We start from the raw sequence: 110,553 nt of genomic DNA on the forward strand, positions 1-110,553 counted from the left end.
GATCGCGCCGATCGCGATGGAGGAGAAGCTCCGCTTCGCCATCCGCGAAGGCGGCCGCACCGTCGGCGCCGGCGTCGTAAGCAAGATCATCCAGTAAACGAGAACGGCCTCGACGTGGGGCGCGGGACCGCCGCGCTCCACCTCTCGAACCGCCAAGCCGCGAAAGGCAAGACAAGATGGCACTCCAAAGCCAGAACATCAGGATCCGGCTGAAGGCCTTCGATTACCGCGTGCTGGACGCCAGCACGCAGGAGATCGTCAACACGGCCAAGCGGACCGGTGCGCAGGTACGCGGGCCGATCCCGCTTCCGAACAAGATCGAGAAGTTCACGGTCCTTCGCGGCCCGCACGTCGACAAGAAGTCCCGCGACCAGTTCGAGATCCGCACGCACAAGCGGCTCCTCGACATCGTGGATCCGACGCCGCAGACGGTGGACGCGCTGATGAAGCTCGACCTCGCCGCCGGCGTCGACGTCGAGATCAAGGTCTGAGGGAGGGCAGGACGATGCTGCGTTCCGGAGTGATCGCAAAGAAGGTCGGGATGACGCGCCTCTTCCTCGAGGACGGGCGTCAGGTTCCGGTGACCGTGCTGCAGCTCGATGGGCTGCAGGTGGTGGCTCAGCGCACCGCAGAGCGCGACGGCTATTCGGCCGTCCAGCTCGGCGCGGGCGTCGCGAAGCCGAAGCGCGTCTCCAAGGCGATGCGCGGCCATTTTTCGGCCGCCAACGTCGCTCCCAAGCGCAAGATCGCGGAGTTCCGCGTGGCGCCGGAGAACCTGATCGGGGTCGGCGAGGAGATCACCGCCGACCACTACTTCGAGGGTCAATTCGTCGACGTCTCGGGCACCTCGATCGGCAAGGGCTTTGCCGGTGCGATGAAGCGGCACAACTTCGGCGGCCTGCGCGCGTCGCACGGCGTCTCGATCAGCCACCGCTCGCACGGCTCGACCGGCCAGTGCCAAGACCCCGGAAAGGTGTTCAAGGGCAAGAAGATGGCCGGCCACATGGGCGCCGCCCGCGTGACCACGCAGAACCTGCAGGTAGTGCGCACCGACGCCGACCGCGGCCTGATCATGGTCAAAGGCGCGGTGCCGGGCTCGAAGGGCGGCTGGGTCACGATCAAGGACGCGGTGAAGAAGCCGACGCCCGAGAACCTGATCTATCCCGCCGCGCTGAAGTCCGCGGCCGAAGAAGCCAAGCGTCTTGCCGAGGAGGCTGCCGCGCAGGCAGCCGCCGAGGAAGAGGCGGCCGCGAAGGCGGCGGCCGAGCAGGCTGCTGCCGAGCAGGAGGCCGCGCTGAAGGAAGCCGAAGAGGACATCGAGGCGCAGAAGGCCGCCGAGACGCCCGACAACCCGCAACAAGAAGGTGGCGACGATGAAAAGTGACGTCATCAGCCTCGACGCCAGCAAGGCGGGCGACATCGAGCTCTCGGACGAGATCTTCGGCCTCGAGCCGCGCGCCGACATCCTGCACCGCGTCGTGCGCTGGCAGCGTGCGCGCGCCCAGCAGGGCACGCACAAGGTCAAGACGCGGTCCGAGACGAGCTACTCGACGAAGAAGATCTACCGCCAGAAGGGCACCGGCGGCGCGCGCCACGGTGACCGCAACGCGCCGATCTTCCGCAAAGGCGGCATCTACAAGGGCCCGACCCCGCGCAGCCACGCGCACGACCTGCCGAAGAAGTTCCGCAAACTCGGCCTCAAGCACGCGCTGAGTTCCAAGGCGCGGGACGGAAATCTCGTCGTGCTTGAGAGTTGCGCCATGGACGAGGCGAAGACCAAGGTGCTGGCCAATGCGGCGAAGGAGCTGGGTTGGAAGCGGGTCCTCGTGATCGATGGCGCCGAGGTTGACCAGAACTTCGCCCGTGCAGCGGCGAATCTGGCCGGTGTGGACGTGCTCCCGTCGATGGGCGCAAACGTCTACGACATCCTGAAGCGCGACACGCTCGTCATCACGCGGGCCGGTGTCGAAGCCTTGGAGGCCCGACTGAAATGACCGCGAAACCCCAGCATTACGACGTGATCCGCAAGCCGGTGATCACCGAGAAGGCGACGATGGCCTCCGAGGCCAACGCGGTGGTTTTCGAGGTGTCGATGGATGCGGTTAAGCCGCAGATCAAGGCGGCGGTCGAGGAGCTCTTCGGCGTCAAGGTCAAGGCGGTCAACACCACCGTGACCAAAGGCAAGCAGAAGCGCTTCCGTGGCATCAAGGGCCGCCGCGCCGACGTGAAGAAGGCCTACGTGACCCTCGAAGAGGGCAACACGATAGACGTCACCACGGGCCTCTGATACGAGGCGTCGAATCTTCGGCCCCTTCGCGGGGCCGAAGTCTTTCAAGGCCGGGCCGGTGGTCCGGAAGAAGAAACGGACCTTTAGGTCCAAGGCAGACGGAAGACAGGAAGCATGGCACTCAAGTCGTACAATCCGACGACGCCTGGCCAGCGCGGGCTGGTTCTGATCGACCGTTCGGAGCTTTGGAAAGGCCGCCCGGTCAAGTCGCTCACCGAGGGACTGTCGAAGAACGGCGGACGGAACAACACCGGACGGATCACGATGCGGCGGCGCGGCGGCGGGGCGAAGCGCCTCTATCGCGTCGTCGACTTCAAGCGCACCAAATTCGACGTCCCCGCTACGGTCGAGCGGATCGAATACGATCCGAACCGGACCGCGTTCATTGCGCTCATCCGTTATCAGGACGGCGAGCAGGCCTACATTCTGGCGCCGCAGCGCCTCGGCGTGGGCGACACGGTCGTGGCCGGCGAGAAGGTCGACGTGAAGCCGGGTAACGCGATGCGTTTCCAGGGCATGCCGATCGGAACGATCGTCCACAACATCGAGCTGAAGCCCGGCAAGGGTGGACAGCTGGCGCGCGCCGCCGGCACCTATGCGCAGTTCGTCGGCCGTGACGGCGGCTATGCGCAGATCCGCCTGAGTTCGGGCGAACTGCGTCTGGTCCGGCAGGAGTGCATGGCCTCGGTCGGCGCGGTGTCGAACGCCGACAACTCGAACCAGAACTTGGGCAAGGCGGGGCGGAACCGGCACCTCGGCAAGCGCCCGAGCGTCCGCGGCGTCGTGATGAACCCGGTCGATCACCCGCACGGCGGCGGCGAGGGCCGCACCTCGGGCGGCCGTCACCCGGTCACGCCGTGGGGCAAGCCGACGAAGGGCGCCCGCACCCGCAACAAGAAGAAGGCGTCGTCGCAGCTGATCCTGCGTTCGCGCCACGCCCGGAAGAAGGGTCGCTGATCATGACACGTTCCGTTTGGAAAGGCCCCTTCGTCGACAGCCACGTGCTGAAGAAGGCGGAGAAGACGCGCGAGAGCGGCCGCAACGAGGTCATCAAGATCTGGTCGCGCCGCTCCACCATCCTGCCGCAGTTCGTCGGCCTCACGTTCGGCGTCTACAACGGCCGCAAGCACATTCCGGTGAACGTCACCGAGGACATGATCGGCCAGAAGTTCGGCGAGTACGCGCCGACGCGCACCTACTACGGCCACGCCGCCGACAAGAAAGCGAAGCGGAGGTAAGGGCGATGGGCAAGCAGAAGAACCCCAGCCGTACGGCCGAGAACGAGGCGATGGCGAAGGCGCGCATGTTGCGCGCCAGCCCGCAGAAGCTGAACCTCGTCGCCGCGCTGATCCGCGGAAAGAAGGTCGAGCGCGCGCTGAGCGACCTCACCTTCTCGAAGCGGAGGATCGCGCAGGACGTCAGGAAGTGCCTGCAGTCCGCCATTGCGAACGCCGAGAACAACCACAACCTCGACGTCGACGAGCTGGTCGTCGCCGAGGCCTATGTCGGCAAGAACCTGACCATGAAGCGCGGGCGCCCGCGGGCGCGCGGCCGGTTCGGGCGGATCATCAAGCCGTTTTCCGAGCTTACCATCAAGGTCCGCCAGATCGAGGAGCAAGCGTAATGGGTAATAAAGTCAACCCGGTCGGCATGCGGCTCCAGGTCAACCGGACCTGGGACAGCCGCTGGTTCGCCGACACCAAGGAATATGGCGACCTGCTGCTCGAGGACATCAAGATCCGCGAGTTCATCAAGCGCGAGTGCAAGCAGGCGGGCGTCAGCAAGGTCATCATAGAGCGTCCGCACCGGAAGTGCCGGGTGACGATCCATACGGCACGGCCGGGGGTCATCATCGGCAAAAAGGGCGCGGACATCGAGACGCTGCGCAAGAAGCTGGCGTCCATGACGGACAGCGAGCTGCACCTCAACATCGTCGAGGTGCGCAAGCCGGAACTGGACGCGCAGCTGGTTGCGGAGTCCATCGCCCAGCAGCTCGAGCGACGGGTCTCGTTCCGGCGCGCGATGAAGCGGTCGGTCCAGAACGCGATGCGGATGGGTGCGCTCGGCATCCGGGTTAACGTTGGCGGCCGTCTCGGCGGCGCCGAGATTGCCCGGACCGAGTGGTATCGCGAAGGCCGGGTGCCGCTGCACACGCTGCGGGCGGACATCGACTATGCGCTGGCCGAGGCAAAGACGCCTTACGGGATCATCGGGATCAAGGTCTGGATCTTCAAGGGCGAGATCCTCGAGCATGATCCCTCGGCCCGCGACCGTCGCCAGCAGGAACTGCAGGAAGGTCCCGCCTCGCGCGGCGGCCGGAGGTAACGAGAGATGCTGCAACCAAAGCGCACTAAGTTCCGCAAGCTCCACAAGGGCCGGATCCACGGCGAGGCCAAGGGCGGCTTCGACCTGGCGTTCGGCACCTACGGACTGAAGGCGACGCAGCCGGAGCGGATCACCGCGCGGCAGATCGAGGCGGCGCGCCGCGCCATGACCCGCCACATGAAGCGCCAAGGCCGCGTCTGGATCCGTGTGTTCCCGGACACGCCGGTCACGTCGAAGCCGACCGAGGTGCGGATGGGCAAGGGCAAGGGCTCGGTCGATTTCTGGGCCGCCAAGGTAAAGCCGGGCCGGATCATGTTCGAGATTGACGGCGTCACTGATTCTGTGGCACGGGAGGCGCTCCGCCTCGCCGCCATGAAGCTGCCGATCAAGACGCGCACCGTGGTCCGCGAGGACTGGTAAGAATTTTCCCGAAGCCCCGCGGCATGACGCGGGGCTTCGGACGTTGTTGGAAAAGCGGAGGGCGTGCCCTCTGACTTCTGATCGAGAGGACGCGGCGATGAACGCCCAGGAACTGAGAGACAAGACGCCGGATCAGCTGCGCGACCAGCTGACGACGCTGAAAAAGGAGGCGTTCAACCTGCGCTTCCGCCAGGCCACGGGGCAGCTCGAGAACACGGCGCGGATGCGGCAGGTCCGCCGCGAAACCGCCCGCGTGCTGACGATCCTGAACGAAAAGGCCGTTGCCGCGGCCGCCGAAAAGACGGAGGCCTGAGATGCCGAAGCGTATCCTGCAGGGCACCGTGACGAGCGACAAGAACGACCAGACGGTTACCGTCCTGGTCGAGCGGCGCTACGCACACCCGCTTCTGCACAAGACCGTTCGCGCTTCGAAGAAGTACCGCGCGCACGATCCGAAGAACGAATTCAAGGTTGGCGACAGCGTCCGCATTCAGGAATGCGCGCCGGTCAGCAAGACGAAACGCTGGGAGGTCGTGGCGCAAGCCTGACATCCCGGTGCGATCGAAACCCTGGGGGCGCGCCCCCAAAGGTCGGGAGACACCTAAATGATCCAGATGCAGACCAATCTGGATGTCGCTGACAATTCCGGCGCGCGCCGGGTTCAGTGCATCAAGGTCCTCGGCGGGTCGAAGCGGAAGTACGCCAGCGTGGGCGACATCATCGTCGTCAGCGTGAAGGAGGCGATCCCGCGCGGCCGCGTCAAGAAGGGCGACGTCCGCAAGGCAGTCGTCGTTCGCACCGCCAAGGAAGTTCGGCGCGAGGACGGCACTGCGATCCGCTTCGACCGGAACGCCGCCGTCATCCTCAACAACAACAACGAGCCCGTGGGCACCCGGATCTTCGGCCCGGTCGTGCGCGAGCTCCGCGCGAAGAATTTCATGAAGATCATCTCGCTTGCTCCGGAGGTGCTCTGATGGCTGCCAAGCTGAAAAAGGGCGACAAGGTCGTCGTGCTCGCCGGCAAGGACAAGGGCAAGCAGGGTGAGGTCACCCGCGTCATGCCAAAGGAGAACAAGGCGGTCGTCGACGGGATCAACGTCGCGATCCGGCACCGCCGGCAGAGCCAGGCCGAGCAGGGGGGCCGCGTGCCGACCCCGATGCCGGTGGACCTCTCGAACCTTGCCCTCATGGATGCGAGCGGCAAGCCGACGCGCGTCGGTTTTCGTTTCGAGGACGGCAAGAAGGTCCGCTTCGCCAAGACCACGGGGGACGTGATCTGATGCTCGACACGACGAACTATACGCCGCGCCTCAAGGCGCTCTTCCAAGATAGCGTTCGCCAGGCACTGACCGAGGAGTTCGGCTACAAGAACGGCATGATGGTGCCGCGGCTTGAGAAGATCGTGCTCAACATTGGCTGTGGTGCTGAGGCGGTGCGCGACTCGAAGAAGGCCCGTTCCGCGCAGGAGGACCTGACGCAGATCGCCGGTCAAAAGGCCGTCATCACCAAGGCGAAGAAGTCGATCGCGGGTTTCCGTGTCCGCGAGGACATGCCGCTTGGTGCCAAGGTGACGCTGCGCGGGGACCGGATGTACGAGTTCCTTGACCGCCTTATCACCATCGCCATGCCGCGGATCCGCGACTTCCGCGGTGTCTCCGGCAAGAGCTTCGATGGCCGCGGCAACTACGCCACCGGCCTGAAGGAGCACATCGTCTTCCCTGAGATCAACTTCGACAAGGTCGACGAGGTTTGGGGGATGGACATCGTCATCTGCACGACCGCGAAGACCGACGCGGAAGCCAAGGCGCTGTTGAAGCACTTCAACATGCCGTTCAACAGCTGAGCCTGGGGGATTTCATGGCCAAGAAAGCAATGATCGAACGCGAAAAGAAGCGCCAGCGCCTGGTCGCGCAGCATGCCGCCAAGCGCGCGGCGCTGAAGGATGTCGCGAACGACGAGTCGAAGCCGATGGAGGAGCGCTTCAAGGCGCGCCTCAAGCTGGCGAAGCTGCCGCGGAATTCGTCGCCCAGCCGCCTGCACAACCGCTGCCAGCTGACCGGCCGGCCGCGCGGCTATTACCGCAAACTCAAGATGAACCGGATCGCGCTGCGTGACCTCGGTTCGAACGGCCAGATCCCCGGTCTGGTCAAGTCGAGCTGGTAAGGAGGGCGATGCGATGAACGATCCCTTGGGCGACATGCTCACCCGCATCCGCAACGCGCAGATGCGCCGCAAGTCCACGGTAGTGACACCCGCGTCCAAGCTGCGGGCCTGGGTCCTCGACGTGCTGGCGGACGAAGGTTACATCCGCGGCTACGACAAGACGACGGACGAGCGCGGCCACCCGGCGCTGGAGATCAGTCTCAAGTACTATGAGGGCACTCCGGTGATCCGCGAGGTCAAGCGCGTCTCGAAACCCGGTCGCCGTGTCTACATGGCCGCGCGCGACGTCCCGCAAATTCGCGGCGGTCTCGGCGTATCGATCGTGTCGACGTCGAAGGGCGTCATGTCGGACACGGCCGCACGTCAGGCGAACGTCGGCGGCGAAGTGCTCTGCACCGTATTCTGAGGAGGGACGCATGTCTCGTATCGGCAAGAAACCGGTCCCGCTTCCCTCGGGCGTCGAGGCGAAGGTCTCGGGGCAGCAGATCGAGGTGAAGGGGCCGAAGGGCACCCGCCAGTTCACCGCGACCGACGACGTGACGCTGGCGGTCGAGGACGGCGCGGTCAGCGTGACGCCGCGCGGCAACTCCAAGCGCGCACGTCAGCAGTGGGGCATGAGCCGCACGATGGTGGCGAACCTGGTGCAGGGCGTGACCGACGGCTTCAAGAAGGAGCTCGAGATCCAGGGCGTCGGCTACCGCGCCCAGATGCAGGGCAACGTCCTGAAGCTGAACCTGGGCCTCAGCCACGAAGTTAACTTCGAGGTGCCGCAGGGCGTGACCGTGACGGCGCCGAAGCAGACCCAGATCGTCGTCGAGGGCATCGACGAGCAGCAGGTCGGCCAGGTTGCCTCCAACATCCGCGACTGGCGCCGCCCCGAACCCTACAAGGGCAAGGGGATCCGGTATGCGGGCGAGTTCATCTTCCGCAAGGAAGGCAAGAAGAAGTAAGGACGCGACAGAAATGGCGAACACCAAGCGAGATTTGTTCCTAAAGCGCCGCCTGCGCACCAGGAACAAGCTGCGCACCCTGGCCGCCGGGCGTCCCCGCCTGTCGGTCCACCGCAGCAGCAAGAACATCAGCGTGCAGCTGATCGATGACGGCGAGGGACGGACCCTCGCCTCGGCCTCGACGCTCGAGAAGGACCTCGGCGTCGTCGGCAAGAACAACCTCGAGGCGGCGGCGACGATAGGTGCCGCGATCGCCGAGCGGGCGAAGAAGGCCGGTATCGAGGAGTGCTACTTCGATCGCGGCGGCTTCCTGTTCCACGGCAAGGTGAAGGCGCTTGCCGACGCCGCCCGTGAGAACGGCCTGAAGTTCTGAGGGAGACGAGAATGGCAAGAGAACCGCAAGGTCGGGGCGGCCGTCGCGACCGCGACGAGAACCCCGAATTCGCCGATCGTCTCGTGGCGATCAACCGCGTGTCCAAGACGGTGAAGGGCGGCAAGCGCTTCGGCTTTGCAGCACTGGTGGTCGTCGGCGACCAGAAGGGCCGCGTCGGCTTCGGCAAGGGCAAGGCGAAAGAAGTCCCGGAAGCGATCCGCAAGGCGACCGAGCAGGCCAAGCGTGGCATGATGCGCGTGCCGCTGCGCGAGGGCCGCACCCTGCATCACGACATCGAGGGGCGTCATGGCGCCGGTCGGGTCGTCATGCGCACAGCGCCCCACGGCACCGGCATCATCGCCGGCGGCCCGATGCGCGCCGTGTTCGAGATGCTGGGGATCCAGGACGTCGTGGCGAAGTCGCTCGGCAGCCAGAACCCCTACAACATGATCCGCGCCACGCTCGATGGCCTGCGCAAGGAGCAGTCGCCGCGCAACGTCGCCCAGCGGCGCGGCAAGAAGGTGGCCGACATCCTGCGCCGCGGCGATGAGCCTGCGGACGCCGAGCCGGCGGAAGCGTAAGGAGACACGCGATGGCCAAGACGATCGTCGTCAAGCAGGTGGGCTCGCCCATCCGCCGCCCCGCCGTGCAGCGCCAGACGCTGATCGGCTTGGGCTTGAACAAGATGCATCGCACGCGCGAGCTCGAGGACACGCCATCCGTTCGCGGCATGGTCAACTCGATCCCGCACCTGGTGCAGATCATCGAAGAGCGGGGCTGACCGGCCCCGCACTCCTACAAGTTCTTGCAAATCCGGTCTTGGAAACTTGCAGGAAGTTGAAAGTTCACGCCGAGGTCGGCCGCTTCCCGTCGCTTTGGGGGCCGCATCCGGCAAGAGGAGAAGCGACATGAAGCTGAACGAACTGAGCGATAATCCGGGCGCGACAAAGCGCAAGAAGCGCGTCGGTCGCGGTCCCGGCTCGGGCCTCGGCAAGACTGCCGGCCGCGGGATCAAGGGTCAGAAGTCCCGCTCGGGTGTCTCGATCAATGGTTATGAGGGCGGCCAGATGCCGCTCTACCAGCGGCTGCCGAAGCGCGGCTTCAACAAGCCGAACCGCAAGCGCTATGCTGTGGTCAATCTTGGGATGATCCAGAAGTTCATCGACGCTGGCAAGCTTGGCGAGGTCATCACCGAGAACGAGCTCGTCGACAGCGGCCTGGTCCGGCGCAAGCTCGACGGTGTGCGGGTGCTGGGCGCGGGCGAGCTGTCGGCCAAGGTCGAGATGACCGTGACCGGGGCGTCGCGGTCCGCGATCGAGGCGGTCGAGAAGGCCGGCGGCTCGCTCACCGTCACGTCGGCGGCCGAATAAGCGGTTGTGGGCGGCGCTGGCGCCGCTTACATCGATCGCTGTGTTTTCCAAGCGCCGCCGACCGGAAGACGGTTCGGCGGCGTTTTCGCGAGTGGGCCGCGACGCGCGAGCGAAACTCCGTATTGCGGAGCTTTGCATCGGCCGTGGAGCGGCCGAGGCTCGCTGAATTGAACGAATGCTGACTCGCCACGCCTCGGTGACGGGCGCCACGATGAAAAGGAACTCCTGATGGCATCGGCAGCAGAACAGATGGCTGCGAACCTCAGCTGGGGGACGCTGGGCAAGGCGACCGAGCTGAGGCAGCGGATCCTCTTCACGATCGGCCTGCTGATCGTCTACAGGATCGGGACGTACATCCCCGTGCCCGGCATTGACGGCGGTGCCCTGCGGGACTTCATGGACCAGGCCGCCACCGGCATCGGCGGGATCCTCAACATGTTCACCGGCGGCGCGATCAGTCGCATGGGCATCTTCGCGCTCGGGATCATGCCCTACATCAGCGCCTCGATCATCGTGCAGCTGATGACGGCGATGGTTCCGAAGCTCGAGCAGCTTAAGAAGGAGGGCGAGCAGGGGCGCAAGAAGATCAACCAGTACACGCGCTTCGGCACGGTATTTCTTGCGACCTTCCAGGCCTACGGGCTGGCGGTCAGCCTCGAGGCCGGCGACCTCGTGACGGATCCCGGCTGGTTCTTCCGCGTCGCCTGCGTCATCACGCTAGTCGGCGGCACGATGTTCCTGATGTGGATCGGCGAGCAGATCACCGCGCGCGGCATCGGCAACGGCATCTCACTCATCATCTTCGTCGGCATCATCGCCGAGGTCCCGGCCGCGCTTGCGCAGTTCCTGAGCCAGGGCCGGTCGGGCGCCATCAGCCCCATCGTCATCATCGGTGTGCTGCTGATGGTGATCGCTGTGATCGGCTTCGTGGTCTTCATGGAGCGGGCGCTCAGAAAGATCCACATCCAGTATCCGCGCCGGCAGGTCGGGATGAAGGTCTACGACGGCGGCTCTTCGCACCTGCCGGTCAAGGTGAATCCGGCCGGCGTCATCCCGGCGATCTTCGCCTCGTCGCTTCTTCTTCTGCCGACCACGCTCGCGACGTTCAGTGGCCAGCAGACCGGGCCGGTGATGTCGACGGTCCTGGCATACTTCGGACCGGGCCAGCCGCTCTATCTGCTGTTCTTCGCCGGCATGATCATCTTCTTCACCTACTTCTACACGTTCAACGTCTCCTTCAAGACGGACGACGTGGCGGACAACCTGAAGAACCAGAACGGCTTCATCCCTGGCATCCGGCCCGGCAAGCGAACCGAGGAATATCTCGACTACGTCGTGACGCGGGTGCTGGTACTGGGCTCCGCCTATCTGGCGGCGGTCTGCCTGCTGCCTGAAATTCTGCGTTCACAATTGGCGATCCCGTTCTATTTTGGCGGCACCTCGGTGCTGATCGTGGTGTCGGTGACGATGGACACGATCAACCAGGTTCAGAGCCACTTGCTGGCGCACCAGTACGAGGGCCTGATCGAGAAATCGCAGCTGCGCGGCAAACGACGCGGCAAGAAGGGGACAGCACGCAGATGAACATCGTACTCCTCGGGCCGCCGGGCGCGGGCAAGGGAACGCAGGCCCGACTTCTGGTGGACGAGAGGGGAATGACGCAGCTTTCCACCGGCGACATGCTTCGGGAGGCCCGCCAGAGCGGGACCGAGATGGGGCGCCGCGTGGCCGACGTGATGGACCGCGGCGACCTCGTCACCGACGAAATCGTCGTCGGACTGATCGAGGAGAAGCTCGAGGCCGATCCGGGGGGAGACTTCATCTTCGACGGCTTCCCGCGCACTCTCGCTCAGGCCGACGCGCTGGCCGATCTGCTCGACCGGCGCGGCCTCCGGCTCGATGCGGTGATCGAGATGCAGGTCGACGACGAGGCGCTGGTCCGCCGCATCTCCGGGCGCTTCACCTGCGCCAGTTGCGGCGCCGTCTATCACGACGAGACGAAGCAGCCTCGGAAGGCTGGCGTCTGCGACGTGTGCGGCGGCACGGAGTTCAAGCGGCGCGCCGACGACAACCCGGAGGCGCTGCGCACGCGGCTCATGGAATACTACAAGAAGACGTCGCCGCTGATCGGCTACTATCATGCCAAGGGCCGACTCGTGCGGATCGACGCCTTGGCGCCGATCCCGGAGGTGGCCGAGCGGGTGAGGGACATCGTCGAGGCACCGCGCGCCGCCCTTGACGAGCCGGCGCACTCTCTCTAGGACAGCCCATCTCGCAAGAGAATCGGTCGCTCGACCGGGCCATCGCATATCGCAAGCCCGTGGCATCAAGCCTCGGGCTTACGTTGTGAAAAAAGGTTCTGGCGCTACGGAACCGCAACGAAAGGAACAGACGACGTGGCACGAATTGCCGGCGTGAACATCCCGACTGCAAAGCGGGTTCCCATCGCCCTCACCTACATCACCGGAATCGGCGCGTCGACGGCGCGGGAGATCTGCGAGGCGGTCGGAATCGACCAGTCCCGGCGCGTGAACGAGCTGAGCGACTCCGAGGTGCTGCAGATCCGCGAGCACATCGACGCGAACGTCACCGTCGAGGGCGACCTGCGTCGCGAGACCCAAATGAACATCAAGCGTCTGATGGATCTTGGCTGCTATCGCGGCCTGCGCCATCGCCGCAATCTCCCCGTGCGCGGCCAGCGCACCCACACCAACGCGCGCACCCGCAAGGGCCCCGCGAAGCCGATCGCCGGCAAGAAGAAGTAAGGGGAGAGCTCGAATATGGCACGTGATCGTCGCACGACGACCCGCAAGAAGGTCTCGAAGAACATCGCCGCCGGCGTGGCGCATGTGAACTCGTCCTTCAACAACACCAAGATCCTGATTTCGGACGTCCAGGGCAATGCGATTGCCTGGTCCTCCGCCGGAACGATGGGTTTCAAGGGCAGCCGAAAGTCGACCCCGTACGCGGCGCAGATGGCCGCGGAGGATGCGGGCCGGAAGGCGCAGGAACATGGCGTCCGCACGATCGAGGTCGAGGTCCAGGGACCCGGTTCGGGTCGCGAGAGCGCCCTGCGTGCTCTGGCCGCCGTCGGCTTCAACATCACGTCGATCCGCGATGTGACGCCCATCGCGCACAACGGCGTCCGCCCGCCGAAGCGGCGCCGCGTCTGACACCATATCGCGCCGAGCGTCCCGCGCTCGATCGCTCAACGACATCGTCACCTCGGGAGCGGGCCGCTTACGGACATGGGCGGCTCGCAGGCATTGAGGAGAGCTACATGATCCACAAGAACTGGCAGGAACTGATCAAGCCGACGCAATTGGTCGTCCGCCCCGGCAACGACCCCGCCCGGCAGGCCACCGTCGTGGCAGAGCCGCTGGAGCGAGGCTTCGGCCTGACGCTCGGCAACGCGCTGCGGCGTGTCCTGATGAGCTCGCTGCAGGGCGGCGCCATCACCAGCGTCCAGATCGATAACGTCCTGCACGAGTTCAGCTCAATCGCCGGCGTCCGCGAGGATGTGACCGACGTCGTGCTGAACCTCAAGGGCGTCGCGATCCGGATGGAGGTCGAGGGGCCGAAGCGCCTTTCGATCTCGGCCAAGGGGCCGGCCGTCGTCACCGCCGGCGACATCTCCGAGAGCGCGGGCATCGAGATCCTGAACCGCAACCACGTGATCTGCCACCTCGACGAGGGCGCCGACCTGTTCATGGAGCTGACCGTGAACACCGGCAAGGGCTATGTCGCAGCCGACCGAAACCGGCCGGAGGATGCGCCGATTGGACTGATCCCGATCGACGCGATCTACTCGCCGGTCCGCAAGGTCAGCTACGAGGTCACGCCGACCCGCGAGGGCCAGGTGCTCGACTACGACAAGCTGACGTTGAAGCTCGAAACCGACGGCTCGGTCACGCCGGACGACGCGGTCGCCTATGCCGCGCGGATCCTGCAGGACCAGTTGGCGATCTTCGTCAACTTCGAGGAGCCGGAGAGTGCGCGCGAAGCCGGCATGGACGACGGGCTGGAGTTCAACCCGCTCCTGCTCAAGAAGGTCGACGAGCTGGAGCTGAGCGTCCGCTCCGCGAACTGCCTCAAGAACGACAACATCGTCTACATCGGCGACCTCATCCAGAAGACCGAAGCCGAGATGCTGCGCACGCCGAACTTCGGCCGCAAGTCGCTGAACGAGATCAAGGAAGTGCTCTCGGGCATGGGCCTGCACCTCGGCATGGACGTCGAGGAGTGGCCGCCGGAGAACATCGAGGACCTGGCCAAGAAGTTCGAGGACCAGTTCTGAGACCGACGCCAGCGGCCGCGCAAGCGCCGCTGGCGACCCGACCCCGGGCAACCCGCCCCAAGGTGAGCGGGCCGCACGCACGGCCCGCCGGACAAAGCACAAAGGAGATACATCATGCGTCACGCAAGCGGTTATCGCCGCCTCAATCGCACTCACGAGCACCGCAAGGCGCTCTTCGCCAACATGGCCGGGTCGCTGATCGAACACGAGCAGATCAAGACGACCCTGCCCAAGGCGAAGGAGCTGAAGCGGGTCGCGGACAAACTCATCACGCTTGGCAAGCGCGGCGATCTGCATGCCCGTCGGCAGGCCGCGGCCCAGCTCAAGCAGGACATGCACGTCGCGAAGCTTTTCGACGTCCTCGGCCCGCGCTATGCGGAGCGGCCGGGTGGGTACGTCCGGGTTCTGAAGGCTGGCTTCCGCTACGGCGACATGGCCCCGATGGCGATTGTGGAGCTTGTGGACCGTGATCCCGAGGCCAAGGGCGCGGCGGATCGCGCCAGGCTGGCCGAGGAGGATGCCGCCGAGGACTGACCTTCCGGCGGAGCCGGTACGTTATTTCGGCCGTTCGCCCCGCGCGTCGCGCCGAAGTCGGATCGAGGCGAAGATCGCTTCGAGGTTGTCCTCGAGGCGATCTTTTTTTGTGTTCGCCGTCAGCAGGTGCAGAAGATCGGCATGATCCTCGGGGCCGAGGGCAGCAAGTGTGTGGGTTAACTGTGCCTTAAACAAGCTCTTAAAATCCCTCGGAAATTGGTTAGCTTGACCCTTCCTGCATATAGTGGATCGTTAACCAAACAACTTGTCTAAAAGAGCATGTCGGTCAGATCGGATATCGAAGCGCAACTGGATCAGCTCGCGGGCATGGCGCCCAGCGGCTTCTTCTTCGCCCTGCACATCAGGTTCGCGCTGCCCTTGCTGCACCACCAGACCTACGATCCGGGCTGGACCGACCATTATACCGAGCAGGCATACGCCCTTCGCGACCCGATCATCGCGTGGGGCTTTTCAACGACGGGAACAGCGCGGTGGAGCGAGATCGAGATTCCGGACCCCTTCGGCATCCTGGAACAGGCGAAGGACTTCGGCATGGTCTATGGCTTCGCGGTATCCTGCGGACCGGTCAAGTCGCGGACGATTGCATCCGCGGCAAGATCCGACCGCGAGTTCACGTCGGAAGAAATCGACCGCTTCGCGCACATCATCTACGCGCTGCACGACCGAACCGAGCCGCCGACCAGCCTGACTAGAGCCCAGATCGACGCCCTGCGCCTGATTGCGGAGGGGGACCGTCATGCAGCTGCCGCGGCGAAGCTCAAGATCTCCGAAAGCGCCCTGAAAGCCCGCCTCAACTCGGCGCGCCAGCGTCTGCTCGCGCGGACGACGGCCGAGGCGATCCAGCGCGCGCGCGACTACCGGCTGATATGACATGCCCCTCCGGCGCCGGGCTGAACGTTTCCTGACCCCAACCCAACCTCAGCCGGAGTAGTAACGATGCAAACCACGACGCTTTCTTTCGAGAACATGCACAACTATGGCGATCTCTTCGCCAACCTTCTTCGCGCCCGCCGACAGTCGTTCATCGTCCAGAACGAGTGGGACCTGCCCGAAGCCATGGGAATGGAATACGACCAGTACGACACGCCCGCCAGCCGCTGGGTAGCCGTCCATGACTTCGGCAAGGTTCTGGGCGGAATGCGCCTCACGCCGACGACGGCCCGTTGCGGCATCTACAGCTACATGATCCGCGATGCGCAGAAGGGCCTCCTGCCCAGCATTCCCGAGGACCTGCTGGACTGCGAGGCGCCCGTTGCGCCGCACATCTGGGAGGTCACGCGCGGCTTTGTCGCCCACGACGTGCCCGCGAATATCCGGCGGAGCGTGCACGCTCAGATGGTGGTGCAACTCTCGACGGCCGCGCGCGAGTTCGGCGCCAGCCAGATGCTGGCGCTGCTGCCCGCGAACTGGACGCGGTGGGCCCGGCGCTGTGGCCTCGCGATGAGCGCCGGCGGCAGGGTCATGGTGATGGACGGCATTCGATACCAGGTGGTCTCGATGGATTTCTCCCGTCGGCTCCACTGACACCGGACGTCGATCGGCCACGTAGACGCGGTCGCGGCGCCGTCCCACCGCAGTTGCGGCGGGCGGCGCCGAAGCGCACGTTGGGGCATGGCCGATCTCTTCGAAACGACCGCAGCCCCGCCCTCCGAAGCGCCGCGTCCGCTGGCGGACCGGCTCCGCCCCCGGCGCCTGGCGGATGTCGTGGGCCAGGAGGCGCTGCTGGCCCCTGAAGGTACCCTTGGCTCGATGCTGGCCGCGCGGCGCCTCTCGTCGCTGATCCTCTGGGGGCCGCCCGGCGTCGGCAAGACCACGATCGCCCGGCTGCTGGCGGACGAGACCGACCTCGCCTTCATCCAGATCAGCGCGATCTTCACCGGCGTCGCCGAGCTGCGGAAGGTCTTCGAGGCGGCGCGGATGCGCCACGCCAACGGTCGCGGAACGCTGCTCTTCGTCGACGAGATCCACCGATTCAACAAGGCCCAGCAGGACGGCTTCCTGCCACACATGGAGGACGGCACGATCCTGCTGGTCGGTGCCACGACCGAGAACCCGTCCTTCGAGCTCAACGCCGCGCTGCTCAGCCGCGCGCAGGTGCTGGTGCTGAACCGGCTGTCGGCGGACGATCTCGAACGTCTGGCGCAGCGGGCCGAGGCCGAGCTCGAACGCCCGTTGCCGCTGACGGAGGACGCGCGCAGCGAGCTCATCGAGATGGCCGACGGGGATGGGCGCGCACTTCTGAACCTCATCGAGCAGATCGACGGCTGGGGGGCGGAGGGTGCGCTCGACCGCGCCGCGCTGTCGAGCCGGCTGGCGCGGCGGGCGGCGCAGTACGACAAGAGCGGCGACGCGCACTACAACCTGATCTCGGCGCTGCACAAGTCGGTGCGAGGCTCGGATCCCGACGCCGCGCTCTACTGGCTTGCGCGGATGCTCCAGGGCGGGGAGGATCCGCGCTACCTGATGCGGCGGATTACGCGGATGGCGGTCGAGGACATCGGCCTCGCCGACCCGCAGGCGCAGCGGCTCTGCCTCGACGGGTGGGAGACCTACGAGCGGCTGGGCAGCCCCGAGGGCGAGCTGGCGCTGGCTGAGGCAGTGGTCTACCTCGCCCTCGCGCCAAAGTCGAACGCCGTCTACACCGCCTTCAAGTCGGCCATGGCCGCGGCGAAGTCGACAGGGTCGGAGCCGCCGCCGCGCCACATCCTGAACGCTCCGACGCGCCTGATGAAGGAGCAGGGATACGGTGCCGGCTACCAGTACGACCACGACGCCGAGGGCGCCTTTTCCGGCCAGAACTACTTCCCCGATGGGATGAAGCGCGGCGTCTACTACGTGCCGCCCGAGCGCGGCTTCGAGCGCGAGCTGAAGAAGCGGCTCGACTGGTTTGTCAGGCAGCGCGCTCGCCGGAGCGAGGATTGACAAGGGCGTGCCCGGCGACGACAGAAGCGCCATGTCCGCTACGCTCGTGCAGATCGCCGCCGGCGGCGCCGCCGGGGCCGTCCTGCGATACCTGACCGGTGTCGCGGCGCTCCGCGCCCTCGGAGCGGGCTTTCCCTGGGGCACGCTCGTGGTCAACGTGGCGGGATCGTTCCTGATGGGCGTCTGCGTCGTCTGGCTGATGACGCGCGGGCTGCAGGTCCTGTCGCCGCTGCTGATGAGCGGCTTTCTGGGTGGATTCACCACCTTCTCGGCCTTCTCGCTCGATACAGTCAGCCTCGTGGAGCGCGGGGAGCCTGCGCTGGCGGCGCTCTACGTCGTGCTCTCCGTGTTGCTGTCGGTAGGCGCGCTCACGCTGGGCCTCTGGCTGGCGAGGGCCGCGGGATGAGCGGCGTGCAGACCCTCGTCGTCGGCGCCGACGAAGGCGGGCAACGCCTTGATCGATGGTTCCGGCGCCGGTTCGAGCACGTGCCGCAGGGCCGGCTCGAGAAACTGTGCCGCAAGGGCGAGATCCGCGTCGACGGCGGCCGAGTCAAACCCTCGACACGGATCGAGCCGGGGCAGGAGGTGCGCATCCCGCCGCTCCCGGACGCCGAGGCGCCAGCGCCGCGGCGGCAGGAAGTCAGCGAGGCGGATGCCGAGATGATGCGGCGCGCGGTCATCTATCGCGACGACCACATCATCGCGCTGAACAAGCCTCCGGGCCTCGCGGTGCAGGGAGGCAGCGGCCAGCGCCGTCACGTCGACGCCCTGTCCGAGGCGCTGCGCTTCGATCGCGAGGAAAAGCCGCGCCTGGTGCACCGGCTCGACAAGGACACCTCCGGCCTCCTGCTGCTGGCGCGCAGCAGGAACGCGGCCGAGGCGCTGACGCGGGCCTTTCGCGCGCGCGAGACCCGCAAGATCTACTGGGCCGCGGTTGCCGGAGTGCCGCAGCCACGCATGGGGACCATTCGCTTCGCTCTGGTCAAGGCGCCCGGCCACGGCAAGGGTGGCGAGGGCGAGAAGATGCACTGCGTCCACCCGGACGTTGCGGACAGCACGCCCGGCGCCAAGCGCGCGGTGACGGACTACGCCGTCCTCTCCTCGCTCGGGTCGCGTGCGTCTTGGGTGGCGCTGGTGCCGGTGACCGGCCGCACGCACCAGCTTCGCGCGCATATGGCCGCGCTCGGCCATCCTGTGGTGGGCGACGGAAAGTACGGCGGCTCGGGCCAGGAGAACTTGGGCGACGGCTGGGGCGCGCAACTCGGCGGCGAATTCAGCCGAAAGCTCCACCTCCATGCGCGCGCGCTGCGCCTGACGCACCCCTTCACCGGAGCGGTGCTCAACCTCGGCGCGCCGCTGCCGGAGCACATGGCGCGCACCTGGCGCTTGCTCGACTGGCGCGAGAACGACGTACCGGGCGACCCGTTCGAGGGCGAGGTGTGACCTTGCGCCTGATCGTGTTCGACGTGGACGGCACGCTGGTCGACAGCCAGCGGCAGATCGCGGCGGCCTATACGGCAGGGTTCGCAGCCATCGATCGCCCCGCACCGCGACTTGCCGAAGTGAGGTCGGTGATCGGACTGTCGCTGCCGCTCGCCTTCACTCGGCTGGCGCCGGATGCAACGCCGGGCGAGGTGGAGCGCGGCATCCTCGCCTATCGCCGAGCCTTTTCCGCGGGTCCCGAGGCGCCGCTCTTCCCGGGCATCGCCGAGATGCTACGCCGGCTGGGGTCGCGGCCGACAACGCTCCTCCGCATCGCCACCGGAAAGTCGCGGCGGGGCGTCGACCGCCTGCTGGCGCATCACGCGCTGGAAGGCCTGTTCCAGACGGTACAGACCGCGGACCTGCACCCGTCGAAGCCGCACCCGGCGATGCTGACGGCGGCGCTGGACGCCGTAGGCGTGACGCCGGAGCACGCCGTCATCGTCGGCGACGCGACCTTCGACGTCGAGATGGGTCGCGCCGCCGGCATTGGCGCCTTGGGTGTCGCCTGGGGCTATCATCCGGCCGCCGCCCTGCACGGCGCGGGCGCCATCGGCGTCGCGGAGGACGTGGCGGCTCTCGAGGCGATGCTCGGCGCAGGCGAAATGGCGGTCGCATGAGCGAGTGGGCTGTCAAGCGCTTCTGGGCGACCGCGAGCGTTCGGCGTGAGGGCGCGGACTGGTGCGTCCTCCTAGACGAGCGGCGGCTGATGACGCCGGGCAAGCGGCCCCTCTTGCTGCCGACGCAGGCGATGGCGTCAGTCGTGGCGGAGGAATGGGATCGGCAGCGTGAGCACGTCGAGCCGGGGACGATGCCCGTCACGCGGGCCGCGAACGCCGCGATAGACAAGGTGGCGCCGCAGCATGCGGAGGTGGTGCAGGCGCTCGCGGCCTATGGCGAGACGGACCTGCTCTGCTACCGCGCGGAGACTCCGGAGGGGCTCGCCCGCCGGCAGTCGGAGGCCTGGGACCCGCTGCTCGAATGGTCCGCGCAGGCGCTCGGGGCGCGGCTCGTCCCCATTGCGGGCGTGATGCCGCAGCCGCAGCCGCGCGAGGCGGTCGCGCGGCTGGCGGCGCAGGTCGAGGCGATGGATGCCTTCGCCCTGACGGCGTTTCACGACCTCGTCATGTTGTCGGGCTCGCTGGTGCTCGGCTTCGCCGTCCGGCATCGCCACCTCGACGCGATGGCCGCGTGGGAGCACTCGCGCATCGACGAGAGATGGCAGGCCGAGCAGTGGGGCGAGGACGCCGAGGCGGCGGAGGCCGAGGCCGTCCGGTGCGAGGCCTTCCTCGCAGCCGAACGCTTCGACGCGCTGGCACGGGAGCACGCTGCAGCCGGCGGTTGAGAAGGTTCCGTTACATCACGGTCCCGGATCACGGCCTTGACTGCATGGAATGAATACGCCCAAACTTCCGGCACCGAAGGGGATGGGGAAGGACCTCCCTCACCATAGCGCGTTCACGTCGTGGACCGGGCGCCCAGCCCGGTTTTCGGGTGGGCTACAGGAAGAGGTAAAGATGAAGAGATCCGTATTTTTCGGCGCAATGGCCGCAGGTCTCGTCGCGGGGGCCGCGTCGGCTGCGACGCTGGACGACGTTCAGTCGCGCGGAACGCTGAACTGCGGCGTGTCGACCGGCCTGCCCGGTTTTTCGTCGCCGAACGCCCAGGGCCAGTGGGAAGGCTTCGACGTTGCGGTGTGCCGTGCCGTTGCCGCCGCCGTGCTTGGCGATCCGCAGGCGGTCGAGTTCGTGCCCACCACCGGCCAGACCCGCTTCACCGCCCTCGCCTCGGGCGAGATCGACATGCTGGCGCGGAACACGACCTGGACATTCAGCCGCGACAACGACCTGAAGTTCGAGTTCACCGGCATCAACTACTACGATGGCCAGGGCTTCATGGTGCCCAAGGCGCTCGGCGTGACTTCGGCGCGCGATCTCAGCGGCGCGACAGTCTGCATCCAGACCGGCACCACGACCGAGCTGAACTTGGCGGATTACTTCCGCGCCAACAACATGGACTACGAGCCGGTCCCGATCGAGACAAACGCCGAGGCGCAGCAGCAGTACCTCGCCGGCGCGTGCGACGTCTACACGACCGACCGGTCCGGCCTCGCCGCGACCCGCGCGACGTTCGAGAATCCCGGCGACCACGTCATCCTGCCCGAGACCATCTCGAAGGAGCCGCTTGGACCGCTCGTGCGCCATGGCGATCCCGAGTGGGGCGACATCGTGCGCTGGACGCTCAACGCGCTCGTCGCCGCCGAAGAGTACGGCGTCACCTCCGCAAACGTGGACGAGCTGGCGCAGGGGACGGAGAACCCCGAGATCAACCGCCTCCTCGGGACCGAGGGCGAATTGGGCGCGATGATCCGGCTGGACAACAACTGGGCCGTCAATGCCATCAAGGCCGGTGGCAACTACGGCGAGCTGTTCGAGCGTTACCTGGGCGAGGGCACGCCCATCGGCCTGCCGCGGGGCCTCAACGCCCAGTGGCAGAACGGCGGTCTGCTCTACGCACCGCCGTTCCGGTAAGCAGAAGCGGTGAAGGGCGCGGCAGGTCCGCGCCCTTCGCACATCCACCAGAGGCCTTGACCGTCCGCAGCGTGCAAACCGTGCGAGGCTGGTCGATCATGGGCGAAACGGGGGAACCGCCAGAATGACGACGACCGCAGCCGAGCCACCGAAGCAGTCGTTCCATCTCGGCCAGCTCATATACGACACGCGCTATCGCTCCCTCACGATCCAGATCGTGGCGCTGGTCCTGCTCATGCTGTTCTTCTCCTGGCTGGTCTCGAACACGGTCCAGAACCTCGCGACGCTCGGCAAGGACTTCGACTTCAGCTACCTCGGCCAGCGCGCAGGCTATGACATCAACCAGCGACTGATCGACTACTCCTCCGAAAGCACCCACGCGCGCGCGGCCCTCGTTGGCATCCTGAATACCCTGCTCGTGGCCTTCATGGGCTGCGTCGCCGCGACGATCATCGGCGTCATCGCCGGCGTGCTGCGGCTCTCGTCGAACTGGATCGTCTCGCGCCTGATGACGGTCTATGTCGAGGGCTTCCGCAACGTCCCCCTGCTGCTCTGGATCATCGCCATCTTCGCGCTGATGACCGAGGGCACGCCGCAGCCGCGCGACTTCCGCGAAGGCGGTACTGCCTCGATGCTGCTCTTCGACAGCGTGGCGATCTCGAACCGCGGCGTTTACGTTCCCGCGCCGGTCTGGGGGCCGGGGTCCCTCGCGCTCGGCATCGTCTTTGTTCTCTCAATCGTGGGGATCTGGGCCTGGCGGCGCTACGCACACGCGCGCCAGGAGAGGACCGGCGAGATTCTCCCGGTCTTCGCCGTCTCGCTGGCACTCCTTCTGGTTCCGTCGGTGCTTGCCTACTTCGTCCTCGGCGCACCGATCGGCCTCGACTACCCCGAGCTGGGCGGCTTCAATTTCGCCGGCGGACTGCACCTGCGGAACTCGTTGATCGCTCTCTGGCTGGCGCTTTCGCTCTACACCGGGGCGTTCATCGCCGAGATCGTGCGCGGGGGCATCCTCGCCGTGTCGCGGGGTCAGACCGAGGCGGCCTTCGCGCTCGGCCTCAGGCCGCGTCGCACGATGAACCTCGTCATCCTGCCGCAGGCGCTGCGCGTGATCATCCCGCCGCTCATCTCGCAGTACCTGAACCTCACCAAGAACTCATCTTTGGCCATTGCGGTCGGATACATGGACGTGCGCTCCACCCTTGGGGGCATCAGCATCAACCAGACGGGGCGCGAGCTGGAGGGGATGCTCCTTCTCGGCGGCTTCTACCTGCTGCTCAGCCTCGTCATTTCCAGCGCCATGAACTTCTACAACTCGCGCGTGAAGCTGAAGGAGCGGTGAGATGAGCGACACGCACGCGCAGACCGTCGCCTTCGTTCGCGAGAGCATGGTGCCACCCGCCGACCCGCCGCTGGGCGAGACCGGCATCTTCAAGTGGGTGCGCGAGAACCTTTTCTCGTCGTGGTTGAACGTGCTCCTCAGCGTGCTGTCGATCGCCTTCGTCGTCTGGGCGCTCGCGCATCTGCTGCCCTGGTTCCTGCAGTCGGTCTGGGACGCCGGCAGCCTCACCGAGTGCCGCGAGATCCGGGACGCGCGCTATGGCGAGGGCGCCGCATCCGCGTGCTTCGCCGTGATCACCGAGCGCTGGAACCAGCTCCTCTTCGGCTTCTACCCGCCCGAGCATTACTGGCGCCCGGTGCTGGCCTTCGTGCTCTTCCTCGTCGCGGTGTCGCCGGTCCTCTTTCAGGGACTGCCCCGTCGGCTGCTCGCCTTCACCGCGATCTATCCCTTCATCGGCTACTGGCTCCTCTGGGGCGGCACGATCTGGGGCCCGCTCCTGGTCATCGCGGGCTTCGTGATCGGGTGGGGCGCCTTCCGCCTCGCCGAGCCGCGCCTCGGAACGCTCGCCGCAGCGATCGCCGCGATCCTGCTGCCGCTCGCCTGGTGGTTCTTCGCCGTGGGGCCGATCGCGGGGGACCTGGCGCAGATTGCGCCAATCGGTCTCGTGCGCATTGGATCCGGGGATTTCGGCGGTTTCATGCTCGCCTTCATCATCGGCGTCGCCGGCATCGCGCTGAGCTTCCCGCTTGGGATCCTTCTCGCGCTCGGGCGGCAGTCGCATCTCTTCATCATCAACAAGAGCTGCGTCGGCTTCATCGAGATCATCCGCGGCGTGCCGCTGATCGTGTGGCTCTTCACCGCGTCGCTGCTGCTAAACTACTTCCTGCCGCCGGGGACGAACTTCGACCTGATGCTGCGGGTCATCATCATGGTGACGCTCTTCGCCGCCGCCTACATGGCCGAGGTGATCCGCGGCGGTCTGGCGGCGCTGCCGCGCGGCCAGTACGAGGCGGCCGATGCGCTCGGCCTCGACTACTGGAAGGCAATGCGACTCATCATCCTGCCGCAGGCGCTGAAGATCTCGATCCCGGGGATCGTCAACACCTTCATCGGGCTATTCAAGGACACGACGCTGGTGGTCTTCATCGGCCTGCTTGACCCGATCGGCCTCTCGAACGCGATCCGCGCCTCGACCGAATGGAACGGCATCTACTGGGAGCTCTTCGTGTTCATCGGCCTGCTGTTCTGGATCTGCTGCTTCAGCATGTCGCGCTATTCCATGTACCTCGAGCGGAAGCTCGAGACCGGCCACCGTTGAGGAAAACGCCATGACCGACGCCGCCATCGACACCGCGCCTCGTTCTCCGCGCCTCAGCGTCAGCGACGAGGTCGCGATCTCGATCCAGCGGATGAACAAGTGGTACGGCGCGTTCCACGTCCTGCGCGACATCGACCTCACGGTCTACCAAGGCGAGCGCATCGTGATCTGCGGCCCCTCGGGCTCGGGCAAGTCGACGCTCATCCGCTGCATCAACCGTTTGGAGGAGCATCAGAAGGGCAAGATCATCGTCGATGGAACCGAGTTGTCTTCGGACCTCAAGAACATCGATCGGATCCGCTCCGAGGTCGGGATGGTGTTCCAGCACTTCAACCTTTTCCCGCACCTGACCATCCTGGAGAACTGCACGCTGGCCCCGATCTGGGTGCGCAAGACGCCGCGGCGGGAGGCGGAGGCCGATGCCATGCACTACCTCGAGAAGGTCAAAATCCCCGAGCAGGCGCACAAGTATCCCGGCCAGCTTTCTGGCGGCCAGCAGCAGCGAGTCGCGATCGCCCGCGCCCTCTGCATGCGCCCCAAGATCATGCTCTTCGACGAGCCCACATCGGCGCTCGACCCCGAGATGATCAAGGAGGTGCTCGACACGATGATCGAGCTCGCGCAGGAGGGTATGACCATGCTCGTCGTGACGCACGAGATGGGCTTCGCCCGCCAGGTCGCGAACCGAGTCATCTTCATGGACCAGGGTCAGATCGTCGAGCAGAACGAGCCTGAGGAGTTCTTCAACAACCCGCGCTCGGACCGGACGAAGCTGTTTCTCAGTCAGATCCTCGGCCACTGATCCGATCAGCGGGGCGATCTTCTGGTCCGCAAAAGCACGTTGGCCCAGGCTCTCTCGATCATCCGCGCGCCATTGCGGCGGCAGCCCCTCGAACGCTCGGACCACGAGCATCAGGCCCATCGGGAACACCGGCTGGTAGCCTGCGAAGTCCTGTCCGACGGGGTACCTCTGCCCATCCGGCCGTGCTGGCGCTGGTCGCGGTTTTCGCGCTGGTAAGGCCGCTGGGGTTGCCGCTACCGAGCGCAGACTGCGCTGGCTTCACCTCGTCGTCGTCCTGCTGGTCGGCTTCACCGCCAACGTCTTGGCGCTGATGGACGCGGGCGATACGAAATTCCGCGCCGTTGGCGCCGTTGGTCGCGCGCGAGGAGGCAATTCTTTTAGCCTCGGCCCTCGCTGCGGCGACCGCCGTCGGGCTGGCGCACGACCCAGCGGGAAAAGCTGGCGCTGCCCTCGCGACTTCCCTTTGTTCTCGCCGTCACCGCATCAGTTGACGACGCTGGCCTCGAGCGCGTCGAGCGACCGCGCGGCCGCCTCGAAGTACTGCGGGTGCGTCTCGATCGCCTGCGAGAGCAGCGCGCGCCCGGTCGAGACGTCGCCCTGCTTGATCGCGCTCAGCGCGGCGGTGTGCAAGAGCATCGCCCGCTCGGTCTGGGTCATCTGCACCACCGGCAGGTCGTAGGCCCGCCGCGCCCCGCGGGCCATGACGAGGTTGTTCTTCGCGGTGAAGAGACCGGGGTCATAGTCCAGCGCCCGGTCGAACAGGCGCTCCGCGCCCGGCGCGTCGCCCCGGCTGAGCTTGGAATAACCCCAGTTGTTGAGCACGCCGGCGGGGCGAGTCGTCAGGCCGGCGGCGGTCTCGTAGAACGCGTCGGCCTTGCTCCACTCCTGATTGCTGTCGGCGATCATCGCGGCGAGGCGGTAGCGCTGGTGCGTCTCGTAGGTCGGCGGGACCGCGTCCAGCACCGCCTCGGCGCGCGACCAATCCCCGGCGCGGATCAGCGCATCGGCGAGGTCCACCCGGTCCTCGTTCATGGCCTGGGGGTGCGCGGCGACCTGCTCCCACGCCGCCACGGCCTGAGCCGGCTGCTTCGCGCGGATCAGCGCGGCGGCAAGGCCACGGCGCAGGTCCAGACGGTCGGGCTTGGCTGCGGAGGCTTTGGCGAAATAAGCCACCGCCTCGGCCGGGTCAGCCGAGGCCAGCATCACGTCGTTGAGGTTCGCCTCGTCGATGACGCTCACCGCGTCGAGCGCGCGCTCGACATCCGCGTCGCGCCCGCGCTGGCACCCGGCGGTGAGGATCGCCGCGGCGGCAAGCGCGGCGATGAGGGGGTGGCGCATCAGACGCTCCCGACTGCTCGATCTCGTCCGCTTCAGTCCGGGTGGGGCAGGATCAGGTAGTCGCCTCTGCCGCGTCGAACGAGTGCGAACTTGCGTTTCTGCAACTCAGGATAGTCGCGCGCCTCGACCTTGGACAGGGCTAGGCGCAGGTTGTCGCGGATGGCGGCAGATCGGCCACTGTCGAGCGCATAGGCCCGGCGGAAGACGCGCTCCGCCTCGCCCGCGCGCCCCTGCTCGATCAGCACGACGCCGAGATTGTTCCACGCGGTCACCGCCTCGGGCTCGGCCTCGACCGCACGGCGCAGCAGGCGCTCGGCCTGTCCCAGCCGGCCGAGCCGCAGGTTGGCCGAGCCCAGCCCCGCCAGCACCTCGACCGACGGCCCCTCCTCGAGCGCAGCCCGGGTGTAGGCACGCAGCGCCAGCTCGTGCTCCCCGGCCTCCATCAGCCGGTGGCCGGCGGTCAGCTGGCCCGACGCCTCTTCCCCCGGCGCAAGCCCCGGCGCCCACGGCCCCTCTGGCGTCTGCCCGGCGCACCCCGCGAGGAAGAGCGCCAGGATCGCGGCGCGCGGGTCTATCGGCGTCAGAATGCTCCACTCCCGAGGGTAACGAAGATGTCGTAGATGGTCGGCGCCAAGCGCTTGATGAGCAGCGGCGGCACCGGCGGCATCATTGTGACGAGCGTCATCGTGGTCGGCAAGGTGTTTGCCGCCTCCTCGGCGGCATCGACCGGCGAGCGCGTTGGCGAACGAGGTGCCGAAGGACCGGCGCCTGCATCAGCGCGACCACGACGCACGTCACGTCCGCCACACCGGTGCGTTCTGCGAGATCGCGCGGCACGGCGAGCTTGCAATTGCCGACGCGGATCTCGTGCGAGGCTGATCGACCGGCCGAAGGCAACCAGGGTAGATGCCCTCGACCACCAGGAAGACACCGACGAAGATCGCGCCGCAGATCGGGATTTCCTCGAAGATTTGCGGCGGCAGGTCTAGGCCCCACATCCGGAAGCGTATGTTCCTCGGCGCGGGCGGCGGTGCGGCGCCACTGGCCGTCATTGCCCGACCTCAAGGAAACGATGGCTCTATTCGTATGTCGTCGTCTCGGTTGCACTGGCGGTCGGTGCCTGCGGCACCGCGCTTGCCACATACTCGCGCATGATGACCTGCGCGTATTTCCCGTTGAGCACCATCGGATGCGATCGCACAAAGCTCGAGACTTCTGTCACCGTGCGGCGGTTGCGCATCTCCGGGCTCTGGACCGGGACGAGCGGCCGGGTTTCCCCGTAGGAGACGAGAGCGCGGAGGCGGTCTCGCGATACGCCCTGGCTGGCGAGATAGGCGACGGCGGCTTCGGCCCGGCGCCGGCCCAAGGCTTCGTTATAGGCAGCGCTGCCAACGAGGTCCGTATGGCCGTACACGCTGAAGCGGAGCTCGGGGAACTGGCGGATGAAGTCGGCCTGCCGCCTGAGGATCGCCTGCGCCTGCGGGGTCAGCCTCGCGCTGTCGAACGGGAACATCACCATCGTCGGCACGCTGGCAGCGAAGCGGGCGTTGAGATCGGCGACGTAGCCCTGCTCGCCCGTCATGGAGAGGCGGTTGTTCAGCGTGGCGTTGCCGAAGCTGCCTTCGTCCAGCTCTGCGCCAGCGACGCGCGAGCCCATGTCGCGCGCGCAGCCGGCGACGAGGACGAGGCCGGCGAGGGCGGTGATGCGGAAGACGCCCCTCATTCCATCACGTATCCGTAGGAGCCGCCGAAGTCCTGCCGCGCCACCTCGGCGGCTGGCCCGCTGGTGGGCCGCGACCCGACGCTGCCGCGCAGGAAGAGCTCGTTCTCGGTCGGCGGGCGGATCCGGTCGGTGGGCAGCGCCAGCGCCTCGCCCCTGACCGGGCTCACAAGGTGCGGCGTCACGATGATGACGAGCTCGCTCTGGTCGCGCTCGTACTGCGAGCTGCGGAAGAGCGCGCCGAGCACCGGGATGTCGCCCAGCCACGGGACCTGTCCGACGAGGTCGCGGAAGTCGTCCTCGAGCAGGCCCGCGATCGCGAAGCTCTCGCCGTCGCGCATCTCGACCGTCGTCGAGGTCTCGCGCCGCCGGAAGGCATTGACCGCAAAGGCGCCGTTCTGGAACGTCACCGCAGTGTCCAGGCCCGAGACGGCAGCGTTCAGCTGCAGGTTGATGCGATCGCCGTCGACGACGCGGGGCGTGAAGGTCAGCTCCACGCCAAAGGGTTTGTAGGTGACGACGATGCCCCCTTCATCGTCGAGCGTCGGGATCGGGTACTCTCCGCCCGCAAGGAAGGTCGCCTCCTGTCCTGAAAGTGCGGTGAGATTGGGCTCGGAAAGGGTGCGGACGAGCCCTTTCGACTCCAGCGCCTCCAGCAGGACGGAGAGGGCGAGGTCGCCGATCTCGCCGCCGATGGCTACACCGCCCACGGCGTCGGGTGCGAGGTTGAGCAGGGTTGAGGCGCCAGACCCGATCGCCGTGCCGGGCACCAGCGAGCCCGCGCCGCCGGCGGCGGAGATCGCAACGTCGCCGCTCGCGCCGACTATGGTGATCCCCGACGAGAGCCCTTTGCGGACCGACCGCTGCATCTCGGCGAAGCGCACCTTGAGCATCACCTGCTGCGTGCCACCCACCGTCATCAGGTTCGAGATGCGGTCCGGCGCGTAGCGCTGCGCAAGGTCGAGCGCCCGGTCGAGCGCCGTGATCGACGAGACCGTACCCGAGAGCACGATGCCGTCGTTCGCGGTGCGGACCTCGATCGTCTCGCCCGGCAGGATCTGCTGCAGACGCTCCTTGAACTCTGCGATGTCAGGGACGACCTGCACCTCCACGTTCGTGATCAGACGCCCGTCGGCGCCGAGCAGCGTCAGCGTCGTTCGCCCCGGCGACTTCCCCAGCACATAGATGGTGCGGTCGCTCAGCGACGAGATGTCGGCGATGTTCGGGTTGGCGATGGACAGCTCGACGAACGGCACGTCGGATTCAACCACCACGGCCCGGCTGGTCGGTACGACCAGGTCACGCGAGGTCGCGTCGTTCATCACGGTGAGCGTCTGCGCCGGTGCTTGGCCTGCGGTGGGACAGGCGAGGGTCAGGGCCAGGACAGCCGTGGTGATCCAGCGCCTGACTCCCATGCGATCCCGCCCCTGCCGCCCGTAGTTGTCCGCGCATCTAGTGCGAAGTCTTGCGGCGGATCATGCGAGCGGCGGGGAAAGCGGTCAACGAACAGTAAGTTGGAAGCCGCGCCTCATGTGGGCAAAATGCAACTGACGCGAGAGCGCCGAACGCGTTCGCCCAAGCGTGGGAGTTCGAGACGCAGGACGCGACGTCGACGCGGAGCGCGAAGGCGCGCATCCCGCAGTCGAGCCGCAAGCGACGCTGATATCCTCGCCCGCACGTTCAGCTTGAACTCGAGCAGCAACTCGTTCGGCATAATAGCGCGCAGCAGGGCGCGGGGCGTGTCGTGCCCCTTCGGAAGGAGCTGTTTCTCGGTGAGGACGGCTATTTTGGGTGCGGCTTTTCCGAGCCGGCGGACCGCCCGCACGTCCCCAGGCATCAACCGGTCGCAATGGCGCAGCGTGCGGGCCGCGAGGTGGAGGTCGACCCGTGCCGGCCATCTCGGGAGGTGCCGCGCGGCGCCGGAGGTTGACGGGCGCGCAAGTCGGACGTCGTGAAAGGGCGGCATCCCCGATGCGGCCCCTCCCATGCGTCTCTAGAGCGCTCGTTACTCTGTCGTTCCCTCCGTTCCGCCGCCGGACGTGGGATCGGAGGTCAGGAGGGTGGAGCCGATGCCGTTGGCGAGGGGCAATGGGCTCGACTTGAAGGTGGCGAATAGGCCGACCGAGAGGCCGACTAAGGCAGCGGTCAGCACGACCCAGTCCACCGTGACGGCGCCGTCTTCGTCCTTCGCGAAGCGAACGAGGATGTTCTTGAGGTTCATGTCTTGTCTCCGAGGTCTGCTGGCTACGGGCAGCGTCATTCCGGCGCGGCCGGTGCGGTCTCCATTCCCGTGGCGATGGTGTCGTTCGCGGCGTCGGGGCCGCCGCCGATGATGGCGATCATTCCGAGGCAGAGGCCGATCGATCCGGCGGCCGGTGTAGGCTTTCCCGTTTGGCCGCCGCGCTCGCATGGTCGAAGCTGGCCGGCGCATCCAGGCAAGAGTGAGGCGGAGATGGTACAATTTGCGGTCGCGGCTGCCGTTGCCCGTAATCCGCACCACGGGAACTTTCGCGCCGCCGTTCTCGGAAGGGCCGCGACGCGTCACCCCAGTCGCGGACTACGATGGCGTCATGACGCGGCGTCTGGCCCTGCTGATCTTCTTCACGACCTTTGCGGCAGCGTCGGTGCGCGCCGAGGGTGACTTCACCTTCCGGCGCGTTGGTCTGCCGCCTGCGGGGGCGGAGCGGCGCATCGACGTCCAGATCGCGTTGCTGCCGCAGATGCCTTTCACGGAGGCTCCGACCGACGAGGCGCCAGGCGCCGTGCCCCCTCCGCCCGAGGCCGGCTACCTGGCGCGCCTGGCCGCGCGCTGGGGGCGCGAGATCGCCAGCGCCACGGCGGGCACGCGCGTCTCGCCGGCCCTTGCGCTCGCGGTGATAGCCGTGGAGTCGGGGGGGGCGGCCGGATGCACTGAGCTCGGCCGGTGCGCAGGGTCTGATGCAACTCATGCCCGCGACCGCCGCGCGCTTCGGCGTGCCGGACCCGCTCCGGCCGGCGGAGAACATCCGCGGCGGCGTCGCCTATCTGGACTGGCTCGCCGAGTTCTTCGCAGGCGACCCGCTGAAGGTCCTCGCGGGCTACAACGCGGGCGAGGGGGCGGTCCTGCGGCACGGCGGCGTCCCACCCTACGACGAGACGCGGGACTACGTGCCCAAGGTGCTCGCCGCGTTCGATCTCGCGCGCACGCTCTGCGAAGTACCGCCGGCGAGCATTGCCGACGGATGCGACTTCGCGCCATGGCCCTGAGGCGCCTGCGTCAGTTGACGATCGTGGCCTCGGTCGCCGCGCGGATCTCGTCCTCCGTCACGCCGTCGGCCGTCTCGACGATCCTGAGACCGCCCTCGACCACGTCCAGCACGCCGAGGTTGGTGATGATCCGGTGGACGACGCCGGTGCCGGTCAGCGGCAAGGTGCACTTCTTCAGCACCTTGGACTCGCCAGCCTTGTTGGTGTGGTCCATCACCACGATGACCCGCTGCACGCCGGCCACGAGGTCCATCGCGCCGCCCATGCCCTTGACCAGCTTGCCCGGGATCATCCAGTTAGCGAGGTCACCGTTCTCGGCCACCTCCATCGCCCCAAGGATCGCGCAGGCGATCTTGCCGCCGCGGATCATGGCAAAGCTCTGCGCGCTGTCGAAGTAGGACGTGCGCGCAAGCTCGGTGATCGTCTGCTTGCCGGCGTTGATGAGGTCGGCATCGATCTCGTCCTCGGTCGGGAAGGGTCCCATGCCGAGCATCCCGTTCTCCGATTGGAGCGTGATGTCCACGTCATCGGGGATGTAGTTCGCGACCAGCGTCGGGATACCGATGCCGAGGTTGACATACATCCCGTCCTCGAGCTCCTTCGCCGCGCGCGCGGCCATTGCGTTCCGGTCCCAGGGCATGGTCAGCTCCTATTTCACGATTTCTATCGCCGAGGCGGGAAGGTCCAGGTTCACGACCGTCCCGACGGGCCCGCGGCGCACCTCCAGTTTGCCGTCGAGCCCCTCGACGAGGCCCACGACGATGCGGCCCCCGAGGTTGCTGGCGTTTGGCCAATCGACGTCATCGGGCATCCCGATCCCGTCGTCGGAGACATGGAGCTGGAGGCCGTCTCGCTCGCGCGACGTCACCCGCACCTCGATGTTGCCTTCCGCGCGGCCGGTAAAGGCGTGCTGGAAGGCGTTGGTAAGGACCTCCGACAGGATCAGGCCCAGGCGGAGCGCAGTGTCGGTGGCCACGTAGACCGGCGCCACGTCGATGCTGACGCGCACGCCGGCGCGGCCGTCGAGGTGCGAGATGGCCGACGCGACGCGCCCGAGATAGGAGCCGAGCGAGACCCTGCGTTCGCTCTCCGCCCCCGGAAGGCTCAGCTCCTCGTAGAGAAGCTGCAGGCTCTCCACCCGGTGGGCGAGGGTGTCGAAATCCTGCGGCTGGGGAGAGGTGCGCGCCTGCATCCGGATCAGCCCCACGATCATCGCGAGGTGGTTCTTTACCCGGTGCTGGATCTCGACCATCGAGCGGTCCGCGGCCAGGCGCGGGCGCTCGGCATCCTCCTGCGTGATGTCTTTCTGGATGCCGAGGAAGTAGGTCACCTCCCCCTGACCGTCGAAGATCGGCGTCATCAGGAGACGGTTCATGAACGTCTCGCCGTTCGCGCGATAGTTCAGCAGGTCGATGGAGACCTCGCGCTTTTCGTGGACCGCACGCCGCAGCGCCAGAACGTCCTCCTTCGATGTCTCGGGCCCCTGCAAGAAGCGGCAGTTGCGGCCCACCGCACTCGCCCAGGAATAGCCGGTCACCCGCTCGAACGCGCGGTTGACGTAGACGATCGGGTTGTCGTCCTGATGAGGGTCGGTAAGCACCATCGCGACGCTGGAGCGCGAGAACGCCAGCAGCGCCTCACCTTCGCTCAGGTCCGAGAGCGGGTCCTTCTGGGTGTCCGCCATGTCGTTCTACCGGATCAGGTTCAGGCCGCCCGCACCGTGCGCTGCTCGATGCGCTTCTCGTGCTCGCCTTGGATCAGGCGGTGCACGTAGATGCCGGGCAGGTGGATGCAGTCGGGGTCGAGCGAACCACGCGGCACGATCTCCTCTACCTCGGCGATGCAGACCTTTCCGCAGGTTGCCGCCGGGGGGTTGAAGTTCCGGGCGGTCTTGCGGAAGACGAGGTTACCCGTGTCGTCGGCCTTCCACGCCTTGACGATCGAGAGGTCGGCCACGATCCCGCGCTCAAGAATGTAGGTTTCGCCGTCGAAATCCTTGTGTTCCTTGCCCTCGGCGATCTGGGTGCCGACGCCGGTCCTGGTGTAGAAGCCGGCGACGCCAGCGCCACCCGCGCGCATCCGCTCCGCAAGGGTGCCCTGCGGGTTGAACTCGAGCTCGAGCTCGCCCGAAAGGTACTGACGCATGAATTCGGCATTCTCGCCCACGTAGGAAGAGATCATCTTCTTCACCTGCTTCGTCTGGAGCAGGATCCCGAGCCCGAAATCGTCCACACCGGCGTTGTTCGAGGCGACCGTCAGATCCTTGGTGCCCGCGTCACGTATGGCCGCGATCAGCAGCTCGGGGATGCCGCAGAGGCCGAACCCGCCTGCCGCGATCAGCATTCCGTCGAAGAGCACGCCGTCGAGCGCCGCCTCCGCCGATTCGTAGACCTTTTTCATGCGTCCCTCGCTCGCGTCGTCGCGCCTCATTTATTGGTCGGGGCACGCTGAAGTCAAACCTTGGCCATGCGGTCAGCCGGCCGTACCGCCTTCGCCGTCGTCGAGCAGGTTCGAATCGAGCACCGGCGCCGCGTCGAAGTCCGTGGCGTCGAGCATCGCCGCCACCCGCTCAAGCGCGGCCACGATCATCGCCTGCTCCCAGTCCTGGAGCGACTCGAATTGACTGACGTAGCGCTGCTGCAGCGGGTCGGGCGCCCGGTGAACGGCGTCGCGCCCTGCGCGGGTGATGACGACGTTCTTCTGCCGGCGGTCCACCTCGGACTTCTGCCGCTCCACCATCCCCTTGGCGGCGAGCCGGTCGAGGAGCGACGTCATCGTCGGTGGCGACACGCGCATGCGCTGTGAGATGTCCTTCGGCGTCGCCGCGCCCGTTTCCGCAACGATCTGAAGGACGCGGATCTGCACCGGGGTCAGCCCCGCGGCCCTGGCGAGCTCGCGGCCATAGGTCTGCGTGGACCGCAGGATCCTGCGTATCGCAATCAGGCTCTGGTCTGTCCGGTCCATCTGTTGCTCCTGAGCCGCCGCTGTCGAAAAATCCTTAGTTAACTATCGTAATCTTGTCGGGCGCTTTGCGCCTTGTGGGCATTGCTCCAGCCTTGTGGGGGTGGTTCGGCATAGTTCGCTTCAAGGGGCTTGATCCAGCGCACTACATGATTTACTTAGTGACACTAATCAATACGGAGATGTATGGACAGTGTTTGAGAGCCCGACACCGATCAAGCCCGCAGCCATCGAGCTGCGCAAGCCGACCGATGCCGACGGCGCCGCCGTGTGGTCGCTCATCAAGGAGTGCCGCCCGCTCGACGTGAACTCGATGTACTGCAACCTCATCCAGTGCGACCACTTCGGCGAGACCTGCGTTCTCGCGGAACGCGCGGGCGACGTGGTCGGGTGGATCTCCGCCTACATCGTGCCCGACGACCCCGAGACGCTGTTCGTCTGGCAGGTGGCCGTCTCTGAGCGCGCCCGCGGCCAAGGTCTCGCGCAGAAGATGCTCAAGGAACTGCTGGAGCGTCCGGCCTGTGAAGGCGTGCAGCAGCTGAAGACCACGATCACCAGGGACAACGAGGCGTCCTGGGCGCTTTTCAGCCGCTTTGCCGAGCGCGAGGGGGCCGAGCTGGACAGCGAGGCGCACTTCAAGCGCGACGAGCACTTCGACGGACGCCATGCGACCGAGCACATGGTCACCATCACATTCGCAGAGGCGATGAGCGCGGCCGCCTGAGGCCCCATCGCCCTCGACCTTGCTGAACCGAAATTCGAGAGGTACCTCGATGTCGACTGTCACGACAGCCGAACCCACGATCTTTTCCCGCCGCGAGAGCGAGGCGCGCAGCTACTGCCGCGCGTTCGACGCGGTCTTCACCCGCGCCAGCGGCTCCACGCTGATCGACCGCGAGGGGCGCGAATACACCGACTTTCTCTCGGGCTGTTCGTCGCTGAACTACGGGCACAACGACCCCGACATGAAGGCGGCGCTGATAGAGCACATCACGAACGACGGCATCGCCCACGGCCTCGACATGTATACCGAGACCAAGCAGGCGTTCCTCGAGGCCGTCGAGCGCGTAGTGCTCGAGCCGCGCGGGATGGCGCACAAGGTCATGATGACCGGCCCGACCGGCACCAATGCCGTCGAGGCGGCGCTCAAGCTGGCGCGCAAAGTCACCGGGCGCAAGAACGTCATCGCCTTCACCAACGGCTTTCACGGCATGACGTTGGGTGCCTTGGCTGCGACCGGCAATTCCGGAAAGCGCGGCGGTGCGGGCGGCGTGTCGCTGAACGACATGACCCGGATGCCCTATGACGGTTCGCTCGGCGAAGTGGACACGCTGCAGGTGATCGAGGCGATGCTCGACAACCCGTCGAGCGGCGTTGACGCGCCGGCCGCGTTCCTGGTCGAGCTGGTGCAGGGCGAAGGCGGCTTGAACGCCGCGCGTCCCGAATGGGTCCGCGGCATCGCAGCGCTCGCCAAGAAGCACGGCGCGCTGCTGATCGTCGACGACATCCAGGCTGGCATTGGCCGGGCCGGCACCTTCTTCTCGTTCGAGGAGATGGGCGTCGAGCCGGACATGGTCACGCTTGCCAAGTCGCTCTCGGGCTTCGGCCTGCCGTTCGCGGCGCTGCTGATCCGGCCCGAGCACGACATCTGGAAGCCGGCCGAGCACAACGGCACCTTCCGCGGCAATACCCATGCCTTCGTCACCGCGCGGGTCGCGTTGGAGAAGTTCTGGGCGGACGATGCATTCCAGCGCGAGATCGCGGAGAAGGCCGAGGTTCTGACCGACAGTCTGCAGCGCATCGCGGACCGCATTCCGGGTGCCCGGCTCAAGGGCCGCGGGATGATGCAGGGCGTCGACGTAGGCTCGGGCGAAGTCGCCGCCGACATCTGCGCCGAAGCGTTCCGCAACGGGCTCGTCATCGAAACCTCGGGCGCACACGATGAGGTCGTGAAGGTACTTGCACCGCTCACCACGCCGATGGAGCAGTTCCGCGCCGGCCTCGCCACGCTCGAGGCCGCTGCCGAGACCTGCCAAGTCACGCCGATCGCCGCGGAGTAACAGACATGATCGTTCGCGATTTCAACGAGCTGAAGAAGACCGACCGTGCCGTGTCGGACGCCCGCTGGACCTCGGTCCGGATGCTTCTGGCCGACGACAAGATGGGATTCTCGTTTCACATCACCACGCTCGAGGCCGGGTCGGAGCACACGTTCCACTACAAGAACCACTTCGAGAGCGTCTATTGCATGTCGGGCAAGGGGTCGATCACCGACCTCGGCACCGGCCAAACGCACCAGATCCGGCCCGGCGTGATGTACGCGCTGAACCTGCACGACAAGCACACCCTGCGCGCCGAGGAGGAGCTGGTGATGGCCTGCTGCTTCAACCCGCCCGTCACAGGCACCGAAGTCCATCAGGAGGACGGATCCTATGCCCCAGCCGATGCTTGAGACTGTAGAGACACCTGCCGAACGCGGCACCCACACCGTAGAAAAAATCGGCGGCACCTCGATGTCGCGCGTGTCAGAACTGGTCGAGACGCTGTTCAAGCGCAGCCGCGAGGGCTCCGGCCCCTACGGCCGCATCTTCGTCGTCTCGGCCTTCGGGGGGATCACGGACCTCCTGCTCGAGCACAAGAAGTCGGGCGAGCCAGGCGTCTACGCGCTCTTCGCCAGCGCCGAGAGCGACCATGGCTGGTCCGATGCGCTGAGCCGGGTGGCCAGGGCCATGACCGAGGCGCACGACCGGGTGCTCGACCATCCCGCCGACCGCGAGCTCGCCGCGACCTTCGTGCGCGAGCGGATCGAGGGGGCGCGCAACTGCCTGATCGACCTGCAGCGGATCTGCTCCTATGGGCACTTCCGCCTGTCGCAGCACATGCTCATCATCCGCGAGCTGCTGTCGGGGCTGGGCGAAGCGCATTCGGCCTTCGTCACCTCGCTGCTGCTGCGCCGCAGCGGCATCTCGGCGCGCTTCGTCGACCTCTCGGGCTGGCGCGACGAGACGGAGGTAGATCTGCAGGAGCGTATTCGCGAGGGGCTGGATGGCATCGACCTGACGCAGGAGATGCCGATCGTCACCGGCTACGCGCAATGCACCGAGGGCCTCATGCGGCAGTTCGACCGCGGCTATTCTGAAGTGACCTTCAGCCAGATCGCCGCCCTGACGCGGGCACGCGAGGCGATAATCCACAAGGAGTTCCACCTCTCCTCGGCCGACCCGAAGCTGGTGGGCGCGGATGCCGTCCACAAGCTCGGCCACACCAACTACGATGTGGCGGACCAGCTCTCGAACATGGGGATGGAGGCGATTCACCCGAACGCGGCCAAGGCGCTGCGCCAGGCGGGGGTGCCGCTGCGCGTGACCAACGCCTTCGAACCTGACGATCCGGGCACCCTGATCGACGACGAACCGGCCGGCCAGCCGGCGGCAGAGGTCGTGACCGGCCTCGACCTCAAGGCGCTCGAGGTCTTCGAACAGGACATGGTCGGCGTGAAAGGCTATGACACGGCCATTCTCGAGGCTCTGACGCGGCACAACGTGCGGATCGTTTCGAAGATCTCTAACGCCAACACGATCACGCATTTCGTCGATGCGCCGCTCAAGACGATCCGGAGGGTCGAGAACGACCTCAGGCAGCGCTATCCGCAGGCCGACTTGACCGTGCGCTCGCTTTCGATCGCCTCGGTCATCGGGCGCGATCTCGCTGGGCTGCGCGTGCTCTCGCGCGGGTTGGCGAGCCTCGACGAAGCGGGCATCGATGTCATCGCGGCGACGCAGACGACGCGCGGCGTGGACGTCCAGTTCGTCGTGAATCAGCAGGATCTCAAGGGCGCCATCAAGGCGCTACACGCCGCTGTCTGCGAAGGGGGCACGGAGGCAGCGGAACGACGCGCCGCCTGAGGGATCGTCGTAGGACCTGCAAGGAGCCGGCCGCCGTCGAAGCGGCCGGACCCATTTCCGTATGTGCTAGCATCTCGCCCTCGGCGACAATCCGCTCAATCTTATGGTTCTCGGCTTGATCGAGCACGTCCACCAGAGGTTGAATTAGGTGAATCGTCTGGGAGGAATCGATTTGGCGCTCGCGATGATCTTCTTCGGCGGCGTGGTCGGGTTGACACTTGCCTCGGGCATGGCCGCACTCGCGCATGTCGGGGTGCTGGGCTTCGTCGGGATCTGGGCCTTCGGAAGTGTCCTCGGCACGCTCGGCAGTGCGATGCTGGTGGTGGCTTTCAGGCCGGGTTCTTCGACGAAGGAAAACGGCGCGCCGCACACGAGTCTGACGGGCCGCATCAACGGGACCTGGCGCGGAACGTGAAGCTTGCGCGACTCACGACCTCGCGCTAGGAGGCGGGCGCTACGCCTACTCTATCGACCACTGTCTCCCTAAAGGCTTCAGTCCCTCGATGACGCAGACGAAGCCGGCCTGCCGCAATTTCGCGGGCAGGAAGACCAAGGAGACGACGGATGGCCAACGGCACCGTGAAGTGGTTCAACAGCACCAAAGGCTATGGGTTTATTGCGCCTGAGGGCGGCGGCAAGGACGTGTTCGTGCACATCTCGGCCGTCGAGCGTTCGGGCCTGCAGACCCTGAACGACGACCAGAAGGTGACTTTCGATCTCGAGACCGGCCGCGATGGCCGCGCCTCGGCGACCAACATCTCGGTCGCCTGATCGATTGACGATACTCAGCGGGGCGGATCAGTCGATCATGCCCCGCACTTCGGCCCAGAGTGCGCGGACCTCCTCGGCCGCCTTGCCCGCTCGGGTCATCTCCACCACGCCTCGCCCCTGACCGGTTGCTTCCGCGTAGACCACGCGGTTTCCCAGCATCGTCACCAGGCGCGGCGCCTCGATGTCCCCCAACGCCGCAACGACCTCGTCCATCAGCCGCGCGCGCGGTGCGGATCGGTTGAGCACGATCGCCGAGCGCCGCTTTTCGCGTGCGGCCAAGTCTAGGACGCTTTCCGTGGCCCAGAGGTCGAGGTGGCTCGATGCAACGGGCACCAGGATGAGCGAACTCTCCCTCAGCGCCGGGCGCAGGTCCGCGTCGACCTTCGGTGGCGTATCCACGATGACGATGTCGGACTGTCCGCGCAGCTTGTCGCACTCGTATGCGACGCCCCAGGCGCTCGATGTCGAGAAGCTCATGCCGGGGTCCATCGCTTGGCGCCGACGCATGAACCACTGGCCGAGGCTGCCCTGCGGGTCGGTGTCCAGCAGCGCCACGGACATCCCGTCCTCAATCGCGGCGCAGGCGATATTCAGAGCCAGCGTCGTCTTGCCTGACCCGCCCTTCTGCTGAGCCAGGCTGATTACTTGCCCCATGCGCCTCCGCCCCGTTCCATGCCGCGACGCAGCGTAACCGCGGGGGCCCGCCACGGCAACCGGCTCAGAAGGCGGCGGCCGTCCGGCTTCGCGAGGACATGAGACCGCGCACCACTACCACGAGGTCGTCGGAGAAGACGGGTCGGCCGAGCGCGCTCCAGCCTTCCCGCTCGGCCGCAGCGCGATCGGCATCAAGGCAGATGATCCAGCCGCCCCGTTGGCGGATCAGCTCGGGCAACATCGTGTCGCGCAACGCATCAACGCCGACGCCGATCACCGCCCCCTCGAGGCGGTCCCACTGCTCGACCTCGTGTTCGGCAGCTGACAGCGACTGGAGGCGCGCGACCTGCGCGTGCGGAACCAGCTCTTCGAGCGACTGCGCAAGGTCCATCTGCACCAGCGTGTGCGGCTCGACGACGAGGAATCTGACGATGCCGTCCATGTCGCGTCATCCTTGGTTTGCGGCGAATGGCGTTCGTCTTGGGGGATTGGCCGGAGCGTGTCATTAACATACGACATACGCCGCAGCGGAGTCCTTGATGAATATCCTCTGCAGGTCCTGCATCCTGCGCGGCAGAGCCCTGTTTAATCCGATGTCCGCCGAGGAAGTCGACTACATGCAGGAGTTCCGCAGCGGCTTTCTGGAAGTCGAGCGGGGGACGTCGCTCTTCGAAGAGGGCGCCAGCAGCCATCAACTTTATACGGTCATCAGGGGGATGGGCCTGCGCTACAAGACGCTGCCAGACGGTTCGCGGCAGGTCCTCAACTTCGTCTTCCCCGGCGACTTCCTCGGGCTGCAATCGGGCCTGATGCTCGAGATGGGACACAGCGTCGAGGCCACGACTCAGATGTCGCTCTGCGTGTTCGAGCGCAAGGCGCTTTGGCGGCTCTTTCGCGACCAGCCCTCGCGTGCGCTCGACATCACGTGGCTCGCCGCGACGAGTGAGCACTTTCTCGGTGACGCCCTGACGGCGGTGGGGCGAAAGGATGCGACCCAGCGCGTCGCGTGGGCCCTGGTCCGTATATGGGGCCGATGTGAGGCACTGGGGCTGACGCAAGGCATGAGCTGCCCGATGCCGTTTCGTCAGCAGGACCTCGCCGACGCCTTGGGCCTGTCGCTCGTCCATACGAACAAGACGCTCGGACGGTTGCGCAAGAGGCAGCTCGCAGACTGGACCGAAGGCAGGTTGCAGATCATGGACCTCGATACGCTCGCTGAGATCGGGATGGTGGAAGAGGTGGTGCCCGCGCCGCGGCCACTGATCTGATCGCAGGCGAGGCTGTCCCGGAACCGGCGCGGGAAAGGCTTCGTTCTGTCGCAAAGGGCGCCAGAGCGCCTAGAGCACTGCCAGGAGCACCGAATGCGACAAGGCTATGCCCGGCGCGCGCGCGCCGGCGGCGGCGAATTGCGGTCAGTTCGATGGCGCCGGCTCGCGACCCGCCTCTGTCCACCCGGGATGACCAGATGACCCGGAACGACAGTATCGCCATCGTTGTCGGCGGCACCGCCGGCGTGGGGCGCGCCGTTGTCGAGGCCTTCCTCGCCGAAGGTTACCGCGTCGGCGTGGTGGCGCGCGGCGAGGCGCGCCTGCAGGCGATGGAGAACGAATTCCCCGGGCGCGTGAAGACAGCGTCGGCCGACGCCGGGGTCGCGGAGCAGCTTGACCGGGCGACGGACAATCTCGTGCAGGCTCTGGGCATCCCTCGGGCCTGGATCAATTGTGCAATGCTGACGAGCTTCTCGCCGTTCGAGATGATGGAAGTGGAGGAGTTCGAACAGATCACACGCGCCACTTACCTCGGCCAAGTGAACGGCACCCGTGCAGCGTTGCGTGTGATGGGGCGCGGAAACATCGTCAACGTAGGTTCCGGGCTCGGTTACCGAGCAATCCCCTTCCAGTCGGCCTATTCCGGCGCCAAGCACGCGATAAACGGCTTCACCGCCGCCGTGAGGTCCGAGCTGATGCGCGACGGGCATCCCGTTAAGCTGAGCCTCGTCCAGCTGCCGGCCATGAACACGCCGCAATTCGACTGGGCTCGCAATAGGCTTCCCGAGCGGCCGCAGCCGGCGCCGCCGGTATTCCAGCCGGAGGTCGCGGCCCGCGCGGTGCTGCGCGCCATCGAGACGGGGCCGAGAGAGCTCTTGGTCGGCAAATCGGTCCTGCAGCTTGTGTTCGGCGACATGGTTCTGCCGGACTGGCTGGACCGGAAGCTGGCGGACGAGGGGGTGGAGATGCAGAAGTCGGGCGAGCGCGACAGCGGCAACAGGCCCGACAATATCTACGAGCCTGTCGACCATCCCAGCACCGCCCATGGCCGGTTCGAGAAACGCGCGAAGGACAGCGGGATCATCGTCGACGGAGACGTGGCACGAAAGGTGGTCTTCTTCGGGATTCCAGCCGTCGCGTTCCTCTCGGGCGCCGTGATCTTCTGAGTCCAGCCGTTTGGACATGAGCCGCCTCGGCGGGTTGCTTTCTGGCGCGGGGAACGGCAGTCGCGAGCCGCGCGTTTGCTGCGCATGGACGGAGGCTCGATCAACACAGTGCTGATCTTCATCGGCCTGCTTGCCGCGAAGGGCGCGGGCAGGCCATGAGTGACGGCTGCCTCGTTTCGCGACTGCGGCGCTACATGGCGCTCACGCCAACCGAATGTGCGGTGCTGGCCGACATGGAGCGAGAGGAGGAGCAGAAAGAGGCCGGCAAGATCGTGATCCGTCGCGGCGACTCCTCCGAAAACGTCCACGTTCTGAAGAGCGGGTGGGCCGTCTCGCGCAGTGTCGGGCCCGAGGGCAGGCTGCAAATCCTGCGCATCTTCCTGCCGGGCGACATCGTCGGTCTCGCCGAGGTCGGGCCGCCGGAATCGCCCCATGAGGTGGTGATGCAGACGAGCGGCGTTCTCTGCTCCTTTCCGCGCGCCGGCCTCTCACGTCTCTTCATCGAGACTCCCCGCTTGGCGGCGCTCTTCTTCGCGCTGGGGAGCCTCGATCAGGTTGCGCTTCGGGACCGGGTAGCATCGCTCGGTCTGCATTCGGCCGAGGACCGGATCATCCACTTCCTGCTCGACCTGCGCGCCCGGCTGGCGATCACCAATGCCCAGCTCGAGGACAGCTTCCGGCTACCCTTCAGCCAGGCCGAGATCGGCCAGATCGTTTCCCTGACCCCGGTTTATGTGAACCGCCTGCTGAGGCGGATGGCAAGGGAGGGCCGCGTGGAGATAGACAAGCCCTTCATCCGCCTGCTCGACCGCTCCGGGATGGAGCGCCAGATCGGATTCACGGATCGCTACTATACCGCCGACACCTCCTGGTTTCCGCCCCCTGCCTAAGGCGACAGGCGCAGGACGGCGCGGCTCTCGCGGCCATAACGACAGCAGCCGCCGGGGGGTGCCAAACACGCGTCGTTGCTTGCCGGCCAGCGGGCCTCTACCTTTCGGCGGATGACAGAGCCCTTCCTGATCCGCCACGGTCGCGGCATCGCAGTGTGGCGCGACGCCGGGTCTCGAGGCCCCGCCCAAGGCTGCGACAGCTGCCCGATCCGGCGTCGGACCGTCTGCTCGCTGTGCGAGCCGGAGGAGCTGAGGCGCCTCGAGAAAATCAAGTACTATCGCACCTACGAGGCTGGCCAGCCGATAATGTGGGCCGGCGACCGGATCGAGTTCGTGGCTTCCCTCGTCTGCGGTGTCGCGACGCTGAGCCAGACGATGAAGGACGGGCGTACCCAGATGGTAGGGCTGCTATTCCCGTCCGACTTCCTTGGGCGGCCGGGCCGCACGTTGGCAGTCTTCGACGTGGTGGCAGTGGCGGAGACGACCCTCTGCTGCTTTCGACGCCGGCCCTTCGAGGCGCTCATGCGCGATACGCCTCACATCTCGCAGAGGCTCCTGGAAATGGCGCTCGACGAGCTCGACGCGGCGCGGGAGTGGATGATCCTCCTCGGGCGCAAGACCGCCCGCGAGAAGATCGCGAGCTTCGTGGCCATGACAGCGCGGCGGCAGGCGGCACTCGACGCGACGGCGCCGCGACCAGGAATGGCGGTGACGATCCCCCTGACGCGCGATGACATGGCGAACTACCTGGGACTGACGCTTGAGACGGTGAGCCGGCAGATCTCGGCGCTCAAGCGCGAGGGGATTGTGCGACTGGATGGAAACCGGCGGATCGTCATCCCGGACTTCGATCGCCTGATCGCGCAGACCGGAGACGACCCGGAAGACGGTCTGCCGGTCTGAAGTCCGGGCCTGGCAGGGGCGGAGGGGCTCGAACCCCCGACCCTCGGTTTTGGAGACCGATGCTCTACCAACTGAGCTACACCCCTAGGCCGTGCGGCTGATTACGCCGCTCGTTTCTTTATTTCAAGCGCGAAACGGGCGGTGGCGCGCGGGCGGAGACCCGCCGGTCCCGAGGCCGGCGGTTGAAAGCCGAGCGCGCACTCACAGGTGTAGGACACGCCGTCGGCCGGTACGCCGGTCGGCAATGGAGAAAGCAACGAAAGGAGGTCGCGATGCACCTCACCAACCAACTCGCCGCATCGGCGGCAATGCTGACGATGGCGCTGGGCGCTCAGGCGCTGGCCCAGACGACGCCGCAGACGCAAGGCGGGGCGCAGGCCGAGACGCAGGCGCTGGAGTTCAACGACGACAAGCTGCGCGCCTTCGTGAACGCCGCTCTCGAGGTCGAGGCGGTGCACCGCGACTTCGCCGCTCAGGCCGAGGACGCCGAGGGAGACGAGGAGCTGCAGAACATCGCCGAGGAGGCGAACCAGTCCATCATGCAGACGATCGAGGGCGCCGAGGGCATCACGATGGACGAATACGTCGCCATCAGCGAGGCGGCGAAGACGGATGAGGACCTCGTCCGTCGCATCGCGCTGCTGCTCCGAGAGTCCACGGGGGAGCCGAGCGGCGGCTAGGAGCGGTCCCTGAAACGCGAAACGCCCGGCTTCGGCCGGGCGTTTTTTCTTTTCCGATCAGCGGCTTTCGCTGTGATCAGACGGCCGAAAGGTTCGCCGCCGACTCGCGGCCCTGGCGGTCGCGCTCGAGGTCGTAGGTGACCTTCTGGCCGTCTTCCAGCGAGGAGAGGCCGGCGCGCTCGAGCGCGGAGATGTGCACGAACACGTCGCGCGAGCCGCCCTCGGGCTGGATGAAGCCGTAGCCTTTGGTGGTGTTGAACCACTTCACGGTACCATTTGCCATGATTTTGTATCCCTTTAAAGATCCGCCCGCGGGAGTGCGGCGGCTTGGCTCAGTCGGTCGCGATCGAGACTGAAGCCGGTGAGGGAGACAGCGGTTCGACAGAGATAACGTAGCGAGGAAGCATATGCGCGCTCCACCGCCGCGTGGCAAGGGGGAACCGGGTTCTTGCAACTTCGTGCAAGTCCACAGGCCCGGTCTTGCAAATACTTCAACGACATCGGCGGCATCTTGCAAGAACAGGTATGCACGTACATGGCGCGCCTCGCGGCATCACCGTGCATCGTCGCACAGCCTCCGCGATTGGCGGGCGGCGCGACGCGGGTCCACTTCCACTGGCCGGCGAGGACCGGCACTGGCGGGAGATCGGACCGATGGCACCGACGCAACGCAACAGGCACGGGTTCGTGGAGCGGCCCGAGGCGTGGCCGTATTCGTCGGTCCACGGGGGCGATGCGCGAGGGTCGGTTCGAGCCGTAGGGCGGGGTTCACCCCGCTACCGCGCACCATCGTGGTCCGGGACGCGCGGGTGGAGGCGGAGGAATGGCGGGGTAAACGCCGCCCTACGCCTTGCTACGACTTACTTGCATGGTGCATGCACGCAGCCGCGAAGTCCTCACCAAAGGCCGTAATTTGATAGCTGCAATTGAACGAAGTCTGCGCGAAGGAAATGCTGAGCTCCGGATCTCCTTGCCTTGAATTCAGGTATTCCCTGATGCTGCCTACCCACTTGTGCAAATCGACCGCAAGCTGAATTGCGATCTTGTTTACTTCATCTCCTTCGAGCTTAAGGAAATCACTTGCGTCGATGCTGCCGTAACTGTAATCAAGCCGATCCACTAAATCTCTATAGGCCGGAGAAAATTTCCAAGACTCGGCGCGATCGCGGAATCCTGGTGGTCCTCCTGAAAACCGGGATTGAATAAGGTCAAGGCGCGTCAGGTTCAGGCGAATCTGCCGAAGCTTTTCTCCTACGTCTTTCTCGAGTGCCTCCCAAACTTCACGCAGCCTCCCGAATTCTCGCGTGGCAAAGTCCTTTCTATCCTCTCTCAGTCGCTTGTTCTCTTGGTCGATGCTATCTTTCTCTGATGCGAGGCGGGACTTCTCCTCTCCATCATCAAGAGCTGCATCAATCTTCTTCTGTATTTCGAAACTTGCCTGATAGAGCTCTTTTTCTGTCGCTGCCTTGAACTCGCGCACAGCCTTGCTGATGCGCTCAGCTTGAACAATGATTTCTAGCACTCTGGCATCAATGGGGGCGAGACCGCGAAGCACATCGCTATAGATATTCGTTCGTTCATCAGAGAAATCTGGATCCATCGACGAGGCTAGGAGGTGCGCCCACATCTCGGAAAGATGCTTGTCTTCGGCTGTGGATGCTCCATTGAAAATCGCATAAAGCTCGCCGTTGGGCAGCTGTCTCGCATCGTTTAAGGGTATTCGGCGCTCCTCAAGGAACTTCGCGGTCTTTTCCAAGCAACCGACTAGATTGCGTGTTCGCCACTCCCGTAGCGGGTCGCCAACAAGACCACCCCACAAGTCAGAAGCGCTTCTCCGAACACCGCCAGACAGCCCTGCTGTCGCCGCGTGGAGAACGGTAAGGGCGCTGGGAGTTAAGCTGCCGAGTACGGTTGGGGAGGCGGTGCTTTCGTCGTCTCGAGCGTCCGAGCGAGGGGTCATCTTGCGAACTTCTTGTACTTGATCCGCTTCGGCTCGACCGCGTCCGGGCCCAGGCGGCGCTTCTTGTCTTCCTCGTAGTCCTCGAAGTTGCCCTCGAACCATTCGACGTGGGCCTCGCCCTCGAAGGCGAGGATGTGGGTGCAGAGGCGGTCGAGGAAGAAGCGGTCGTGGCTGATGATCACGGCGCAGCCGGCGAAGTCCTCGAGCGCGTCCTCGAGCGCGCGCAGGGTCTCGACGTCGAGGTCGTTGGTGGGCTCGTCGAGGAGGAGGACGTTGCCGCCGGACTTCAGCAGCTTGGCCATGTGGACACGGTTGCGCTCGCCGCCGGAGAGGAGGCCGACCTTCTTCTGCTGGTCGCCGCCCTTGAAGTTGAAGGCGCCGCAATAGGCGCGGGAGTTCATCTGGGCCTTCCCGAGCTCGATGATCTCGGCGCCGCCGGAGATTTCCTCCCACACGGTCTTGCTCGGGTCGAGGGCGTCGCGGGACTGGTCGACGTAGCTGAGCTCGACGGTGTCGCCGTAGGTGATGGTGCCCTCGTCCGGCTGCTCCTGCCCCGTGAGCATGCGGAAGAGGGTGGTCTTGCCGGCGCCGTTCGGGCCGATGACGCCGACGATGCCGCCCGGGGGGAGCGAGAAGGTCAGGTCCTCGATCAGCTGCTTGTCGCCGAGGTGTTTCCTCAGGCCCTCGACCTCGATCACCTTCTGGCCGAGGCGGGGCCCGTTCGGGACGATGATCTGCGCCTTGCCGACGCGGTCGCGCTCGGACTGGTTCGCGAGCTCTTCGTAGGCGTTGATGCGGGCCTTGGACTTGGCTTGGCGGGCGCGGGGGGAGGCGCGCATCCATTCGAGCTCGCGGGCGAGGGTCTGCTGGCGGGACTTGTCCTCGCGCGCCTCCTGCTCGAGGCGCTTGGCCTTCTGTTCCAGCCAGGAGGAGTAGTTGCCCTCGTACGGGATGCCGCGGCCGCGGTCGAGCTCGAGGATCCAGCCGGTGATGTCGTCGAGGAAGTAGCGGTCGTGGGTGACGATGAGGATCGTGCCCTTGTAGTCGATCAGGTGCTGCTGCAGCCAGGCGATGGTCTCGGCGTCGAGGTGGTTGGTGGGCTCGTCGAGGAGGAGCATGTCGGGCGCCTCGAGCAGGAGCCGGCAGAGGGCGACGCGGCGCGCCTCGCCGCCCGAGAGGGTGTCGGGCATGGCGTCGTCGGGCGGGCAGCGCAGCGCCTCCATGGCGACGTCGATCTGGCTGTCGAGGTCCCAGAGGTTCTGCGCGTCGATCTCGTCCTGGAGCCTGGCCATCTCGTCGGCGGTCTCGTCGGAATAGTTCATGGCGAGTTCGTTGTAGCGCTCGAGGATGGCGCGCTTGGGGGCGACGCCCTCCATCACGTTGCCGCGGACGTCGAGGGCAGGGTCGAGCTGCGGCTCCTGCGGGAGGTAGCCGACGCGGGCGCCCTCCGCCGCCCAGGCTTCGCCGGAGAAGTCCTTGTCGATGCCGGCCATGATGCGGAGGAGGGTGGACTTGCCCGCGCCGTTGGGGCCGACGACGCCGATCTTGACGCCGGGCAGGAACGACAGGCGGATGTTCTCGAACGTCTTCTTGCCGCCCGGGTAGGTCTTGGACACCCGGTCCATGTGGTAGACGTACTGGTAGCTCGCCATGATCCGCTCCCTTGGGTTTCGTCGGTCTTTTAGAGGCGCGGGCGGCAGCATTCAATTCGAGGGTCGGGATGCTTCGATCGGCCGGTATCCGCCTGTTTATACCTGCGCGGGAACCGGTTGATGATGAAGTTGTTGACAGTGGAAATCCGCGGATGGCGCGGATCCGAATCGGAGGATAGACGATGCGGAAACTGTTGCTCACGACGGCGCTGATCATGCCCATTGGGGCCGGCGCGGCCTTTGCGCAGGAGGCCCAGACGCAGGAAAACGAGACGGTCATCATCCAGAGCGATCAGGCCGAGGCCGGTGAAACCGTCGAAGGCGCCGCCGAGGAAGCCGGCGCGGCCGTCGAGCAGGGCGCCGAAGCTGCCGGCGAGGCCGTGCAGGAAGGCGCCGAGGCCGCCGGAGACGCGGTGGAAGGCGCGGCCGAGAATCTCGAGAGCGAGATGCAGGAGGTCGAAGTCGAGACCGAGACCGTCGAGGGCGAAATGGAGGCCGAGACCGTCGAGGGCGAGATGGAAGCCGAGGGCGAGGCACAGTTGTCGGCCGAGGCCGAGCAGTCGATCTCGCGCGAGCAGGCGCCGAACGAGCTGCGGGTCGACTGGATCACCGGCGCGTCGGTCTCGTCGCCCGATGGCGAGAACATTGGTGACGTGAACGACCTGATCCTCGACCGGGAGACCGGCCAGCTGACGGCGGCGGTCATCGGCGTGGGCGGGTTCCTCGGCATCGGCGAAAAGCAGATCGCGGTGAACTGGGACGATCTGCAGGTCGACTATGACGCCAACGAGATCACCTCGAACCTGACGCGCGAGGAGGCTGACGCCGCGCCGGAGTACGTGTTCCGCGATCAGGAGGACGCGCCGGCAGCGACGGGCATGGAAGGTGGCGGCACGGCACCGCTCAACGGCATGGCGCCGGCACCGGCTGGCGGAGTGGCGCCCGCCGATGGAGCGACCCCGCCAGGCGGGATGGTGCCGGCCGATGGCGCGGCCCCGGCGGATACGCAGCAGATAGAGCCGGTCGAGACTCCTGCGGAAGGCGAAGCGCCGGCCGAGGGCGAGGAGATCGAGGAGGTCGAGACGCCACCGGCCAACAACTGATCCGTTCCGTCTGAACCGGGCGCCGCCGGCCATGTGCCGGCGGCGCGATTGCCGTCAGGCGACGCGAAAGCCGGGCCGCTTCGCACCGTGGTCGAAGAGAGCCATCTGCGCGCTGGCCCAGGCGCGGATGTCATAGCGCTCCACCGCTTCCCTGAGACCCGCGAGTCGCGTACGCCGCTCGTCCTCGGGCATGACGAGAGCCTTCTCGAGCGCCTGGTCCATCGAGCGGTGCGAGTAGGGGTTCACGATCACCGCGTTTCCGAGCTGGACTGCCGCGCCCGCGAACTCCGACAGGATCAGGACGCCGTCACCGTCGAGCCGGCTCGACACGAACTCCTTGCAGACAAGGTTCATCCCGTCGGCCAGCGGCGTGATCCAGCAGACGTCGGCCGCCTGATAGTAGGCGATGAGCTGGTCGAACGGAATCGCCCGGCTGATGAGCGCGATCGGCTGCCACTCGAAGGTGCCGAAGCGGCCGTTGATGCGACCCGCGACCTGCTCGATCTCGTTCTGGATGTCGAAATAGACGCGCATGTTGCGGTTGGCGCTGACCGAGACGTGCATCAGGCGCACCTTGCCGCGCAGGTCGGGGCGGTTCTCGAGAACACGCTCGAAGCTCTCCAGCTGCTGCGCGCCGCCCTTGGTGTAGTCGGTGCGGCCTACCGACAGGACCATCTGCGCCTCGCCGACTTCTTTCCTGATAGCGCGGGCCTGCTCCGTCGTGCTCTCCTCGGACGCGAGCTGGCGGATGTAACCGACGTCGACCCCGACCGGCGTCGCGGCGACGGCGATCTCTCGCCCCTCGTAGGAGATGCGGGTGGGCGAACGGCGTTCGGCCAGAGCGCTGCGCTCGTCGAGCTCGCTCTCGGCCACGTACTGGCGCTCGACCACTTCGATGTCGAACATCGACTGCGCCACCTGCACGAAGTTCGCCACGAAGCGCGCGATGTGGAAGCCGACGACGTCGCAGGCCAGCAGGCTCTCGACGATCTCGCGCCGCCACGGCAGCACGTTGAACATGTCGGCCGCGGGAAACGGTGTGTGGTGGAAGAAGCTGATGCGCACGTCGGGGCGCAGCTTGCGCAGGTAGCCCGGCACCAGCCAGAGGTTGTAGTCGTGGACCCAGACCACGGCGTTCTCGGCCGCCTCCGCGGCGGCGGCCTCGGCGAAGGACCAGTTCACCTCGCGGAAGGTCGGCCAGTCGACGGGGTCGTAGTTATACTTCTCCTTGAAGGAGTGCAGGATCGGCCAGAACGCCTCCTTCGACGTGACGTGGTAGAAGGACGACACCTGCGCCGGCGTCAGCGGCAGGCGCGAGACCGAATAGTCGCCGTAGCTGTCGGAGATTTCGACCACGCGTTCGAACTCGGGATTCGAGGGATCTTCCGCGGCCTTCCAAGCGACCCAGGCGCCGTGATCGACGCGGCCGAAGAAGCTCTTGAGGGTGGGGACGATCCCGTTGGGGCTCGCGTTCTCGCGGAACTCGATCTTCCCGTCGACCTCGACCTCCTCGTAGGGCTGGCGGTGATAGACGATGACCAGGTCAGAAGGCATCTCTCGCTCCTTTCGGCAAAGGGTGGAGGTCGAAGGCGGCGATGGCTTCGAGGATGCCGGCGGCGCCGATCGCGCGCGCCTTGTGGACGTGCGCGAGGTGCCGGACGCGGGTGAGGAGCGGCTCCTCCGAGCCGCCGACGGCGACGGCGGGCAGGCCGAGCTCGAGCATGGAGAGGTCGTTCATCGTGTCGCCCGCGACCAGCACGCGGTCCTCGGCAACGCCCATGTGCTTGACGAAGCGGCGCAGCGACGGACCCTTGCTGACGCCGCGCGGCAGGACGTCGAAGTAGCGGTCGGCGGAGATGAGGGTGTCGAGGCCGAGCTCGGCGATCGCATCGTGCGCGCCGGGATCGAACTCGTCCGGCACGAGGTCGTAGCTGACGCGGTAGCGGAAGTCGGTCGGTTGCAGCGTCAGGCCGGGATGCTCGTTCAGGCGCTCGCGCACGCTCTCGCCGGCGTCGCTCCAGCGCTCGGCGATGTCGGCCTCGAGGTCGGGGATCGGGACCAGGCGGCCGCCGGGCTCGACGTGGGCGATGGTGGTGCCGACGTCGCCGACGACGTATTCGGGCCAGGGCACGAGGCCCGCGCAGAGGTCGCGGATGAAGTCGGGATCGCGGCCGGTGACGAAGACGAGGCCGACGGTCGCGCGGTTCCCTTCGATCCAGTCGTAGAGCCGGCGGCGGTCCTCGTCCGAGCCGCCGAGGAAGGTGCCGTCGAGGTCGGTCGCCAGCACCATGCGGCGGTCGGCGAGCGGGGGCAGGTCGGCGAACTGGTCGGGCGTCACTGGAACCTTTCCGTATAGGCGTCGATCGCCTCGCGATCGGTGGGCTGGGTGAGCGAGATGTCGAGATCCTGCGGTTCGGCCGTGATAGGGCGCGACCAGACCTGGGCGAACGCGACCTTGAGCGGCACGCCCTCGTGCAGGATGGCGTGGACCGCCTCGCAGATCGGCATCGGCACGTGGATGCGGCGGGCGAGCTGCACGACCGAGACGGCGTTGACCTCGCCCTCGACCACGACAGGGCGGCCCTCGAAGCACTGGTCGCGCGGGATGCCCTGGCCGAGCTGGACGCCGAGCGACATGTTGCGCGAGGTCTGGCTGGAGCAGGTGAGCACGAGGTCGCCGGCGCCGGAGAGGCCGGTCACCGTCTCGCGCCGGCCGCCGAGGGCCTCGGCGAGCTTCTTCATCTCGTTCATGCCGCGGGTGATGAGGGCGGCGCGGGTGTTCTCGGCGAAGCCCGCGCCGGTCATCATCCCGCAGGCGATGGCTATGACGTTCTTGACGGCGCCGCCGATCTCCACGCCGATGAGGTCGTCGGAGATGTAGGGGCGGAAGCTGTCGCTGCTCATCGAGACGGCGACGCGGGCGGCCACGGAGCGCGACGGCTCCTGGCGGTCTTCGTGACCGAAGGGGAATGCGACCGTCGCTGCGGTGGGGTGCCCGAGTGCCGTCTCGTGGGCGAAGGTCGGGCCGGAGAGCGCGCCGATGGAGTGGCCGGGCAGCTCGGCGCCCGCGACCTCGGTAAGGAGGAGGCCCGAGCCCTGCTCGATCCCCTTGGCGCAGAGCGTGACCGGCACGTGTGGACTCAGGTGCGGCGCGATCATGCGGCAGATGTCGCGCAGAGTCCGGGAGGGGGTCACGATCAGCACCGCCTCGGCGCCGTCGAGGGCGCTGGCGATGTCGGTGGTGGTGCGGATGCCGGCCGGCAGCTCGATACCGGGCAGGTAGCGGGGGTTCTCGCGCCGCGTGGCGATCGCCTCGAGTACCTCGGCGTCGCGCCCCCAGAGGGAGACCTCGCGGCCGGATCGGCGCGCGACCCCGGCCAGCGCCGTGCCCCATGCGCCGGCGCCGACGACGCAGACCCGGGAGTAGGGCTCTGCGCGTATTGAGAGGCGTTCGGTGGCCATGTCGCCCGCTTGATAGCAAGTGCGGCTGTCGCCAGAAAGGCCCGACACCTGCTGGCTGTGCCGAGCTCCAAGAAGTTCACCTGATGTCGGTGCGTGCGCCAACCGCGAACGGCCGATTCGCGCCGTCTTGGCGCCTGCCGCCCAATTTAGTGGCACGAGTTCAACGGCAGGTAGTCGTTCTACTGTTGCATATCCATCTCAGAGGTAGACGAAATGCGCTGGCGCACGCGCAAGTGTCGAGGTGGTTAACGGGAGCTGCAGGTGCCGAGCGTATGCTCCATCTGCGGGCGATTGCTCAATCCGGCAACTGCCTCAAGACGTTGCGGAGATGCGCTGTGCGGCGCTTTCACGGGTCGCGCGAAATAGAGCCAGATCATACTCGCACTACGCGCGTGGCGCTGCGGAAGCGGCATCCAGGGCTGGTCTTGCCGGGCTGGACCGAAGGCGGATTTGCGTCATGATCGGCACCGCTGCAGTGCAAGGCCGCCTGTCAATGAGTCGGCAACGTCCAGATGCTAGCGCTCGCAGTCAATGGTGGGTCCGTACAGCCCTGGTAACGTTAGGAGCGCACATGGTCAGAGTTCGGCTCAGGGATGCGGTGCCCGATCACCTGAAGTACGCGATCGGCAAGGACCCGAAGCATGCCAACCTCTATGACTGGCGGATGGCGTTGTCGCTGTCGGTGCGTGACCGGATCGTCGACACGTGGTTCGACTCGACGCGTGCCAGCTACGCGGCCGGCAAGAAGCGCGTCTACTACCTGTCGATGGAGTTCCTGATCGGGCGCCTGCTGGAGGACGCGATCAAGAACCTCGGGCTGCTCGACGAGGCCGAAGCGGCGATGCGGCCGACAGGTCTGTCCCTGGAGCAGGTGATGTACGACGAGCCCGACGCGGCCTTGGGCAACGGCGGCCTTGGGCGTCTGGCGGCCTGCTTCCTCGAGTCGCTTTCGTCGCTGGGCGTGCCTGCGATGGGCTACGGCATCCGCTACGAGCACGGCCTCTTCCGCCAGCGCTTCGACAACGGGCGCCAGGTCGAGGAGCCCGAGGACTGGCTGCGGCAGGCGCATCCGTGGGAGTTTGCGCGGCCCGAGGCCGCCTTCGAGGTCGGCATCGGCGGCGAGGTCCGGCAGGAGGGGCCGCGCACCGTCTGGCAGACGTCGCGGAGCGTGCTGGCGCAGGCGTTCGACACGCCGGTCATCGGCTGGCAGGGGCGCTGGGCGAACACGCTGCGCCTCTGGGGCGCGCTGCCGACGCACCTGTTCGACCTCGGGCGGTTCAACGCAGGCGACTACGTCGCGGCGGCCGAGCCCGAGACGCTGGCGCGGACGATCAGCCGCGTGCTCTATCCGGACGACAGCACCGAACGCGGCAAACAGCTGCGGCTGGTGCAGGAGTACTTCTTCACCGCCGCCTCGCTGCGCGACATCCTTCGCCGATTCGAGAGCGAGTATCAGGACCTGAGGCTGCTGCCGCAGAAGGTGGCGGTCCAGCTCAACGACACGCACCCCGCGATCGCCGGTCCGGAGCTGGTGCGGCTCCTGCACGACGAGCGCGGCATGGGCCTCGACGAGGCGATCGAGACGGCGCGGCGGTGCCTCAATTATACGAACCACACGCTCCTGCCCGAGGCGCTGGAGAAGTGGCCGGAGCAGCTCTTCTCGCGGATGCTGCCGCGCCACATCCAGCTCATCGAGCGGATCGACGACGCCCACGCCAAGGCGCACCCCGACCGCCGCGCGCGGATCCGTGACCATGGCGACGTGCGGATGGGCGACCTGAGCTTCATCATGGCGAACCGGGTGAACGGCGTCTCGGGGCTGCACACCGAGCTGATGAAGAAGACGGTCTTCGAGGACCTGCACCGGCTGCATCCCGAGAGGATCGTGAACCAGACCAATGGCGTCACGCCCAGGCGCTGGCTCCTGTCGTGCAACCCGCGGCTCTCGGCGCTGATCACCGACTCGATCGGCACCGGCTGGGTGGACGACCTGGAGGAGCTGCAGCGGCTGGAGCAGGTGGTGGACGATCCCGCCTTCCTCGATCGCTATGCCGCGGCGAAGCGGGCCAACAAGTCCGACCTCAGCGACTGGCTGGCCGACACCCGCGGCGTACGGGTCGACCCGCAGGCGATGTTCGACGTTCAGATCAAGCGCATCCATGAATACAAGCGCCAGCACCTCAACATCCTGGAAGCGATCGCGCTCTGGCTCGAGATCCGCGACAACCCGAACGGCAACTGGGTGCCGCGGGTCAAGATATTCGGCGGCAAGGCGGCGCCGGGCTACTTCTACGCCAAGGAGATCATCCACCTCATCAACTCGGTCTCGCGCGTGCTGAACGCGGACGCGCAGACGAACCAGTACCTGCAGGTGGTCTATCCGGCGAACTACAACGTGAGCCTGGCGGAACGGCTGATCCCGGCCGCGGACCTCAGCGAGCAGGTCTCGACCGCCGGCAAGGAGGCGTCGGGCACCGGCAACATGAAGCTCGCGCTGAACGGGGCGCTGACGGTCGGGACGCTCGACGGCGCCAACGTCGAGATCCGCGAGCAGGTGGGCGCCGACAACTTCTTCCTCTTCGGCATGACCGCCGATCAGGTCGAAGAGCGGCGCCAGGTGCACGACCACGCGGCCGAGGCCGTCGCGCGGGATCCGCGGCTGCAGCGTGCGATCGAGGCGATCCGGAACGGTACCTTCTCGCCCGATGAACGCGACCGGTTCGCGAACATCGCGGACGACCTGGCGCGGCGGGACTACTTCCTGGTGAGCTCGGACTTCAGCGACTACTGGCGCGCACAGCGCGAGGTGGATGGAGCGTTCCGCGAGACCGGCCGCTGGACGCGGATGGCGGCGCTCAACACCGCGCGATCGGGCTGGTTCTCGTCCGACCGCACCATCCGCGGCTACATGGCCGACGTCTGGGGCGCCGAGGCGGTGGGTCTCGGCGAAACAATCGAGGCTGACGGCTTGCCGTCGGAACGCAATGCCATACCCTTGGAGGCATGAGCCCGGATAACTCGGCAACGGCCCCCGCCCTGAACCTGTCGTCCGATGTCATCGGTCGGCTCGACTCGGGAATGCATGACGACCCGTTCGCGGTCCTCGGCCCTCAAGGCCAGGGGCGCGACCGGATCGTGACCGCGCTCGATCCCGGTGCCGAACGGCTCTGGGTCCTGACGCCCGAGGGTGAGCACGAGCTGGAGCGCGTGGGCCAGATGGTCTTTTCCGGGTCCGCGCCGGGCGAGGGCGCCTACCGCCTGAAGGGCGAAGGCCACGGCCGGACCTGGGAGTACGAGGACGCCTACCGCTTCGGCGCGGTGATGGGCGAGCTCGACGAGTACCTTCTCGGCGAGGGCACGCACCTCAGGCTCTGGAACGCGCTGGGCGCCCACGTGATGGAGCACGAGGGCTGCCGCGGCACGCACTTCGCCGTCTGGGCGCCGAACGCGCGACGCGTGTCGGTGGTGGCGGGCTTCAACGGCTGGGACGGGCGCCGCCACGTGATGCGCAGGCGTGGCGCGACCGGCGTCTGGGAGATCTTCGTTCCCGGCATCGGCGAGGGCGAGGCCTACAAGTACGAGATCATCGGCCCGGACGGCAGCCTGATGCCGACGAAGGCAGACCCGGTTGGCTTCGGCAGCCAGCACCCGCCCGAGAACGCCAGCGTCGTGCGCGACATCAAGGGCTACGGCTGGAAGGATTCCGGCTGGATGGACAAGCGCCAGGAGCGCAACGCCCGGACCGCGCCGATCTCGGTCTACGAGGTGCATCTCGGCTCGTGGCGTCGCCGCGTAAACGAGGGCAACCGTCCGATCAGCTACAAGGAGGCCGCCGAGGAGCTGATCGGCTACGTCAAGGACATGGGCTTCAGCCATATCGAGCTGCTGCCGATCAGCGAGTTTCCGTTCGATGGCTCGTGGGGCTATCAGCCGGTCGGAATGTTCGCGCCAACGATCCGGTTTGGTCCCCCGCACGAGTTCCGCGACCTGGTCGAGGCCGCGCACGCGGCCGACATCGGCCTGATCCTCGACTGGGTGCCGGGGCACTTCCCGACCGACCCGCACGGCCTTGGTCGTTTCGACGGAACCGCGCTCTACGAGCATGCCGACCCTCGCGAAGGCTTCCACCAGGACTGGAACACGCTGATCTACAATTACGGTCGCGTGGAGGTCGCCAACTACCTCGTCTCCAATGCGCTCTACTGGCTGGAGGAGTACCACATCGACGGGCTGCGCGTGGATGCGGTGGCCTCGATGCTCTACCGCGACTATTCGCGGCAGGAGGGCCAATGGGTTCCGAACATCCACGGTGGGCGTGAGAATTACGAGGCGATCGCCGTGCTGCAGCGGATGAACGTCGAGACCTACGGCAACCATCCCGGCATCATGACCGTGGCCGAGGAATCGACCAGCTTCCCGGGCGTGTCGCAGCCGGTGGACTGCGGCGGACTGGGCTTCGGCTACAAGTGGAACATGGGGTGGATGAATGACACCCTGAGTTACATGCAGAAGGATCCGCTCTACCGCCGGCACCATCACCATCAGATGACGTTCGGCCTGCACTACGCCTTCAGCGAGAACTTCATCCTGCCGATCAGCCACGACGAGGTCGTGCACGGCAAAGGTTCGATGCTCAACAAGATGCCCGGCAACGGCTGGGAGAAGTTTGCCAACCTGCGCGCCTACTACGGCTTCATGTGGGGCCATCCGGGTAAGAAGCTCCTGTTCATGGGGCAGGAGTTCGCCCAGGCAGCTGAGTGGAACCACAACACGCAGCTCGACTGGCACGCCGCCCAGCAGCCGGCAAACGCCGGAATCCAGCGCCTGGTGCGTGACCTGAACACGCTCTACCGCGACCATCCGGCGTTGCACGTCAAGGACTGCGAGCCGGAGGGATTCCGCTGGATCGAGGCGAACAACGCCGATGAGTCGATCTATGCCTGGTGCCGCTACGGCGACGAGGGCGACCCGCCGGTGGTGGTGATTTGCAATTTCACTCCGGTCGAGCGGACCTGGCGCTGCGGCCTGCCGCTCGAGGGCCGCTGGAAGGAGGCACTCAACACGGACGCCGATATCTACGGCGGTGGCAACCGCGGCAACATGGGTGGTGTCGATGCCGCTGCCGAAGAACATCATGGCCAGCCGGCCTCGGCCACTGTTACGCTTCCCCCACTGGCAACGGTGATCCTGACCTACGAGGGCGCCTGAACAACAAGCAGACCGGGGGGAAGCAATGGTACATCCGACGCAGCGGCTAACCAGCCGCAGCATGGCGTTCGTGCTTGCGGGCGGACGCGGGAGCCGGCTCAAGGAGCTGACGGATTACCGGGCCAAGCCGGCGGTTCCCTTCGGCGGCAAGGCGCGGATCATCGACTTCGCATTGTCGAACGCGCTGAACTCGGGCATCCGCAAGATGGCGATTGCCACGCAGTACAAGGCGCATAGCCTGATCCGGCACTGCCAGCGCGGCTGGAACTTCTTCCGCGCCGAGCGGAACGAGTACCTCGACATCCTGCCGGCGTCGCAGCGCGTGAGCGAGACGCAATGGTACCTGGGCACCGCCGACGCGGTGACGCAGAACATCGACATCGTCGACAGCTATGACGTCGACTTCATCGTCGTGCTGGCGGGCGATCACGTCTACAAGATGGACTACGAGGTCATGCTGCAGCAGCACTGCGACAGCGGCGCCGACGTGACGGTCGGGTGCCTGACGGTGCCGCGCATGGAGGCCGTGGCGTTCGGCGTGATGCATGTGGACGAGGACGACCGCATCACCTCGTTCCTCGAAAAGCCGGCCGATCCGCCGGGCACGCCCGCCGATCCGAACGTGGCGCTGGCCTCGATGGGGATCTACGTCTTTGCCTGGCCCTACCTGCGCGAGCTGCTGCGCAAGGACGCTGCGGACCCGCAGAGCAAGCACGATTTCGGCGGCGACATCATTCCGGACATCGTGAAGCACGGGAAGGCGGTCGCGCACCGCTTCGACGAGAGCTGCGTGCGGCCGGACGGCGACCCGGCCTACTGGCGCGACGCGGGCACGGTCGACGCATTCTGGAAGGCCAATGTCGACCTGACCGACTTCGATCCCGATCTCGACCTCTGGGACCGGGAGTGGCCCATCTGGACCTATTCTGAGCAGATGCCGCCGGCCAAGTTCATTCACGACCAGGAGGACCGGCGCGGCGTGGCGATCAGCTCGCTGGTGTCGGGCGGGTGCATCATCTCGGGCACTGAAGTGCGGAACTCGCTGCTCTTTACGCAGGTCCACGCCAATTCCTACTCGACGCTGGAATACGCGGTCGTGCTGCCGCGCGTGACGATCGGGCGCCGGGCGAGCCTGAAGCGGGTGGTGATCGATTCCGACGTCAACATTCCCGAGCGGCTGGTCGTGGGCGAGGATCCCGAGGAGGACGCGAAGTGGTTTCGCGTCACCGACGGCGGCGTCACCCTCATCACCCAGGACATGCTGAACAGGCGAGCCGCCGCCCAATGAGGGCGGTGCTGTCGGTCGCATCCGAATGCGCGCCGCTGGTCAAGACCGGCGGTCTGGCGGACGTGGTCGGTGCGCTACCGGCGGCGCTCGCCCGGCAGGGCTGGGACATGCGGGTGATGCTGCCGGCCTATCCGCAGGTCCGCGCGGCGGTCGAGCCGGGCCCGACGGTGATGGAGGAGGACGACCTCTTCGGCGGCCCCGGCCGGGTCGTGCGCGCCACGGCGGCCGGTCTGCAGCTCTACCTCGTCGATGCGCCGCACCTCTTCGAGCGGGAGGGCTCGATCTATCTCGGCGCCGACCGGCGCGACTGGCCGGACAACCCCGAGCGCTTCGCGGCGCTCTCGTGGCTAGCCGCGCGGCTGGCGCGCGAGGGGGACGGCGAGTGGCGCCCGGAACTGGCGCACGGGCACGACTGGCAGGCGGGGCTGATGCCGCTCTACCTCGCGCGGCACGTGCCGACGATCATGACCGTGCACAACATCGCCTTCCACGGCCTCGCGCCGGCGGACCGTCGCCACTGGCTGAGGCTGCCGGAGGCGGGCTTCAACGCCGACGGCTATGAGTACTGGGGGCAGGTGAGCGCGCTGAAGGCGGGGCTGGTCCATGCCGACCGGCTGACGACCGTCAGCCCGACCTATGCCGAGGAGCTGCAGACGCCCGAGTTCGGGATGGGGCTCGACGGGCTGATCCGGCACCGGGCCGGCGCGCTCCAGGGCATCCTGAACGGCATCGACACCGAGGCGTGGAACCCCGCGATGGACCCGGCGATCGCCGGCTACGACGCGCCTGAGGGAAAGGTCGCGGCGCGGCGCGACCTGATGATCGAGATGGGGCTGGAGGAGGGGACGGGTCCAATCGCCTGCGTCGTCTCGCGGCTCACATCGCAGAAGGGTCTCGACCTCTTGCTCGAGGCGCTGCCTGCGCTGCTCGAGCGGGACGGGCGGCTCGTGCTGCTGGGCTCAGGCGACGCTGAACTCGAGGACGCCTGGCGGCGGATGGAGGAGGCGCATCCGACGCGGGTCGCGGTGCGCATCGGCTATGACGAGGCGCTGTCGCACCGGATCATCGCCGGCTCGGACGCGATCCTCATCCCGTCGCGGTTCGAGCCCTGCGGTCTGACGCAGCTCTACGGCCTGCGCTACGGGACGGTCCCGGTCGTGGCTCTGACTGGCGGACTGGCGGACACGGTGATCGATGCCAACCCGATGGCGCTGCGCAGCGGTGTCGCGACCGGGCTGCAGTTCCGCCCGATCACCGCGCTGAAGCTCACGAACACGCTCTGCCGTCTCTGCGACCTCTTCGACCGGCCGGAGCTTTTCCGCGAGATCCAGAACAACGCGATGCGCCAGCCGGTGGGCTGGGACGCCTCTGCCGCCGACTACGCGGCGCTCTACGCCGAGGTGACGGCGGCCCCATGACGAGCCACGCAATCAGGGGCGGGCGGCCTGCGCCGCTCGGCGCAACGTTTGAGGGTGACGGCGTCAACTTCGCCGTGTTCTCCGTCCACGCAACGAGGATGGTGCTCTGCCTCTTCTCCGACGACGGACGGACCGAGGTGCAGCGGATCGACCTGCCCGAGCGCGACGGCGACGTCTGGCACGGCTTCATCCCGGGCCTGCGCCCCGGGCAGATGTACGGCTTCCGCGCCCACGGCCCCTACGACCCGCGGCACGGACACCGCTTCAATGCCAACAAGCTCCTGATCGACCCCTACGCCAAGCGGCTGACCGCGCATCCGCGCTGGCACGACGCGCTGATGGGATACCGCGTCGGCCACGCCGACGGCGACCTTTCCTTCGACACCCGCGACAGCGCGCCCTACATGCCGCGCTCGGTCGTCGAGGACCCGACATTCTCGTGGGGGCGCGACAGGTCGCCTGCCATACCGGCTGACCAGACGATCATCTACGAGGCGCACGTCAAGGGACTGACGGCGCGGCACCCGCGGGCGGCGCATCCCGGCACCTTCCTCGGGCTCGCCTCGGACCCGATGCTGGAGCACCTGACGGACCTCGGCATCACGGCGATCGAACTCCTGCCCGCGCAGGCATTCCTCAACGACCGTTTCCTGGTCGACAAGGGCCTGACCAACTACTGGGGCTACCAGACCTTGGGCTTCTTCGCCCCCGATCCGCGCTACCTTCATGCCGGGCAGATCGCCGAGTTTCAGCAGATGGTGGCGCGGCTGCACGCGGCCGGCATCGAGGTGCTGATGGACGTGGTCTACAACCACACCTGCGAGGGCGATGAGCGCGGGCCGACCCTGGCCTTCCGCGGCCTCGACAACGCCAGCTACTATCGCCTGATGCCGCAGGACCGGCGCTACTACGTCAACGACACCGGCACCGGCAACACGGTCAACGTGGATCATCCGATGGTGCTCCGGATGATCATGGACTCGCTCCGATACTGGGTCGAGGTGATGCATGTCGACGGTTTCCGCTTCGACCTCTGCGCCACGCTCGGCCGGGTGAACGAGGGCGGGTTCGACAGCGGCGCGGCGTTTTTCGATGCAGTGCGGCAGGATCCGGTCCTGACCCGCGTCAAGCTCATAGCCGAGCCGTGGGACATTGGGCCCGGCGGCTATCAGCTCGGCGCCTTCCCGCCGCCCTTCATGGAGTGGAACGACAAGTTTCGCGATGGCATTCGCCGCTTCTGGCGTGGCGACAAGGGCATGGTCCCCGAGGTCGCCGACCGCCTGACAGGTTCGGCCAACCAGTTCGATCATTCGGGCCGGCCGGCGACTGTGAGCGTCAACATGCTGACCTCGCACGACGGATTCACGCTGACGGACGTGGTCAGCTACAGCCGACGGCACAACCTCGCCAACGGCGAGCAGGGCCGCGACGGCCACCCGGAGAACTTCTCCGACAACATGGGTCACGAGGGGCCGAGCCGCGATCCCGCCATCGTCGCCGCGCGCGCCCGGCGCCGGCGCAACATGATGGCGACGCTGCTCCTCAGCCAAGGCACGCCGATGATCCTGGGCGGCGACGAGATCGGCAACAGCCAGCGCGGCAACAACAACGCCTACAACCAGGATAACGCGACGGGCTGGATCGACTGGACACGCGCCGACGACGCCTTTCTCGAATTCACAAGGAAGATGATCGCCTTCCGCAAGGAGCAGCCGATTCTGCGCCAGAAGCGTTTTCTGCACTCTCGCGAGCGAACCGAAGACCGCATCGAGGATTTGTTCTGGCGTCGTCCCGATGGAAAGAGGATGACGCGCAAGGACTGGGAGGATCCCGAGTTGCAGATCGTTTGCGCCGAAATCAGGACCGCCGGCGGATCGCCGTCCTACGCCGCGCTGGCCGACGCGGTCTTCGCCGTCTTCAACGCAGGCGCGGAGGTCGAGGTGACGCTGCCCGAGCCGACCGAAGGCCGTCACTGGACCTGGTGCATCGACACCGCCGAGCCCGAGCGCGAGGAGGCCTCCGTCTCGGGAAGCGTGACCGTGGCGGGGCAGTCGGTCGCAGTCTTCGTCAAGAGCGCCGACGATGACTGAGCCGCTGGAGGATCTGGCCCGTGAGGCGGGCGTCGCGGTCTCCTACGTGGATCAGATGGGCGACATCCGGACCGCCTCGCCAGAGACGCTGCGGGCCATTCTCGCCGCACTCGAGATGCCGGCGGCCACCGACGGCGAGGCAGCCGAGACGCTTGGCGCGCTGCGCGAGCGCGATGGGGCGCGCCGGGTGCCGGAATGGCAAGTGGTGGAGGCGGGGCGACTTGCCCCGGCCGAAACGGACTGGGCCGTCACCACCGAGGCCGGCGAGACGGTCGAGGGCGGAGCGGCTGACACCGTAGACTTGCCGCCCGGCTATCACCGTCTGCGGGTCGGGTCCGACACCTGCCTGCTGCTGGCGGTGCCGCCGCGCGCGCCGCTGCCCCAGCGGGACTGGGGCGTCACGTTGCCGCTCTACGGCCTGCGGCCGGCCGAGGTGGGCGGCATCGGCGACTACGCCGACCTTGCCAGCGCGGTGCTGGCGCTCGGCAGGCAGGGCGCGAGCTTCGTGGGCATCAACCCGATCCACGCGGGCTTCCTTGAGGATGCCGGCGCGGTCAGCCCCTATTCGCCGTCGCACCGCCGGCGGCTCAACGCGCTGCACGTGGCGGTGCCCGAGGGCGACCATCCCGGCTGGAGCCTCATCGACTACGACGAGGCGGTGCCGGCCAAGCGGGCGCGGCTCGCCCGCGCCTTTGAGCGCTTCCGCGCAGGAGGCGGAGATGCGGAATTCGACGCCTGGGTGGCCTCTGAAGGCGAGCCGCTCAGGACATTCGCCGTCCACCAGGCGCTCTCCGAGGTCCACGGCTCCTACTGGTCCGGCTGGCCGAAGGCGCTGCAGGATGCGCGCTCGCCCGAGGTCGCGGCCTTTGCCAACGGAGCGGGCGATCGGATCGTCTACCACCAGTTCCTGCAGTGGCGGGCGGCACAGCAGCTCGGCGCAGTGGCGCGGGCGGCGGACCAGGTGGGGATGAGCCACGGCCTCTACCTCGACCTCGCGGTCGGCACGCACCCGCACGGAGCGGAGACCTGGACCGACCCGGGCGCCTTCGCGAGCGGCGTCTCGCTTGGCGCGCCGCCCGACGCCTTCTCCGCCGAGGGGCAGAACTGGGGCCTGGCGCCGCTGTCGCCGCGGGCGCTGGTGGCGGATGGCTTCCGGCCGCTGATCGAGACGCTGCGAATGCAACTCAACTACGCGCGGCTTCTCAGGATCGACCACATCCTGGGGTTCGAGCGCGCCTTCTGGGTGCCTCAGGGCGCGCCGGGCACCTACGTCACCATGCCCAAGGCGGCGATGCTGGCGGTGGTGCGGATCGAGGCCCATCGTGCGGGTGCGGTCGTCGTCGGCGAGGATCTGGGCAACGTGCCCGAGGGCCTGCAGGACGACATGAGCGATGCCGGGCTGCTCGGCTGTCGCGTCGCGATGTTCGAGCGGGACGAGGAGCGGTTCCGCCCGCCGCCGGAGTGGGAGCCGCGGGCGCTGGCCTCATTCGGCACCCATGACCTTCCGACCTTCGCAGGATGGCGCCGCGGCTGCGACATCGACTGGCGGCACCGGATCGGCGACATCGACGGCGAGACTGCAGCCGAGGCGCGACGCGACCGCGCCCGCGACGTGGAGGAGTTCGCCACGCTGGCCGGGGGCGAGGGGGTCGACGAAATGCACGCGCATCTTTCGCGCACCGCCTCGGCGTTGGTCGCTCTGCAGATTGAGGATATCCTGGAGCTCGAGGAGCAGCCGAACCTGCCCGGCACGGTGGACGAGCATCCGAACTGGCGCCGCAGGCTGCCGCTTGGGCCCGAGGCGCTGGCGGACGACGTCCGGGTGGCACGCGCGGCCGGGATAATGTCCGAGAATGGACGCTAGGAGGGACAGATGCACGGGATCACGGTCCGTACCGAGCCGATCGAGGGGCAGAAGCCCGGCACAAGCGGCCTGCGCAAGAAGACACGGGTGTTCATGGGCCGCCACTACCTCGAGAACTTCGTCGAGGCGATCTGGCGCGGGATCGGCGGGGTGGAGGACGCGACGCTGGTCCTCGGCGGCGACGGGCGGTTCTTCAACGAGCGCGCGGCGCAGGTGATCCTGCGGATGGCGGCCGCCTCAGGCGCGGCCAAGGTGATTGTGGGCCGAAACGCGCTGCTCTCGACGCCCGCGGCCTCGAACCTGATCCGGACGCGCCGCACCGACGGCGGCATCATCCTCTCGGCCAGCCACAATCCGGGCGGGCCGGACGAGGATTTCGGCGTGAAGTTCAACATGCCGAACGGCGGCCCGGCGCCGCAGGACGTGACCGACCGCATCTACGAGGCGTCGAGGACGATCGACAGCTACGACATCGTCGAGTCGCACGACGTCGACCTCGCCACCCCCGGCACCCGGCGCCTGGGCGAGATGGAGATCGAGGTGGTGGACCCGGTCGAGGACTACGCCCACCTGATGGAGCGGCTCTTCGACTTCGACGCGATCCGCAGCCTGCTGGCCGGCGGCTTCCGCATCCGGTTCGACGCGATGCATGCCGTCACCGGACCCTACGCGACGGAGATCCTGAGCAACCGTCTCAGCGCGCCGGAGGGCAGCGTGGTCAACGCGCGGCCCCTGCCGGACTTTGGCGGCGGGCACCCGGACCCCAACCCGATCTGGGCCAAGGACCTGATCGACGCGATGATGGCGGACGACGCGCCGGACTTCGGCGCGGCCAGCGACGGCGACGGCGACCGTAACATGATTGTCGGGCGCGGCGTCTACGTCACGCCGTCCGACAGCCTCGCGGTGCTGGCGGCCAACGCGCACCTCGCGCCGGGCTACCGGGACGGGCTGAAGGGCGTTGCGCGCTCGATGCCCACGAGCCGCGCGCTGGACCGGGTGGCGGCGGCGCGCGGCCTCGACTGCTACGAGACGCCGACGGGGTGGAAGTTCTTCGGCAACCTCCTCGACGCCGGCCGCATCACGCTCTGCGGCGAGGAGAGCGCCGGGACGGGCAGCGACCATGTGCGGGAGAAGGACGGGCTCTGGGCGGTGCTTCTCTGGCTGAACATCCTCGCGGTGACGAAGAAGTCTGTGGCGGATCTGATGGCCGATCACTGGGCCGAGTTCGGGCGAAATCACTATTCCCGCCACGATTACGAGGGCGTCGACGCCGACCGTGCGGCCGAGATGATGGACCGTCTGCGCGGGATGCTGGGCGAACTTCCGGGCCAGGTCTTCGCCGGCCGGACCGTCGAGAGCGCCGACGAGTTCGCCTATGACGACCCCGTCGACGGCAGCCGCGCAGAGGGTCAGGGCATCCGCGTCGGCCTCGATGGCGGCGGCCGGGTCGTCTACCGCCTCTCGGGCACCGGCACGGCCGGAGCGACGGTGCGAGTCTACCTCGAGGACTACACCGACGATCCGGCGCAGGTCCGCACCGCGCCGGAAGAGGCGCTGGCCGGCGTCGTCGCAGCCGCCGAGGAAATTGCGCAGATCCGCGAGCATACGGGCCGCACCGAGCCCGACGTCCGGACGTGAGTGCGGCGGAGCCGCTCGCCCGCCGCGCCCGCGCGCTGCCCGAGGTGGCGTCGGCGATGGCGGCCAATTGCCGCCGCGCCATCAATACCGCCGAAACGGCCTTCGAGGCGCAGCGGGAGATTTCGCGCCATCTCGGCGGCCGCTGGGTCAAGAACCGCGCGGAGTTCGGCTTCTGGACGCCCGAGCTGCTGGACCACCGAGTATCCGACGGCGACGTGTTTCTCGAGGTGCTGTCGCCGGTCGAGCCTCTGGACCTGACGCGCGCGCACCAGGAGGTGCGGTTCGAGCGGCAGTTCCTGCCCGTCGCGCGCTACGAGGCCCACACCTTTGCGGCCGCCGAGGGGCTCCGGCCGGGCCGTCGCGACGCCATCGGCGACTTCTACGCGCTGGTCTGGCGTGACGCGCACGACGTGTGGCACCGTATCCTCGACCCGCTGGCGATGTCGCTGCCCTTCGGCGCGTTCGCGCCGGCCGAGCTCTACGACGTCGAGGCGATGCAGGCGGCGCGGGGCGATTCCGCCTACTGGGCGAGCGTGCGCGGCGAGGCGCCGCACAAGTTCGGGCCGCCGACGAACATCCTGCAGATCCACGTTCCCACGGCCACCGCCGGCGGCACCATCGCCAGCCTGACGCGACAGTTCGAGCGGCTGGCCGAGCGGCTGCGCCACGACCTGCCCAAGGAGCCGCTCGACGAGCTCTACCTTGGCTACGACGCGGTGCAGCTCCTGCCGGTCGAGCCGACGACGGTCTACGAGACTGGCCCCGACTTCTGGAGCGAGGAGCCCGTCGAGGGCAGCGATGCGCTGGCGGTGCAGCTGATCCGGCCCGACACGACGAACTGGGGTTACGACGTGGTGATCGCCGGCATGGCGACGGTCAATCCGGTGCTGCTCGAGTCCGGGCGGCCGGACGAGCTGATCGACCTCGCCGCCGTGCTGCACGATTTTCCCACGAAGCCAAAGATGCTGGTCTTCGACGTGGTCTTCGGCCACTCGGACAATCAGGGCCTCAACACGCTCAACCCGCACTTCTTCGCGGGCCCGAACATGTACGGGCAGAACCTCGACTATCGGAACCCCGCGGTCAGGGCGATCCTGCTCGAGATGCAGCGCCGCAAGGTCGATTTCGGCGCCGACGGCGTGCGGGTTGACGGCGCGCAGGACTTCAAGTGGTGGGACCCGGGCGAGCAGGTGATGCGCCACGACGACGAGTTCCTGCAGCAGATGTCGGACATCGTGCAGACCGTCGCCGGCACCGAGTATCGCCCATGGTTCGTCTTCGAAGACGGTCGCCCCTGGCCGCAGGAGGACTGGGAGCTGAGCTCGACCTACCGCGCCGTCATCGAGGGGCAGCGCGACGAGGACGTCTTCCAGTGGGGGCCGCTGACCTTCGCCCACAACACGCCGTTCCTCTACACTTTCTGGCTGTCGAAGTACTGGCGCATCCGCGAGATGCTGGAGCGGGGCGAGAACTGGATCAGCGGCACCGCGAACCACGACACGCTGAGGCGGGGGACACAGGTGAGCCCCGACCTCAACATAAACACCCGCCTCGGCGACACGCGGATGGAGATCCTCGACAAGGCCTATGACAACCCGGCGGTGTCGCTCCTGACCTACTGCGCATTTCCGGGCGTACCGATGGACTTCCTCAACGCCACCTCGCGCGCGTCGTGGGGCTTCATCCGGAACCAGGACGACAAGTACGGCGTGAAGGTGGTCGCGGAAGAGGCGATCAGCCTCAAGTGGCAGGTCGACGAGTACAGCTACTCCGTCCCCTACAACTTCCGCCGCCTGAAGGAGATGGGGTTCGAGACCCGCGCCGACCTCGCGCGGTTCTTCGAGGTCCTGCCGGCGCTGGTGGACGTGACGGGATACGACCTGCTGGAGATCGCCAAGCTGCTCAACGCCGTGGAGCCACCGCTCGTTGGACCGGAACGCTTCACCGTCGCGGTGCTCAAGGAGGTTTCTCGGGCCTGGATGGACGACATGCACGAATACTGCAACGTAGCCAACTCGATCTCACACCTCGACCCGGCGCAGACGGACTTCATGCTGCGCGTCCGCAACTTCCGCCGGGCGAATCCGTGGCTGCGCCGCAATCTCGGGCCGGCCGACCATTTCGGGTACGTCCAGCCGATCGACGGTCGTACTGTCTTTACCTCTCTGCGAAATGCGCCTGACGGTCGGCAGATCTTCGTCGTGACGCACATGGAGGGCGGCGCGACCGCGGACGTGGACCCGCTAGAGCTCGACGTGCCGGGACTCGGCGGCGGGGGCTGGGCGCTGACGCTGCGGACGCCGACGATCGGAGCGGACTACCAAGGCGGTCCGATCGTGCTGCGCGACAGCATGGGCCTGCTCTACGAGCGCGCCGCCTGACGCGTCACGCGGCGAAGGGGTCGTGCGGGTAGCGCACGCCGGTCAGGCAGAGGCCGCCGGGCGGAGCGACCGGTCCGCATGCGGCGCGATCGGCGGCGGCCAGCGCAACGGCCACGCGCGCGGGCGGCCAGGCATCGGCGCCGACGCGCTCCAGCGTGCCCACGAAGCTGCGCACCTGATTGTGCAGGAAGCTGCGCGCCCGGACGTGCACCGCGATCTCGAGGCCGTAGGGCACCTCGCGGGCCTCGACGCGGACCTCGTCCACCGTCTTGACCGGACTCGCCGACTGGCACTCCGTCGAGCGGAAGGTGGTGAAGTCGTGCCGCCCGACAAGGTGCCGCGCCCCTTCGGCCATCGCCTCGGGGTCGAGCCGGCGCCGGACATGCCAGACCGCGTGGTCCAGCACCGGCGGCGCGCGGCGACAGAGGATGCGGTAGGTGTAGCGCCGCTCGACCGCCGAGAAGCGGGCATGCCAGCCATCCGCCACCTGCGCCACCGCCAGCACGGCCACCGGGTTCGGGCGCAGATGGTGGTTCAGCGCCTCGCCGAGCCGGAAGGGATCCCACGCGCGGATCATGTCGGCCTGTGCGACCTGCCCCGTCGCATGGACCCCGGCGTCTGTCCGGCCTGCTGCGGCGACGGCCGCCGGCTCGGGCTGGACACGGGCGAGCGCAGCTTCGAGCGCGCCCTGCACCGACGGATGCTCCGCCTGCCGCTGCCAGCCGGAGAACGGGCGGCCGTTATATTCGAGGAGGAGGGCGTAGCGCGGCATGGGCGGGCCAATATCGCTCCGCCACGCGCGGCGCAACGCGGGCTGGCAGAGGCACCGCGCCGCGCATAGGTTCCAAGCTTATGGACGAGGCGGGCCAGTGATCTTCGGCGACATCGCCGACGGGATGACGCGGGGGGTCGAGCGGATGGGCGCGACCGTCTCGGAGGCATTCTTCGAGCCGGTGGTGCGGCTCGGCGTCACCGGGCTCAGCCGATCGGGCAAGACCGTATTCATCACGTCACTCGTGGCGAACCTGCTCGACCGGGGTCGGATGCCCGGCTTGACTGCCGCTGCCGAGGGCGCGATCCGCACCGCCTACCTGCAGCCGCAGCCCGACGACACGGTGCCCCGTTTCGACTACGAGGCGCACCTGGCGGCGCTGACCGGCCCGACGCCGCGCTGGCCCGCCGGCACGCGGTCGGTCAGCGAGCTGCGCCTGTCGCTGAGGGTCCAGCCGGGCGGGTTGCTCGGCGGCATCCAGGGGCCGCGGACCGTGCATCTGGACATCGTGGACTATCCCGGCGAGTGGCTGCTGGACCTGTCGCTGCTCGACATGGCGTATCGCGACTGGTCGGAGCAGACGCTGTCGCGCGCCGAGGAGCGGGTGGAAGCGAAGGACTTCCTGGCCGCGCTCGTCGCCGCCGACCCCGCGGCACGGCATGAGGAGCCCGCGGCGCGGGCGCTCTCCGACGCCTTCACCGACTATCTGCACCGGGCGCGGGAGGCGGGCTATTCCGACTGCACGCCCGGCCGGTTCCTGCTGCCGGGCGAGATGGCGGGCAGTCCGGCGCTAACCTTCGCGCCATTGCCGGCCGGCGACAGTGCCCGCGGCAGCCTCGCGCGCGAGTTCGAGCGGCGCTACGAGGCCTACAAGCGCGAGGTGGTGAAGCCCTTCTTTCGCGAGCACTTCGCGCGGATCGACCGGCAGGTGGTGCTGGTCGACGTCCTCGGCGCAATTCATGCGGGGCCGAAGGCGGTGGAGGATTTGCGGCAGGCGATGGCCGACATTCTGGGCGCGTTCCGGCCGGGGCGGAACCGCTGGCTGAGCCGCATCCTGCTGGGCCGCCGGGTGGAGCGCATCCTCTTCGCCGCGACCAAGGCCGACCACCTGCACCACCGCCAGCACGGCCGGCTGACAGCGATCATGGACGCGCTGCTGGCCGACGCGCGCCGCCGCGCTGACTTCGCCGGCGCCCGGACCGGCGCGATGTCGATCGCCGCGCTGCGTGCCACCACGGAGGACACCGTGGAGCATCAGGGGCGGACGCTCGACGTGGTGCGCGGCACGCTGGAGGGCAGCGGCCGCAACGCCGCCTTCTATCCCGGCGCTCTGCCCGAGGACCCGGCGCGACTGCTGTCGCCCGCGCGCGAGGGGGCGGAGCGGTGGCTCGACGCGGACTACGAGGTGATGAGCTTCGCCCCCGCGCCGCTCAGCCTTAGGCCGGGGGAGGGGCCGCCGCACATCCGGCTCGACCGCGCAGCGGAGTTCCTGATCGGGGACCGGCTGAGATGAGCGGGCGCGACGGTCCGGTCCTGATCGAGGACGAGGCGCGCGAGCGGCCGGGGCCGGCGGAGGCCCCGCCTGTGCCCGATGCGGTGGACGAGGGACGGCCGTCCGGTCAGGCGATGCAGACGCTCGCCGCGCTCGCCTCGCGCCGCCGGTCCCGCCTCGCGTCCTGGTTCTGGCGGCTGCTCGTGGCGCTGGTGGCGTTCGCGGTGTCGGTCTGGGCGTGGCAGGCGCTGAACGCGCTGATCCTGCAGAACGAGGTGCTGGGCCTGATCGCGCTGGTGCTGCTGGGCGCGTTCCTGCTGGTCTGCCTCGCCATCGCGATCCAGGAGGTGGCGGCGCTGTCACGCCTCGCGCGGCTCGACCACCTGCACCGCGAGGCCGAGGCGGCGCGGGCGGCGCAGGACCTGACCGCGGCGCGGCGGGTGGGGGACCGGCTGCTGGCGCTCTACGCTCCGCGCGACGAGCTGCGCTGGGGGCGCGACCGTTTCGCCGAGCGGCGCGGGGATGTGTTCGACGCCGATGCGCTCTTCGATCTGGCGGAGGCAGAGCTCCTCGCCCCGCTCGACGCCGCCGCGCGCCGGGAGGTCGAGGCGGCGGCGCGTCAGGTGGCGACGGTGACGGCGCTGGTGCCACTGGCGCTGGCCGATGTCGCGGCGGCGCTGGGCGCGAACCTCCGGATGATCCGCCGCATCGCCGAGATCTACGGCGGGCGCGGCGGCACGCTGGAGGCATGGCGGCTGACGCGGGCGGTGCTGACGCATCTTGTCGCCACGGGGGCGCTCGCGGTGGGCGACGACTTGATCGGCTCGATCGGCGGAGGGCACATGCTGACCAAGGTCTCGCGCCGCTTCGGCGAAGGCGTGGTCAATGGCGCGCTGACAGCCCGCGTCGGCATCGCGGCGATGGAGGTCTGCCGGCCGCTGCCGTTCCACGGGCAACGCCGGCCACGCGTCACCTCGCTCCTGCAGCGGGCGCTGACGGGCCTTTTCCCGGGCGCGACCTGAGCGGTGGACGCCGCCTGCAGCCGGACCTATAAGGCCGCCCATGTTCCACGCGGCGATCATCGTGCGAATTACCGGCCCGGCGCTCTGAGACGAGCCGCCGGGACCTGAAGGCGCGTGCCTTGCGCCGACCGCGACGACCAGACCAGCCCGATTTGCCCCCGAGGACGCCCCGATGTGCGCCGATACCGTGACCACGCCCGACTACCGCGACACGCTGAACCTCCCCCAGACCGACTTTCCCATGCGCGCCGGCCTGCCCAAGCGCGAGCCCGAGTGGCTGTCCCGGTGGGAGCGGATCGGCGTCTACGACCGGCTGCGCGAGAAGGCGGGGCGCGAGGCGTTCATCCTGCACGACGGCCCGCCCTACGCCAACGGCCACCTCCATATCGGCCACGCGCTGAACAAGATCCTCAAGGACATGGTGGTCCGCAGCCAGCAGATGATGGGCCGCGACAGTCGCTACGTCCCTGGCTGGGACTGCCACGGCTTGCCGATCGAGTGGAAGATCGAGGAGCAGTACCGCGCCAAGGGCCGCAACAAGGACGAGGTGCCTGTCGTCGACTTCCGGCAGGAGTGTCGCCGCTTCGCCGAGGGCTGGATCGACATCCAGCGCGCGGAGTTCAAGCGCCTCGGCGTCACCGGCAAGTGGGACGAGCCGTATCTGACCATGGACTTCCACGCCGAGCGGGTGATCGCCGAGGAGTTCATGACGTTCCTGATGAACGGCACGCTCTACCGCGGCTCGAAGCCCGTGATGTGGTCGCCGGTCGAGAAGACCGCGCTCGCCGAGGCCGAAATCGAGTACCACGACAAGGTCAGCCCGGCGATCTGGGTCAAGTTCCCGCTGGTCCAGCACGAGCACCAGCCGCCGCTCGAGGTCGAGGAAGGTGCCGGCAACGGCCGCGCGGGTCGGCGCGAGGACACCGACGGCGCCGCAATCCTGATCTGGACGACGACGCCCTGGACCATCCCCCAGAACCGCGCGGTCTGCTTTGGTCCAGACATTGCCTACGGCCTCTACGAGGTGACGGAGGCGCCGGAGGGCAACTGGCTCGCGAAGGGCGAGCGGGTGATCCTGGCCGACGCGCTGGCCGACTCGGTCTTCGGCCAGGCACGGGTGGAGCACGTCCAGCGCCTGCGCGACGTCGATGCCGAGGAGCTGATCCAGACGTCGCTGGCGCATCCGCTGCGCGGTGCCGAGGGCGCGGCGGGCGAGTGGGACTATGACGTGCCGGTGCTGCCGGGCGAGCACGTCACGGAGGAGGCGGGCACCGGCTTCGTCCACACCGCGCCCAGCCACGGCGACGACGACTACCAGATCGGCCAGAAATACGGCCTGCCGATGACTTGGAACGTGATGGAGAACGGCAGCTTCCGCGAGGACCTGCCTCTCTTCGGCGGCGAGGTCATCATCACGCCGAAGGGCAAGGACGGCGGCGCGAACGAGGCCATCATCCGCAAGCTGGCCGAGGTGGGCGCGCTGGCCGCGCGGGCGAAGTTCTCGCACAGCTACCCGCACAGCTGGCGCTCCAAGGCGCCGGTGATCTTCCGTAACACGCCGCAATGGTTCGCCGCAATCGACCGCCCGGTGGGCGACGGGCAGGACGCGTACGGGACCACGATCCGCGAGCGGGCGCTGCGGTCGATCGACGAGCTGGTGACGTGGACGCCGAGGACGGGCCGCAACCGACTTCACTCGATGATCTCTAACCGGCCCGACTGGGTGCTGAGCCGCCAGCGCGCCTGGGGCGTGCCGCTCACCTGCTTCGTCCGCAAGGGGGCGAGCCCCGAGGACGAGGGCTTCCTGCTGCGCGATCCAGCGGTCAACGCGCGCATCGCGGAGGCGTTCGAGGCCGAGGGCGCGGACGCCTGGTTCCGCGACGATGCCGCCGAGCGCTTCCTGCGGCCGGAGCACGATCCGGCCGAGTGGGAGAAGGTGACCGACATACTCGACGTCTGGTTCGACAGCGGCTCGACCCACGCCTTCGTCCTGCGCGACCGGGCGGACGGTGCGGCGGACGGCATCGCGGACCTCTATCTCGAGGGCACGGACCAGCACCGCGGCTGGTTCCACTCTTCGCTGCTGCAGTCCTGCGGCACCAAGGGGCGGGCGCCGTACCGGGGCGTGCTGACCCACGGCTTCACGCTCGACGAGAAGGGCATGAAGATGTCCAAGTCGCTGGGCAACACCATCCTGCCGGAGGAGGTGGTGAAGCAGTACGGGGCGGACATCCTGCGGCTCTGGGTGGCGCAGTCGGACTACACCGCCGACCAGCGGATCGGGCCGGAGATCCTCAAGGGCACCGCCGACAGCTATCGCCGCCTGCGCAACACGATGCGCTTCCTGCTGGGCAATCTCGCCGGGTTCGGCGACGCGGAGCGGGTGGCGCCGGCCGAGATGCCGGAGCTGGAGCGCTGGGTCCTGCACCGGCTGGCGGAGCTGGATCAGGTCGTGCGCGAAGGCTACGCCGCCTACGACTTCCAGCACGTCTTCCAGACGGTGTTCAACTTCGCGACGGTCGAGCTCTCGTCGTTCTACTTCGACGTGCGCAAGGACGGGCTCTACTGCGACGCGGACGACAGCACGCGGCGGCGGGCGGCGCTGACGGTGCTCGACATCCTGTTCCACCGGCTGACGACGTGGCTCGCGCCGATCCTCGTCTTCACGATGGAGGAGGTCTGGCTGGAGCGCTTCCCGGGCGAGGAGAGCTCGGTGCACCTGGTCGACATGCCCGAGACACCCGCCGAGTGGCGCGACAACGCGCTGGCGGCGAAGTGGGCCGAGGTCCGGCGGGTGCGCCGGGTGGTCACCGCCGCACTCGAGGTCCAGCGGCGGGAGAAGGTGATCGGCGCATCGCTGGAGGCTGCGCCGGTGGTGCACGTCGATTCCGCCCTCACGCGTGAGGCGCTGACCTCGGTCGCCTTCGACGATGTGTGCATCGTCTCCGGCATCGAGGTGATGGACGGGCCCGCGCCGGCCGACGCGTTCCGCCTCGACGAGGTGCCGGGCGTGGGTGTCGTGTTCGCCGAAGCCCCGGGCGAGAAGTGCGAGCGCTGCTGGAAGATCCTGCCGGACGTCGGCACGCACCCCCATCCGGCAGTCTGCGCCCGCTGCGACGAGGCGTTGGGCTGACGCCTCAGCCCGCCCGGCCGATCCGGGCGGCGAGACGCAGCGCATGGCTCGGGTCGCTGGCGGCGACCGGCATCACCGGATCGTAGGCGGCGCGAATCAGAGCCGCGATCTCCGGCCGCAGCACCGTCGCCCCGCCCGGCGCCAGAGCGAGAGGCGAACGGTCGCGGAAGGCCGCCTCGGACCAGAGCAGCATCGTCTGCACGACCTGCCCCAGCGCCAGCGTCTCGGCCGGCATCCTCGCCAGCGCTGCCTCCATCCGCAGGAAGACGAACGCCGCCTTGATGGCGCCGTGCTCGTCGAAGCGGAAGGTACGGTACTGGTTCGCGTCCGCCGCCTGAAGGCGCGTCACCAGCGGCCCGAGCTCCGGGATCAGCCGGTCGAGATTCGGCACCTCGGGCAGCTCCGCCCAGTCGCGCAGGAAGAAGACCATGAGGTTTGCGCCGAGCTCGGGGTCGGTTTCCGCCAACTCGTGCTGCGCCAACTGGCAGATGGCCTCGATGGCGCCCTTGACGATGCCGAGCGTCCGCTCGTCGACGCCGAAGACCACCGGCGCGAGCGGACGGCCCCAGCGGGCGAAGCAATAGCCTCCGTCAGGTCCGGCAAAGTGCCGCGCGACCTCGTCGGATGTCATCGCGGGCGCGGTCTCAGCCACCGCCGAAGAGGTCCGACTGGCCCGCCGTCGCCGGCCGGGCGAGGCCGAGGTGGGTCCACGCCTTGTGCGCCAGCATTCGCCCGCGCGGGGTTCGCGCGATGAGACCCTGCTGCAGCAGGAAGGGTTCGATTACCTCCTCCAGCGCGTCGCGCGACTCCGACAGCGCCGCCGAGATCGTCTCGATCCCGACCGGCCCGCCGCCGTAATTCTCGGCGATGAGCGTCAGGTAGCGGCGGTCGGCGCCGTCGAGACCAAGTTCGTCAACGCCGAGCCGGTTCAGCGCATCGTCGGCCAGCGCCCGCGTCAAACGCCCGTCGCCCTCGACCACGGCGAAGTCCACCACCCGGCGCAGCAGCCGACCCGCGATCCGCGGCGTGCCGCGCGCGCGCCGCGCGATCTCGCGCGTGCCGTCCGGCTCGGCCGCGATTCCCATCAGTCGCGCGCCGCGCCCCACGATTTCGTGCAGCTCGTCCACATCGTAGAACTGCAGCCGGATCGGGATGCCAAACCGGTCGCGCAGCGGCGTCGTCAGGAGGCCTAGCCGCGTCGTCGCTCCGACCAGCGTGAACGGCTGGAGCTCGATCCGCACCGTGCGCGCCGCCGGTCCCTCGCCGATCACGAGGTCGAGCTGGTAGTCCTCGAGCGCGGGGTAGAGCACCTCCTCGACCGCCGGGTTCAGCCGGTGGATCTCGTCGATGAAGAGCACGTCGCGGGCGTCGAGGTTGGTCAGGATCGCGGCCAGGTCGCCCGCCCGCGCCAGCACCGGACCGCTCGTCATGCGGAAGTTCACGCCGAGCTCGCGCGCGACGATCTGCGCCAGCGTCGTCTTGCCCAGCCCCGGCGGCCCGTGGAAAAGCGCGTGGTCCATCGCCGCGCCGCGCCGCCGGGCGCTCTCGATGAAGACGCGCAGGTTCGACCGCGCCTCCGCCTGCCCGATGAACGCGTCGAGCGTCTGCGGCCGCAGCGCGGGGCCGTCGTCCTCGGGCAGGGGCTCGGGGCGGAGGGTCGGGTCGGGTTCGCTCATGCGGCCTTGTCTCCCGCCCGCGGCCGGCTGGCAATCCGCCGCCGCCTCACGCCGGGGCCAGCCGCTTCAGCGCGCCGCGGATCAGCGTAGGCGTGTCCTCGGCGCCGTCGCGCCCCGCCTCGGCCACCGCCCGCTGCGCCTCGGCCGCGGCGTAGCCGAGATTGACGAGCGCCGACACCGCCTCGGCCGTTCCGCCCCCGGCGGGCGCCGGTCCGGCATCGGGCAGCGCATCGGCGAGAGCCGGTCCCTTGCCCTTCAGCTCGTTGACGACCCGCTGCGCGATCTTCGGCCCGACCCCTGGCGCCGCCTTGACCGCGCTCCAGTCGCCGAGTGCAATGGCGCGGCCCAGCCCCTCCGGTCCCAGCGCGCCGAGGATCGCCATCGCGGCGCGGGCGCCGACGCCCTGCACCGTCACCAGCAGCCGGTGCCACTCCACCTCCTGCAAGGTGCGGTATCCGATCAGCTGCAGGAGATCCTCGCGTACGACCAGCTCGGTCCAGAGCGCCGCGGCCTCGCCCCGCGGCGGCAGCTCCGCCAGCGTCCGCGACGAGACGTGCACCACGTAGCCGACGCCGCCCACGTCGACGAGGACGTGGTCCGCGCCCCGGTGCTCGACGCGTCCCGCGATGCGACCTATCATCCCGCCCCCCTCATCGCGCCCGCTCTACCGCCGCCGCCAGCCGCGCCGAGGCGCCGGCCGCCCAGGCGTGGCAGAGCGCGACGGCGAGCGCGTCGCAGGCGTCCGGTCCAACGGGCTCGACCCCCGGCAGAAGCATACGCACCATGTGCGCCACCTGCCGCTTATCGGCGTGGCCGACGCCGACCACCGCTTTCTTCACCGCGTTCGGGGCGTATTCCCCGACGTCAAGCCCGGCCTGCGCCGGCACCAGCAGCGCGATCCCGCGCGCCTGACCCAGCTTCAGCGTTCCCGCGCCGTCGCGGTTGACGAAAGTGTTCTCGACGGCCGCCGTATCGGGCGCGTGCGTGCTAACCACCTCGGTCAACTGGCGGTAGAGGCTGAGGAGGCGAGCGGCGAGGTCCCGCCCCTCGGTCCGGCACTGTCCGTTGGCGACGTGGCTGACGCGCCCGCCCTTCACCGCGACGACTCCCCAGCCGAGCGACCGCAGACCCGGATCGATTCCGATGACGCGCATCGCCTGCCTGCCCCCGTTGACGCCGCTGGAAGAGGGCTAGCACGAAACGCGAACGGACGCCAAGCCGCACGGCGGCCGGAGGCTTTAGGCGCGGCGGCGCATCGTCAGGGTGGTCCACTCGCCGATGTCCTCGCGCGCCTCGTCCTCGAAGCCTTGGGCGCGATAGGCCTCGGCGGCGGGCGCGCCCTGCTCGACGAGGAGGCCCGAGAGGATGACCCGCCCGCCGGGCGCAACCACCTGCGCGAGGTCGGGCGCGAGTGCGACTAGCGGCGCCATCAGGATGTTGGCGAAGACGAGGTCGTAGGGTGCGGCGGCGGCGATCTGCGAGTCGGATGTCCCGCTGGCCTCGACGCACGTCACCCGGCCTTGGAGCCCGTTGGCCGCCACGTTGGCGCGGGCGACCTCGACCGCGACCGGGTCGATGTCCGAAGCGACGACCGGCACGCGCCACACTCGCGCCGCAGCCATCGCCAGCAGGGCGGTGCCGCAGCCGATGTCCGCAATCGCGCGCGGCGCGGGACCGTCCGCCAGCCGGTTGAGGGCGCGCAGGCAGCCCAGCGTCGTGCCGTGGTGGCCGGTGCCGAAGGCCATCGCCGCCTCGATCAGCAGCGCGATCCGGCCCTCGGGCACACGGTCCGCGTCATGGCTGCCATGGACGAAGAAGCGGCCCGCCTCCACCGGGGCGAGGTCGCGGCGCACCTTGGCGACCCAATCCGTTTCGGGCAGTTCGCTCACCGCGAAGGGGCGGGCGCCGGTGGCGACGGCGAGCAGCGCCAGCGCCGCCTCGTCGGGGGGCGCCTCGAAATAGCCGCCGACTTCCCAGAGGCCCGAGCCGTCCTCGATCTCGAAGACGCCGACGCCGGTCGGCTCGGGGTCAAGCCGCTCCATCGCCTCGGCAAGTGCGCGCGCCTGCGCTTCGCCGGAGAGGGTGGTAAGGGCGGTGTAGGTGGTCATCAAGCTCTCCGGCATCCGCGAACGGGGCCGTATAGCCGCGTGGGCAGCGGCGCGGCAACCGCAAGCCGCGTCAGCCGATGGCGCGTGCCGGGTTGCCGACGACCCGTCCCTCGGGCGGAACGTCGCGCGTCACCACCGCGCCAGCGCCGACGATGGCACCCGCGCCGATCGTCACCCCCGGCAGCACGATGGCGCCGCCGCCGATCCAGACCTCGGAGCCGATCGTGACCGGCAACGCCCGCTCCAGCCCCTTCAGCCGCTCGGCCCGGCCGCGGTGATGGTCGGCGCAGTAGATCTGCACGAGCGGTCCGAGCATGGTGCGGCGGCCGATGCGCACGGGCGCGGTGTCGAGGATAACGCAGCCGGCGTTGATGTAGACGCCGTCCTCCAGCGTCAGGTTGCGCCCGTAGGCCACGTGCAACGGCGCCTCGATAAAGACGCCGCGCCCGATGCCGGCGAACAGCGCCGCGAGGTCGGGCGCGCAGGCGCCGCGGCTGTCCGGCTCCATCGTATTGTGCCGGTGAACTGCCCGGCGCGCCTCGACGCGCAGCGCGTCAAGCTCGGGCTCCATGCAGTTGTACCAGATACCGCCGGCAATCCGCTGGAGCGCCGGGTGCGTCACGCCATCGCGGCGCCGGTGCCGATCGGGCAGGTCACGCCGGTGCCGCCGATGCCGCAATAGCCGCCAGGGTTCTTGGCGAGGTACTGCTGGTGGTAATCCTCGGCCATGTAGAACGGCCCCGCCGGCCGGATCTCGGTGGCGATGTCGCCGTAGCCGGCGGCGCGCAGCCGGGGCTGGAACTCCTCCGCCGAGCGCTCGGCCGCGGCGCGCTGGGCGTCGGTGGTGGGATAGATGCCCGAGCGGTACTGGGTGCCCACATCGTTGCCCTGCCGCATCACCTGCGTCGGGTCGTGCCCCTCCCAGAAGGTGCGGAGCAGGTCGTCGTAGGTGATGACCTTCGGGTCGTAGACCACGCGCACCACCTCGTTATGTCCGGTCTGGCCGGTGCAGACCTCGCGGTAGGTGGGGTTCGGCGTGTGGCCGGCGGCGTAGCCCACCATTGTCAGGTGCACGCCCGGCAGCTTCCAAAACATCCGCTCGACGCCCCAGAAGCAGCCCATCCCGAAGATCGCCACCTCCATCCCCTCGGGCACGTCCAGCGTCAGCGGCCGCCCCGAGACGAAATGGGTGTCGGCGGTGGGGATGGCCTCGGGCCGTCCGGGCAGGGCGTCCGTGGGCGACACCATCTCGGTCTTTTTCCTGGCGAAGAACATGGTCCATCTCCTGTTCCGGTCACGCGCGATATAGGTCGTCGCGGCGCGGCCCGCTACTCGGCCGGCGCGGGCAGGACGGCGGCGAAGATCGTCTCGTTGCCCGGCGCCGGGTGCCGCGGGATCAGCAGCGCTAGGCAGAGGGAGATCCCCGCCATGGCCGCGGCGAGCAGGAACACCGAGCCCGGCGAGGTGATCCAGAGGTAGCCCAGCAGGGCCGGCAGGAACACCGCTGCGATGTGGTTGATCGTGAAGGCGACCGCCGCGGTGGGCGCGATGTCGCCCGGGTCCGCGATCTTCTGGAAGTAGGTCTTGAGCGCGAAGGCCAGCGCGAAGAACAGGTGGTCGACCACGTAGAGCGTCGCCGCCAGCGCCACGCCCCAGCCGAAGTAGTAGATCCCGCCGTAGAGCAAGAAGACCGTCACCAGCCCGACGTACTCGAACGTCAGCGCCGCCCGCTCGCCCCAGCGGCCGACGGCGCGGCCCATCAGCGGGGCGAAGAGCATGTTAGCGAGGAAGTTCACCAGGAACAGCGCCGTGACCTCGTGCACCTCGAAGCCGAAACGCTCGACCATCATGAAGGCGGCGAAGACCACAAAGATCTGCCGCCGCGCGCCGGACATGAACTGCAGTGCGTAGTAGAGCCAGTAGCGGCGGCGCAGCACCATCCGCTTGACCTGCGGGTTCGGCGCCTCGAACTGCGGGAACGCGATCATGCAGTAGATCGCGATCGCGAGGCACGCGCCGCCGGAGATCAGGTAGACGGTCATGTAGCTGAGGCCGAACGTCTCCCACGTCGCGACCAGCGTGCCGTAGGAGACGAGGCTCGCGCCCGAGCCGATGGCAACGATCCAGCCCAGCACCTGCGGCGCCCGGTCGCGCGGCAGCCACTGGAGTTGCAGGCTCTGGTTCACCGTCTCGAAGTAGTGGAACCCGATCGACGAGAGCATCGTGATGGTAAGGATGCCGCCGAGGCTGGGGAAGAACGCGGTCACCGCCGTCGCCGCGCCGAGCAGCGCGAGGCTGACGAGGCCCAGCACCTGCTCACGCACGAAGATGATGATCGCGATGACGCCGACGGCGAGGAAGCCGGGGATCTCGCGCACCGTGTGCAACCAGCCGATCTCAACGCCGGTGAAGCCCGCCGCGTCAATCACGAAGTTGTTGAGCAGCGCCGACCACGTGGCGAACGCGAGCGGCATGGCCGCCGCCATCAGGAAGAGCAGCGTCGTTGGCCGCTTCCAGAAGGGCAGCCGTCGCGCCTCGGCGAGCGGGACGTATCGCATGGGCAGTCCACCTGGAGCGGTGACGCGGCGGGAATTGCCGCAAACGCACCCGCTATACGACCGCGCGGTCCAGAGTAACAGAGGCGACGCCCGAGGCCGCGTCGGCGGCGATGGCGCGGGCCTCGGCGGCGTTGGTGCGGAACTGGCCCATCGCCGTGGCGCGGTAGCCGCAGAAGTAGAGGCCCGCGACGGGGCCAGGCGCCCCGGACCGCGCCGGGCGGCCGTCGGGCATGAGCGCCCCCGGCACCCCGCCGAAGATCGCGCTCAGGTCCGGCCGAAAACCGGTCGCCAGGACCAGCGCGTCGTACTCGTCCGTCGAGCCGTCGGCGAAGGTCACGCGCGGGCCGTCGAGCCGCGCGATGCCGGGGCGCAAGGCGATGTCGCCCGAGCGGATGCGCCCGAGCGTGCCGATGTCGAGGAGCGGGATGCGCTGATCCTCGGCCACCGCCGTCGCCGGACCCTTTTCCGGGCGGGCGAGGCCGATCCGCGACAGGTCCCCCAGCACCAGCCGCATGAGGGGCGCGGCGACGCGATCGGCGGCGCGTGGGCCGAGGAGTCGCTGGAGCAGCTGAAGCCGGTAGACCGGCACGCCGAAGATGTCCCGCGGCAGGACGTTGACCGGGCGCCGCACGGCCAGGTGGACCTGCCGGCCCGCCTCGCTGAGCTCGAGCGCGATCTCGCCGCCGGAGTTGCCGAAGCCAACGACGAGCACGCGCTGCCCAGCGACGGAGGACGGGTTGCGGTAGTCGGCGGTGTGCGTGACCGGCCCGCGAAACGTCCCCAGGCCGGGCCAGTCCGGCCGGTGCGGGCGTCCGCTGAGGCCAGTGGCGCAGACGACGATGTCTGCCCCCTCCTCGCCCGTGTCCGTCTCGATGCGCCAGCCGGAACGGCCGCGCAGGACGCGCTGCACGCTCACCCCGAGCCGCGGCCGGATTGCGAAGTGGCGCGCATAGCCTTCAAGATACTCGGCGACCTGGTCCCGGGGGAGGTAGCGCGGCCAGTCACGCGGCATCGGCAGGCCGGGAAGCGATGAGTGCGACTTCGGCGTGTGCAGGTGCAGCCGGTCGTAGCGTCCGTGCCAGGCGGCGCCGATCCGGTCGGCGCGGTCCAGCACCTCGACCGCGATTCCCTTGCGCTTGAAGGCGGCCGCGACGGCCAGTCCGGCCGAACCCGCGCCGATCACCGTCGCCCGCATCGTCCGCTCCTCCCGGTTGCGCGCTTGATCGTAGTGGCGTCCCGCAGGTGAGCCAAGTGCCGCGGGACCGGCAAGGGAACGCCGCCTCGTGCCGCCGTTGCCTACGCGGGCAGCGGTGTCAGAGGAAGCTCTGCGGGTCGATGTCCACGACGAGGCGCACGTTCGACGGCAGCTTGATCTGGGCGGTCCAGGTGGCCAGCGCGGCCTGCAGCGGCGCGGCGCGGTCGGCCTTGGCCAGGAGGCGCACGCGGTGCCGACCGCGGATGCGGGCGATGGGCGCAGGGGCCGGACCCCACACCTGAGCGCCGATCCGGCGCAGCGGCTCGTCGCGGCGCGCGAGCTCGGTGCCGGCGGAGAAGACGGCGTCGAGATCGGGCGATGACAGGATGATGCCCGCCATCCGGCCGAAGGGCGGCATGCCCATCGCGCGACGCTCGGTCGCCTCGGCGCGCCAGAACCCGTCCTCGTCGCCCGAAAGAATCGCGCGGATAACCGAATGCTCCGGCTGATGGGTCTGGAGCAGCGCCAGCCCCTCGCGTTCGGCCCGCCCGGCGCGGCCGGCGACCTGGCGCATCAGCTGGAACGTCCGCTCGGCGGCGCGAAGGTCCGAGCCCTGCAGGCCGAGATCGGCGTCGACCACGCCGACCAACGTCAGCAGCGGGAAGTTGTGCCCCTTGGCGACGAGCTGCGTGCCGATCACGAGGTCGGCCTCGCCGCGCGCGATCGACGCGATGGCGGCCTTGAGCGCGCGGGCGGAGGCGAAGAGGTCAGAGGAGAGCACAGAGACCCGCGCGTCCGGGAAGAGCGTGGCGCACTCCTCGGCCATGCGTTCGACGCCGGGGCCGACGGCGGCGAGGCGGCCCTCGACCCCGCAAGTCGGGCAGGCAGTCGGCATCGGCCGGGTCTCGCCGCACTGGTGGCAGACGAGGCGGCCGCGGAACCGATGCTCGACCATGCGCGCGTCGCACTGGCGGCAGGCGATCTGGCCGCCGCAGGCGCGGCAGAGCGTGACGGGGGCATAGCCGCGCCGGTTGAGGAAGAGGAGGCTCTGCTCGCCCGCCGCCATCCGCTCGCGCACCGCCGCCGCCAGCGGGTCCGAGATCCAGCGGCCGGCGGGCAGCGACTGCTGGCGCATGTCGATGGCCTGCATCCGCGGCATCTCCGCTGTGCCCGCGCGGGCCGTCAGGTCGAGCCGCTCGTACTTCGCGGCCTCGGCGTTGACCCAGGTCTCGAGCGAGGGCGTGGCGCTCGCCAGCACCACCCGCGCCTCCTCGATCGAGGCGCGCAGGACCGCCATGTCGCGGGCGTTGTAGAGCACGCCGTCCTCCTGCTTGTAGGAGGTGTCGTGCTCCTCATCCACGACGATCAGGCCGAGGTCGCGGAACGGCAGGAAGAGCGCGGAGCGCGCGCCGACGACGAGTCCCGCGCCGCCCTCGGCCGCCATGCGCCAGCAGCGCCGCCGCTCGGTCATGGTGACGCCGGAATGCCATTCGGCCGGTCGGGCGCCGAAGCGGGCCTCGACGCGGGTGAGGAATTCCGCAGTCAGCGCGATTTCGGGCAGGAGCACGAGGGCCTGGCGGCCGTGGCGCAACGTCTCAGCCACCGCCTCGAGATAGACCTCGGTCTTGCCCGAGCCGGTGACGCCCTTGAGCAGCGTCGTGCCGTAGCCGCCGTCGCGTGCGCCCGTCCGCAGCCGGTCGGCGGCCGCCGCCTGTTCGTCGGAGAGGGCGACGCCGCGGCGCGACGGGTCGAGGCGCGGGTAGGGCAGGTCGCGCGGCGTGTCCTGCTCGACGAGGACGCCCTGCGCGACGAGGCCCTTGACCACGCCCGACGAGACGCCGGCCATGGCGGAGAGCTCGCCCAGCGTGACCGCCGCGCCGCCGAACTCGTCGAGCGCGGCGAGGACGCGGCGACGCGCATCGGTCATCCGCGAAGGCTCGACGGTGCCGCGGCGGTAGACCTTGCGCATCGACGGTGGGTCGCCGAGCGCGGGCGAACGGGTCGCCATCCTTAGCATCGCGGGGAGCGGCGTCAGGGTGTAGTCAGCGGCGCGCTCAAGGAAGAGCTGCATCGCGGGGCGCATGGGCGGGACCTCGAGCACACGGTCGATGCCGCGCAGGCGCGCCGCGTCGAAGTCGCCGAGGCCAGCGCCCCAGACCACGCCGAGCACCAGCCGCGGACCGAGCGGCACCGCCACGAAGTCGCCTAAGGCGCAGCCGTCCGCGGGCGCGCGGTAGTCCAGCGTCCGGTCGAGCGGCTGCGTCGTCAGGACCGCCACGTGGTCGCCGGGCGCGAAGCGGCTCACGCCCGCAGGGCTTTCCGGCGATGCTGTGCTAGGCTAGAGACAGGCACCAGCCGCCTCAGGAGGACGACCATGAAATTCTTCGTCGACACCGCAGACATCGGCGCCATCCGCGACCTCCACCAGCTGGGCGTGGTCGACGGCGTGACGACCAACCCGTCGCTGGTGGCCAAGTCGGGCCGGGACTTCAAGGAAGTGGTGGCCGAGATCGCCGCCATGGTCGATGGCCCGGTGAGCGCAGAGACCGTGGCGCTCGACGCCGACGGAATGCTGGCCGAGGGGCGCGAGCTGGCCAAGATCGGCGACAACATCGCGATCAAGGTTCCGCTGACCTGGGACGGCCTCAAAGCCTGCAAGACGCTGACCGACGAGGGGCGGATGGTTAACGTGACGCTCTGCTTCAGCGCGAACCAGGCGCTGCTGGCGGCGAAGGCGGGGGCGACCTTCATCTCGCCGTTTCTCGGGCGGCTGGACGACATCAACCTCGACGGCATGGAGCTGATCCAGGACATCCGCACGATCTACGACAATTACGGGTTCGAGACCGAGATACTGGCGGCCTCGATCCGCACCGTCAACCACATGAAGGAGGCCGCGCTGGCCGGGGCCGACGTGGCGACGGCGCCGCCGGGCGTGATCCACAAGATGGCCGAGCACCCGCTGACGGACAAGGGTCTGGAAGGGTTCCTGGCGGACTGGAAGAAGACCGGACAGTCGATCCTCTGATCGCGCCGCCGGCGGCGAGGGAGCACTCCCGCCCGCCGCCTGCGCGCTGACGCGCTTGGACGGCGGTTGGGCCGGGCGCCGGGCTGGCGCCCGGCGCGGCATATCCGCCGCACCGTCCGGTTGCGGGAGGGGCCGAAACTCGACAGGCCGCAAACCCCCCGGTAGCGTCACCTGCGACAGGCGCCGCAAGAGCGCCGGGGACTGGAGCAGGCGGAACATGACGGAACAGGCGGTACTGACCCACAATCTGCGCGAGGCGATCATCAGCCGGCCGGAGGCCCTGCTGGAGGATCGCGACCTGATGCGCGCGCTCATCGCGGCCAACGACCGGGCGATGGGCGACAACGTGATCGACCTGCGCGGACTGGCGATGGACCGGCTGGAGCAGCGGCTGGAGCGGCTGGAGGACACGCATCGCACGGTGATCGCGGCTGCCTACGAGAACCTCGCGGGCGCCGAGTTGGTGCATCGGGCGGTGCTGAGGATGCTGGAGGCGGCGGACTTTCTGGCTTTCCTCGCGCTGATCGAGACGGAGCTGGCGGAGACGCTGATCGTCGACCGGATCCGCCTGGTGCTCGAGAACGAGGGGGAAGAGCGTGACGAGGGGCCGCTCAAGGTCGTGCCGTCGGGCTGGGTCGGCGCGTATCTCACGCGCGGGCGGAACGTCGTGCCGCGCCGGGTCACGCTGCGGCGGGTCACTGACCAGGCGCTCTATGGCGACGGGTGGCGCGGCTCGGAGGCGTGCCTCGCGCTGGACCTCGGGCCGGAGCACGCGCCGGGCCTGCTCTGCATCGGCGCGGCCGATCCGGAGCAGTATCACCAGGGGCAGGGAACCGACCTGCTGGAATTCCTGGCTGGCACGGCGGAGCGCATGCTGCGGCGCTGGATCGTATGATCTCCGACGGCCTGCGGGACGCGCTGGCCGACTGGCTCGCGCATCTGCGGGCGATCGAGGGTGCGTCGGTACGAACGGTGGAGGCCTATGGCGCCGATCTGCGCGGGTTCCTGTCGTTCCTCACGTGGCACGAGGGGGGCAGCATCGGGCGCGGCGCGCTGGCGCGGGTGAGCATCGGCGACATGCGCGCGTGGATGGCACACGAGCGCGGGCGGGGCGTGTCGTCGCGCTCGCTCGCGCGGTCGCTTTCGGCGGTGAAGGGCTTCACGCGCTGGCTGGCCGAGCGCGACGGCTTTGATCCGACGCCGATCCTGGCCACGCGGGCGCCGCGCTTCCGACGCAAGCTGCCGCGACCGCTGGACGAGAAGGCTGCGCGGGCGATGCTGGAGACAGTGGAGTTGCAGTCGTCGGCGCCGTGGATGGCGGCCCGCGACGTCGCCGTGGTGACGCTGCTCTGGGGCTGCGGCCTCAGGATCTCGGAGGCGCTGGGGCTGACCGGAAGCGATCACCCGCTGCCGCCGTCGCTGCGGATCCGCGGCAAGGGCGGGCGCGAGCGGCTGGTGCCGGTACTGCCGGCGGCGCGGGTGGCGGTGGAGCAGTATGTCGCGATCTGCCCCTGGCCTGTCGAGCGGGAGGCGCCGCTCTTCCGCGGCGCGCGCGGTGGTCCGCTTTCGCCGCGGCCGGTGCAGAAGGCGGTGGCCGCGGCGCGGCTGCAGCTGGGGCTGCCCGCGACGGCGACGCCGCATGCGCTGCGCCACTCGTTCGCGACGCACCTCCTGAACGCGGGCGGCGACCTGCGGGCAATCCAGGAGCTGCTGGGCCATGCGTCGCTGTCGACGACGCAGGCCTACACCGCCGTGGATGCGGCGCGGTTGATGGAGGTCTACGGCGCCGCGCACCCGCGGGCCCGGCTGGCGGACAGGGGCTGACGGCAGGGCCGGCGGCGGGGCGCGCCCTCGGGGGCATCGAGCCCCGTCGGGCGCGGCCGCAGTCGCGGCGGCCGGCGCGAGCGGCCGACGTGCGGGAGAGGGTAAGGTCGTGGAAATGGCGCGCCGCATGCCAGCCGGTGGCGACGAGGGATGTGGCCCGCGATTGCGCCGTGCGGCGGATTCGTCCATCACCGGGCGATGAGCCCGCGCCTCGCCGCCGTTGCCGTGCACCTGCTGACCGCCTCGGGCGCGGTCTTCGCCATGCTGGCGCTGCTGGCCGCGGCGGATCATCAATGGGACGTGATGTTCGTCTGGCTCGTCGTCGCGTTCGGCATCGACGGCATCGACGGACCGCTGGCGCGCAAGTACGAGGTGAAGCGTCATGCGCCGCAGTTCGATGGTGAGCTCATGGACCTCATCATCGACTACCTGACCTATGTCTTCATCCCGGCCTATGCGCTTTTCGGTTCGGATTTGCTGCCGGGCTGGACCGGGTGGATCGCGATCATCGTGATCACCTATGCCAGCGTCGTCTATTTCGCCGACACGCGGATGAAGACGAAGGACAATTCTTTCGCCGGCTTTCCCGGCTGCTGGAACATGGTGGTGCTGGTGCTCTTCGCCGTCGAGCCGAACTTCTGGGTTATCCTGGTCGTCGTTGTGGTGCTCGCGGCGGCGATGTTCACGAACCTCAAGTTCGTCCACCCCGTGCGGACGAAGCGGTGGCGGGCGGTGACGCTGCCCCTGGCGCTGGCCTGGACCGGTTTCGCGGGCTGGGCCGCGTGGGTCGACTTTGCGCCGGGCAGCTGGGCGACCTGGGGCCTTGTGGCGACGTCGGTCTGGCTGGTGTCGGCCGGCGCGCTGCAGCAGCTGGTGCCTGCGCGTGAGTGAGGTGCACCGCTTTCCCGTGCGCGTCTACTACGAGGACACGGACATGGGCGGGATCGTCTACTACGCCAACTACCTCAAGTTCATCGAGCGGGCGCAGTCGGACTGGGTCCGGAGGCTCGGCATCGACCAGGTGCGGCTGCGGGACGAGGGCGTGATCTTTGCGGTGCGCCGGATCGAGGCGGACTACCTAGCGCCGGCGCGCTTCGACGACGAATTGACGGTTGAGACGGTTCCGGTGGACGTGGGTCGGGCCCGCATGGTGCTGGATCAGCGAGTATCGAAAGATGACGCGAGGCTCTTCGAGGCGCGGGTGACGCTGGCGGCGCTGCGGCCGTCGGGGCGGCCTGCGCGGCTGCCCGAGGCTCTGCGATCGGCGGTCCAGGGGCCAGCTGACAGGGCAGACGATTTGGCCGGCGACCGCCGATGACGTGTTCGTGTTGGCCTCGCGCCTCGACATGCGATACCCTGCGCGGCAATCAGAGCCGCCCGATCATCGGCCGTTGGAACGAGAGCAGGACGCATGGAAACTGAAGCCCTTGCGCTCGCGCAGGAGATCGACTTCTCCCTGTGGGGCCTTTTCGCACGAGCCACGCTGACTGTTAAGCTGGTGATGTTGCTGCTGATCCTGGCGTCGTTCTGGGCGTGGGCGGTGATTGTGCAGAAGTTCGTCGACTATCGCCGTGCCCGCGCCGAGGCGGAGCGGTTCGAGGCGGCCTTCTGGTCGGGCGAGCCGCTCGACGAGCTCTACGACCGGACCGGGCCGAACCCCGACGGCGCCGCCGAGCGGGTCTTCGCCGCCGGAATGGCGGAGTGGAGCCGCAGCCACAGGCAGGATGGGGGGCTGATCCCGGGCGCGCAGGCGCGCATCGATCGCTCGATGGACGTGGCGATACAGAAGGAGGCGGCGCGGCTGAACAAGGGGCTGCCGCTATTGGCGACCGTGGGCTCGACGGCGCCATTCATCGGCCTCTTCGGCACGGTCTGGGGGATCATGAACGCCTTCATCGAGATCGCCGAGCAGCAGAATACCAGCCTCGCCGTCGTGGCGCCGGGCATCGCGGAGGCGCTTCTGGCGACAGGGCTTGGCCTGCTGGCGGCGATTCCGGCGGTCATCTTCTACAACAAGCTGTCGGCCGACGCGGACCGGATCGTGTCGGGTCACGAGGCCTTTGCGGACGAGTTCTCGACGATCCTCGGGCGGCAGCTGGACGAAGCGGCCTGAGATGGCGGCGGGGGTCCTCAAGCGCGAGCGGGGCGGCGGTCGGCGTGGTCGGCGGTCGCGCACTGCGCCGATGTCCGAGATCAACGTCACGCCCTTCGTCGACGTGATGCTGGTGCTGCTCATCGTCTTCATGGTGGCGGCGCCGCTCCTCACGGTGGGTGTGCCGGTCCAGCTGCCGCAGACGGCGGCGGAGTCGCTGCCGGTCGAGCAGGAGGAGCCGCTGACGGTGACCCTGACCGCCGAGGGCGCGCTGCAGATCCAGACGACCGAGGTCGGCGACGACGAGTTCATCCCGCGCCTCAGGGCCATCGCGGGCGAGCGGCGTAGCGACAAGGTGTTCCTGCGCGCCGACGGCGCCATCCCGTACGAGCGGGTCGTGCAGGTGATGGGCGCGATGAATGCAGGCGGGTTCCCGAACATCGGCCTCGTGACCGATGCGGGCGGCCCGCGCTTCGACGGGCCCGGCGGCTGAGGCGACATTCGTGAGACCGCGCGGTGATATCGGCGGCGCGATGACCGCAGGCGCGATGGCGCGCGGCATGGGCGCAGCCGGCGAGGGCACGTTCGCATGAGGACGGGCTACTGGATCTCCGGCATCGGCCACGGCGCGCTGGTGACGTTCCTCCTCTTCGGCGGCGCCTTTACCTCCGCGCCGCTGCCGCCGGTCGAGTTTGCCGAGGTGACGATCATCTCGGAGGAGGAATTCGCCGCGCTGACGCGGCCGGAGGTCGGGCCCGCCGTCTCGGCCGAGACGCCGGCCCCGTCGCCGCCGGAGCCGACGCCCGAGCCCGCCACCCCGCCCGAGCCCGAGACGGCGCCGGAGACCGCGCCGGCGCCTGTAGCGCGCGAGACGGCGGCCCCCGACGCCGCGCCCGAGGCGGTGCCCGAGCCGCTGGCGCCGGAGGCCGAGGTGGCTGCGGCGCCGCCCGCCACGCCCGTGCTGCCCGCGCCGGAGGACACCGGGCCGCGCGTCGGCGAGCCGGTACCGCAGGAGGCGCCGCGTGTCGCGCCCGATGCCGCGCCGCCACCGCCGCCCGAGGCCGAGACCGCGCCTGTCGTGACCGAGCGGGCCGCGCCGGAGCCCGCGCCCGAACCGGAGGTCGTCGTCGAGGACGAGCGGCCGACCGCGCCGGACGAGGCGACGACGGAGATCGTGACGGAAGCCGAGACGCCGGCCGCGCGCGCGCCGGGCGATTCGCCGCGCCCGCGCGAGCGGCCGCAGCGGCTTGCGGCGATCTCGTCGGGCCAGTCGCTGGAAGCGCGCTCGACGCCGGAGCCGGCTGCACCGCCGGAGCCGGAGCCGGAGCCCCAGCCTGCACCGGCGGCCGAGCCGGAGCCGGAGCCGGAACCCGCACCGGTGGAGACGGTCGAGCCGGCGACGCCCGCTCAGCCCGAGCCGGATGCGCTGGAGGCGGCGTTGGCGCAGGCGCTGGGCCAGCCGGCGGAAACCGCGCCGCAAGCCGGAGCCCCGACCGGGCCGCCGCTGACCGAGGGGGAGCGGGATGCGTTCCGCGTGGCGGTGCAGCGCTGCTGGAATGTTGGCTCGCTGTCGTCCGAGGCGCTGCGCACCACCGTCGTCGTCGGTGTCCGCATGACGCGCGACGCCAGGCCCGACACGGCCAGCATCCGCATGATCGGCTTTCAGGGCGGCGGCGAGGCCGCGGCCAACCAGGCGTTCGAGGCGGCGCGGCGGGCCATCATCCGCTGCGGCGCCGACGGCTTCGCCCTGCCGCCCGAGAAGTACGAGCGCTGGGCCGAGGTCGAGATGACGTTCAACCCCGAGAACATGAGGATCCGATGAGACTGCTTCTGCGCGTTGCGCTGGTCCTGCTCACGGCGCTGCCCGCGGCGGCCCAGCAGGGTCCGCTCCGGATCGAGATCACCGAAGGCGTGATCGAGCCGCTGCCGATCGCGATCCCGACCTTTACCGCCGAGACGCCGGCCGCCGAGGCGTGGGCGCGGGACATCACGCGCCTTGTGGCGCAGGACCTGATCGGCACCGGCCTGTTTCGCGAGATCCCCCAGGACGCCTTCATCTCGCGCCCCGGCTTCGACGCGCCGGTGCAGTACGCGGACTGGAAGGCGATCAACGCGCAGGGGCTGGTGACGGGGGCGGTGTCGCTCGACGGCGACCGGCTGACGGTCAAGTTCCGCCTCTACGACGTCTTCGCCGAGCAGCCGCTGGGCGAGGGCCTGCAGTTCGGCGCCTCGACCGCGACCTGGCGGCGTGTCGCGCACAAGGTGGCGGACCAGGTCTACAGCCGGATCACCGGCGAGGGCGGCTACTTCGACAGCCGCGTGGCCTTCGTCGAGGAGACGGGCCCCAAGGATGCGCGGCTGAAGCGGCTGGCGGTGATGGATTACGACGGCGCCAACGTCAGCTACCTCACCGACGCCTCGTCGATCGTGCTGGCGCCGCGGTTCTCGCCGGACGGCAACCGGCTGATCTACACGAGCTACGCCACCGGCTTTCCTCAGATCTACGAGATGAACCTGCAGACCTACGCGGCGCGGCCGCTGGGCGAACAGCCGGGCACGATGACCTTCGCGCCGCGCTTCGCGCCGGACGGGCGGCGGATCGTGTTTTCGCTGAGCCAGGGCGGCAACACCGACATCTACAGCCTCGACCTCGGCACGGGCGAGCGGCGGCGGCTGACCGAGGCGCCGTCGATCGAGACCGCGCCGTCGTTCTCGCCCGACGGTAGCCAGATCGTGTTCGAGAGCGACCGTTCGGGCACACAGCAGCTTTACGTGATGCCGGTCGGCGGCGGCGAGCCGCGGCGCATCAGCTTCGGCGCAGGGCGCTACGGCACCCCCGTCTGGAGCCCGCGCGGCGACTACATCGCCTTCACCAAGCAGAACGCGGGGCGGTTCCACATCGGCGTGATGCGCACCGACGGCTCGGAGGAGCGGCTGCTGACGGCGTCGTTCCTCGACGAGGGGCCGACATGGGCGCCGAATGGCCGCGTCCTAATGTTCACGCGCGAGACCAGCGGCGCGGGCGGGCAGCCGGCGCTCTTCTCGGTCGACATCAGCGGGCGCAACCTGAAGCAGGTGCCGACGCAGGGGCCGGCCTCGGACCCGTCATGGTCGCCGCTTTTGCCGTGACCTCGGCCGAAACCAGGTGCTAACGTCGCCCGCAATCGGGCGGTCAATAACAGGACGATCAGCATGCAATTTCGGACCATCACGTTCCTCGCGGCCGCGACGCTGGCGCTCGCGGCCTGCACCAACCCCGACCGCTTCGGCCGCGGCGGCGCCGATGGCGCGCTCGGCGGCGGCTACGGCGCCGGGGGCGTGCCGGGATCGGCCTCGGACCCTGCCTCGCCGGCCTACTTCCAGCAGACGATCGGCGACCGTGTGCTCTTCGCCGTCGACCAGTCGACGCTGAGCCCGGGCGCACGCTCCACGCTGGATCAGCAGGCGAACTGGCTGAACAACAACCCGGAATATACGGCGGTGATCGAGGGGCATGCCGACGAGCAGGGCACGCGGGAGTACAACCTCGCGCTCGGCGCGCGCCGGGCGTCGTCGGTGCAGGAGTACCTGGTGTCGCGCGGCGTATCGCCGAACCGCCTGCGCACCGTCTCCTTCGGCAAGGAGCGGCCGATCGAGGTCTGTTCGACCGAGGCGTGCTACAGCCAGAACCGCCGCGCCGTCACGGTCGTGGCCGCCGGCCTGATCGGCTGAGCCGATGCGCGCGCTCGCCCTGATCCTCGCGCTCGCGCTGCCGATGCCGTCGGTGGCGCAGGACGCCTCGACGCTGGCCGACATTCGGCAGGAGCTCTCCGTCCTCTACGTCGAGCTCCAGCGCCTCAAGCGCGAGCTCAGCACGACCGGCGCGCCGGGCACCGCGATCGGCGGCGTCACCACGCTGGAGCGGGTCGATGCGATCGAGAGCCAGCTCACCGCGCTAACCGCGCGCACCGAGGAGATTCAGAACCGCATCGACCGCGTGGTGACGGACGGCACGAACCGGATCGGCGACCTCGAGTTCCGCGTCTGCGAGCTGGAGCCGGGGTGCGACTTCGGCGAGATCGGCGAAACGCTGCCGATCGGCGGCGAGGCGCCGGCGGGCGGGCTCTCCAGCATCGTTCCGGCGACGCCGCAGACTGGGCAGGTCGAGCTGGCGGTGGGCGAGCAGGACGCGTTCGACCGGGCACGGGCCGCCTATGACGCCGGCAACTATCAGGAGGCGGCACGGCTCTTCAGCGAGTTCTCCACCACCTACACCGGCGGGCCGCTGACCGCCGAGGCGCACTATCTGCGCGGACAATCGCTGCAGCGGCAGGGGCTGACGTCCGAGGCGGCGCGCGCCTATCTCGACAGCTTCTCTGGCAGCCCGCAGAGCCCGCACGCGCCCGACGCGCTGCTCCAGCTCGGTCTGGCGTTGAACCAGATCGGCCAGCAGCAGGAGGCCTGCGTCACGCTGCGCGAGGTATCGACGCGCTTTCCGCAGAGCCCTGCGGCAAGCGAGGCGCAGGCGGCGGTGGCGAGCCTCGGCTGCTCTTGAACCTCGCCGCCGAGGTCGCCGCGGCGCTCGACGGCTTTCACGACCAGGCGCCGCTCGAGCGGCTGGGCCTCGCCGTCTCGGGCGGCGGCGACAGCGTGGCGATGCTGCACCTGGCTCTGCCGTGGGCGGCGCGGCGCGGCGTCAGGCTGGCCGCCGCGACGGTCGACCACGGCCTCAGGCCCGGCTCGGCCGGCGAGGCGGAACGTGTGGCGACGGTCTGCGCAGACCTCGGCCTTGCGCACACAACCCTGCACTGGAGCTGGGACAGGCGCGGCAACCTTCAGGAGGCGGCGCGGCTGGGTCGGCGGCGTCTGCTGGCGGAGTGGGCGCGGCGGGAGGGCCTGAGCGCCGTGGCGATGGGTCACACGCGCGACGACCAGGCGGAGACCGTGCTTCTGCGCCTCATGCGCGGCTCCGGCGTCGACGGCCTTTCGGCCATGGAGGTCGATCGGCGCGACGAGGTGCGTTGGCTTCGCCCGCTGCTCGGCGTCCGGCGCGAGGCCTTGCGTCAGTGGCTGCGGGACGCGGGACTGAACTGGGCCGAGGATCCGTCGAATGCCGACCGCCGCTTCCGGCGCGTGCGGGTGCGGCAGGCGATGGAGGCGTTGGAACTCGACCAGGACCGGCTGGCGGAGACGGCGGCGCGGATGCGGATGGCGCGCGCAGCGCTGGAGTCGCTGGCGGAAGAGGCGGCCCGCGCCTGCGTCGCGGTCGAGTCGGGCGATCTGCTGATCTTTCTTGGCCGCTTCGATACCTGGCCCGAAGAAACGCGCTTGCGCCTCTTCGCCGAGGGGCTGCGCTGGATCTCGGGCGCGCCATACCGGCCTCGCCTGAACGCTCTCAGGGCGGCGCTGGATGAGGCGCGAAGGGTCCCGAGAACGCTGCACGGGGTGCTGGTCTCGCCGGAGCGCGGGCGGCTGCGGCTGACGCGCGAGGCGCGGGCGGTGACGGAGGCCCGCGCGGCGCCCGGAGAGCCATGGGACGGACGCTGGATCGTCGAGGGGCCCGCCCGGCCGGGCGACGAGGTGCGGATGCTGGGCGAGGCGGGGTTGATCCAGCGCGGCGTGGTACGTCTGGCTCTGCCGCGAGCCAGCCTCGCCGCGTCGCCGGCGGTCTGGCGCGGCGGGGAGCTTCGCGCGGCGCCGCTGGCTGGGTTCGGCCAGGGGTGGACGGTGCGACTGGCGGATCGCCGCGACGTTTTCACCCTGTCCGGCGGAACGCGTTGAACGCTCCTGTCCGATCTCTATGTTAGGAGGGCCGCAGGTAGCGCCGGAGAATCGGCCGCCCACCATGTCTCAAACGGAGTGGCTCTTTGGGAAACGCGCGTAATATCGCCTTCTGGGTGGTTCTTTTCCTCCTGATACTGGCCTTGTTCAACCTCTTCAGCGGCGGCCAGTCCTCGATGTCGTCCCGCCAGATCAGCTATTCCGAATTCGTCGAGCAGGTCGAGGGCGGCGAGGTCTCGAGCGTGACGCTGGATGGCGAGCGCGTGCTCTTCCGCGGCGAGGACGGCAACAACTACGTCACGATCCGGCCGGATGGCACCGACATCACGGACCGCCTCCTGGCCAACGACATTCAGGTCAATGCCAAGCCGCAGGAACAGTCCGGGTTCACCACGATCCTTATGACATTCCTGCCGTTCCTTCTGCTGATCGGCGTCTGGATCTACTTCATGAACCGGATGCAGGGCGGCGGGCGCGGCGGCGCCATGGGCTTCGGCAAGTCGCGCGCCAAGCTCCTGACCGAGAAGCACGGGCGCGTCACCTTCGACGACGTGGCCGGCATCGACGAGGCCAAGGAGGAGCTCGAGGAGATCGTCGAGTTCCTGCGCAACCCGCAGAAGTTCTCGCGCCTCGGCGGCAAGATCCCGAAGGGCGCGCTGCTGGTCGGCCCCCCGGGCACCGGTAAAACTCTGCTCGCCCGCGCCATCGCGGGCGAGGCGGGCGTGCCGTTCTTCACCATCTCTGGTTCCGACTTCGTCGAGATGTTCGTGGGCGTCGGCGCGTCCCGCGTGCGCGACATGTTCGAGCAGGCGAAGAAGAACGCGCCCTGCATCGTCTTCATCGACGAGATCGACGCCGTCGGCCGCTCGCGCGGAGTGGGCTACGGCGGCGGCAACGACGAGCGTGAGCAGACGCTGAACCAGCTTCTGGTCGAGATGGACGGATTCGAGGCCAACGAGGGGATCATCATCGTCGCGGCGACCAACCGCCCCGACGTGCTCGACCCCGCGCTGCTACGCCCGGGCCGGTTCGACCGGCAGGTCCAGGTGCCGAACCCAGACATCAAGGGCCGCGAGAAGATCCTCGGCGTCCACGCCCGCAAGGTGCCGCTGGGGCCGAACGTCGACCTCAGGATCATCGCCCGCGGCACGCCCGGTTTCTCGGGTGCCGACCTTGCCAACCTCGTGAACGAGGCGGCGCTGATGGCTGCCCGCGTGGGTCGGCGGTTCGTGACGATGGAGGACTTCGAGAACGCCAAGGACAAGGTCATGATGGGCTCCGAGCGGCGCTCGATGGTCATGTCCGAGGACGAGAAGAAGCTGACCGCCTACCACGAAGCGGGCCACGCCATCGTCGGCCTGAACGTCCCGCAGCACGACCCGATCCACAAGGCGACGATCATCCCGCGCGGCCGCGCGCTGGGCCTCGTGCTGTCGCTGCCGGAGCGGGACCAGCTCAGCGTCACCTACACGAAGTATAAGTCCAAGATCACCATGGCGATGGGCGGTCGCGTGGCCGAGGAGCTGATCTTCGGCAAGGAGAACGTCACATCGGGCGCGGCCTCGGACATCCAGCAGATCACCAAGATCGCCCGCGCGATGGTGACGCAGTTCGGCATGTCCGATCGGCTCGGTTTCATCGACTACGCCAACGAGCAGCACAGCTATCTCGGCTCGTACCAGAGCGCGGCAAATGCCAGCCCCGAGACGCAGGAGGCGATCGACGAAGAGGTCCGGCGGATCGTCGATGAAGGCTACGAGGCGGCCAAGCGGATCCTGACGGAGAAGATCGACGACCTGCACCGCCTGGCGCAGGGCCTCCTCGAGTACGAGACACTGACCGGCGACGAGATCACGCGAGTGATCTCCGGCGAGCCGCTCAACCGCGGCGATGACGACGGGGATTCACCGAGCAAGGGCAACAGGCCCTCGATCACTGCCATCCCGAAGACGAAGTCTCGCCCCAAGCCCGGAGACGGCGGGCTGGAGCCCGAACCCTCGGTCTGAGGGTCAGCTTTGACGAGGCCCCGGAGCAGGTCTCCGGGGCCTTTCCCTTTGCATTGATCCGAATTGACGGGAGGCGCGGTGTCGGCCACGGTGGCGGCGATGCCGGCGCTTCGCAAATCGAACTTGGTGGCCAGAATCGTCTGGCTCGGAACGGTTTCGGATCGCGGCGCGTCGCTTCACTCAACACCTGCTCGCGAGCTCGACGCCACCTTCGCCGGCCTTGTCGGCGAGGCGCATGGTGGTGCGGTACGCCCCTCGTGCAGTCGCGTGCTCGCGCTCCATCCGCGCGCCACGCCGATCCGCAACGTGCGGCAGATCACCATCCTGTCGGCCGAGGAATTGCGAGAAATCGCGCGGCGCATGGGCATCGGCGAGGTCGCTCCCGGCTGGCTCGGGGCGCAGATGGTGGTGGAGGGGCTGCCGGACTTCAGCCACCTGCCTCCATCGTCGCGGCTGCAGACGCTGGCCGGCACCACACTGGTCGTCGACATGCAGAACCGCCCCTGTCATCTGCCGGTCGAAGTGATCGAGCGCGAGGCGCCCGGCAGCGGTGCCCGCTTCGGCGCCGCCGCCCGCGGGCGCCGCGGCGTCTGCGGCTGGGTCGAGCGCGAGGGGCCGCTGCACGTGGGTGACGCCTTGCGCCTCTTCCTGCCGGACCAGCGCGCCTGGCGCGTCGGGGAGGCACGAGCGGACGATGCGGTGCGGGTCGATGCCGCGAGCTGATCCCCGCACAGGCGTGGCGCTGCACTGATTTCACCGGCGAGCGGGGGACGACGTGACGCACAAGACCGACATCGAGATCGCGCGCGAGGCGGAGAAACTGCCGATCGTCGAGGTGGGGGCTCGGCTCGGCATTTCCGCCGATGCGTTGCTGCCCTACGGCAATGACAAGGCAAAAGTCGGACAGGGCTTCATCGACGGTCTCGCCGGACGGCCGGACGGCAAACTGATCCTCGTGACCGCCATCAATCCGACGCCGGCCGGCGAGGGCAAGACCACGACCACCGTCGGGCTTGGCGACGGCCTCAACCGGATCGGGCGCAAGGCGGCGATCTGCATCCGCGAGGCGTCGCTCGGCCCCTGCTTCGGCATGAAGGGCGGCGCCGCGGGTGGCGGCCACGCGCAGGTCGTGCCGATGGAGGACATCAACCTCCACTTCACCGGCGACTTTCACGCGATCACCAGCGCGCACAACCTGCTGGCGGCGATGATCGACAACCACGTCTACTGGGGAAACGATCTCGGCATCGACATCAGGCGCATCGCCTGGCGCCGCGTCCTCGACATGAACGACCGCGCGCTGCGGAGCGTGACAGCGGGTCTCGGCGGCGTCGCCAACGGTTTCCCGCGCGAGGCGGGGTTCGACATCACCGTGGCGTCCGAAGTCATGGCCTGCCTCTGCCTCGCCAGCGACCTCAAGGACCTCGAGCGGCGGCTCGGCAACATCATCGTGGGCGCGCGCCGCGACCGCAGCCCGGTCTTCGCGCGCGACCTCAAGGCCGACGGCGCCATGTCGGTCCTGCTGCGCGAGGCGATGCAGCCGAACCTGGTGCAGACGCTGGAGAACAACCCCGCCTTCGTGCACGGCGGGCCGTTCGCGAACATCGCGCATGGCTGCAACAGCGTCATCGCCACCCGCACGGCGCTGAAGCTGGCGGACTATGTGGTGACCGAGGCGGGGTTCGGCGCCGATCTCGGCGCCGAGAAGTTCATGGACATCAAGTGCCGCAAGGCGGGTCTGGCTCCGGCGGCCGTGGTCGTCGTGGCGACGATCCGCGCGCTCAAGATGAACGGCGGCATCCCGCGCGAGGACCTCGCCCGCGAGGACGTGGACGCGGTGCGCGACGGCTGCGCCAACCTTGGACGTCACCTCGAGAACATGCGCCTCTTCGGCGTGCCGACGATCGTGGCGATCAACCACTTCGACGGCGACACCGAGGCGGAGACGGCGGCGGTGGTCGAGTATTCCGCGGGTCACGGCGCTGAGGCGGTCGTCTGCCGGCATTGGGCGCAGGGCTCGGTCGGCATCGAGGAGCTGGCGACCAAGGTGGCGGCGCTGGCCGATGGCGGCACGGCGCAATGGAAGCCGCTCTACCCCGACGACATGCCGCTCTTCCGCAAGATCGAGACGATCGCGCGCCGCATCTACCGCGCGGACGAGGTGCTGGCCAACACGAGCGTGCGCAACCAGCTGCACGAGTGGGAGGCGCAGGGATATGGCCACCTGCCGATCTGCATCGCCAAGACGCAATACTCGTTCTCGACCGACCCCGGGCTGCGCGGCGCCCCCGTCGGCCACGGGGTGCCTGTGCGCGAGGTGCGGCTGAGCGCGGGTGCCGGTTTTGTCGTCGCGATCTGCGGCGACATCATGACAATGCCGGGCCTGCCGCGTATTCCCTCGGCCGAGACGATCCGGCTGAACCCGGCCGGACAGATCGAAGGCCTTTTCTGAGGCGCCGGACGAAAGGGAACGCATGACCGCCACCATCATCGACGGAAAGGCGCGGGCGGCCGCGCTGAAGGCGCAGGTGGCCGAGGAGGTGGCTCGCCTCGGCGGCCTCGGTGTCGAGCCCGGTCTCGCCGTGGTGCTGGTGGGCGACGATCCGGCGAGCCAAGTCTACGTCCGCTCCAAGGGCACGGCCTGCCGGACGGCGGGTATCCAGAGCTTTGAGCACCGGATCTCCGCCGACGTGGAGGCGCGCGACCTGATCGGCCTGATCGACAGGCTGAACGTCGACCCGGCGGTGAGCGGCATCCTCGTGCAGCTGCCGCTTCCGCCGCACCTCGACCCGCACGTGATCCTCGGAGCGATGGACCCCGCCAAGGACGTGGACGGCTTTCACGTGGTCAATGCCGGCGCTCTGGCGACGGGGCGCTGGGGGCTGGTGCCCTGCACGCCGCGGGGATGCTTGCTGCTCCTGCAGGAGACGCTGGACGATCTCGCGGGGCGCGAGGCGATCGTGATCGGGCGCTCCAACGTCGTGGGCAAGCCGATGGCGCAGCTGCTCCTGCGCGAGAGTTGCACCGTCACCGTCGCCCATTCGCGCACGCGCGACCTGCCCGAAGTGGTGCGGCGCGCCGAGATCGTCGTGGCGGCGGCGGGACGGACGGGCATGATCCGCGGCGACTGGATCCGTCCCGGGGCGACGGTGATCGACGTCGGCATCAATCGCGGCGACGACGGCAAGCTCAGGGGCGACGTGGCATTCGATGAGGCGCTCGACGTCGCGGGCGCGATCACGCCGGTGCCGGGCGGCGTTGGGCCGATGACGATCGCCTGCCTGCTCGAGAACACGGTCGAGGCGGCGCGGCGGCAGCACGGGCTGCCGGACCCGGCCTGAGCTTAGGCCGGCACGGGGATCATCGTGCCCTGGAGCAGCGCCGCCTGCCTGCCGTCGACGCTGACCTCGGCCGTCACAATGACGAGGCGGCGCCCGGCGCGCACCACGCGCCCCTCGGCCAGCACGCGGTCCCCGGTCAGCGGCGCGATGAGGTTGATCTTCATCTCCACCGTCAGGACCTCCATCCCCTTGTCCATTGCGCTCAGGGCGGCGTAGCCCGCCGCCGAGTCGCCAAGCGCGAAGGTGAGGCCGGCGTGGCCGTAGCCGTGCTGCTGTCGGGCGAGCGGCAGGATCGGCGCGGAGATGCGGCAGAGGCCGTCCGCCGCGTGCTCCAGCCGCGCCTCGAACGTGGCCATCAGCGACTGGCGCGCGAAGCTGTCGAGGACGCGGGCGTCGATGCTCATCGGCTTGCCGCGCGCTCGCCGGCGGGTACGGGGACGGCGCGGGCATGGGTGCCGGTTAGCACGGCGCAGGCCGCGCCGGGAAACAGCCGGCGCAGCGGCGGTGCGCACCAGTCGAGCCCGCCGGTGTAGGTGCCGTAGGCCGGCAGCACGACGCGGGCTGCGTCGTAGAGGAAGCAGGGGCGGTTGATCGCGCGCCCCCGGAGCGCGAGGCGCGCCTTGGGGTGGTAGTGGCCCGAGACCTCGCCCGCCGCGCCGTCCTCGGCAATGTGGCGGAAGACGAGCGGGCCCACCCGCAGCTCGCGCAGGTGGCGGCCGCCGTGCGACGAGGCGCCGGGATCGTGATTGCCTTCGATCCAGACCCAGTCGCGCCCTTCCTGCAGCGCGGCGAGGTCCGTCCGCTCGTCAGGTCGAAGCGAACCGGCGGCGGCGAGATCGTCGAAGCTGTCGCCGAGGCAGATCACCGTGCGCGGCGCCAGCCGCGAGACCTCGGCGCGGAGCCGCGCCAGCGTCGCGCGGGAATCATAGGGCGGAAGCATCGCGCCCGACCGCCGCGCCACCCGCTCGGACTTCGCGAGGTGCAGGTCGGACACCGCCAGCAGGTCAACCTCGGGCCACCAGAGCGCGCCGGAGGGAAGCGCGGCGAGCGCGGCGCCGCCGAGGGTGAAGGCGTGGTGGTTCATGTTCCGTTCGTGCCCGCTCCCGCGGCGCGAGGCAAGAGGCTCAGCGCTGGCGGACGAGCGGCCCGCCGGCCTCTAGCCCCGCCTCGGCCATCAGGCGCGCGGCCTCCTCCTCCAGCAGCCGCTCGGTGCCGCGGCCCTCGACCGGCACCCGGCTTGGCTCGAGAAAGAGCGGCGCGGCGAGCGGAGTGACGCGGTCGAGCGAGACGTGGTCGATCCGTCCGGCGGTGCGCGCCAGCATCTCCTCGATCCGGCCGAAGTCGACGAGGCCACGCAGCGCCTCCTCGCGCGTAACCTCCAGCAGCAGGTGGCCGGGATCGTAGCGCCTGAGCGTGTCGTAGAGGATGTCGGACGAGAACGAGGTCTGCCGCGCCTTGCGCCGCTGGCCCTGCGCGTTGTTGCGCGGGATCAGCCCGGCGATGGTCGCGACGCTCTTGAAGGTGCGCTTCATCACCGCGTTGCCGGCGAGCCAAGTCTCGAACGCCTCGCGCAGGCCCTCGCCCTCGAACAGCGGCGTCGGGTCCTCCAGCCGCCCCAGCCCCCAGATCAGCACGGCGTAGTCATTGGCCACGAAGCCCAGCGGGTCGAGGCCCGCCGCATCCATCCGCTGCGTCGTCAGGAGGCCCAGCGTCTGCATCGCGTTGCGCCCGGCGAAGCCGTAGATGCAGGTGTGCTCGCGGCCCTCCCACGGAAAACTCTCGACGAGGATGCGGTCGGCCTGCGGCAGGTGGCTGACGCGCCGCTGGAGCGCCAGCCATTCGGCGGTGTGGCGGGGCAGCTCGGGCCACGCCTGCTGCTCGAACATCCGCAGGATGCGGTGGCTGAGCTGGGTGGAGGTGGCGAACTTTGTGCCCATGAAGGCGGCGATCCGGGGTTCGCGGTCGGCTCGGCGGGTGACCTCGACGATCATCTCGCGCAGCCCCTCGTAGCGTACGATCTGACCGCCGATCAGGAACGTCTCGCCCGGTGTCAGGGTGGCGGCGAAGCCCTCCTCGATCTCGCCTAGCGGAGTGCCACCGCCACGCCCGCGCAGGCGTACCTTGACGAGGTCGGTGTCCATGATGGTGCCGAGGTTCATGCGGATGTCGCGCGCCGCCCGCGGGTCGCGCAGCTGCCAGAGCCCGTCCGCGCGCCGCTTCAGCCGCTGCCAGCGGTCATAGGCGCGGAGCGCGTAGCCGCCGGTGGCGACGAAGTCGAGGCAGGCGTCGAACTCGGCTTGCGTCAGCGTCGCGTAGGCGCCGGCGGACGTCACCTCGCGGTAGAGGTCGCCCGCGTCGAACGGACCGGCGCAGGCGGTGATCAGGATGTGCTGGCAGAGAACGTCGCGCGGTCCGCGGCCGCGCGGCTCGCCGTCGAGGTCGCGGGCGCGCACCGCCTCGAGCGCGGCGACACATTCGACCACCTCGAAGCGGTTGGCCGGGACCAGCAGCGCCTTCGACGGCGCGTTGTAGCGGTGGTTGGCGCGGCCGATGCGCTGGACCAGTCGCTTCACGTTCTTCGGCGCGCCGACCTGGATGACGAGATCGACGTCGCCCCAGTCGATCCCGAGGTCGAGCGAGCCGGTAGCGACGATGGCGCGGAGCTCTCCGGCGACCATCGCCGCCTCGACCTTCAGCCGCTGCTCGCGCGCGAGGGAGCCGTGGTGGATGCCAATCGGCAGTCCCTCGTCGTTGGCGAGCCACAGGTTGTGGAAGAAGATCTCCGCCTGCGCGCGGGTGTTGTGGAAGATCAGCGTCGTCCTGTGCCGCCGCACCTGCTCGAGCACCGCCTGAATGGCATAGGCCGCACCGCCGCCCGACCACGGCGGCGCGGCGTCGGTCGTCAGCATCGCGATGTCGGGGTCCGGGCCGGGATCGGCATAAAGGATCGGGCAGGGGTCGGGATGCCGCGCGAGAAAACTCGCGATCGCCGCCGGATCCTCGACCGTGGCGGAGAGGCCGACGCGGCGCAGGTTCGGCCTGAGCGTCTGCAGCCGCGCCAGCGCCAGCATCAGCTGGTCGCCGCGCTTCGACTCGGCCAGCGCGTGGATTTCGTCGGCGATCACGCGCGAGAGGCCGGCGAAGATCCGCGGCGCGTCCTCGTAGCTGGTCAGCAGCGCGAGCGACTCGGGCGTCGTCAGCAGGATGTGCGGCGGGTCGCCCCGCTGGCGCTGCCGCTGGGTGTAGGAGGTGTCGCCGGTGCGGTCCTCGATCCGGATCGGCAGGTCCATCTCGGCGACGGGCGCGCGCAGGTTCCGCCCGATGTCGGCCGCCAGTGCCTTGAGGGGCGAGACGTAGAGCGTGTGGAGGCCGCGGTGCCGCCCGTCCGCCAGTTCCGCCAACGTCGGCAGGAAGCCCGCCAGTGTCTTGCCGCCGCCTGTCGGCGCGATCAGCAGGAGCGACGGCGCGTCGGCGCGCTCCAGCATCTCCTGCTGGTGCGGGTGCGGCGACCATCCGCGCGAGGCGAACCAGTCGTGGAAGGCAGGCGGCAGCGTGCGCATCGGCCAGAGGGTAGCGGCGGCCGGGGTCGGCGCAATTGCCTCAGCCAAGATCAGCGGGAATGACGAACTCCGCCACCACGCCCGATCCCCAGCCCACCTCGCTCCAGTCGCTTGTGTCGAAGTCGATGATCGTCGTGGCGCCGGTCGGGTAATCGCCATAGCGCTCGTGCTCCGGCCGGTCGCTCACGATCCGTGCGGCAAAGGCGCCGATGCCTGGGTTGTGGCCGATCAGTGCGACGTGTTGGCCCTGCGCGGTGCGCAAGGTGTCGAGGATCGTCTGCGCCGTCGCGTTGTAAAGTGCCTCCACGTCGGTCGCGGCCGGCCCTGTGCCTGCCGCCGCACGGATCCGCTCCCACGTCTCGCTGGTCCGATGGGCGGGCGAGCAGAAGACCCGTTCCGGCATGCGCCGGTCCTCCGCCAGCCAGTGACCGAGGACGTCGGCTGCCTTGCGGCCGCGCTTGTTGAGCGGGCGGTCGATGTCGTCGAGCGGGTCGGCCCAGGACGACTTGGCGTGGCGGATCAGGGTCAGTCGCAGCGTCAACGGCGGCCCCGGATGAGGCTGCCGGCGCCGTGCTCGGTATAGAGCTCGAGCAGGCAGGCGTTCGGCACACGCCCGTCGAGGATGACCACCGCGCGGACGCCGCCCTCGATGGCCGTGAGGGCCGTCTCGGTCTTGGGGATCATGCCGCCGGCGATGATGCCCTCCTCGGTCATCTCGCGGATCTGCTCGGGCGTGAGTTCGGTGACGACCTCGCCGCTCGCGTCCTTGACCCCCGCGACGTCGGTGAGGAGCAGCAGCCGGTCCGCCCTCAGCGCCGCCGCAATTGCGCCGGCGGCATTGTCGCCGTTGACGTTGAAGGTCTCGCCGTTCCGGCCAGCGCCGATCGGGGCGATGACCGGGATGATCTCGGCCGCGTGCAGCGAGCGCAGAAAGTCGACGTTGAGCTCCACCGGCGTGCCGACGAAGCCCAGGTCCGGATGCGTCTGCTCGCAGACCATCAGGTTGCCGTCCTTGCCGGAGAGGCCGATGCCGCGTCCGCCCTGGCCATTGATCGCCTGCACGATCGCCTTGTTGATCCGGCCCGAGAGCACCATCTCGACGACTTCGACGGTGGCCTCGTCGGTGACGCGCTTGCCGCGCTCGAAGCGGGACTCGATGGCCAGGCGCTTGAGCAGGTCGTTGATCATCGGGCCGCCGCCGTGGACGATGACCGGATTAACGCCGACCTGCTGCATCAGCACCACGTCGCGGGCGAAGCTCGCCAACTCATCGGCGTCGCCCATGGCATGGCCGCCGAACTTGATGACGACGGTCGCGCCGTCGTAGCGCTGCATGTAGGGCAGGGCCTGGCTAAGCGTCCTCGCCTGGCCGATCCAGTCACGGTCCATCCGCTGTGTTCTCATCTCCATCCCTCGTCTCGCCTCGTTATAGACGCGGGGGCGGTGGCCTCAAGCGATGGCGGCGATGGCGGCGCGAAGGGTGTCGATGCCGTCGCCCTTATCGGACGAGGTGACGATGAGTTGGGGATAGGCGGCCGGATGCGGGGCGAGACGCGACCGCACCTGCTCCAGCACCTGGTCCTGAGCGCCGGCCTTGAGCTTGTCCGACTTCGTCAGCACCGCCTGGAACGGCACCGCGGAACGATCGAGCAGCGCCATGATCTCCTCGTCCACGTCCTTCACGCCGTGGCGCGCGTCGATCAGCACGAAAGCGCGGCGCAGGGTGGCGCGGCCGGCGAGGTAGGTGCGGAGCAGGCGCTGCCATGCCTGGACCACCTTCACCGGCGCATTGGCGTAGCCGTAGCCGGGCAGGTCGACGAGATAGCGGTCGCCGAGGGTGAAGAAGTTGATCTCCTGCGTCCGGCCAGGCGTGTTTGATGCGCGGGCGAGGCCGCGGCGGTTGGTCAGCGCATTGATCAGGGTCGACTTGCCGACGTTGGAGCGGCCGGCGAAGCAGACTTCGACCCGGTCCGCCGGCGGCAGCCCGTCCATGGCGACGACGCCCTTGAGAAAGTCGGCTCCTCCGGCGAAGAGCAGCCGGCCCTGCTCCAGTTCTTCGGGCGTGGGGTCGGCGAGGGGGAAGGCGAGGCTCATGCCGCGGCCTCCAGCGCCGCGATGTCGGTCCCGCGGACCGTCGCGAGGTTGCGGGTGATCCGGTCGAGCGGCCAGTCCCACCAGGCGACGGCGAGGAGGCGTCGGGTCGTGTCGGGGTCGAACCTGTGGCGCACGACGCGGGCGGGGTTGCCGGCGACGATGGCGTAGGGTGGCACGTCCCGGCCAACAACGGCCTTGGCCGCGACGATTGCGCCTGCGCCGATGCTGATGCCCGGCATGATCCATGCCTCCGAGCCGATCCAGACGTCGGGGCCGATGGTCATGTCGCCGCGGGACTGTTCGAGGTACTTCGCCGCCTCAAACTCGCCCCAGCCGGCGAAGATGTCGAACGGAAAGGTAGTGAAGCCGGACATGTCATGGTTGGCACCGTTCATCACCAGCCGCGCGCCGGTGGCGATGGCGGTGAAGCGGCCGATGAACAGTCGGTCGCCCATGAAGTCGTGGTGGTGCAGGACGTTGCGCTCGAAGAACCCCGTCGCGTCGTCCGGGTCGTCATAGTAGGCGAACTCGCCGACCTCGACGTTCGCGCGGCCGCGGGCGAGCGGGCGCAGGAACACGACGCGCGGGTGCTCGGGCAGCGGGTGCAGCGTTTCGGGGTCAGGGCCGGTCAAAGGCGCACCTCATCACCCTCGGCGATCTCGCCACCCCGTGTGACGACAGCGTAGACGCCGAAGTCGCGGTGGCCCCAACCGGCCTCGAGCGCGCCAAGCGTGTCCGCGTCGCGGATGCCTGTTGCGGGGTTGGCGGCGGTGGCGAGGCAGCGGGTGATCCTCTCTCGCACCTTGAGCTCCACCTCGCCGATGCGGAGGGTGCGCCCGATCCAGTCGAATTCCGCCCATTCCGAGAGCTCGTCGAAGATCAGGTTCGCGCGCCAGCGCTCGGTCGAGAGCGCGTGCCCGACCTGCCGCTCCACCGCCGCGTGGGAGCCGAGGCCGACGATGGAGATTGTGGGGAAGTCGCTGTCCGTCATCCCGTCCGTGCCGGCGCGGATCAGGTGCGCGGGCGCGGCGCGGTCCGCCGGGATCAGGGGGCGAGTCCAGTCGACGAAGGCCGCGCCGTCGGTGTCGGGATCAAACGTCAGGTCTGGCAGGTCCGGGTGGCGCACTGTGATCTGGCCGTCCTCAAGCGTCTCTGCCGTCACCGCCATGAGCTGCGGTGCCTTGGCGCCGCGGGTGAAATTGACGCAGGGAGACCAGGCTCCGGACGCCGCCTTCGACGCCTCGTGCGCCACGGCCCAGATCCGGTCGCCGGGCATGGTCGTGCCCGGCGACAGCCGCACCCGCTCTAGTCGCTCGCGCCCGTGCGCCTTGATCGGGTGCCGCCAGATCGAGGCGACGCGGGAGATCACTTCTTCTCCGGCGCAGTCTTGTTGCGCGCGAAGCTCCGGCGAATGTTGCCGAACACATCCGGCTTGTGGCCGTGGCTGCGCATGATGACGTACTGCTGGACGAAAGTGATCGTGTTGTTCGCGATCCAGTAGATCACCAGTCCGGAGGCAAATCCGCCAAGCATGAACATGAAGACCCACGGCATCCAGGCGAAGACCATGGCCTGCGTCGGGTCGGTCGGCGACGGGTTCAGCTTTTGCTGGAGCCACATCGAGATACCGAGCAGGATCGGCAGCAGGCCGATGAAGATCAGCGCCAGGAACGAACCCGGCTCGGGCGCCGCCCAAGGAAGGAGCCCGAAGAGGTTGAAGATCGACGACGGGTCCGGCGCCGAAAGGTCGCGGATCCAGCCGACGAACGGCGCATGCCGGAGTTCGATGGTGACAAAGATCACCTTGTAGAGCGAGAAGAAGATCGGGATCTGCAATAGGAGCGGTAGGCAGCCGGACGCTGGGTTTACCTTCTCGGACTTGTAGAGCTGCATCATCTCCTGCTGCAGCTTCTGGCGGTCATCCCCCGCGCGCTCCTTGAGTGCCTCCATCTTGGGCTGGAGCTCCTTCATCCGCGCCATCGAGACGTATGACTTGTAGGCCAGTGGGAAGAGGATTGCCTTGATGCAGAAGGTCAGCAGGATGATCGCGACGCCCATGTTGCCGATCAGGCCGTTCAGCCAGTGCAGGGCCGCGAAGATCGGCTTCGTGAGGAAGAAGAACCAGCCCCAGTCAATGGAGTCGAGGAAGTTCACGAAGCCGCGCTCGTTCTCGTAGGCGCGGATCGTCTCCCACTCCTTGGCGCCGGCGAAGAGGTGCTGGGTCGAGCTGCTCGTCTGGCCCGGCTCGACCGTGACCGTGGGCAGGCGCGCCTCGGTCTGATAGATGTCGGCGCCGTCGGCGTACTTCATCACTGCGGTAAAGGGCTGGCCCGGCGTCGGGATCAGCGCGGTCATCCAGTAGTGGTCGGTGAAGCCGATCCAGCCATTCTCCTGCACCGGGACGACCTCCGCCCGCGCGCGCTCGCGTTCGACGATGTCGAGCTCCGGTATGTCGCCGTAGTCGGTCTCCTCCAGCTGGCCGTCCGCCATCCGTATGGCGCCCTCGTGGATGATGAAGAAGCCGCTCTGGTCATCGGGCTCGCCGTGGCGCGCGACGATGCCGTAGGGCGCCATGCGGATGGCGCTGTCGGTCGGGTTCTCGACCGTCTGCTCGACGGTGAAGAGGTAGTCCTCGTCGACCTCGATGATGCGGCGGAAGATCAGGCCGGCCGGGCTTTCCCAGCGCAGCGCGACGGGCTGGCCCACGGCCAGCGCCTCGCCCGACTCGACCTGCCACTCCGTGTTCGGTCCCGGCACTTCCTCGAGCGGGAGGTCGCCTGTCGGCGCCCAGCCGTAGAGCGCGTAGTAGGCGCCGTCGCCGCCTACGGGCGAGAGCAGGCGGACGTTCGGCGCGTCCGGATCGACCTCGGTCCGATAACGGGTGAGCGACAGGTCGTCGATCCGGCCGCCGCGCAGCGAAATCGAGCCGGAGAGGCTCGGCGTCTCGATCGGAAGGCGCTCCGCCTCCGGCGGCGCGGCCTCGGGCGTGGCGGCAGGTGCTTCGGCGGACGCCCCGACACGCGGCGGCAGCGAGGCAATGCCCTCGGCATCGAGGCTCTGCTCGGCCGGAACGGTGGGTTCGGGATTCGGCGCCCGTTCTTCCGGCGGGAAGAGCAAGAACCAGACGAGGATCACGAGGAAGCTGAGCGCCGTCGCGAGGATCAGGTTCCTGTTCTGATCGTCCATGTAGACCTGCCGCCTGCAATTTCGGGATCAGGGGGCCTTCAACAGGTCGGCAGGCGAAAGGTCAAGCCGTTTCACCCAGTGGGGCAAGGCCAGGCCGGCGCGTCCTGCGCGTCTCGACCGCCGGCTCGATCCCGCTCAGGCGTAGCTTGTGGTCGTGCTCCTGCGCCCACAGAAGGGCGGGGCCAGGTTCCATGGCACGGGCGATCGCGAAGCCCTGGAGGCAATCGCAGCCCAAGCTGGCCACCACCCCCTGCTCGCCGAGGCTCTCGACGCCCTCGGCCAGCGTCTCCACGGCGAGGGTGCGCGCCATGCCGAGGATCGCGGCCAGCATCCGGCGCTGCTCGCCGCAGATGTCGCAGTCGCGGACGTAGGACTGGTCGATCTTGATGCGCTGGACGCCGAAACGTCGCATCGCGCCGAACGAGGCGTGGCCGGTGCCGAAATCGTCGAGCTCGATCACGCATCCGAGCCGAGCGAGCGTCTCGACGTTGCGCACGATGATGTCGTCGGCCTCGCCGGCGACGACCGTCTCGAGCACCTCAATGCCTATGCGCTCGGGCGAAAGGTCGTGTCGGTCGAGCTCCCACCGCACCGTTTCGACGACCGTGGGGTCGAGGAGGACATCGGCGGAGACGTTGATGCTGATCGCCGGCGCGCGGTAGCCGGCCTTCTGCCACTCGGAGAGGGTGCGGCAGGTGCCGGAAAGGATCGCCTGGAACAGTCGCACGCCGAGTCCCTGCCGCGAGACGCTCTCGAGGAAGGCTGCCGGCAGCAGGACGCCGCGCTCGGGGTGGTGCCAGCGGGCAAGCGCCTCGAACCCGACGATGCGCCCGCTCTCCGCCTCGATCTGGGGCTGGAACCACGGGCGGATGTCGCCCGCCTCCAGCGCCGCCGCAACGTCTCCGCCGAGATCAGACTCCTCGCGGGCCTGACGTGCCATCTCGTCGCTCCAGACGCGGATGGCGGAGGGGCCGTGTGCCTCGGCGAAATCCGCCGCGATC

General features: G+C 68.5%; 117 protein-coding genes, 1 tRNA gene and 1 pseudogene (1 of these 119 only partly in view). 80 read left to right on the forward strand and 39 right to left on the reverse strand.

Going from position 1 to position 110,553, the window contains the following annotated elements; all coding sequences use genetic code 11:
* The 39 genes from JM664_RS17805 to JM664_RS17995 all read left to right on the forward strand — a co-directional run.
* A partial coding sequence (locus JM664_RS17805; RefSeq protein ID WP_227418795.1) for an EF-Tu C-terminal domain-related protein occupies nt 1-97 on the forward strand: 97 nt, incomplete at its 5' end.
* 79 nt (nt 98-176) lie between these two features.
* Nucleotides 177-491, forward strand: coding sequence for a 30S ribosomal protein S10 (rpsJ, locus tag JM664_RS17810; RefSeq protein WP_106161064.1), 315 nt, complete (start codon nt 177-179; stop codon nt 489-491).
* Between the two features lie 14 nt (nt 492-505).
* Nucleotides 506-1,384, forward strand: coding sequence for a 50S ribosomal protein L3 (gene rplC / locus JM664_RS17815; protein ID WP_227421287.1), 879 nt, complete (start codon nt 506-508; stop codon nt 1,382-1,384).
* A complete protein-coding gene (gene rplD, locus JM664_RS17820; RefSeq protein WP_227421288.1) occupies nt 1,374-1,994 on the forward strand; it encodes a 50S ribosomal protein L4 in 621 nt (206 codons plus the stop codon). The genes rplC and rplD overlap by 11 nt, the downstream gene beginning before the upstream one ends.
* On the forward strand, nt 1,991-2,287 hold the full coding sequence (locus JM664_RS17825) for a 50S ribosomal protein L23 (RefSeq protein ID WP_227421289.1): 297 nt from the start codon (nt 1,991-1,993) through the stop codon (nt 2,285-2,287). The genes rplD and JM664_RS17825 overlap by 4 nt, the downstream gene beginning before the upstream one ends.
* 114 nt (nt 2,288-2,401) lie before the next feature.
* Nucleotides 2,402-3,244 carry a 50S ribosomal protein L2 gene (gene rplB / locus JM664_RS17830; RefSeq protein ID WP_227421290.1) on the forward strand — a complete coding sequence of 281 codons (843 nt, stop codon included), beginning with the start codon at nt 2,402-2,404 and terminating at the stop codon, nt 3,242-3,244.
* A 2-nt stretch (nt 3,245-3,246) separates the two neighbouring features.
* The gene (gene rpsS, locus JM664_RS17835) at nt 3,247-3,525 is read left to right on the forward strand and encodes a 30S ribosomal protein S19 (RefSeq protein ID WP_227421291.1); all 279 of its coding nucleotides are present in this window, start codon (nt 3,247-3,249) and stop codon (nt 3,523-3,525) included.
* A 5-nt stretch (nt 3,526-3,530) separates the two neighbouring features.
* Complete coding sequence (rplV, locus tag JM664_RS17840; RefSeq protein WP_227421292.1) at nt 3,531-3,911, forward strand: 50S ribosomal protein L22; 381 nt, start codon at nt 3,531-3,533, stop codon at nt 3,909-3,911.
* Nucleotides 3,911-4,612: a 30S ribosomal protein S3 gene (gene rpsC, locus JM664_RS17845; RefSeq protein ID WP_227421293.1), complete on the forward strand. Its 702-nt coding sequence runs from the start codon at nt 3,911-3,913 to the stop codon at nt 4,610-4,612. Before rplV ends, rpsC begins: the two co-directional genes overlap by 1 nt.
* Nucleotides 4,613-4,618: 6 nt before the next feature.
* Nucleotides 4,619-5,032 (forward strand): 50S ribosomal protein L16, encoded by a 414-nt coding sequence (gene rplP / locus JM664_RS17850; protein ID WP_227421294.1) that lies wholly within the window; start codon nt 4,619-4,621, stop codon nt 5,030-5,032.
* A gap of 97 nt (nt 5,033-5,129) precedes the next feature.
* Nucleotides 5,130-5,345 carry a 50S ribosomal protein L29 gene (gene rpmC / locus JM664_RS17855; protein WP_227421295.1) on the forward strand — a complete coding sequence of 72 codons (216 nt, stop codon included), beginning with the start codon at nt 5,130-5,132 and terminating at the stop codon, nt 5,343-5,345.
* Between the two features lies 1 nt (nt 5,346).
* A complete protein-coding gene (gene rpsQ, locus JM664_RS17860; protein WP_227421296.1) occupies nt 5,347-5,580 on the forward strand; it encodes a 30S ribosomal protein S17 in 234 nt (77 codons plus the stop codon).
* 57 nt (nt 5,581-5,637) lie between these two features.
* Nucleotides 5,638-6,006, forward strand: a complete 369-nt coding sequence (rplN, locus tag JM664_RS17865) for a 50S ribosomal protein L14 (RefSeq protein ID WP_005621870.1) — start codon at nt 5,638-5,640, stop codon at nt 6,004-6,006.
* Complete coding sequence (gene rplX, locus JM664_RS17870) at nt 6,006-6,311, forward strand: 50S ribosomal protein L24 (RefSeq protein WP_227421297.1); 306 nt, start codon at nt 6,006-6,008, stop codon at nt 6,309-6,311. Before rplN ends, rplX begins: the two co-directional genes overlap by 1 nt.
* The gene (gene rplE, locus JM664_RS17875) at nt 6,311-6,874 is read left to right on the forward strand and encodes a 50S ribosomal protein L5 (RefSeq protein ID WP_227421298.1); all 564 of its coding nucleotides are present in this window, start codon (nt 6,311-6,313) and stop codon (nt 6,872-6,874) included. Before rplX ends, rplE begins: the two co-directional genes overlap by 1 nt.
* Before the next feature lie 14 nt (nt 6,875-6,888).
* On the forward strand, nt 6,889-7,194 hold the full coding sequence (gene rpsN, locus JM664_RS17880) for a 30S ribosomal protein S14 (protein WP_227421299.1): 306 nt from the start codon (nt 6,889-6,891) through the stop codon (nt 7,192-7,194).
* A gap of 13 nt (nt 7,195-7,207) precedes the next feature.
* The gene (rpsH, locus tag JM664_RS17885) at nt 7,208-7,600 is read left to right on the forward strand and encodes a 30S ribosomal protein S8 (RefSeq protein WP_227421300.1); all 393 of its coding nucleotides are present in this window, start codon (nt 7,208-7,210) and stop codon (nt 7,598-7,600) included.
* A 10-nt stretch (nt 7,601-7,610) separates the two neighbouring features.
* Nucleotides 7,611-8,144, forward strand: coding sequence for a 50S ribosomal protein L6 (rplF, locus tag JM664_RS17890; protein WP_227421301.1), 534 nt, complete (start codon nt 7,611-7,613; stop codon nt 8,142-8,144).
* 13 nt (nt 8,145-8,157) lie between these two features.
* A complete protein-coding gene (gene rplR, locus JM664_RS17895; RefSeq protein WP_227421302.1) occupies nt 8,158-8,517 on the forward strand; it encodes a 50S ribosomal protein L18 in 360 nt (119 codons plus the stop codon).
* Nucleotides 8,518-8,528: 11 nt separating this feature from the next.
* Nucleotides 8,529-9,098 carry a 30S ribosomal protein S5 gene (rpsE, locus tag JM664_RS17900; RefSeq protein WP_227421303.1) on the forward strand — a complete coding sequence of 190 codons (570 nt, stop codon included), beginning with the start codon at nt 8,529-8,531 and terminating at the stop codon, nt 9,096-9,098.
* 11 nt (nt 9,099-9,109) lie between these two features.
* On the forward strand, nt 9,110-9,298 hold the full coding sequence (rpmD, locus tag JM664_RS17905; RefSeq protein ID WP_227421304.1) for a 50S ribosomal protein L30: 189 nt from the start codon (nt 9,110-9,112) through the stop codon (nt 9,296-9,298).
* Between the two features lie 127 nt (nt 9,299-9,425).
* Nucleotides 9,426-9,887 carry a 50S ribosomal protein L15 gene (rplO, locus tag JM664_RS17910; RefSeq protein ID WP_227421305.1) on the forward strand — a complete coding sequence of 154 codons (462 nt, stop codon included), beginning with the start codon at nt 9,426-9,428 and terminating at the stop codon, nt 9,885-9,887.
* Between the two features lie 228 nt (nt 9,888-10,115).
* Nucleotides 10,116-11,471 (forward strand): preprotein translocase subunit SecY, encoded by a 1,356-nt coding sequence (gene secY, locus JM664_RS17915; RefSeq protein ID WP_227421306.1) that lies wholly within the window; start codon nt 10,116-10,118, stop codon nt 11,469-11,471.
* Nucleotides 11,468-12,148: an adenylate kinase gene (locus JM664_RS17920; protein ID WP_227421307.1), complete on the forward strand. Its 681-nt coding sequence runs from the start codon at nt 11,468-11,470 to the stop codon at nt 12,146-12,148. Before secY ends, JM664_RS17920 begins: the two co-directional genes overlap by 4 nt.
* A gap of 135 nt (nt 12,149-12,283) precedes the next feature.
* Complete coding sequence (gene rpsM, locus JM664_RS17925) at nt 12,284-12,652, forward strand: 30S ribosomal protein S13 (protein WP_227421308.1); 369 nt, start codon at nt 12,284-12,286, stop codon at nt 12,650-12,652.
* 15 nt (nt 12,653-12,667) lie between these two features.
* Nucleotides 12,668-13,060, forward strand: coding sequence for a 30S ribosomal protein S11 (rpsK, locus tag JM664_RS17930; RefSeq protein WP_227421309.1), 393 nt, complete (start codon nt 12,668-12,670; stop codon nt 13,058-13,060).
* A gap of 107 nt (nt 13,061-13,167) precedes the next feature.
* Nucleotides 13,168-14,184 carry a DNA-directed RNA polymerase subunit alpha gene (locus JM664_RS17935; protein WP_227421310.1) on the forward strand — a complete coding sequence of 339 codons (1,017 nt, stop codon included), beginning with the start codon at nt 13,168-13,170 and terminating at the stop codon, nt 14,182-14,184.
* Nucleotides 14,185-14,298: 114 nt separating this feature from the next.
* Complete coding sequence (rplQ, locus tag JM664_RS17940) at nt 14,299-14,718, forward strand: 50S ribosomal protein L17 (protein WP_227421311.1); 420 nt, start codon at nt 14,299-14,301, stop codon at nt 14,716-14,718.
* A gap of 279 nt (nt 14,719-14,997) precedes the next feature.
* Nucleotides 14,998-15,609 carry an autoinducer binding domain-containing protein gene (locus JM664_RS17945; protein ID WP_227421312.1) on the forward strand — a complete coding sequence of 204 codons (612 nt, stop codon included), beginning with the start codon at nt 14,998-15,000 and terminating at the stop codon, nt 15,607-15,609.
* Between the two features lie 66 nt (nt 15,610-15,675).
* Nucleotides 15,676-16,263: an acyl-homoserine-lactone synthase gene (locus JM664_RS17950; protein ID WP_227421313.1), complete on the forward strand. Its 588-nt coding sequence runs from the start codon at nt 15,676-15,678 to the stop codon at nt 16,261-16,263.
* An 87-nt stretch (nt 16,264-16,350) separates the two neighbouring features.
* A complete protein-coding gene (locus tag JM664_RS17955) occupies nt 16,351-17,661 on the forward strand; it encodes a replication-associated recombination protein A (protein ID WP_227421314.1) in 1,311 nt (436 codons plus the stop codon).
* Nucleotides 17,662-17,692: 31 nt separating this feature from the next.
* Entirely contained in the window at nt 17,693-18,067 is a 375-nt protein-coding gene (gene crcB, locus JM664_RS17960) for a fluoride efflux transporter CrcB (protein ID WP_227421315.1), read from the forward strand.
* Nucleotides 18,064-19,104 (forward strand): RluA family pseudouridine synthase, encoded by a 1,041-nt coding sequence (locus JM664_RS17965; RefSeq protein ID WP_227421316.1) that lies wholly within the window; start codon nt 18,064-18,066, stop codon nt 19,102-19,104. The genes crcB and JM664_RS17965 overlap by 4 nt, the downstream gene beginning before the upstream one ends.
* Complete coding sequence (locus tag JM664_RS17970) at nt 19,101-19,763, forward strand: HAD-IA family hydrolase (protein WP_406675834.1); 663 nt, start codon at nt 19,101-19,103, stop codon at nt 19,761-19,763. Before JM664_RS17965 ends, JM664_RS17970 begins: the two co-directional genes overlap by 4 nt.
* Nucleotides 19,760-20,488 (forward strand): ATP12 family chaperone protein, encoded by a 729-nt coding sequence (locus JM664_RS17975; RefSeq protein WP_227421318.1) that lies wholly within the window; start codon nt 19,760-19,762, stop codon nt 20,486-20,488. The genes JM664_RS17970 and JM664_RS17975 overlap by 4 nt, the downstream gene beginning before the upstream one ends.
* A 172-nt stretch (nt 20,489-20,660) precedes the next feature.
* Nucleotides 20,661-21,674: an amino acid ABC transporter substrate-binding protein gene (locus JM664_RS17980; protein WP_227421319.1), complete on the forward strand. Its 1,014-nt coding sequence runs from the start codon at nt 20,661-20,663 to the stop codon at nt 21,672-21,674.
* Between the two features lie 124 nt (nt 21,675-21,798).
* Nucleotides 21,799-23,016 (forward strand): amino acid ABC transporter permease, encoded by a 1,218-nt coding sequence (locus tag JM664_RS17985; RefSeq protein WP_227421320.1) that lies wholly within the window; start codon nt 21,799-21,801, stop codon nt 23,014-23,016.
* Between the two features lies 1 nt (nt 23,017).
* On the forward strand, nt 23,018-24,334 hold the full coding sequence (locus JM664_RS17990; RefSeq protein ID WP_227421321.1) for an amino acid ABC transporter permease: 1,317 nt from the start codon (nt 23,018-23,020) through the stop codon (nt 24,332-24,334).
* A gap of 10 nt (nt 24,335-24,344) precedes the next feature.
* The gene (locus JM664_RS17995) at nt 24,345-25,136 is read left to right on the forward strand and encodes an amino acid ABC transporter ATP-binding protein (RefSeq protein WP_319637559.1); all 792 of its coding nucleotides are present in this window, start codon (nt 24,345-24,347) and stop codon (nt 25,134-25,136) included.
* A 483-nt stretch (nt 25,137-25,619) separates the two neighbouring features.
* Here the strand turns inward: JM664_RS17995 and JM664_RS18000 are convergent, their stop codons facing one another.
* Both JM664_RS18000 and JM664_RS18005 read right to left on the reverse strand, forming a co-directional pair.
* Nucleotides 25,620-26,474 carry a tetratricopeptide repeat protein gene (locus JM664_RS18000; protein ID WP_227421322.1) on the reverse strand — a complete coding sequence of 285 codons (855 nt, stop codon included), beginning with the start codon at nt 26,472-26,474 and terminating at the stop codon, nt 25,620-25,622.
* Nucleotides 26,475-26,506: 32 nt separating this feature from the next.
* Entirely contained in the window at nt 26,507-27,028 is a 522-nt protein-coding gene (locus JM664_RS18005) for a tetratricopeptide repeat protein (RefSeq protein ID WP_264465802.1), read from the reverse strand.
* Between the two features lie 184 nt (nt 27,029-27,212).
* Here JM664_RS18005 and JM664_RS18010 point away from each other — a divergent pair, with 184 nt between their 5' ends.
* Nucleotides 27,213-27,353 carry a hypothetical protein gene (locus tag JM664_RS18010; protein ID WP_227421323.1) on the forward strand — a complete coding sequence of 47 codons (141 nt, stop codon included), beginning with the start codon at nt 27,213-27,215 and terminating at the stop codon, nt 27,351-27,353.
* 199 nt (nt 27,354-27,552) lie between these two features.
* On the opposite strand, the gene JM664_RS18015 is transcribed toward JM664_RS18010, so the two are convergent.
* The 3 genes from JM664_RS18015 to JM664_RS18025 all read right to left on the reverse strand — a co-directional run bounded on the left by JM664_RS18015 (nt 27,553) and on the right by JM664_RS18025 (nt 30,415).
* On the reverse strand, nt 27,553-28,197 hold the full coding sequence (locus JM664_RS18015) for an OmpA family protein (RefSeq protein WP_406675835.1): 645 nt from the start codon (nt 28,195-28,197) through the stop codon (nt 27,553-27,555).
* Entirely contained in the window at nt 28,194-29,609 is a 1,416-nt protein-coding gene (locus JM664_RS18020; protein ID WP_227421324.1) for a type II and III secretion system protein family protein, read from the reverse strand. Before JM664_RS18020 ends, JM664_RS18015 begins: the two co-directional genes overlap by 4 nt.
* Nucleotides 29,610-30,199: 590 nt before the next feature.
* Nucleotides 30,200-30,415, reverse strand: coding sequence for a Flp family type IVb pilin (locus tag JM664_RS18025; RefSeq protein ID WP_227421325.1), 216 nt, complete (start codon nt 30,413-30,415; stop codon nt 30,200-30,202).
* Between the two features lie 349 nt (nt 30,416-30,764).
* On the opposite strand from JM664_RS18025, the pseudogene JM664_RS18030 reads away from it, so the two are divergent.
* Nucleotides 30,765-31,440: pseudogene (locus tag JM664_RS18030) on the forward strand (lytic transglycosylase domain-containing protein).
* A 10-nt stretch (nt 31,441-31,450) separates the two neighbouring features.
* Here JM664_RS18030 and JM664_RS18035 read toward each other — a convergent pair.
* The 4 genes from JM664_RS18035 to JM664_RS18050 form a co-directional block, all read right to left on the reverse strand.
* On the reverse strand, nt 31,451-32,080 hold the full coding sequence (locus tag JM664_RS18035; protein ID WP_227421326.1) for a CoA transferase subunit B: 630 nt from the start codon (nt 32,078-32,080) through the stop codon (nt 31,451-31,453).
* 9 nt (nt 32,081-32,089) lie between these two features.
* Complete coding sequence (locus JM664_RS18040; protein WP_227421327.1) at nt 32,090-33,124, reverse strand: PAS domain-containing protein; 1,035 nt, start codon at nt 33,122-33,124, stop codon at nt 32,090-32,092.
* 20 nt (nt 33,125-33,144) lie between these two features.
* Complete coding sequence (locus tag JM664_RS18045) at nt 33,145-33,840, reverse strand: CoA transferase subunit A (protein WP_227421328.1); 696 nt, start codon at nt 33,838-33,840, stop codon at nt 33,145-33,147.
* Between the two features lie 72 nt (nt 33,841-33,912).
* Nucleotides 33,913-34,404: a MarR family winged helix-turn-helix transcriptional regulator gene (locus JM664_RS18050; RefSeq protein ID WP_227421329.1), complete on the reverse strand. Its 492-nt coding sequence runs from the start codon at nt 34,402-34,404 to the stop codon at nt 33,913-33,915.
* A gap of 190 nt (nt 34,405-34,594) precedes the next feature.
* On the opposite strand from JM664_RS18050, the gene ectA reads away from it, so the two are divergent.
* The 6 genes from ectA to JM664_RS18080 all read left to right on the forward strand — a co-directional run bounded on the left by ectA (nt 34,595) and on the right by JM664_RS18080 (nt 39,077).
* Nucleotides 34,595-35,125 carry a diaminobutyrate acetyltransferase gene (gene ectA / locus JM664_RS18055; RefSeq protein WP_227421330.1) on the forward strand — a complete coding sequence of 177 codons (531 nt, stop codon included), beginning with the start codon at nt 34,595-34,597 and terminating at the stop codon, nt 35,123-35,125.
* A gap of 49 nt (nt 35,126-35,174) precedes the next feature.
* Nucleotides 35,175-36,461 carry a diaminobutyrate--2-oxoglutarate transaminase gene (gene ectB / locus JM664_RS18060; RefSeq protein ID WP_227421331.1) on the forward strand — a complete coding sequence of 429 codons (1,287 nt, stop codon included), beginning with the start codon at nt 35,175-35,177 and terminating at the stop codon, nt 36,459-36,461.
* Between the two features lie 5 nt (nt 36,462-36,466).
* On the forward strand, nt 36,467-36,853 hold the full coding sequence (locus JM664_RS18065; protein ID WP_227421332.1) for an ectoine synthase: 387 nt from the start codon (nt 36,467-36,469) through the stop codon (nt 36,851-36,853).
* Complete coding sequence (locus tag JM664_RS18070) at nt 36,834-38,306, forward strand: aspartate kinase (RefSeq protein WP_227421333.1); 1,473 nt, start codon at nt 36,834-36,836, stop codon at nt 38,304-38,306. The genes JM664_RS18065 and JM664_RS18070 overlap by 20 nt, the downstream gene beginning before the upstream one ends.
* Nucleotides 38,307-38,478: 172 nt before the next feature.
* A complete protein-coding gene (locus tag JM664_RS18075; RefSeq protein WP_227421334.1) occupies nt 38,479-38,721 on the forward strand; it encodes a hypothetical protein in 243 nt (80 codons plus the stop codon).
* A 149-nt stretch (nt 38,722-38,870) separates the two neighbouring features.
* Nucleotides 38,871-39,077, forward strand: a complete 207-nt coding sequence (locus JM664_RS18080) for a cold-shock protein (protein ID WP_227421335.1) — start codon at nt 38,871-38,873, stop codon at nt 39,075-39,077.
* Nucleotides 39,078-39,104: 27 nt separating this feature from the next.
* On the opposite strand, the gene parA is transcribed toward JM664_RS18080, so the two are convergent.
* Both parA and JM664_RS18090 read right to left on the reverse strand, forming a co-directional pair.
* Nucleotides 39,105-39,731 (reverse strand): ParA family partition ATPase, encoded by a 627-nt coding sequence (gene parA / locus JM664_RS18085; protein ID WP_227421336.1) that lies wholly within the window; start codon nt 39,729-39,731, stop codon nt 39,105-39,107.
* Between the two features lie 64 nt (nt 39,732-39,795).
* The gene (locus tag JM664_RS18090) at nt 39,796-40,173 is read right to left on the reverse strand and encodes a hypothetical protein (protein WP_227421337.1); all 378 of its coding nucleotides are present in this window, start codon (nt 40,171-40,173) and stop codon (nt 39,796-39,798) included.
* 151 nt (nt 40,174-40,324) lie between these two features.
* Here JM664_RS18090 and JM664_RS18095 point away from each other — a divergent pair, with 151 nt between their 5' ends.
* The 4 genes from JM664_RS18095 to fnrL all read left to right on the forward strand — a co-directional run bounded on the left by JM664_RS18095 (nt 40,325) and on the right by fnrL (nt 43,958).
* Nucleotides 40,325-40,999, forward strand: coding sequence for a Crp/Fnr family transcriptional regulator (locus tag JM664_RS18095; RefSeq protein ID WP_227421338.1), 675 nt, complete (start codon nt 40,325-40,327; stop codon nt 40,997-40,999).
* Nucleotides 41,000-41,196: 197 nt separating this feature from the next.
* Nucleotides 41,197-42,165 (forward strand): SDR family oxidoreductase, encoded by a 969-nt coding sequence (locus JM664_RS18100; protein ID WP_227421339.1) that lies wholly within the window; start codon nt 41,197-41,199, stop codon nt 42,163-42,165.
* Between the two features lie 155 nt (nt 42,166-42,320).
* Complete coding sequence (locus JM664_RS18105) at nt 42,321-43,055, forward strand: Crp/Fnr family transcriptional regulator (RefSeq protein ID WP_227421340.1); 735 nt, start codon at nt 42,321-42,323, stop codon at nt 43,053-43,055.
* 111 nt (nt 43,056-43,166) lie between these two features.
* Nucleotides 43,167-43,958, forward strand: a complete 792-nt coding sequence (fnrL, locus tag JM664_RS18110) for a transcriptional regulator FnrL (RefSeq protein ID WP_227421341.1) — start codon at nt 43,167-43,169, stop codon at nt 43,956-43,958.
* 10 nt (nt 43,959-43,968) lie between these two features.
* Here fnrL and JM664_RS18115 read toward each other — a convergent pair.
* A tRNA-Trp gene (locus tag JM664_RS18115) sits at nt 43,969-44,044 on the reverse strand.
* A 186-nt stretch (nt 44,045-44,230) separates the two neighbouring features.
* On the opposite strand from JM664_RS18115, the gene JM664_RS18120 reads away from it, so the two are divergent.
* A complete protein-coding gene (locus JM664_RS18120) occupies nt 44,231-44,638 on the forward strand; it encodes a DUF4168 domain-containing protein (protein ID WP_227421342.1) in 408 nt (135 codons plus the stop codon).
* Between the two features lie 76 nt (nt 44,639-44,714).
* On the opposite strand, the gene JM664_RS18125 is transcribed toward JM664_RS18120, so the two are convergent.
* The 3 genes from JM664_RS18125 to ettA all read right to left on the reverse strand — a co-directional run bounded on the left by JM664_RS18125 (nt 44,715) and on the right by ettA (nt 48,250).
* A complete protein-coding gene (locus JM664_RS18125) occupies nt 44,715-44,921 on the reverse strand; it encodes a cold-shock protein (protein WP_227421343.1) in 207 nt (68 codons plus the stop codon).
* Between the two features lie 570 nt (nt 44,922-45,491).
* Complete coding sequence (locus JM664_RS18130) at nt 45,492-46,394, reverse strand: Abi-alpha family protein (protein ID WP_227421344.1); 903 nt, start codon at nt 46,392-46,394, stop codon at nt 45,492-45,494.
* A 200-nt stretch (nt 46,395-46,594) separates the two neighbouring features.
* Entirely contained in the window at nt 46,595-48,250 is a 1,656-nt protein-coding gene (gene ettA / locus JM664_RS18135) for an energy-dependent translational throttle protein EttA (RefSeq protein WP_227421345.1), read from the reverse strand.
* A 182-nt stretch (nt 48,251-48,432) separates the two neighbouring features.
* On the opposite strand from ettA, the gene JM664_RS18140 reads away from it, so the two are divergent.
* A complete protein-coding gene (locus JM664_RS18140; RefSeq protein ID WP_227421346.1) occupies nt 48,433-49,353 on the forward strand; it encodes a PRC-barrel domain-containing protein in 921 nt (306 codons plus the stop codon).
* 54 nt (nt 49,354-49,407) lie between these two features.
* Here JM664_RS18140 and ggpS read toward each other — a convergent pair whose 3' ends face one another.
* From ggpS to JM664_RS18155, 3 genes are read right to left on the reverse strand one after another with little or no spacing between them, the layout of a single operon-like run.
* Nucleotides 49,408-50,907, reverse strand: coding sequence for a glucosylglycerol-phosphate synthase (ggpS, locus tag JM664_RS18145; protein WP_227421347.1), 1,500 nt, complete (start codon nt 50,905-50,907; stop codon nt 49,408-49,410).
* Nucleotides 50,897-51,643 carry an HAD-IIB family hydrolase gene (locus JM664_RS18150; protein WP_227421405.1) on the reverse strand — a complete coding sequence of 249 codons (747 nt, stop codon included), beginning with the start codon at nt 51,641-51,643 and terminating at the stop codon, nt 50,897-50,899. The genes ggpS and JM664_RS18150 overlap by 11 nt, the downstream gene beginning before the upstream one ends.
* Before the next feature lie 44 nt (nt 51,644-51,687).
* Nucleotides 51,688-52,815 (reverse strand): NAD(P)H-dependent glycerol-3-phosphate dehydrogenase, encoded by a 1,128-nt coding sequence (locus JM664_RS18155; protein ID WP_227421348.1) that lies wholly within the window; start codon nt 52,813-52,815, stop codon nt 51,688-51,690.
* A gap of 571 nt (nt 52,816-53,386) precedes the next feature.
* Between JM664_RS18155 and JM664_RS18160 the strand changes: the two genes are divergently transcribed.
* Genes JM664_RS18160 through gghA form a run of 8 tightly spaced genes read left to right on the forward strand, consistent with a single transcriptional unit; the run spans nt 53,387 to nt 68,705 of the window.
* Nucleotides 53,387-55,822, forward strand: a complete 2,436-nt coding sequence (locus tag JM664_RS18160) for a glycogen/starch/alpha-glucan phosphorylase (RefSeq protein ID WP_227421349.1) — start codon at nt 53,387-53,389, stop codon at nt 55,820-55,822.
* Complete coding sequence (gene glgB, locus JM664_RS18165) at nt 55,819-58,023, forward strand: 1,4-alpha-glucan branching protein GlgB (RefSeq protein ID WP_227421350.1); 2,205 nt, start codon at nt 55,819-55,821, stop codon at nt 58,021-58,023. The genes JM664_RS18160 and glgB overlap by 4 nt, the downstream gene beginning before the upstream one ends.
* A 25-nt stretch (nt 58,024-58,048) precedes the next feature.
* A complete protein-coding gene (glgC, locus tag JM664_RS18170; protein ID WP_227421351.1) occupies nt 58,049-59,311 on the forward strand; it encodes a glucose-1-phosphate adenylyltransferase in 1,263 nt (420 codons plus the stop codon).
* Nucleotides 59,308-60,729: a glycogen synthase GlgA gene (glgA, locus tag JM664_RS18175; protein ID WP_227421352.1), complete on the forward strand. Its 1,422-nt coding sequence runs from the start codon at nt 59,308-59,310 to the stop codon at nt 60,727-60,729. Before glgC ends, glgA begins: the two co-directional genes overlap by 4 nt.
* Nucleotides 60,726-62,819 (forward strand): glycogen debranching protein GlgX, encoded by a 2,094-nt coding sequence (glgX, locus tag JM664_RS18180; RefSeq protein WP_227421353.1) that lies wholly within the window; start codon nt 60,726-60,728, stop codon nt 62,817-62,819. Before glgA ends, glgX begins: the two co-directional genes overlap by 4 nt.
* Nucleotides 62,812-64,683 (forward strand): 4-alpha-glucanotransferase, encoded by a 1,872-nt coding sequence (gene malQ / locus JM664_RS18185; RefSeq protein WP_227421354.1) that lies wholly within the window; start codon nt 62,812-62,814, stop codon nt 64,681-64,683. Before glgX ends, malQ begins: the two co-directional genes overlap by 8 nt.
* Before the next feature lie 9 nt (nt 64,684-64,692).
* Nucleotides 64,693-66,324 carry an alpha-D-glucose phosphate-specific phosphoglucomutase gene (locus JM664_RS18190; protein WP_227421355.1) on the forward strand — a complete coding sequence of 544 codons (1,632 nt, stop codon included), beginning with the start codon at nt 64,693-64,695 and terminating at the stop codon, nt 66,322-66,324.
* Nucleotides 66,321-68,705 carry a glucosylglycerol hydrolase gene (gene gghA, locus JM664_RS18195; RefSeq protein WP_227421356.1) on the forward strand — a complete coding sequence of 795 codons (2,385 nt, stop codon included), beginning with the start codon at nt 66,321-66,323 and terminating at the stop codon, nt 68,703-68,705. The genes JM664_RS18190 and gghA overlap by 4 nt, the downstream gene beginning before the upstream one ends.
* Before the next feature lie 4 nt (nt 68,706-68,709).
* Here the strand turns inward: gghA and truA are convergent, their stop codons facing one another.
* On the reverse strand, nt 68,710-69,477 hold the full coding sequence (gene truA, locus JM664_RS18200) for a tRNA pseudouridine(38-40) synthase TruA (protein WP_227421357.1): 768 nt from the start codon (nt 69,475-69,477) through the stop codon (nt 68,710-68,712).
* A 124-nt stretch (nt 69,478-69,601) separates the two neighbouring features.
* Here truA and JM664_RS18205 point away from each other — a divergent pair, with 124 nt between their 5' ends.
* The 3 genes from JM664_RS18205 (at nt 69,602) to ileS (ending at nt 75,124) form a co-directional block, all read left to right on the forward strand.
* Nucleotides 69,602-70,990, forward strand: a complete 1,389-nt coding sequence (locus JM664_RS18205; protein WP_264465805.1) for a YcjX family GTP-binding protein — start codon at nt 69,602-69,604, stop codon at nt 70,988-70,990.
* A complete protein-coding gene (locus tag JM664_RS18210; RefSeq protein WP_227421359.1) occupies nt 70,987-71,991 on the forward strand; it encodes a YcjF family protein in 1,005 nt (334 codons plus the stop codon). Before JM664_RS18205 ends, JM664_RS18210 begins: the two co-directional genes overlap by 4 nt.
* Before the next feature lie 172 nt (nt 71,992-72,163).
* Nucleotides 72,164-75,124, forward strand: a complete 2,961-nt coding sequence (gene ileS, locus JM664_RS18215) for an isoleucine--tRNA ligase (protein ID WP_227421360.1) — start codon at nt 72,164-72,166, stop codon at nt 75,122-75,124.
* Nucleotides 75,125-75,128: 4 nt separating this feature from the next.
* On the opposite strand, the gene JM664_RS18220 is transcribed toward ileS, so the two are convergent.
* The 10 genes from JM664_RS18220 to JM664_RS18265 all read right to left on the reverse strand — a co-directional run bounded on the left by JM664_RS18220 (nt 75,129) and on the right by JM664_RS18265 (nt 84,966).
* Complete coding sequence (locus JM664_RS18220; RefSeq protein WP_227421361.1) at nt 75,129-75,755, reverse strand: hypothetical protein; 627 nt, start codon at nt 75,753-75,755, stop codon at nt 75,129-75,131.
* Nucleotides 75,756-75,768: 13 nt separating this feature from the next.
* Nucleotides 75,769-76,800, reverse strand: a complete 1,032-nt coding sequence (gene ruvB, locus JM664_RS18225) for a Holliday junction branch migration DNA helicase RuvB (RefSeq protein WP_227421362.1) — start codon at nt 76,798-76,800, stop codon at nt 75,769-75,771.
* A 46-nt stretch (nt 76,801-76,846) separates the two neighbouring features.
* Nucleotides 76,847-77,440: a Holliday junction branch migration protein RuvA gene (gene ruvA, locus JM664_RS18230; RefSeq protein ID WP_227421363.1), complete on the reverse strand. Its 594-nt coding sequence runs from the start codon at nt 77,438-77,440 to the stop codon at nt 76,847-76,849.
* Between the two features lie 10 nt (nt 77,441-77,450).
* The gene (gene ruvC, locus JM664_RS18235; protein WP_227421364.1) at nt 77,451-77,954 is read right to left on the reverse strand and encodes a crossover junction endodeoxyribonuclease RuvC; all 504 of its coding nucleotides are present in this window, start codon (nt 77,952-77,954) and stop codon (nt 77,451-77,453) included.
* An 84-nt stretch (nt 77,955-78,038) separates the two neighbouring features.
* The gene (locus JM664_RS18240) at nt 78,039-78,908 is read right to left on the reverse strand and encodes a 50S ribosomal protein L11 methyltransferase (protein ID WP_227421365.1); all 870 of its coding nucleotides are present in this window, start codon (nt 78,906-78,908) and stop codon (nt 78,039-78,041) included.
* Between the two features lie 70 nt (nt 78,909-78,978).
* The gene (locus JM664_RS18245; RefSeq protein WP_319637560.1) at nt 78,979-79,530 is read right to left on the reverse strand and encodes a sugar O-acetyltransferase; all 552 of its coding nucleotides are present in this window, start codon (nt 79,528-79,530) and stop codon (nt 78,979-78,981) included.
* Nucleotides 79,527-80,183 carry a peptide-methionine (S)-S-oxide reductase MsrA gene (gene msrA / locus JM664_RS18250; RefSeq protein ID WP_227421366.1) on the reverse strand — a complete coding sequence of 219 codons (657 nt, stop codon included), beginning with the start codon at nt 80,181-80,183 and terminating at the stop codon, nt 79,527-79,529. The genes JM664_RS18245 and msrA overlap by 4 nt, the downstream gene beginning before the upstream one ends.
* 53 nt (nt 80,184-80,236) lie before the next feature.
* Complete coding sequence (locus tag JM664_RS18255; protein WP_227421367.1) at nt 80,237-81,466, reverse strand: MFS transporter; 1,230 nt, start codon at nt 81,464-81,466, stop codon at nt 80,237-80,239.
* 52 nt (nt 81,467-81,518) lie between these two features.
* Nucleotides 81,519-82,661, reverse strand: coding sequence for a flavin-containing monooxygenase (locus JM664_RS18260; RefSeq protein WP_227421368.1), 1,143 nt, complete (start codon nt 82,659-82,661; stop codon nt 81,519-81,521).
* A gap of 118 nt (nt 82,662-82,779) precedes the next feature.
* Entirely contained in the window at nt 82,780-84,966 is a 2,187-nt protein-coding gene (locus JM664_RS18265) for a primosomal protein N' (protein ID WP_227421369.1), read from the reverse strand.
* Between the two features lie 69 nt (nt 84,967-85,035).
* Here JM664_RS18265 and fsa point away from each other — a divergent pair, with 69 nt between their 5' ends.
* The 16 genes from fsa to JM664_RS18345 all read left to right on the forward strand — a co-directional run bounded on the left by fsa (nt 85,036) and on the right by JM664_RS18345 (nt 100,712).
* On the forward strand, nt 85,036-85,689 hold the full coding sequence (gene fsa, locus JM664_RS18270; RefSeq protein ID WP_227421370.1) for a fructose-6-phosphate aldolase: 654 nt from the start codon (nt 85,036-85,038) through the stop codon (nt 85,687-85,689).
* Between the two features lie 217 nt (nt 85,690-85,906).
* Nucleotides 85,907-86,584, forward strand: a complete 678-nt coding sequence (locus tag JM664_RS18275; protein ID WP_227421371.1) for a DUF484 family protein — start codon at nt 85,907-85,909, stop codon at nt 86,582-86,584.
* Nucleotides 86,581-87,513 (forward strand): tyrosine recombinase XerC, encoded by a 933-nt coding sequence (locus tag JM664_RS18280; protein ID WP_227421372.1) that lies wholly within the window; start codon nt 86,581-86,583, stop codon nt 87,511-87,513. The genes JM664_RS18275 and JM664_RS18280 overlap by 4 nt, the downstream gene beginning before the upstream one ends.
* 198 nt (nt 87,514-87,711) lie before the next feature.
* A complete protein-coding gene (locus tag JM664_RS18285; RefSeq protein WP_227421373.1) occupies nt 87,712-88,404 on the forward strand; it encodes a CDP-alcohol phosphatidyltransferase family protein in 693 nt (230 codons plus the stop codon).
* Between the two features lies 1 nt (nt 88,405).
* A complete protein-coding gene (gene ybgC, locus JM664_RS18290) occupies nt 88,406-88,831 on the forward strand; it encodes a tol-pal system-associated acyl-CoA thioesterase (RefSeq protein WP_227421407.1) in 426 nt (141 codons plus the stop codon).
* A gap of 93 nt (nt 88,832-88,924) precedes the next feature.
* On the forward strand, nt 88,925-89,626 hold the full coding sequence (tolQ, locus tag JM664_RS18295) for a protein TolQ (RefSeq protein ID WP_227421374.1): 702 nt from the start codon (nt 88,925-88,927) through the stop codon (nt 89,624-89,626).
* A 1-nt stretch (nt 89,627) separates the two neighbouring features.
* Nucleotides 89,628-90,098 (forward strand): ExbD/TolR family protein, encoded by a 471-nt coding sequence (locus tag JM664_RS18300; RefSeq protein ID WP_227421375.1) that lies wholly within the window; start codon nt 89,628-89,630, stop codon nt 90,096-90,098.
* Between the two features lie 96 nt (nt 90,099-90,194).
* Nucleotides 90,195-91,427, forward strand: coding sequence for a hypothetical protein (locus JM664_RS18305; protein WP_227421376.1), 1,233 nt, complete (start codon nt 90,195-90,197; stop codon nt 91,425-91,427).
* Nucleotides 91,424-92,734, forward strand: coding sequence for a Tol-Pal system beta propeller repeat protein TolB (gene tolB, locus JM664_RS18310; protein ID WP_227421377.1), 1,311 nt, complete (start codon nt 91,424-91,426; stop codon nt 92,732-92,734). The genes JM664_RS18305 and tolB overlap by 4 nt, the downstream gene beginning before the upstream one ends.
* Before the next feature lie 63 nt (nt 92,735-92,797).
* Nucleotides 92,798-93,316, forward strand: coding sequence for a peptidoglycan-associated lipoprotein Pal (pal, locus tag JM664_RS18315; RefSeq protein WP_227421378.1), 519 nt, complete (start codon nt 92,798-92,800; stop codon nt 93,314-93,316).
* Nucleotides 93,317-93,320: 4 nt separating this feature from the next.
* Complete coding sequence (gene ybgF / locus JM664_RS18320; protein ID WP_227421379.1) at nt 93,321-94,139, forward strand: tol-pal system protein YbgF; 819 nt, start codon at nt 93,321-93,323, stop codon at nt 94,137-94,139.
* On the forward strand, nt 94,136-95,365 hold the full coding sequence (tilS, locus tag JM664_RS18325; protein WP_227421380.1) for a tRNA lysidine(34) synthetase TilS: 1,230 nt from the start codon (nt 94,136-94,138) through the stop codon (nt 95,363-95,365). Before ybgF ends, tilS begins: the two co-directional genes overlap by 4 nt.
* An 86-nt stretch (nt 95,366-95,451) precedes the next feature.
* Nucleotides 95,452-97,371 (forward strand): ATP-dependent zinc metalloprotease FtsH, encoded by a 1,920-nt coding sequence (gene ftsH, locus JM664_RS18330; RefSeq protein WP_227421381.1) that lies wholly within the window; start codon nt 95,452-95,454, stop codon nt 97,369-97,371.
* 126 nt (nt 97,372-97,497) lie between these two features.
* Nucleotides 97,498-98,094, forward strand: coding sequence for an MOSC domain-containing protein (locus JM664_RS18335; protein WP_319637561.1), 597 nt, complete (start codon nt 97,498-97,500; stop codon nt 98,092-98,094).
* Nucleotides 98,095-98,146: 52 nt separating this feature from the next.
* The gene (locus JM664_RS18340; protein WP_227421382.1) at nt 98,147-99,823 is read left to right on the forward strand and encodes a formate--tetrahydrofolate ligase; all 1,677 of its coding nucleotides are present in this window, start codon (nt 98,147-98,149) and stop codon (nt 99,821-99,823) included.
* Between the two features lie 22 nt (nt 99,824-99,845).
* Nucleotides 99,846-100,712: a bifunctional 5,10-methylenetetrahydrofolate dehydrogenase/5,10-methenyltetrahydrofolate cyclohydrolase gene (locus JM664_RS18345; protein ID WP_227421383.1), complete on the forward strand. Its 867-nt coding sequence runs from the start codon at nt 99,846-99,848 to the stop codon at nt 100,710-100,712.
* A gap of 2 nt (nt 100,713-100,714) precedes the next feature.
* Here the strand turns inward: JM664_RS18345 and JM664_RS18350 are convergent, their stop codons facing one another.
* From JM664_RS18350 to JM664_RS18395, 10 genes are all read right to left on the reverse strand, one after another.
* Nucleotides 100,715-101,116, reverse strand: a complete 402-nt coding sequence (locus JM664_RS18350; protein ID WP_227421384.1) for a PaaI family thioesterase — start codon at nt 101,114-101,116, stop codon at nt 100,715-100,717.
* The gene (gene pdeM / locus JM664_RS18355; protein WP_227421385.1) at nt 101,113-101,796 is read right to left on the reverse strand and encodes a ligase-associated DNA damage response endonuclease PdeM; all 684 of its coding nucleotides are present in this window, start codon (nt 101,794-101,796) and stop codon (nt 101,113-101,115) included. Before pdeM ends, JM664_RS18350 begins: the two co-directional genes overlap by 4 nt.
* 40 nt (nt 101,797-101,836) lie before the next feature.
* Nucleotides 101,837-104,272, reverse strand: coding sequence for a ligase-associated DNA damage response DEXH box helicase (locus JM664_RS18360; RefSeq protein ID WP_227421386.1), 2,436 nt, complete (start codon nt 104,270-104,272; stop codon nt 101,837-101,839).
* 40 nt (nt 104,273-104,312) lie between these two features.
* Nucleotides 104,313-104,813, reverse strand: a complete 501-nt coding sequence (locus JM664_RS18365; protein ID WP_227421387.1) for a SixA phosphatase family protein — start codon at nt 104,811-104,813, stop codon at nt 104,313-104,315.
* A complete protein-coding gene (argB, locus tag JM664_RS18370) occupies nt 104,810-105,676 on the reverse strand; it encodes an acetylglutamate kinase (RefSeq protein ID WP_227421409.1) in 867 nt (288 codons plus the stop codon). Before argB ends, JM664_RS18365 begins: the two co-directional genes overlap by 4 nt.
* A gap of 45 nt (nt 105,677-105,721) precedes the next feature.
* On the reverse strand, nt 105,722-106,366 hold the full coding sequence (yihA, locus tag JM664_RS18375) for a ribosome biogenesis GTP-binding protein YihA/YsxC (protein ID WP_227421388.1): 645 nt from the start codon (nt 106,364-106,366) through the stop codon (nt 105,722-105,724).
* Complete coding sequence (locus tag JM664_RS18380; protein WP_227421389.1) at nt 106,363-106,998, reverse strand: CatB-related O-acetyltransferase; 636 nt, start codon at nt 106,996-106,998, stop codon at nt 106,363-106,365. The genes yihA and JM664_RS18380 overlap by 4 nt, the downstream gene beginning before the upstream one ends.
* Nucleotides 106,995-107,735, reverse strand: coding sequence for an MOSC domain-containing protein (locus JM664_RS18385; protein ID WP_227421390.1), 741 nt, complete (start codon nt 107,733-107,735; stop codon nt 106,995-106,997). Before JM664_RS18385 ends, JM664_RS18380 begins: the two co-directional genes overlap by 4 nt.
* Nucleotides 107,732-109,552: a membrane protein insertase YidC gene (gene yidC / locus JM664_RS18390; RefSeq protein ID WP_227421391.1), complete on the reverse strand. Its 1,821-nt coding sequence runs from the start codon at nt 109,550-109,552 to the stop codon at nt 107,732-107,734. Before yidC ends, JM664_RS18385 begins: the two co-directional genes overlap by 4 nt.
* 61 nt (nt 109,553-109,613) lie before the next feature.
* Nucleotides 109,614-110,553, reverse strand: partial view of an EAL domain-containing protein gene (locus tag JM664_RS18395; protein ID WP_227421392.1) — the 3' portion only. It continues 641 nt past the right edge of the window; 940 of the gene's 1,581 nt are visible here — the last part of the coding sequence; its start codon lies off the right edge, out of view — the gene reads right to left on this strand; it ends in the stop codon at nt 109,614-109,616.

The organism is Roseitranquillus sediminis (genome assembly GCF_016918935.1).
GTDB lineage: Bacteria > Pseudomonadota > Alphaproteobacteria > Rhodobacterales > Rhodobacteraceae > Roseitranquillus > Roseitranquillus sediminis.

Excerpts from the sequence above, each read along its gene's own strand:
- JM664_RS18360 (WP_227421386.1), bottom strand. The coding sequence starts at position 104,272 with ATGCGCACGCTGCCGCCTGCCTTCCACGACTGGTTCGCCTCGCGCGGA.
- JM664_RS18305 (WP_227421376.1), top strand. The coding sequence starts at position 90,195 with ATGAGGACGGGCTACTGGATCTCCGGCATCGGCCACGGCGCGCTGGTG.
- JM664_RS18040 (WP_227421327.1), bottom strand. The coding sequence starts at position 33,124 with ATGGCGGACACCCAGAAGGACCCGCTCTCGGACCTGAGCGAAGGTGAG.
- JM664_RS17990 (WP_227421321.1), top strand. The coding sequence starts at position 23,018 with ATGAGCGACACGCACGCGCAGACCGTCGCCTTCGTTCGCGAGAGCATG.
- JM664_RS17965 (WP_227421316.1), top strand. The coding sequence starts at position 18,064 with ATGAGCGGCGTGCAGACCCTCGTCGTCGGCGCCGACGAAGGCGGGCAA.
- JM664_RS18160 (WP_227421349.1), top strand. The coding sequence starts at position 53,387 with ATGGTCAGAGTTCGGCTCAGGGATGCGGTGCCCGATCACCTGAAGTAC.
- tolB (WP_227421377.1), top strand. The coding sequence starts at position 91,424 with ATGAGACTGCTTCTGCGCGTTGCGCTGGTCCTGCTCACGGCGCTGCCC.
- fnrL (WP_227421341.1), top strand. The coding sequence starts at position 43,167 with ATGACAGAGCCCTTCCTGATCCGCCACGGTCGCGGCATCGCAGTGTGG.
- rplE (WP_227421298.1), top strand. The coding sequence starts at position 6,311 with ATGCTCGACACGACGAACTATACGCCGCGCCTCAAGGCGCTCTTCCAA.
- rpsS (WP_227421291.1), top strand. The coding sequence starts at position 3,247 with ATGACACGTTCCGTTTGGAAAGGCCCCTTCGTCGACAGCCACGTGCTG.
- JM664_RS18220 (WP_227421361.1), bottom strand. The coding sequence starts at position 75,755 with ATGACATCCGACGAGGTCGCGCGGCACTTTGCCGGACCTGACGGAGGC.
- JM664_RS18090 (WP_227421337.1), bottom strand. The coding sequence starts at position 40,173 with ATGGACGGCATCGTCAGATTCCTCGTCGTCGAGCCGCACACGCTGGTG.
- JM664_RS18070 (WP_227421333.1), top strand. The coding sequence starts at position 36,834 with ATGCCCCAGCCGATGCTTGAGACTGTAGAGACACCTGCCGAACGCGGC.
- JM664_RS18140 (WP_227421346.1), top strand. The coding sequence starts at position 48,433 with ATGCGGAAACTGTTGCTCACGACGGCGCTGATCATGCCCATTGGGGCC.
- rplN (WP_005621870.1), top strand. The coding sequence starts at position 5,638 with ATGATCCAGATGCAGACCAATCTGGATGTCGCTGACAATTCCGGCGCG.
- JM664_RS18125 (WP_227421343.1), bottom strand. The coding sequence starts at position 44,921 with ATGGCAAATGGTACCGTGAAGTGGTTCAACACCACCAAAGGCTACGGC.
- JM664_RS18035 (WP_227421326.1), bottom strand. The coding sequence starts at position 32,080 with ATGCCCTGGGACCGGAACGCAATGGCCGCGCGCGCGGCGAAGGAGCTC.
- glgC (WP_227421351.1), top strand. The coding sequence starts at position 58,049 with ATGGTACATCCGACGCAGCGGCTAACCAGCCGCAGCATGGCGTTCGTG.
- JM664_RS18345 (WP_227421383.1), top strand. The coding sequence starts at position 99,846 with ATGACCGCCACCATCATCGACGGAAAGGCGCGGGCGGCCGCGCTGAAG.
- JM664_RS18300 (WP_227421375.1), top strand. The coding sequence starts at position 89,628 with ATGGCGGCGGGGGTCCTCAAGCGCGAGCGGGGCGGCGGTCGGCGTGGT.
- ruvB (WP_227421362.1), bottom strand. The coding sequence starts at position 76,800 with ATGAGCGAACCCGACCCGACCCTCCGCCCCGAGCCCCTGCCCGAGGAC.
- JM664_RS17985 (WP_227421320.1), top strand. The coding sequence starts at position 21,799 with ATGACGACGACCGCAGCCGAGCCACCGAAGCAGTCGTTCCATCTCGGC.
- argB (WP_227421409.1), bottom strand. The coding sequence starts at position 105,676 with ATGAGAACACAGCGGATGGACCGTGACTGGATCGGCCAGGCGAGGACG.
- secY (WP_227421306.1), top strand. The coding sequence starts at position 10,116 with ATGGCATCGGCAGCAGAACAGATGGCTGCGAACCTCAGCTGGGGGACG.
- JM664_RS18120 (WP_227421342.1), top strand. The coding sequence starts at position 44,231 with ATGCACCTCACCAACCAACTCGCCGCATCGGCGGCAATGCTGACGATG.
- yidC (WP_227421391.1), bottom strand. The coding sequence starts at position 109,552 with ATGGACGATCAGAACAGGAACCTGATCCTCGCGACGGCGCTCAGCTTC.
- rpsK (WP_227421309.1), top strand. The coding sequence starts at position 12,668 with ATGGCACGTGATCGTCGCACGACGACCCGCAAGAAGGTCTCGAAGAAC.
- rpsC (WP_227421293.1), top strand. The coding sequence starts at position 3,911 with ATGGGTAATAAAGTCAACCCGGTCGGCATGCGGCTCCAGGTCAACCGG.
- ggpS (WP_227421347.1), bottom strand. The coding sequence starts at position 50,907 with ATGCCTTCTGACCTGGTCATCGTCTATCACCGCCAGCCCTACGAGGAG.
- JM664_RS18280 (WP_227421372.1), top strand. The coding sequence starts at position 86,581 with ATGATCTCCGACGGCCTGCGGGACGCGCTGGCCGACTGGCTCGCGCAT.
- parA (WP_227421336.1), bottom strand. The coding sequence starts at position 39,731 with ATGGGGCAAGTAATCAGCCTGGCTCAGCAGAAGGGCGGGTCAGGCAAG.
- crcB (WP_227421315.1), top strand. The coding sequence starts at position 17,693 with ATGTCCGCTACGCTCGTGCAGATCGCCGCCGGCGGCGCCGCCGGGGCC.
- ybgF (WP_227421379.1), top strand. The coding sequence starts at position 93,321 with ATGCGCGCGCTCGCCCTGATCCTCGCGCTCGCGCTGCCGATGCCGTCG.
- JM664_RS18025 (WP_227421325.1), bottom strand. The coding sequence starts at position 30,415 with ATGAACCTCAAGAACATCCTCGTTCGCTTCGCGAAGGACGAAGACGGC.
- rpsN (WP_227421299.1), top strand. The coding sequence starts at position 6,889 with ATGGCCAAGAAAGCAATGATCGAACGCGAAAAGAAGCGCCAGCGCCTG.
- JM664_RS18105 (WP_227421340.1), top strand. The coding sequence starts at position 42,321 with ATGAGTGACGGCTGCCTCGTTTCGCGACTGCGGCGCTACATGGCGCTC.
- malQ (WP_227421354.1), top strand. The coding sequence starts at position 62,812 with ATGACTGAGCCGCTGGAGGATCTGGCCCGTGAGGCGGGCGTCGCGGTC.
- JM664_RS17980 (WP_227421319.1), top strand. The coding sequence starts at position 20,661 with ATGAAGAGATCCGTATTTTTCGGCGCAATGGCCGCAGGTCTCGTCGCG.
- JM664_RS18155 (WP_227421348.1), bottom strand. The coding sequence starts at position 52,815 with ATGGCCACCGAACGCCTCTCAATACGCGCAGAGCCCTACTCCCGGGTC.
- JM664_RS17975 (WP_227421318.1), top strand. The coding sequence starts at position 19,760 with ATGAGCGAGTGGGCTGTCAAGCGCTTCTGGGCGACCGCGAGCGTTCGG.
- JM664_RS17955 (WP_227421314.1), top strand. The coding sequence starts at position 16,351 with ATGGCCGATCTCTTCGAAACGACCGCAGCCCCGCCCTCCGAAGCGCCG.
- JM664_RS18080 (WP_227421335.1), top strand. The coding sequence starts at position 38,871 with ATGGCCAACGGCACCGTGAAGTGGTTCAACAGCACCAAAGGCTATGGG.
- rplD (WP_227421288.1), top strand. The coding sequence starts at position 1,374 with ATGAAAAGTGACGTCATCAGCCTCGACGCCAGCAAGGCGGGCGACATC.
- rpsE (WP_227421303.1), top strand. The coding sequence starts at position 8,529 with ATGGCAAGAGAACCGCAAGGTCGGGGCGGCCGTCGCGACCGCGACGAG.
- JM664_RS18050 (WP_227421329.1), bottom strand. The coding sequence starts at position 34,404 with ATGGACCGGACAGACCAGAGCCTGATTGCGATACGCAGGATCCTGCGG.
- fsa (WP_227421370.1), top strand. The coding sequence starts at position 85,036 with ATGAAATTCTTCGTCGACACCGCAGACATCGGCGCCATCCGCGACCTC.
- rpsJ (WP_106161064.1), top strand. The coding sequence starts at position 177 with ATGGCACTCCAAAGCCAGAACATCAGGATCCGGCTGAAGGCCTTCGAT.
- ettA (WP_227421345.1), bottom strand. The coding sequence starts at position 48,250 with ATGGCGAGCTACCAGTACGTCTACCACATGGACCGGGTGTCCAAGACC.
- JM664_RS17945 (WP_227421312.1), top strand. The coding sequence starts at position 14,998 with ATGTCGGTCAGATCGGATATCGAAGCGCAACTGGATCAGCTCGCGGGC.
- rplP (WP_227421294.1), top strand. The coding sequence starts at position 4,619 with ATGCTGCAACCAAAGCGCACTAAGTTCCGCAAGCTCCACAAGGGCCGG.
- JM664_RS18205 (WP_264465805.1), top strand. The coding sequence starts at position 69,602 with ATGACGCGGGGGGTCGAGCGGATGGGCGCGACCGTCTCGGAGGCATTC.
- rplB (WP_227421290.1), top strand. The coding sequence starts at position 2,402 with ATGGCACTCAAGTCGTACAATCCGACGACGCCTGGCCAGCGCGGGCTG.
- JM664_RS18100 (WP_227421339.1), top strand. The coding sequence starts at position 41,197 with ATGACCCGGAACGACAGTATCGCCATCGTTGTCGGCGGCACCGCCGGC.
- rplF (WP_227421301.1), top strand. The coding sequence starts at position 7,611 with ATGTCTCGTATCGGCAAGAAACCGGTCCCGCTTCCCTCGGGCGTCGAG.
- glgB (WP_227421350.1), top strand. The coding sequence starts at position 55,819 with ATGAGCCCGGATAACTCGGCAACGGCCCCCGCCCTGAACCTGTCGTCC.
- glgX (WP_227421353.1), top strand. The coding sequence starts at position 60,726 with ATGACGAGCCACGCAATCAGGGGCGGGCGGCCTGCGCCGCTCGGCGCA.
- rplR (WP_227421302.1), top strand. The coding sequence starts at position 8,158 with ATGGCGAACACCAAGCGAGATTTGTTCCTAAAGCGCCGCCTGCGCACC.
- JM664_RS18015 (WP_406675835.1), bottom strand. The coding sequence starts at position 28,197 with ATGAGGGGCGTCTTCCGCATCACCGCCCTCGCCGGCCTCGTCCTCGTC.
- JM664_RS17920 (WP_227421307.1), top strand. The coding sequence starts at position 11,468 with ATGAACATCGTACTCCTCGGGCCGCCGGGCGCGGGCAAGGGAACGCAG.
- JM664_RS18150 (WP_227421405.1), bottom strand. The coding sequence starts at position 51,643 with ATGGTGCTGGCGACCGACCTCGACGGCACCTTCCTCGGCGGCTCGGAC.
- yihA (WP_227421388.1), bottom strand. The coding sequence starts at position 106,366 with ATGAGCCTCGCCTTCCCCCTCGCCGACCCCACGCCCGAAGAACTGGAG.
- rpsH (WP_227421300.1), top strand. The coding sequence starts at position 7,208 with ATGAACGATCCCTTGGGCGACATGCTCACCCGCATCCGCAACGCGCAG.
- rplX (WP_227421297.1), top strand. The coding sequence starts at position 6,006 with ATGGCTGCCAAGCTGAAAAAGGGCGACAAGGTCGTCGTGCTCGCCGGC.
- JM664_RS18065 (WP_227421332.1), top strand. The coding sequence starts at position 36,467 with ATGATCGTTCGCGATTTCAACGAGCTGAAGAAGACCGACCGTGCCGTG.
- JM664_RS18020 (WP_227421324.1), bottom strand. The coding sequence starts at position 29,609 with ATGGGAGTCAGGCGCTGGATCACCACGGCTGTCCTGGCCCTGACCCTC.
- JM664_RS17825 (WP_227421289.1), top strand. The coding sequence starts at position 1,991 with ATGACCGCGAAACCCCAGCATTACGACGTGATCCGCAAGCCGGTGATC.
- JM664_RS18285 (WP_227421373.1), top strand. The coding sequence starts at position 87,712 with ATGAGCCCGCGCCTCGCCGCCGTTGCCGTGCACCTGCTGACCGCCTCG.
- JM664_RS18045 (WP_227421328.1), bottom strand. The coding sequence starts at position 33,840 with ATGAAAAAGGTCTACGAATCGGCGGAGGCGGCGCTCGACGGCGTGCTC.
- JM664_RS18000 (WP_227421322.1), bottom strand. The coding sequence starts at position 26,474 with ATGCGCCACCCCCTCATCGCCGCGCTTGCCGCCGCGGCGATCCTCACC.
- JM664_RS18240 (WP_227421365.1), bottom strand. The coding sequence starts at position 78,908 with ATGACCACCTACACCGCCCTTACCACCCTCTCCGGCGAAGCGCAGGCG.
- rplO (WP_227421305.1), top strand. The coding sequence starts at position 9,426 with ATGAAGCTGAACGAACTGAGCGATAATCCGGGCGCGACAAAGCGCAAG.
- ruvA (WP_227421363.1), bottom strand. The coding sequence starts at position 77,440 with ATGATAGGTCGCATCGCGGGACGCGTCGAGCACCGGGGCGCGGACCAC.
- pdeM (WP_227421385.1), bottom strand. The coding sequence starts at position 101,796 with ATGAACCACCACGCCTTCACCCTCGGCGGCGCCGCGCTCGCCGCGCTT.
- rpsQ (WP_227421296.1), top strand. The coding sequence starts at position 5,347 with ATGCCGAAGCGTATCCTGCAGGGCACCGTGACGAGCGACAAGAACGAC.
- rpmD (WP_227421304.1), top strand. The coding sequence starts at position 9,110 with ATGGCCAAGACGATCGTCGTCAAGCAGGTGGGCTCGCCCATCCGCCGC.
- ruvC (WP_227421364.1), bottom strand. The coding sequence starts at position 77,954 with ATGCGCGTCATCGGAATCGATCCGGGTCTGCGGTCGCTCGGCTGGGGA.
- rplQ (WP_227421311.1), top strand. The coding sequence starts at position 14,299 with ATGCGTCACGCAAGCGGTTATCGCCGCCTCAATCGCACTCACGAGCAC.
- pal (WP_227421378.1), top strand. The coding sequence starts at position 92,798 with ATGCAATTTCGGACCATCACGTTCCTCGCGGCCGCGACGCTGGCGCTC.
- glgA (WP_227421352.1), top strand. The coding sequence starts at position 59,308 with ATGAGGGCGGTGCTGTCGGTCGCATCCGAATGCGCGCCGCTGGTCAAG.
- JM664_RS18275 (WP_227421371.1), top strand. The coding sequence starts at position 85,907 with ATGACGGAACAGGCGGTACTGACCCACAATCTGCGCGAGGCGATCATC.
- truA (WP_227421357.1), bottom strand. The coding sequence starts at position 69,477 with ATGCCGCGCTACGCCCTCCTCCTCGAATATAACGGCCGCCCGTTCTCC.
- JM664_RS18260 (WP_227421368.1), bottom strand. The coding sequence starts at position 82,661 with ATGCGGGCGACGGTGATCGGCGCGGGTTCGGCCGGACTGGCCGTCGCG.
- JM664_RS17935 (WP_227421310.1), top strand. The coding sequence starts at position 13,168 with ATGATCCACAAGAACTGGCAGGAACTGATCAAGCCGACGCAATTGGTC.
- JM664_RS17950 (WP_227421313.1), top strand. The coding sequence starts at position 15,676 with ATGCAAACCACGACGCTTTCTTTCGAGAACATGCACAACTATGGCGAT.
- ectB (WP_227421331.1), top strand. The coding sequence starts at position 35,175 with ATGTCGACTGTCACGACAGCCGAACCCACGATCTTTTCCCGCCGCGAG.
- JM664_RS18095 (WP_227421338.1), top strand. The coding sequence starts at position 40,325 with ATGTCCGCCGAGGAAGTCGACTACATGCAGGAGTTCCGCAGCGGCTTT.
- JM664_RS18350 (WP_227421384.1), bottom strand. The coding sequence starts at position 101,116 with ATGAGCATCGACGCCCGCGTCCTCGACAGCTTCGCGCGCCAGTCGCTG.
- JM664_RS18190 (WP_227421355.1), top strand. The coding sequence starts at position 64,693 with ATGCACGGGATCACGGTCCGTACCGAGCCGATCGAGGGGCAGAAGCCC.
- JM664_RS17995 (WP_319637559.1), top strand. The coding sequence starts at position 24,345 with ATGACCGACGCCGCCATCGACACCGCGCCTCGTTCTCCGCGCCTCAGC.
- ileS (WP_227421360.1), top strand. The coding sequence starts at position 72,164 with ATGTGCGCCGATACCGTGACCACGCCCGACTACCGCGACACGCTGAAC.
- tolQ (WP_227421374.1), top strand. The coding sequence starts at position 88,925 with ATGGAAACTGAAGCCCTTGCGCTCGCGCAGGAGATCGACTTCTCCCTG.
- rplV (WP_227421292.1), top strand. The coding sequence starts at position 3,531 with ATGGGCAAGCAGAAGAACCCCAGCCGTACGGCCGAGAACGAGGCGATG.
- rpmC (WP_227421295.1), top strand. The coding sequence starts at position 5,130 with ATGAACGCCCAGGAACTGAGAGACAAGACGCCGGATCAGCTGCGCGAC.
- JM664_RS18210 (WP_227421359.1), top strand. The coding sequence starts at position 70,987 with ATGAGCGGGCGCGACGGTCCGGTCCTGATCGAGGACGAGGCGCGCGAG.
- JM664_RS18255 (WP_227421367.1), bottom strand. The coding sequence starts at position 81,466 with ATGCGATACGTCCCGCTCGCCGAGGCGCGACGGCTGCCCTTCTGGAAG.
- rplC (WP_227421287.1), top strand. The coding sequence starts at position 506 with ATGCTGCGTTCCGGAGTGATCGCAAAGAAGGTCGGGATGACGCGCCTC.
- msrA (WP_227421366.1), bottom strand. The coding sequence starts at position 80,183 with ATGTTCTTCGCCAGGAAAAAGACCGAGATGGTGTCGCCCACGGACGCC.